At 69.0% G+C, this 114567-nt stretch carries 106 protein-coding genes, 1 tRNA gene and 1 pseudogene (2 of these 108 only partly in view); 70 read left to right on the forward strand and 38 right to left on the reverse strand.

Going from position 1 to position 114567, the window contains the following annotated elements; all coding sequences use genetic code 11:
• The 39 genes and pseudogenes from ACZ53K_RS12925 to ACZ53K_RS13115 form a co-directional block, all read left to right on the forward strand.
• Positions 1–1061 carry the 3' portion of a dihydrolipoamide acetyltransferase family protein gene (locus ACZ53K_RS12925; protein ID WP_468834764.1) on the forward strand. The gene continues 514 nt to the left of window position 1, outside the view, so only the last 1061 of its 1575 coding nucleotides appear in the window; the start codon falls outside the window, past its left edge; it ends in the stop codon at positions 1059–1061.
• A gap of 255 nt (positions 1062–1316) precedes the next feature.
• Positions 1317–2321, forward strand: coding sequence for an NTP transferase domain-containing protein (locus ACZ53K_RS12930; protein ID WP_468835245.1), 1005 nt, complete (start codon positions 1317–1319; stop codon positions 2319–2321).
• Positions 2318–4519 (forward strand): molybdopterin molybdotransferase MoeA, encoded by a 2202-nt coding sequence (locus tag ACZ53K_RS12935; RefSeq protein ID WP_468834768.1) that lies wholly within the window; start codon positions 2318–2320, stop codon positions 4517–4519. The genes ACZ53K_RS12930 and ACZ53K_RS12935 overlap by 4 nt, the downstream gene beginning before the upstream one ends.
• Positions 4516–5661 (forward strand): potassium channel family protein, encoded by a 1146-nt coding sequence (locus tag ACZ53K_RS12940; RefSeq protein ID WP_468834771.1) that lies wholly within the window; start codon positions 4516–4518, stop codon positions 5659–5661. The genes ACZ53K_RS12935 and ACZ53K_RS12940 overlap by 4 nt, the downstream gene beginning before the upstream one ends.
• 169 nt (positions 5662–5830) lie before the next feature.
• Positions 5831–6217: pseudogene (locus ACZ53K_RS12945) on the forward strand (alcohol dehydrogenase catalytic domain-containing protein); the annotation flags it as partial.
• 96 nt (positions 6218–6313) lie between these two features.
• Entirely contained in the window at positions 6314–8065 is a 1752-nt protein-coding gene (locus tag ACZ53K_RS12950; protein ID WP_468834774.1) for a recombinase family protein, read from the forward strand.
• Between the two features lie 457 nt (positions 8066–8522).
• Positions 8523–8807 (forward strand): hypothetical protein, encoded by a 285-nt coding sequence (locus ACZ53K_RS12955; RefSeq protein ID WP_468834777.1) that lies wholly within the window; start codon positions 8523–8525, stop codon positions 8805–8807.
• Between the two features lie 577 nt (positions 8808–9384).
• Positions 9385–9457 (forward strand) — tRNA-Leu (locus ACZ53K_RS12960).
• Between the two features lie 261 nt (positions 9458–9718).
• A complete protein-coding gene (locus ACZ53K_RS12965) occupies positions 9719–9874 on the forward strand; it encodes an HNH endonuclease (RefSeq protein ID WP_468835247.1) in 156 nt (51 codons plus the stop codon).
• A gap of 295 nt (positions 9875–10169) precedes the next feature.
• Complete coding sequence (locus ACZ53K_RS12970; RefSeq protein ID WP_468834778.1) at positions 10170–10514, forward strand: phage terminase small subunit P27 family; 345 nt, start codon at positions 10170–10172, stop codon at positions 10512–10514.
• Between the two features lie 41 nt (positions 10515–10555).
• The gene (locus ACZ53K_RS12975; protein WP_468834781.1) at positions 10556–12109 is read left to right on the forward strand and encodes a terminase large subunit domain-containing protein; all 1554 of its coding nucleotides are present in this window, start codon (positions 10556–10558) and stop codon (positions 12107–12109) included.
• A 70-nt stretch (positions 12110–12179) separates the two neighbouring features.
• Positions 12180–13538 (forward strand): phage portal protein, encoded by a 1359-nt coding sequence (locus tag ACZ53K_RS12980; RefSeq protein WP_468834783.1) that lies wholly within the window; start codon positions 12180–12182, stop codon positions 13536–13538.
• A complete protein-coding gene (locus tag ACZ53K_RS12985) occupies positions 13501–14136 on the forward strand; it encodes an HK97 family phage prohead protease (RefSeq protein WP_468834786.1) in 636 nt (211 codons plus the stop codon). The genes ACZ53K_RS12980 and ACZ53K_RS12985 overlap by 38 nt, the downstream gene beginning before the upstream one ends.
• The gene (locus ACZ53K_RS12990) at positions 14117–15295 is read left to right on the forward strand and encodes a phage major capsid protein (protein WP_468834789.1); all 1179 of its coding nucleotides are present in this window, start codon (positions 14117–14119) and stop codon (positions 15293–15295) included. Before ACZ53K_RS12985 ends, ACZ53K_RS12990 begins: the two co-directional genes overlap by 20 nt.
• Before the next feature lie 63 nt (positions 15296–15358).
• Positions 15359–15724, forward strand: a complete 366-nt coding sequence (locus ACZ53K_RS12995) for a head-tail connector protein (RefSeq protein WP_468834791.1) — start codon at positions 15359–15361, stop codon at positions 15722–15724.
• Positions 15725–15733: 9 nt separating this feature from the next.
• Entirely contained in the window at positions 15734–16165 is a 432-nt protein-coding gene (locus tag ACZ53K_RS13000) for a hypothetical protein (RefSeq protein ID WP_468834793.1), read from the forward strand.
• A gap of 9 nt (positions 16166–16174) precedes the next feature.
• The gene (locus ACZ53K_RS13005) at positions 16175–17176 is read left to right on the forward strand and encodes a phage tail tube protein (RefSeq protein ID WP_468834796.1); all 1002 of its coding nucleotides are present in this window, start codon (positions 16175–16177) and stop codon (positions 17174–17176) included.
• An 11-nt stretch (positions 17177–17187) separates the two neighbouring features.
• The gene (locus tag ACZ53K_RS13010) at positions 17188–17616 is read left to right on the forward strand and encodes an HK97-gp10 family putative phage morphogenesis protein (RefSeq protein WP_468834799.1); all 429 of its coding nucleotides are present in this window, start codon (positions 17188–17190) and stop codon (positions 17614–17616) included.
• Positions 17617–17618: 2 nt separating this feature from the next.
• Entirely contained in the window at positions 17619–17900 is a 282-nt protein-coding gene (locus ACZ53K_RS13015; protein ID WP_468834802.1) for a hypothetical protein, read from the forward strand.
• A gap of 276 nt (positions 17901–18176) precedes the next feature.
• Positions 18177–20582 carry a phage tail tape measure protein gene (locus tag ACZ53K_RS13020; protein ID WP_468834804.1) on the forward strand — a complete coding sequence of 802 codons (2406 nt, stop codon included), beginning with the start codon at positions 18177–18179 and terminating at the stop codon, positions 20580–20582.
• A 50-nt stretch (positions 20583–20632) separates the two neighbouring features.
• A complete protein-coding gene (locus ACZ53K_RS13025; protein WP_468834807.1) occupies positions 20633–21436 on the forward strand; it encodes a phage tail family protein in 804 nt (267 codons plus the stop codon).
• Positions 21415–22509 (forward strand): hypothetical protein, encoded by a 1095-nt coding sequence (locus ACZ53K_RS13030; protein ID WP_468834810.1) that lies wholly within the window; start codon positions 21415–21417, stop codon positions 22507–22509. The genes ACZ53K_RS13025 and ACZ53K_RS13030 overlap by 22 nt, the downstream gene beginning before the upstream one ends.
• Entirely contained in the window at positions 22493–23296 is an 804-nt protein-coding gene (locus tag ACZ53K_RS13035) for a hypothetical protein (protein ID WP_468834812.1), read from the forward strand. The genes ACZ53K_RS13030 and ACZ53K_RS13035 overlap by 17 nt, the downstream gene beginning before the upstream one ends.
• A gap of 9 nt (positions 23297–23305) precedes the next feature.
• Positions 23306–23551, forward strand: coding sequence for a hypothetical protein (locus ACZ53K_RS13040; RefSeq protein WP_468834814.1), 246 nt, complete (start codon positions 23306–23308; stop codon positions 23549–23551).
• A 74-nt stretch (positions 23552–23625) separates the two neighbouring features.
• Entirely contained in the window at positions 23626–25392 is a 1767-nt protein-coding gene (locus ACZ53K_RS13045; protein WP_468834816.1) for a hypothetical protein, read from the forward strand.
• An 80-nt stretch (positions 25393–25472) separates the two neighbouring features.
• A complete protein-coding gene (locus ACZ53K_RS13050) occupies positions 25473–26393 on the forward strand; it encodes a peptidoglycan-binding protein (protein WP_468834819.1) in 921 nt (306 codons plus the stop codon).
• A gap of 104 nt (positions 26394–26497) precedes the next feature.
• The gene (locus ACZ53K_RS13055) at positions 26498–26692 is read left to right on the forward strand and encodes a hypothetical protein (RefSeq protein WP_468834822.1); all 195 of its coding nucleotides are present in this window, start codon (positions 26498–26500) and stop codon (positions 26690–26692) included.
• 63 nt (positions 26693–26755) lie between these two features.
• Entirely contained in the window at positions 26756–27319 is a 564-nt protein-coding gene (locus ACZ53K_RS13060) for a nucleoside/nucleotide kinase family protein (RefSeq protein WP_468834824.1), read from the forward strand.
• Positions 27320–27493: 174 nt separating this feature from the next.
• Positions 27494–29407, forward strand: a complete 1914-nt coding sequence (locus tag ACZ53K_RS13065; RefSeq protein ID WP_468834827.1) for a hypothetical protein — start codon at positions 27494–27496, stop codon at positions 29405–29407.
• 609 nt (positions 29408–30016) lie between these two features.
• Positions 30017–30856, forward strand: coding sequence for a hypothetical protein (locus ACZ53K_RS13070; protein WP_468834830.1), 840 nt, complete (start codon positions 30017–30019; stop codon positions 30854–30856).
• Positions 30857–30993: 137 nt separating this feature from the next.
• Complete coding sequence (locus tag ACZ53K_RS13075) at positions 30994–31710, forward strand: recombination directionality factor (protein WP_468834832.1); 717 nt, start codon at positions 30994–30996, stop codon at positions 31708–31710.
• Between the two features lie 5 nt (positions 31711–31715).
• The gene (locus ACZ53K_RS13080; RefSeq protein WP_468834835.1) at positions 31716–31892 is read left to right on the forward strand and encodes a hypothetical protein; all 177 of its coding nucleotides are present in this window, start codon (positions 31716–31718) and stop codon (positions 31890–31892) included.
• Positions 31885–32163, forward strand: a complete 279-nt coding sequence (locus ACZ53K_RS13085; RefSeq protein ID WP_468834837.1) for a hypothetical protein — start codon at positions 31885–31887, stop codon at positions 32161–32163. The genes ACZ53K_RS13080 and ACZ53K_RS13085 overlap by 8 nt, the downstream gene beginning before the upstream one ends.
• A 426-nt stretch (positions 32164–32589) precedes the next feature.
• Entirely contained in the window at positions 32590–33024 is a 435-nt protein-coding gene (locus tag ACZ53K_RS13090; RefSeq protein ID WP_468834840.1) for a hypothetical protein, read from the forward strand.
• A gap of 137 nt (positions 33025–33161) precedes the next feature.
• On the forward strand, positions 33162–35597 hold the full coding sequence (locus ACZ53K_RS13095) for a phage/plasmid primase, P4 family (protein WP_468834842.1): 2436 nt from the start codon (positions 33162–33164) through the stop codon (positions 35595–35597).
• A gap of 68 nt (positions 35598–35665) precedes the next feature.
• Complete coding sequence (locus tag ACZ53K_RS13100; RefSeq protein WP_468834844.1) at positions 35666–37522, forward strand: DNA polymerase; 1857 nt, start codon at positions 35666–35668, stop codon at positions 37520–37522.
• A 397-nt stretch (positions 37523–37919) separates the two neighbouring features.
• Positions 37920–38732 (forward strand): RNA polymerase sigma factor, encoded by an 813-nt coding sequence (locus tag ACZ53K_RS13105; protein WP_468834846.1) that lies wholly within the window; start codon positions 37920–37922, stop codon positions 38730–38732.
• Positions 38733–38762: 30 nt separating this feature from the next.
• Entirely contained in the window at positions 38763–39005 is a 243-nt protein-coding gene (locus ACZ53K_RS13110; RefSeq protein ID WP_468834848.1) for a hypothetical protein, read from the forward strand.
• Positions 39006–39443: 438 nt separating this feature from the next.
• The gene (locus tag ACZ53K_RS13115) at positions 39444–39668 is read left to right on the forward strand and encodes a hypothetical protein (protein WP_468834850.1); all 225 of its coding nucleotides are present in this window, start codon (positions 39444–39446) and stop codon (positions 39666–39668) included.
• Between the two features lie 467 nt (positions 39669–40135).
• Here ACZ53K_RS13115 and ACZ53K_RS13120 read toward each other — a convergent pair whose 3' ends face one another.
• Complete coding sequence (locus ACZ53K_RS13120) at positions 40136–40336, reverse strand: DUF397 domain-containing protein (protein ID WP_468834853.1); 201 nt, start codon at positions 40334–40336, stop codon at positions 40136–40138.
• Positions 40333–41169 (reverse strand): helix-turn-helix domain-containing protein, encoded by an 837-nt coding sequence (locus ACZ53K_RS13125; protein ID WP_468835250.1) that lies wholly within the window; start codon positions 41167–41169, stop codon positions 40333–40335. The genes ACZ53K_RS13120 and ACZ53K_RS13125 overlap by 4 nt, the downstream gene beginning before the upstream one ends.
• A 450-nt stretch (positions 41170–41619) precedes the next feature.
• Between ACZ53K_RS13125 and ACZ53K_RS13130 the strand changes: the two genes are divergently transcribed.
• The 4 genes from ACZ53K_RS13130 (at position 41620) to ACZ53K_RS13145 (ending at position 46598) form a co-directional block, all read left to right on the forward strand.
• On the forward strand, positions 41620–42024 hold the full coding sequence (locus tag ACZ53K_RS13130; protein WP_468834855.1) for a hypothetical protein: 405 nt from the start codon (positions 41620–41622) through the stop codon (positions 42022–42024).
• A 1824-nt stretch (positions 42025–43848) separates the two neighbouring features.
• Positions 43849–44862, forward strand: coding sequence for an NAD(P)H-quinone oxidoreductase (locus tag ACZ53K_RS13135; RefSeq protein ID WP_468834857.1), 1014 nt, complete (start codon positions 43849–43851; stop codon positions 44860–44862).
• A gap of 444 nt (positions 44863–45306) precedes the next feature.
• Complete coding sequence (locus ACZ53K_RS13140) at positions 45307–45924, forward strand: hypothetical protein (RefSeq protein WP_468834860.1); 618 nt, start codon at positions 45307–45309, stop codon at positions 45922–45924.
• A gap of 104 nt (positions 45925–46028) precedes the next feature.
• Positions 46029–46598, forward strand: coding sequence for a bacterial proteasome activator family protein (locus tag ACZ53K_RS13145; protein WP_468834862.1), 570 nt, complete (start codon positions 46029–46031; stop codon positions 46596–46598).
• Between the two features lie 171 nt (positions 46599–46769).
• Here the strand turns inward: ACZ53K_RS13145 and ACZ53K_RS13150 are convergent, their stop codons facing one another.
• Positions 46770–48500: a Stk1 family PASTA domain-containing Ser/Thr kinase gene (locus ACZ53K_RS13150; RefSeq protein ID WP_468834865.1), complete on the reverse strand. Its 1731-nt coding sequence runs from the start codon at positions 48498–48500 to the stop codon at positions 46770–46772.
• A gap of 491 nt (positions 48501–48991) precedes the next feature.
• Between ACZ53K_RS13150 and ACZ53K_RS13155 the strand changes: the two genes are divergently transcribed.
• The gene (locus ACZ53K_RS13155) at positions 48992–50647 is read left to right on the forward strand and encodes a protein kinase domain-containing protein (protein ID WP_468834867.1); all 1656 of its coding nucleotides are present in this window, start codon (positions 48992–48994) and stop codon (positions 50645–50647) included.
• A gap of 144 nt (positions 50648–50791) precedes the next feature.
• On the opposite strand, the gene ACZ53K_RS13160 is transcribed toward ACZ53K_RS13155, so the two are convergent.
• The 3 genes from ACZ53K_RS13160 to ACZ53K_RS13170 all read right to left on the reverse strand — a co-directional run bounded on the left by ACZ53K_RS13160 (position 50792) and on the right by ACZ53K_RS13170 (position 53213).
• Complete coding sequence (locus tag ACZ53K_RS13160; protein ID WP_468834869.1) at positions 50792–51832, reverse strand: phosphotransferase; 1041 nt, start codon at positions 51830–51832, stop codon at positions 50792–50794.
• A gap of 23 nt (positions 51833–51855) precedes the next feature.
• Positions 51856–52272 carry a pyridoxamine 5'-phosphate oxidase family protein gene (locus ACZ53K_RS13165; RefSeq protein WP_468834871.1) on the reverse strand — a complete coding sequence of 139 codons (417 nt, stop codon included), beginning with the start codon at positions 52270–52272 and terminating at the stop codon, positions 51856–51858.
• A 281-nt stretch (positions 52273–52553) separates the two neighbouring features.
• Positions 52554–53213 carry a response regulator gene (locus ACZ53K_RS13170; protein ID WP_468834874.1) on the reverse strand — a complete coding sequence of 220 codons (660 nt, stop codon included), beginning with the start codon at positions 53211–53213 and terminating at the stop codon, positions 52554–52556.
• Positions 53214–53564: 351 nt separating this feature from the next.
• Here ACZ53K_RS13170 and pdhA point away from each other — a divergent pair, with 351 nt between their 5' ends.
• Genes pdhA through ACZ53K_RS13185 form a run of 3 tightly spaced genes read left to right on the forward strand, consistent with a single transcriptional unit; the run spans position 53565 to position 57217 of the window.
• The gene (pdhA, locus tag ACZ53K_RS13175) at positions 53565–54755 is read left to right on the forward strand and encodes a pyruvate dehydrogenase (acetyl-transferring) E1 component subunit alpha (protein WP_468834876.1); all 1191 of its coding nucleotides are present in this window, start codon (positions 53565–53567) and stop codon (positions 54753–54755) included.
• A 2-nt stretch (positions 54756–54757) separates the two neighbouring features.
• Entirely contained in the window at positions 54758–55741 is a 984-nt protein-coding gene (locus ACZ53K_RS13180; protein WP_468834879.1) for an alpha-ketoacid dehydrogenase subunit beta, read from the forward strand.
• A gap of 21 nt (positions 55742–55762) precedes the next feature.
• Positions 55763–57217 carry a dihydrolipoamide acetyltransferase family protein gene (locus tag ACZ53K_RS13185; protein WP_468834882.1) on the forward strand — a complete coding sequence of 485 codons (1455 nt, stop codon included), beginning with the start codon at positions 55763–55765 and terminating at the stop codon, positions 57215–57217.
• A 107-nt stretch (positions 57218–57324) separates the two neighbouring features.
• Here the strand turns inward: ACZ53K_RS13185 and ACZ53K_RS13190 are convergent, their stop codons facing one another.
• Together ACZ53K_RS13190 and ACZ53K_RS13195 are read right to left on the reverse strand one after the other, a co-directional pair.
• Positions 57325–57501, reverse strand: a complete 177-nt coding sequence (locus tag ACZ53K_RS13190; RefSeq protein ID WP_468834885.1) for a hypothetical protein — start codon at positions 57499–57501, stop codon at positions 57325–57327.
• A 186-nt stretch (positions 57502–57687) separates the two neighbouring features.
• Positions 57688–58122, reverse strand: a complete 435-nt coding sequence (locus tag ACZ53K_RS13195) for a GNAT family N-acetyltransferase (protein WP_468834888.1) — start codon at positions 58120–58122, stop codon at positions 57688–57690.
• On the opposite strand from ACZ53K_RS13195, the gene ACZ53K_RS13200 reads away from it, so the two are divergent.
• Positions 58103–58948, forward strand: a complete 846-nt coding sequence (locus tag ACZ53K_RS13200; protein WP_468834889.1) for a GNAT family N-acetyltransferase — start codon at positions 58103–58105, stop codon at positions 58946–58948. The genes ACZ53K_RS13195 and ACZ53K_RS13200 overlap by 20 nt on opposite strands.
• Here the strand turns inward: ACZ53K_RS13200 and ACZ53K_RS13205 are convergent.
• Entirely contained in the window at positions 58911–59363 is a 453-nt protein-coding gene (locus ACZ53K_RS13205; RefSeq protein WP_468834892.1) for an ATP-binding protein, read from the reverse strand. The two genes, ACZ53K_RS13200 and ACZ53K_RS13205, sit on opposite strands and share 38 nt — an antisense overlap.
• A gap of 162 nt (positions 59364–59525) precedes the next feature.
• On the opposite strand from ACZ53K_RS13205, the gene ACZ53K_RS13210 reads away from it, so the two are divergent.
• Entirely contained in the window at positions 59526–60401 is an 876-nt protein-coding gene (locus ACZ53K_RS13210; RefSeq protein WP_468834894.1) for a helix-turn-helix domain-containing protein, read from the forward strand.
• Between the two features lie 5 nt (positions 60402–60406).
• Positions 60407–60619 (forward strand): DUF397 domain-containing protein, encoded by a 213-nt coding sequence (locus ACZ53K_RS13215; protein ID WP_468834897.1) that lies wholly within the window; start codon positions 60407–60409, stop codon positions 60617–60619.
• On the opposite strand, the gene ACZ53K_RS13220 is transcribed toward ACZ53K_RS13215, so the two are convergent.
• From ACZ53K_RS13220 to ACZ53K_RS13230, 3 genes are all read right to left on the reverse strand, one after another.
• On the reverse strand, positions 60609–60785 hold the full coding sequence (locus ACZ53K_RS13220) for a hypothetical protein (RefSeq protein ID WP_468834900.1): 177 nt from the start codon (positions 60783–60785) through the stop codon (positions 60609–60611). The genes ACZ53K_RS13215 and ACZ53K_RS13220 overlap by 11 nt on opposite strands.
• A 6-nt stretch (positions 60786–60791) precedes the next feature.
• Positions 60792–61169, reverse strand: a complete 378-nt coding sequence (locus ACZ53K_RS13225) for a hypothetical protein (protein ID WP_468834902.1) — start codon at positions 61167–61169, stop codon at positions 60792–60794.
• A gap of 167 nt (positions 61170–61336) precedes the next feature.
• Entirely contained in the window at positions 61337–62248 is a 912-nt protein-coding gene (locus ACZ53K_RS13230; RefSeq protein WP_468834905.1) for a LysR family transcriptional regulator, read from the reverse strand.
• Positions 62249–62391: 143 nt separating this feature from the next.
• Between ACZ53K_RS13230 and ACZ53K_RS13235 the strand changes: the two genes are divergently transcribed.
• Entirely contained in the window at positions 62392–63447 is a 1056-nt protein-coding gene (locus ACZ53K_RS13235) for a YncE family protein (protein ID WP_468834908.1), read from the forward strand.
• A gap of 42 nt (positions 63448–63489) precedes the next feature.
• On the opposite strand, the gene ACZ53K_RS13240 is transcribed toward ACZ53K_RS13235, so the two are convergent.
• Positions 63490–63735: a hypothetical protein gene (locus tag ACZ53K_RS13240; RefSeq protein ID WP_468834910.1), complete on the reverse strand. Its 246-nt coding sequence runs from the start codon at positions 63733–63735 to the stop codon at positions 63490–63492.
• Entirely contained in the window at positions 63728–63976 is a 249-nt protein-coding gene (locus tag ACZ53K_RS13245; protein ID WP_468834913.1) for a hypothetical protein, read from the reverse strand. The genes ACZ53K_RS13240 and ACZ53K_RS13245 overlap by 8 nt, the downstream gene beginning before the upstream one ends.
• Positions 63977–64269: 293 nt before the next feature.
• Here ACZ53K_RS13245 and ACZ53K_RS13250 point away from each other — a divergent pair, with 293 nt between their 5' ends.
• A complete protein-coding gene (locus ACZ53K_RS13250) occupies positions 64270–64566 on the forward strand; it encodes a hypothetical protein (protein WP_468834915.1) in 297 nt (98 codons plus the stop codon).
• 215 nt (positions 64567–64781) lie between these two features.
• Positions 64782–65771 (forward strand): helix-turn-helix transcriptional regulator, encoded by a 990-nt coding sequence (locus ACZ53K_RS13255; protein ID WP_468834918.1) that lies wholly within the window; start codon positions 64782–64784, stop codon positions 65769–65771.
• Here ACZ53K_RS13255 and ACZ53K_RS13260 read toward each other — a convergent pair.
• Positions 65768–66511, reverse strand: coding sequence for a TetR/AcrR family transcriptional regulator (locus tag ACZ53K_RS13260; protein WP_468834921.1), 744 nt, complete (start codon positions 66509–66511; stop codon positions 65768–65770). The genes ACZ53K_RS13255 and ACZ53K_RS13260 overlap by 4 nt on opposite strands.
• A gap of 167 nt (positions 66512–66678) precedes the next feature.
• Between ACZ53K_RS13260 and ACZ53K_RS13265 the strand changes: the two genes are divergently transcribed.
• Positions 66679–67677 (forward strand): NAD-dependent epimerase/dehydratase family protein, encoded by a 999-nt coding sequence (locus tag ACZ53K_RS13265; RefSeq protein WP_468834923.1) that lies wholly within the window; start codon positions 66679–66681, stop codon positions 67675–67677.
• Between the two features lie 59 nt (positions 67678–67736).
• Here ACZ53K_RS13265 and ACZ53K_RS13270 read toward each other — a convergent pair whose 3' ends face one another.
• Complete coding sequence (locus ACZ53K_RS13270; protein ID WP_468834925.1) at positions 67737–69299, reverse strand: MFS transporter; 1563 nt, start codon at positions 69297–69299, stop codon at positions 67737–67739.
• Complete coding sequence (locus tag ACZ53K_RS13275; RefSeq protein ID WP_468834926.1) at positions 69296–69907, reverse strand: TetR/AcrR family transcriptional regulator; 612 nt, start codon at positions 69905–69907, stop codon at positions 69296–69298. The genes ACZ53K_RS13270 and ACZ53K_RS13275 overlap by 4 nt, the downstream gene beginning before the upstream one ends.
• A gap of 334 nt (positions 69908–70241) precedes the next feature.
• Between ACZ53K_RS13275 and ACZ53K_RS13280 the strand changes: the two genes are divergently transcribed.
• From ACZ53K_RS13280 to ACZ53K_RS13295, 4 genes are all read left to right on the forward strand, one after another.
• On the forward strand, positions 70242–71672 hold the full coding sequence (locus ACZ53K_RS13280; RefSeq protein WP_468834928.1) for a UDP-glucose dehydrogenase family protein: 1431 nt from the start codon (positions 70242–70244) through the stop codon (positions 71670–71672).
• A gap of 90 nt (positions 71673–71762) precedes the next feature.
• Positions 71763–73454, forward strand: a complete 1692-nt coding sequence (locus ACZ53K_RS13285; RefSeq protein ID WP_468834931.1) for an MFS transporter — start codon at positions 71763–71765, stop codon at positions 73452–73454.
• Between the two features lie 97 nt (positions 73455–73551).
• A complete protein-coding gene (locus ACZ53K_RS13290; protein ID WP_468834933.1) occupies positions 73552–74265 on the forward strand; it encodes a GntR family transcriptional regulator in 714 nt (237 codons plus the stop codon).
• Positions 74262–75584 carry an MFS transporter gene (locus ACZ53K_RS13295; protein ID WP_468834935.1) on the forward strand — a complete coding sequence of 441 codons (1323 nt, stop codon included), beginning with the start codon at positions 74262–74264 and terminating at the stop codon, positions 75582–75584. Before ACZ53K_RS13290 ends, ACZ53K_RS13295 begins: the two co-directional genes overlap by 4 nt.
• Positions 75585–75629: 45 nt before the next feature.
• Here the strand turns inward: ACZ53K_RS13295 and ACZ53K_RS13300 are convergent, their stop codons facing one another.
• A complete protein-coding gene (locus ACZ53K_RS13300) occupies positions 75630–76454 on the reverse strand; it encodes a maleylpyruvate isomerase family mycothiol-dependent enzyme (RefSeq protein ID WP_468834938.1) in 825 nt (274 codons plus the stop codon).
• A gap of 144 nt (positions 76455–76598) precedes the next feature.
• On the opposite strand from ACZ53K_RS13300, the gene ACZ53K_RS13305 reads away from it, so the two are divergent.
• On the forward strand, positions 76599–77387 hold the full coding sequence (locus tag ACZ53K_RS13305) for a carbon-nitrogen family hydrolase (RefSeq protein WP_468834940.1): 789 nt from the start codon (positions 76599–76601) through the stop codon (positions 77385–77387).
• Between the two features lie 22 nt (positions 77388–77409).
• On the opposite strand, the gene ACZ53K_RS13310 is transcribed toward ACZ53K_RS13305, so the two are convergent.
• Complete coding sequence (locus ACZ53K_RS13310) at positions 77410–77904, reverse strand: LURP-one-related/scramblase family protein (protein WP_468834943.1); 495 nt, start codon at positions 77902–77904, stop codon at positions 77410–77412.
• Between the two features lie 150 nt (positions 77905–78054).
• On the opposite strand from ACZ53K_RS13310, the gene ACZ53K_RS13315 reads away from it, so the two are divergent.
• On the forward strand, positions 78055–78243 hold the full coding sequence (locus ACZ53K_RS13315) for a hypothetical protein (RefSeq protein WP_468834945.1): 189 nt from the start codon (positions 78055–78057) through the stop codon (positions 78241–78243).
• Between the two features lie 101 nt (positions 78244–78344).
• A complete protein-coding gene (locus ACZ53K_RS13320) occupies positions 78345–80192 on the forward strand; it encodes an NHL domain-containing thioredoxin family protein (protein ID WP_468834948.1) in 1848 nt (615 codons plus the stop codon).
• A 60-nt stretch (positions 80193–80252) separates the two neighbouring features.
• Here the strand turns inward: ACZ53K_RS13320 and ACZ53K_RS13325 are convergent, their stop codons facing one another.
• Entirely contained in the window at positions 80253–80915 is a 663-nt protein-coding gene (locus tag ACZ53K_RS13325; RefSeq protein ID WP_468834951.1) for a DUF4232 domain-containing protein, read from the reverse strand.
• 390 nt (positions 80916–81305) lie between these two features.
• Here ACZ53K_RS13325 and ACZ53K_RS13330 point away from each other — a divergent pair, with 390 nt between their 5' ends.
• From ACZ53K_RS13330 to tgmC, 3 genes are all read left to right on the forward strand, one after another.
• The gene (locus ACZ53K_RS13330) at positions 81306–82508 is read left to right on the forward strand and encodes a helix-turn-helix domain-containing protein (protein ID WP_468835253.1); all 1203 of its coding nucleotides are present in this window, start codon (positions 81306–81308) and stop codon (positions 82506–82508) included.
• A 206-nt stretch (positions 82509–82714) separates the two neighbouring features.
• The gene (locus ACZ53K_RS13335; protein ID WP_468834953.1) at positions 82715–83464 is read left to right on the forward strand and encodes an MvdC/MvdD family ATP grasp protein; all 750 of its coding nucleotides are present in this window, start codon (positions 82715–82717) and stop codon (positions 83462–83464) included.
• On the forward strand, positions 83457–84581 hold the full coding sequence (tgmC, locus tag ACZ53K_RS13340; RefSeq protein WP_468834955.1) for an ATP-grasp peptide maturase system methyltransferase: 1125 nt from the start codon (positions 83457–83459) through the stop codon (positions 84579–84581). Before ACZ53K_RS13335 ends, tgmC begins: the two co-directional genes overlap by 8 nt.
• Before the next feature lie 71 nt (positions 84582–84652).
• Here tgmC and ACZ53K_RS13345 read toward each other — a convergent pair whose 3' ends face one another.
• From ACZ53K_RS13345 to ACZ53K_RS13380, 8 genes are all read right to left on the reverse strand, one after another.
• Entirely contained in the window at positions 84653–85420 is a 768-nt protein-coding gene (locus ACZ53K_RS13345) for a class I SAM-dependent methyltransferase (protein ID WP_468834958.1), read from the reverse strand.
• Positions 85421–85498: 78 nt separating this feature from the next.
• On the reverse strand, positions 85499–85729 hold the full coding sequence (locus ACZ53K_RS13350) for a DUF6458 family protein (RefSeq protein ID WP_030021168.1): 231 nt from the start codon (positions 85727–85729) through the stop codon (positions 85499–85501).
• Positions 85730–85837: 108 nt separating this feature from the next.
• A complete protein-coding gene (locus tag ACZ53K_RS13355) occupies positions 85838–86557 on the reverse strand; it encodes a DUF4232 domain-containing protein (RefSeq protein WP_468834962.1) in 720 nt (239 codons plus the stop codon).
• A gap of 114 nt (positions 86558–86671) precedes the next feature.
• Entirely contained in the window at positions 86672–87613 is a 942-nt protein-coding gene (locus ACZ53K_RS13360; protein ID WP_468834965.1) for a hypothetical protein, read from the reverse strand.
• Between the two features lie 130 nt (positions 87614–87743).
• A complete protein-coding gene (locus ACZ53K_RS13365) occupies positions 87744–89732 on the reverse strand; it encodes an AfsR/SARP family transcriptional regulator (protein ID WP_468834968.1) in 1989 nt (662 codons plus the stop codon).
• Between the two features lies 1 nt (position 89733).
• The gene (locus tag ACZ53K_RS13370; RefSeq protein ID WP_468834971.1) at positions 89734–91029 is read right to left on the reverse strand and encodes a M18 family aminopeptidase; all 1296 of its coding nucleotides are present in this window, start codon (positions 91027–91029) and stop codon (positions 89734–89736) included.
• A gap of 363 nt (positions 91030–91392) precedes the next feature.
• The gene (locus ACZ53K_RS13375; RefSeq protein WP_468834974.1) at positions 91393–93219 is read right to left on the reverse strand and encodes an acyl-CoA dehydrogenase; all 1827 of its coding nucleotides are present in this window, start codon (positions 93217–93219) and stop codon (positions 91393–91395) included.
• Positions 93220–93457: 238 nt separating this feature from the next.
• Positions 93458–93895, reverse strand: coding sequence for a hypothetical protein (locus ACZ53K_RS13380; protein WP_468834977.1), 438 nt, complete (start codon positions 93893–93895; stop codon positions 93458–93460).
• A gap of 88 nt (positions 93896–93983) precedes the next feature.
• Here ACZ53K_RS13380 and ACZ53K_RS13385 point away from each other — a divergent pair, with 88 nt between their 5' ends.
• Positions 93984–94454 (forward strand): SseB family protein, encoded by a 471-nt coding sequence (locus ACZ53K_RS13385; RefSeq protein ID WP_003980379.1) that lies wholly within the window; start codon positions 93984–93986, stop codon positions 94452–94454.
• A 75-nt stretch (positions 94455–94529) separates the two neighbouring features.
• On the opposite strand, the gene ACZ53K_RS13390 is transcribed toward ACZ53K_RS13385, so the two are convergent.
• A complete protein-coding gene (locus tag ACZ53K_RS13390) occupies positions 94530–95288 on the reverse strand; it encodes a hypothetical protein (protein ID WP_468834979.1) in 759 nt (252 codons plus the stop codon).
• 192 nt (positions 95289–95480) lie between these two features.
• On the opposite strand from ACZ53K_RS13390, the gene ACZ53K_RS13395 reads away from it, so the two are divergent.
• Both ACZ53K_RS13395 and ACZ53K_RS13400 read left to right on the forward strand, forming a co-directional pair.
• On the forward strand, positions 95481–96437 hold the full coding sequence (locus tag ACZ53K_RS13395; protein ID WP_468834982.1) for a pirin family protein: 957 nt from the start codon (positions 95481–95483) through the stop codon (positions 96435–96437).
• 138 nt (positions 96438–96575) lie between these two features.
• Entirely contained in the window at positions 96576–97712 is a 1137-nt protein-coding gene (locus ACZ53K_RS13400; protein WP_468834985.1) for an AI-2E family transporter, read from the forward strand.
• Here ACZ53K_RS13400 and ACZ53K_RS13405 read toward each other — a convergent pair.
• Positions 97625–99853: an ATP-binding SpoIIE family protein phosphatase gene (locus ACZ53K_RS13405; RefSeq protein WP_468834988.1), complete on the reverse strand. Its 2229-nt coding sequence runs from the start codon at positions 99851–99853 to the stop codon at positions 97625–97627. The two genes, ACZ53K_RS13400 and ACZ53K_RS13405, sit on opposite strands and share 88 nt — an antisense overlap.
• A 169-nt stretch (positions 99854–100022) precedes the next feature.
• Between ACZ53K_RS13405 and aspS the strand changes: the two genes are divergently transcribed.
• From aspS to ACZ53K_RS13420, 3 genes are all read left to right on the forward strand, one after another.
• Positions 100023–101786, forward strand: coding sequence for an aspartate--tRNA ligase (aspS, locus tag ACZ53K_RS13410; protein WP_468834991.1), 1764 nt, complete (start codon positions 100023–100025; stop codon positions 101784–101786).
• A gap of 152 nt (positions 101787–101938) precedes the next feature.
• A complete protein-coding gene (locus ACZ53K_RS13415) occupies positions 101939–102526 on the forward strand; it encodes a Uma2 family endonuclease (protein WP_468835256.1) in 588 nt (195 codons plus the stop codon).
• A gap of 26 nt (positions 102527–102552) precedes the next feature.
• Positions 102553–103107, forward strand: coding sequence for a Uma2 family endonuclease (locus ACZ53K_RS13420; RefSeq protein ID WP_468834994.1), 555 nt, complete (start codon positions 102553–102555; stop codon positions 103105–103107).
• 74 nt (positions 103108–103181) lie between these two features.
• Here ACZ53K_RS13420 and metG read toward each other — a convergent pair whose 3' ends face one another.
• From metG to ACZ53K_RS13460, 8 genes are all read right to left on the reverse strand, one after another.
• Complete coding sequence (metG, locus tag ACZ53K_RS13425) at positions 103182–104891, reverse strand: methionine--tRNA ligase (RefSeq protein ID WP_468834997.1); 1710 nt, start codon at positions 104889–104891, stop codon at positions 103182–103184.
• Positions 104892–105048: 157 nt separating this feature from the next.
• The gene (locus ACZ53K_RS13430; RefSeq protein WP_468835000.1) at positions 105049–105825 is read right to left on the reverse strand and encodes a class I SAM-dependent methyltransferase; all 777 of its coding nucleotides are present in this window, start codon (positions 105823–105825) and stop codon (positions 105049–105051) included.
• A gap of 106 nt (positions 105826–105931) precedes the next feature.
• A complete protein-coding gene (locus tag ACZ53K_RS13435; protein ID WP_468835259.1) occupies positions 105932–107077 on the reverse strand; it encodes an RNA polymerase sigma factor in 1146 nt (381 codons plus the stop codon).
• A 20-nt stretch (positions 107078–107097) separates the two neighbouring features.
• Positions 107098–107505: a YciI family protein gene (locus ACZ53K_RS13440; protein WP_468835003.1), complete on the reverse strand. Its 408-nt coding sequence runs from the start codon at positions 107503–107505 to the stop codon at positions 107098–107100.
• 130 nt (positions 107506–107635) lie between these two features.
• A complete protein-coding gene (locus ACZ53K_RS13445) occupies positions 107636–109225 on the reverse strand; it encodes an MFS transporter (RefSeq protein WP_468835005.1) in 1590 nt (529 codons plus the stop codon).
• A gap of 107 nt (positions 109226–109332) precedes the next feature.
• Positions 109333–109749, reverse strand: coding sequence for a hypothetical protein (locus ACZ53K_RS13450; RefSeq protein WP_468835008.1), 417 nt, complete (start codon positions 109747–109749; stop codon positions 109333–109335).
• A 12-nt stretch (positions 109750–109761) separates the two neighbouring features.
• Positions 109762–114561 (reverse strand): putative T7SS-secreted protein, encoded by a 4800-nt coding sequence (locus ACZ53K_RS13455; protein ID WP_468835010.1) that lies wholly within the window; start codon positions 114559–114561, stop codon positions 109762–109764.
• Positions 114561–114567 carry the final stretch of a hypothetical protein gene (locus ACZ53K_RS13460; RefSeq protein ID WP_468835012.1) on the reverse strand. Its footprint extends 608 nt past the window's final position, so 7 of the gene's 615 nt are visible here — the last part of the coding sequence; its start codon lies beyond the right edge, outside the window; its stop codon occupies positions 114561–114563. The genes ACZ53K_RS13455 and ACZ53K_RS13460 overlap by 1 nt, the downstream gene beginning before the upstream one ends.

Here is a 114567-nt window from a genome sequence, read left to right on the forward strand (position 1 = left end):
ATGCCGCTTCGGGACGAGGTGAGGATGCGCGGCGGGGTGGTGTGACGGCGGGAGCGCGGCGGGGTGATGTGCCGGGTGGGCCGGTGCCGGTCATCTCGCCGCTGGTCCGGCGGCTGGCCCGGGAGCACGGTCTGGACCTGCGGGAGATACGGGGTTCGGGCCCGGAGGGACTGATCCTCCGTACGGATGTCGAGCGGGCGGTGCTCGCGCGAAGTGCGGTGGGGGTGGGCGCCGGGGCTCGCGTGGGGGCCGGTGCTCGGGACGTGTCCGGGGCTGGGGACGTGGTGGGAGATGCGGGCGGCGCGGGTGCGGGCATGGGTGCGGCGGCCGAGGCCGGGGCCGGGGGCGAGGGGTTCGCGGGGCTTTCCCGGGAGGCCGAGCGCATACCACTGCGGGGGATGCGGGGGGCCGCGGCGGAGAAGTTCCGGCGCAGCCGCCAGGAGATTCCCGACGCGACGTGCTGGGTGGATGCCGACGCCACGGGACTGCTCGCCGCGCGGCGCGAGATGAACGCGGCCGGTGGCGACAAGATCTCGCTGCTCGCCCTGCTGGCCCGGATCTGTACGGCCGCGCTCGCGCGGTATCCGCAGCTCAACGCCACCGTCGACCTGGAGGCCAACGAGATCGTACGGCTGCCCGCCGTCCACCTGGGCTTCGCGGCGCAGACCGATCGCGGGCTGGTGGTACCGGTCGTACGGGACGCGCACCGCCGTACGGCGGAGGGACTGTCCGCCGAGCTGGCGCGGCTGACCGAGGCGGCCCGGACCGGCGCGCTCGGCCTCGCCGAGCTGACCCATGGGACGTTCACGCTCAACAATTACGGCGTCTTCGGGGTCGACGGTTCCACGCCGATCATCAACCACCCCGAGGCGGCGATGCTGGGCGTGGGCCGAATAACGGCGAAGCCGTGGGTGCACGAGGGGGAGTTGGCCGTACGCCAGGTCGTGCAGCTGTCGCTCACCTTCGACCACCGGGTGTGCGACGGGGGGACCGCCGGAGGGTTCCTGCGGTTCGTCGCGGACTGTGTGGAGCGGCCGGCGGTGTTGTTGCGCACGTTGTGAGTGGGCCCGCGCGGTGATCGGGACGGCCCCGGCGATACTCGAAGGGTGACCGACCACCAGACCGCTCACGACCGGGACCCGTGTGACGCCGCCGGGCGCGACGCCGGCAGGTATGACGCTGCCTGGTACGACGTTGCCGGGCAGGGGTCCGGCGGGCATGCCGCCGCCGGGTACGACGCTGCCGTGCCGGTTGTGGGTGCTGCCGCGACGGACGATGCTGCCGCTGCGCCGGCCGCGGGTCCCGCCGTGCGAGGTGTGGCTGCCGCCGTGCGGGACGCGGTCGTCGTCCCGGCTGCTCCCGCCGTCCCCGCCGGGCTCGGTGACCCGGCTGCGTACGACGTCATCGTGCCTGCCGGGGGCGCTGCCCGGCGGCTCGGCGGGGCGGACAAGCCTGCGTTGTCCGTGGGGGGCCGTGCGCTGCTGGACCGGGTGCTCGACGCCTGCCCGGACGCGGCCACCGCTGTCGTCGTCGGCCCGCGCAGGCCCACCGCGCGTCCGGTCGTGCACGCCCGGGAAGATCCGCCAGGCGGCGGGCCGCTCGCCGCGCTGGACGCTGGACTGCGGCACACCACCGCTGCGGTCGTGCTCGTGCTCTCCGCCGACCTGCCGTTCCTGACCGGCACGACCGTACGGGCCCTGCGCGCGGCGGTTGCGGAGGCCGGGGCCGACGGTGCGGTGCTGAGCGACGCGGAGGGGCGGGACCAGCCGCTGGTCGCCGCTTACCGGGCGGAGCCGCTGCGCCGCGCGCTGGACGGCGTACGGGCGGAACGCGGGACGCTCGCCGGGCTGCCGTTGCGCGCACTGCTGGGGCGTTTGTCCCTGCGCCGGGTGCCCGATCCGACGGACACGGCCTCCTTCGACTGCGACACCTGGGAGGACATCGAAGCGGCACGCGCCCGCATCAGGGAGCATGGAACCGTGTTGGACGAATGGATCACCGCAGCCAAGGCCGAACTGGGCATCGACCTCGATGTCGACACGGCGGCACTTCTCGACCTCGCGCGCGACGCGGCGCACGGTGTGGCCCGGCCGGCGGCGCCGCTGACGACGTTCCTGGTCGGTTACGCCGCCGCCCAGCAGGGCCGGGAAGTTTCGGCACTGACGGAGAAGATGGCCGCGCTGGCCAACCGCTGGGCCGCCGAATCCGCCGAATCCGCCGGGGGCGCTGAGTCCGCCGGGACCGCCGAATCCGCCGGGAACGCCGACGCCACGCCGGACAGCGCGCCCCAGGCCAAGCCGGAAGCGAAGCCGGCGGAATGACGGACGGGGAGTTCGACGACGCGCTGGCGCTGGCCAACGGCGGTGCCGTCGAGATGCCGGGCCGGTACGACGACGGTCGGGGCGAGCCGCGCCGGTACGACGACGGTCGGCCTGAGCGGGGCCGGTACGACGACGGCCACAGTGAGCCGGGCCGGTACGACGACGGCCGCTCGCCGTACCGCGGTGACGGCCGTACGCCGATGTCCGGAGGTGCCCCCGCGCCCGCCTCCGCCGGTGCCCCCGCGCCCACGGGCGACCGTTACGCGCCGGTTTTCGACGACGGTTACGCGTGGATCTTCGAGGACCGGGAGCCGACCCGGGAGACCGACCGGGGCCGGAAGGCGCCGACGGCCGGTACGGGTCTGGACGACGACACGCGCCGGGGCCCCTACACACCGTGGGAGGCCGCCCCGGCTCCGGGAGGGCATGAGCCGCCGCACGCCCCCGGTGGCACGGCCGATCCCCCGCCCGCGCCCCGGACCCCTCCCCGGAGACAGCACACCTCACCCGCCCCGACCACCTCACCCGCACAGGCCACCCCGGCCACCCCGGCCGCCGACACCCGCACCCCCGACACCGGCGCCCCCAACCACCCCAGCCCCCCTAACCACCCCAACACCCCCAACCACCCCGGCCCCCGCACCCGCCACGACCACCCCGCGCCGACCCCTTGGCGTACGGCCCGCAGGATCGCCGCCCGCGCCCCCTCCGGTCCGCTGCCCCCGGTCGGCTGCCCGCTCGGCAGCGCGGCGCTCGGCCGTACGCTCGCCGGGCCGCTGGCCGCGCTCACCGACCTGCCGTCCTTCGACACGTCCGCGATGGACGGCTGGGCGGTCGCCGGGCCCGGCCCCTGGCACCTCGCCGCCCGTAGCCGTCCGGACGAGCGCGAGCACGGCATCCTGGCCGGTCACGAGCCGTCCGAAGCCGTCGCCGACGGGGACGCGGTGCCGATCGCCACGGGCGCGCGCATCCCGCCCGGCGCGACGGCCGTCCTGCGCAGCGAACACGGTGAGGTGCGCGAACGGTCCGACGGTTGCGCGCAGCTGTACGCGCCCGCGCCCGTACCGCCCGGTCAGGACATCCGGCCACGCGGCCAGGAGTGCCGCCGGGGCGATCAACTCCTGCCCGCCGGCGCCCTGGTGACCCCCGCCGTGCTGGGCCTGGCCGCCGCAGCGGGGTACGACGCGCTGACCGCGTACGCCCGGCCACGCGTCGACATCCTGGTGCTGGGCGACGAGTTGCTGCACTCCGGGCTGCCCGCCGAGGGACGGATCCGGGACGCGCTCGGCCCGATGATCGCCCCCTGGCTTCGCGCGCTGGGTGCGGACGTCGGGCCGCCCCGCCATCTCGGGGACGACGCCGAGGTGTTGTACGACGCGCTGGCGTACTCGGACGCCGATCTGGTGATCACCACCGGGGGTACGGCGTCCGGGCCCGTCGACCATGTGCATCCCACGCTGCGCAGGCTGGGGGCGGAGGTGCTGGTGGACGGCGTGGCGGTACGTCCCGGACACCCCATGCTCCTCGCCCGCCTCCCGCACCTCACACCCCCGAACGCCGAGCGCCCCTCGGATGCCCCGCACGCCCAAGGCCACGCCCAGGACCACGCCCAGGACCACGCCGAGGACCACGCCCAGGACCGCGCCCAGGCCCGCGATCAGCCCCGCTCCGATGCCCGCGCCCGCCTGCTCGTCGGGCTGCCCGGCAACCCGCTGGCCGCCGTGTCGGGCCTGCTCACCCTGGCGGAACCGGCACTGCGTACGCTCGCCGCCCGCCGCCGGCTCCCCTCCTACCGGGCGCCGCTGACCGCCGCCGTGCCCGGCCATCCGCACGACACACGGCTGGTCCCGGTCGCCTTCCGGGACGGCGCGGCCGACGAGGTGGACGGCGACGGCGGCGCGGTCGTACCGCTGCACTTCAGCGGGCCCGCCATGCTGCGCGGCATCGCGGCGGCCGACGCGATGGCCGTCGTGCCGCCCGGTGGCGCGCCACGCGGTGCCGAGGTCGAACTCCTCGACCTGCCCTGGACGGCCGACGGAACGGCGGACGCGGTGACGGGATGGACGCCGGATGCCCCCGGCGCCTCCGATGCCCCCGCTTCCGGCCCGGCCCCTCCCGGCCCCACCCCACCCGATCCCACTCCACTCGGCCCCACCCCACCCGGCCCCACCGGCCCGACCGGCGGAGGCGCCGCGTGAAGCTCCCCACCCACGACGCCGCGGCCCGTGCGGTCCCCGAGGACTCCAGCCACCGCATCGTGCTGCCCCGCCGCACCCCATTGGCGCCGCTGCGCCAGGTCGCGCGCCGGCTCCTGATGGCCCTGCTCGTGCTCGTCGCGACGGTGGCCATTGTCTGGATCGACCGCGACGAGTACCACGACAACGCCAACGGCTCCGTCGACTTCCTCGACTGCGTCTACTACGCCACCGTCACACTCTCCACCACGGGTTACGGCGACATCGTCCCGTACGGAGACGGCGCGCGGCTGCTGAACATCCTGCTCATCACACCCCTCCGGGTCCTCTTCCTGATCATCCTGGTCGGCACCACGCTCGAAGTCCTCACCGAGCGCACCCGCGAGCAGTGGCAACTGAACCGCTGGAGAAACGCCTTGCGCGACCACACCGTCATCGTCGGTTTCGGCACCAAGGGCCGGTCCGCGGCCCAGACCCTGCGCGCGACGGGCCTGACCCGCGACCGCATCGTCATCGTCGACCCGAGCCCCAAGGTCATCGACTCGGCGGTGGCCGAGGGCTTCGCGGGCGTGGTCGGCGACGCGACCCGCAGCGACGTCCTCGTACGCGCCGAGATCCAGCGGGCCCGCCAAGTCGTCATCGCCACCCAGCGGGACGACACGGCCGTCCTCGTCTCGCTCACCGCACGTCAGCTCAACAAGAAGGCCAACATCGTCGCGGCCGTACGGGAGGAGGAGAACGCGCCGCTGCTCCGCCAGTCCGGCGCCGACATGGTCATCACCTCGGCCAGCGCCGCCGGCCGCCTGCTGGGCCTGTCCGTGCACAGCCCCAGTGCCGGTACGGTCCTGGAGGACCTGATCCAGCAGGGCAGCGGGCTGGACCTGATCGAGCGTCCGGTGGTGAAGGCCGAGGTCGGCAAGTCGGTACGGGAGACCGACGACCTGATCGTCTCCGTACTGCGCGGACACCGGCTGCTCGGGTACGACGATCCGGCGGCCAGCCCGTTGCAGGCCGCCGACCGGGTGATCACCATCGTCCGGGCCGCGAACCCGGAACAGCCGGACGGCCCGACCAAACCCGGCGTGAAGCCGATGCTCCCGGGGGCGGGGGTGTCCCCGATGGCGCCCGTACGCCGCGACGACTAGGAGCGCGCCCAGCGGCCCGGCCACCCGCGGATAGCCATCCGGCCGCCGCGGACAGCCACCCGCAGTCCGCGGACGGTCGCCCACGGTCAGCCGCAGTGGCCAGGCGATTCCTCCCGTGGCCCCGGCCGCCTCCCGACGCCGTCCCGGGCGGCGGAGTAGCCTCGCGGCCATGCGTGCGATCACCATTCCCGAACCCGGCGGTCCCGACGCCCTCGTATGGGCCGAGGTGCCCGACCCGCAGCCGTCCGAGGGGGAGGTCCTGGTCGAGGTGGCGGCCACGGCCGTCAACCGCGCCGACCTCCTCCAGCGCCAGGGCTTCTACGACCCGCCGCCCGGCGCGCCCCCGTACCCCGGCCTGGAGTGCGCCGGCCGCGTCAAGGCCCTCGGCCCGGGGGTCAGCGGCTGGTCGGTCGGCGACGAGGTGTGCGCGCTGCTGGCGGGCGGCGGGTACGCGGAGCAGGTCGTCGTCCCGGCGGGCCAGCTGATGCCCGTACCGAAGGGCCTCGACCCGGCCGCCGCCGCGGCGCTGCCCGAGGTGACGGCCACCGTTTGGTCCAAGGAACTTGTGAGGACTCCCCCAGGGGGAGTCACCGGCTCCGCGTAGGCAACCGATGCGCTCCCCCTCCTGCAATCAGGAATGGGAGAGCGCCACATGTCACCAACGACACTCAACAGGCACGTATCAAGCGAAGCGGCCGACGACCGACCCCGCGCGGTTCTGTACGCGCGTCAGAGCAAGCTCAACGAAGACGGCAGCGACGCAAGCCCCCTCATGCAGTGGGAGGCAGGGGAAGCGCTCTGCGCCGCCCGTGGCTATCGCGTCGTAAAGCGGTTCCGCGATGTGGGCAAGTCTGGTTGGGACCCCAGCGTTCAGCGCGGGGGCTTTGACGAAATGATGCAGTGGGTACGTGATGGCAAGTGCGATGTAGTGGTGATCTTCACCCTGTCTCGCCTTACCCGAATGGGTGCTCAGGAAGCCTTCGCCATTGAGAAGGTAATGAGGGACAACGGTGTGTCCCTGGTAAGTGTTCGGGAACCGTACCTTGACACTAGCGACCCGATCGGCGCGGGAATCTTCGCCATCATTGCCGGACTCGCAAAACAAGAGTCTGACACGAAATCGGCGTTCGTCGTCAACACCAAAGAGCTGGCCCGAAAGGCCGGTGGGCACGTTTCTGGTAACGCGCCATGGTGGGGCGAGAACGTGAAGAAGATCGGCGAGAACGGCGTCAAGTACGTTGTCATCCGCCCCACTGCCGAGGGCTGTAAGGCAGTGCTTCGTATGAAGGTAATGGCAGAAAAGGAGGGGCTGACGCCCGGCAACATTGCTGAGAAGCTGACAGCCGATCCGGAGTACCGGCCCCCAGGGTGGCGAACCGAACAGGGAAAGGCACGAGTGGCGGCACGCCGCAAGCGCGGGAACTACAAACAACATGCTGAACCGCGATGGACTCCCGCAGCCGTTCTGCGAACCCTTCGTGACCCGCGCATTGCTGGCATGGCCGCCAATCGGATTTCCTCGGAGAGGTGGGAAATCCGGCGGGACGATAACGGCGATCCGATGCACGTACATGAGCCGATCATGACCCCCGCAGAGTGGTACGTCTTGCAGAAGGCCATTTCGACTGAAGGCAAGATGCGGCGCCCGTACCACGGCGGAACCTACCTCCTGACTGGCTGGCCCATCATGTTCTCGTACAGCGGCGCCACCATGAGCACGACCGTGTCTAACGGCATTCCGCGCTACCGCTGCAACCGGTCGAACGATGCAGCAAGGGCCATGGGCGTAAAACGCGTCACCATCCGGGTAGACGACACCGACGCGTACGTTGCTGAACGAGTGTGGGCGCGTCTACTCAACATAGACCCAGCCAGCGAAGACGACATGACACTTATGACCGCTGTTGCTGAACGCTTCGCGCGGCAACAGGACACGGCAGGGGTCGCGCTGGAGTGCAACGAACTTGAGGCACAGATCAAGCACACGGAACAGAGCCTTACTGAGATCTACGCTGACAAAAAGGCGGGACTCTACAAGGGGGCCGTGGGCAAGGCGGCGTTCACAGAAGCTGTCCAGTCGATGCAGCGGACGGAGAGCAGTTGCCGAAGTCGTCTCAAGGAACTTCGCACACAGCAAGTTGCCGCTATCAAGGTGCCTTTGGACGAGTGGCAGAAGACGCCTGGCGACGATCCCATTGGTGAAGGCTCGCTCTGGGCCCAATGGGGCATGATCAAGCGCCGAGAGTTCCTGAGCTTCTTCATTGACCATGTGGAGGTGGGGCCGTCCACGACTGGTAAGAGCAAGGACGTTGGAGAGCGCATCACAATCCATTGGGCACATCCCGAGCCTGAAGAGGACGAAGAGCAGGACAGCGAGGCGATGCCGGAGTTTGTCGGCGCGTAACATCGGGCGCCCCGGCGTGCGGGTAACACGCCGGGGCTCCCACAGTGTCCCAGACGGCCGCTGAGAGCCCCGTGAGCGCCTGAGACAGCCCCAGTGAGGCAACGACCTTGCTGGGGCTTCTTCATGCCCGCAGACGGCTAGGCTCCGGGCATGGCAGATGGGACACCGCTGGGGCAGTGCTGGGGGTGCGGGCGCCAAGTGGCAGGGTGCCCAAGCTGTATCAACAAGCTGTGGGTAGACCCAGAGACGAACTTGCCGCCAGACGTGGGACCGGACGTGCAGCACGCCGCCGCCACACCCAAGGCAGTACGCCGGGCAGTGCAACGGGTGCTGTGTGACGACTGTGTACGCAAGATCAACAGTCGTGGTGGGACGCGTGGGGGCAAGCTGACGACCGCCGAAGAACTGCACCGGTTGCACATTTCGGCTGATTGAACCGCGAGAAAGCGATAACAGCATGAGCGATTACGGGCAACTCGACAGCGCGGCACTTGACCGACACGTAACCGGGAACTGGGGAGAAGACAGCGTTCCTGACGACATGATCCGCACAAGCGAGATCAACGGCCCCATGACGCGCGAACGCGGACGGATCACCGGGCTGTTCTGCCCCGACGCCGAGTGCGGCCGGTTCGTAGCGGTGGATCAAGAGAGCGTGATCAAGGACCACACGGACATGCAGCGTGGAACGGAGTGCCCGGCTTCCGGTATGGAGGTGCTGGACGACGAGCGGACCGACTGATACCTCAGACGGCCGTCTGAGCGCCTGAGACGGCATCGGCGGGCAATGACCTTGCCGGGTCCGTCGTCGGCCCGCAGGCAGCCACACAGAGCCCCAGCAGAGGAGCGGCACTGCTGGGGCTTTTCGTTGAACCTGCACTTGACAGGTACATGTTTACTCAGTGTCCGGCTGGCTACAGCGGGTAGCGACTGTGTCGGCACAGCGTGAGAGGTGATGACGGTATGACGGTTAAACACCCTCCCTTGAATTCCAATAAGAAACCTACAAGGAAAACAAGGAGGGCCGTCCGTCCGTCATTCCGTCATCCGGTCCCCGCCTGCCGACCGGTCAGCCGGGAAACCGGTGCACTCTAGGAAACCCTTGCGCTCTAGTAATGGTAGAGAGCGGGGGATACCGCGCACCCTTCCAACAGGCACGGCGGACAGAGTGCCCGCGCTCTCGACCTCTTGGGGCTCCTCGTGATCCCTGGGCGTGGTGGGTAGCTCTCACGTAATCGCCCGAAGTGGCGCATGGTGTAACAGCAGCACAGGGCCCTACCGGCCCGTGACCCGGTGCAATTCCGGGACGCCACAAGCTAGCTCACCTAGTCCAACGGTAGAGACACACGGCTTAGGCCCGTGGTGATCCCGGTTCGAATCCGGGGGTGAGTACACAGAGCACTACCTCACATGAGGTAGTGGGGCGTTCAGGGGTAGGGGGTCTCCCCGAAAGGGGGGGCCATGCGTACCCGGTGCCTTGACTGCCGAGACTGGGCTACCCACAAGGGGCGCTGCCTGTCGCACCACAAGGCATACGAAGCGGGGCGGTCGTACCAGTCCCACCGTAAGCGACGTGAGGCGATAGCCCGTGGGCATAACGCGGCAGCGCTGCTGCGCAAGGCCGTGCGCAAGGCCATGGCTGGGACGTGCGCCATGTGCGGCGTGACCTACCTGCCGAGTCAGGTAGACATCGACCACGTCAAGCCGCTGGCTCTCGGCGGTGAGGACGTGGCGAGCAACGTTCAGGTGCTGTGCAAGCGTTGCCACGCAGCGAAGACGGCAATGGACTTCGGCAAGCGCCCGTTCTGACCCACGGGAGGGGCGGAGCGGTCCGGAAGTTCAGCCGGATGGCCCGCTGGCGATCCCGGCCCAAGCTCGAAACACGCGCGCTAGGTGTGACGCCGTTTTTGGGCCCCCGGCCCGTGCGGCTACTGGGCAAGCCCGTGTTCGGACCCGCGAGAAAGGCACCCGCTAAGGGGTCGATAAGGCTCCGGAAGGTGGTGTCAACGTGTCCCGAAGCAAGGGCCCCGACGTGCGTAACGGGCACGCCAACGGAGCCGCTGAGCCTGCCGCCCCTGTCGTGTACGAGGGTCGGGCCCCGCGTGTGCCCGCTGGCCTCAAGCGCGTCGGCCGCGAAGTGTGGCGCAACGTCTGGACGGCAGGCAACGGCGCCTACTCGCCGGACACCGACCGGAACGTCATCTTGCGGTACTGCGAACTCCATGACCGGCGCGCCGAACTACTGGCAGCCGTGTCCAACGATGGACTCATGACCGTGGGTTCTACCGGTCAACCCGCCGTGCATCCGGCCATGCGCTATGTCGAGTCCACCGAGAAGGAGCTACGCGCCATCGAAACCGTCATTGGCTTCACGCCGGAAGCGCGTATGAGGCTGGGGATCGTGGCTGCTGAGGCGCGCCGCGTGGCCGCTGGGCCGGAGGACTTCTAGACCACCGACTCACGTGAGTCGGTGTCCATAGGGAGGGGGGCGTGACCGACATTGATTCTGTCATCGCTCGCCACATACCCGCCGACGCGCCGTTCCCCAGTGAGGGGTACCGGGTCGCGAACTGGATTGAGGCGTTCTGTTTCCTCACGGGCTCGTTCGCGGGTCAGCCGTTCCGGCTCTTGCCATGGCAGCGTGACCTACTCGTTGACGCCTACCGCCTTGAGCGGGACGCGTTCGGCCGGTGGCGCCGCAAGCACCGCATGGCCGTTGTGTGCATCGCACGCAAGAACGGCAAGAGCACGCTTGCCGCCGCCATCATGCTGTACCACTTGATTGCCGACCGGGCGGACGCTCAGCGACAGGTGATCGCTGCCGCCAATGACCGCAACCAGGCACGCATGGTGTTCGACGCCGCCAAGCAGATGGTGAACGCTTCGCCGAAGCTGTCCGCCGTCTGCGACGTACAGCGCGACATCATCCGGTACAAGGACAACACGTATCGCGTGGTGTCGGCGGACGCCGGGCGGCAACAGGGGCTAAACCCTGCCGCCGTGTCGCTGGATGAGTACGCGTTCAGCAAGTCGGCGGACCTGTTCGACGCGCTGACGCTGGGCAGTGCGGCCCGCAATCAGCCCATGACGTGGGTGGTTTCGACGGCCGGGCCGGACCCGGACGGGCCCTTTGCCAAGCTGTGTGAGCAAGGGGAGCGGGTCAACTCCGGTGAGGCGACGGACCCGACGCTGTTCTATCGGTCGTGGGGGCCGCGTATCGGGGAACAGGTTGACCACCTTGACCCGGCCGTGTGGAAGGCGTGTAACCCCTCGTTCGAGATTCTGAACGAGGAGGATTTCCGCGCTGCCGCTCAGCGGAGCACGGAAGCTAGCTTCCGCATCTACCGTCTGTCTCAGTTCGTCCGTGGCGCCTCTACGTGGCTGCCTCATGGCCTGTGGGACTCCCTTGCGGTAGACGACACCCTCAAGCCCGGTGACGCCGTTGTGTGCGGCTTTGATGGCTCGTGGAAGGGTGACAGTACGGCGCTCGTTGCCTGCCGCGTGTCGGACCTTCGTGTGTTCGTGCTGGGGCACTGGGAGGCACCGCCGGAGGATGCGCATTGGCGCGTCCCTATGGCTGACGTGCGGGACGCTTTGCGCTCTGCGCTGGAGACGTACAGCGTGCGGAACTTGGTCGCCGATCCGTACCGGTGGGAAGAGACGCTAGACAACCTTGAGGCGGACGGGTGGCCGGTGGAGGCGTTCCCGACCAACTCACTCAAGCGCATGGTCCCGGCGACTCAGATCGTCTACGACGCGTGCCGGGACGGGCGCTTGTCGCACGACGGGAACCCGGCCCTTGCCCGGCACATCGGCAATGCGGTGCTGCGGGAGGACAAGCACGGGGCGCGCGTGACCAAGGAACACGCGTCATCGCGCCGGAAGATCGACCTTGCCGTTGCCATGATCCTCGCGGTGCACGGGGCGGTGATGTGGCGCGAGGAGAATCCGGGCTTGATCGATGCCCCGATCCTCGCGACGTGGGAGCAAGACGGCCAGGTTTTCACCTTCGGCGGTAGCGCCGAGTTCTTTGACGATCTATAGCACTGGCTCAACAGGCCACCGACTCACGTGAGTCGGTGGCCTGGATTGCGAGTCACGAGGGGTGGCTCGCATGGGCTTTTGGCGTGCGCTCTTCCGGGGCCCGTCTCGGGAAGTTGAGAAGCGGGCTCAGTGGGACTCGGCGACGGACCTTTTCCCGCTGCCCGGCGTGGTGTCGGCGGCTGGTACGAAGGTAAACGCGAACAGTGCCATGACGGTCTCTGCCGTCTTCGCGTGCGTGCGCCTGCTGAGCGAGACGATTTGCACGCTGCCGGTGGCGACCTATTCGCGGCGCGGGGGTGTCCGCAAGGGGGTCAAGTCGCCGACGTGGCTTGACTATCCGAACGCCGAACCCGGTGGTCTGGGCCGTATCGACTTGCTGTCTCAGGTGGTGCTGTCCCTGCTACTGGACGGCAATGCCTACCTGGCCGTTGTGTGGGACGGCCCGCACATCGTGGGGCTTGAGGTTCTGGACCCGAACCGCATCGACACGCATACGGTCGTGGTGGACGGCAAGCGCCGCAAGTGCTTCTACGTGGCCGACTACGACGACGACGGCAACGAAGTCGCGTTGGGCTGGTACACGACCCGCGAGATTCTGCATATCCCCGGCATGATGCTGCCGGGCGAGTTCACCGGGGTGTCGCCGATCGCGTTTGCGCGGGAGTCCATTGGGCTCGCCATGGCGGCGCAGACGTACGGCGCTAAGTTCTTCGCCAACGGCGCCATGCCGGGTGCGCTCATTGAGGTGCCGGGTGCGATGTCCGAAGAGGGGCTAGCCCGTGCGCGTGAGGCGTGGCGGCTGGCCAACTCCGGTGCGGAGAACGCGCATAGGGTCGCCCTGCTGACCGAAGGTGCGAAGTTCTCCAAGGTGGCGCTGTCGCCGGATGAAGCGCAGTTTCTCCAGACCCGACAGTTTCAGGTCCCGGAGATTGCGCGCATCTTCGGCGTACCGCCCCACCTCATCGCCGACGCGACCAACTCGACTTCTTGGGGCTCCGGGCTCGCTGAGCAGAATCAGGCGTTCGCAATGTTCTCGCTGCGTCCGTGGCTGGAGCGGATCGAAGCGGGCTTTACCCGGCTGCTGTTCGCCGAGACGGCTAACCGTCAGCTCTTCGTCAAGTTCTCGCTTGACGGCATTCAGCGCGGGGCACCGAGCGAGCGCATGAACATGTACTCCATCGGTCTTCAGCAAGGCATCTACAGCATTGACGAAGTGCGCGCGTGGGAAGACCTGGAGCCCCTGCCGGACGGCATGGGAGAGGCGCACCGCGTACCCCTGAACCTCTCGGACGTGAGCGCCGAGAAGGAGCCGGAAGAGCCTGCCGCTATCGAGCCCCCGCCCGCAGATGAACCCCCGGACGACGGGGACGACGAAGAGGGGGACAAGCCCGATGACGACGGAGACACGGAGCCTGAGCCGACCGGCTGAGTTCCGCGCCGAGGGAGACGCGGTAGTTGCGCGCGGGTACGCGTACCGCTTCAACGAGCTGAGCCACGACCTAGGCGGATTCCGGGAACGGATCATGCCCGGCGCCGGAGCTGACGCGCTCCGGGGCAATGACGTGCTGGCGACGTTCAACCACGACATGAACCAGGTTCTAGGTCGCGCGTCGGCTGGCACGCTCCGTACGGGCGAGGACGGCGAAGGCGGCTGGTACGAGATCGACCTGCCGAACACTACGACCGGCCGTGACCTTGCCGAACTTCTCAAGCGTGGTGACGTGCGCGGAAGTTCGTTCACGTTCAGCGTGAACGACGGGGGGCAGCGCGTACACGACGAACTAGACGAAGAGACCGGCCTGCCCATTCGGGAGATCACCAGCATGAACGTGGTGGAACTGGGCCCGGTCCTCAATCCTGCGTACCCGACCACGGACGCGGGGCTCATGCGCTCCATAGCGCGAACGCTCGGCCTTGCCGACGACACCACCGACTCACGTGAGTCGGTGCCATTCCATCCGGCGCGTGATCTGGTCCGCGCACTGCTACACAAGGGGGAGTCCAGCAATGGACGCACAGACTCTTAGCGCGAACTTTGAGGCGCGCGAGAAGGCTCACGGCGAACTCCGGGCGCTGACCGAAGAGTTCGCGGGCAAGGAGATGGACGCCGACGCACGCGGCAAGGAAGCCAAGCTACTTGACGCGATTGCCGACTATGACGGCCGCGTGAAGCGAGGTGTGGAGGCCATCAAGGCAAGCGAGTCCGTGAGCGCGCTCATGGCCGGACTCGCGGGCACCGGCAGCAAGCGCGAAACTCAGGACAAGCTGACTGAGGCGGCAACTCAGCTCCGCTCGCTGGGGCTTCACCAGTCGCTCACCTTCGCGCCGGAGAAGCGTGCAGTTGTTGACACCAAGTCCGGCCGCGACGTTATCCCGCGAACCCTGTTCGGTCAGCTTCTCGCTGAGGCCGTGGAGCGCTCCACCGTGATGCGTAACGGCGCGTCGATCCTCACCACGTCCGGCGGCGAGTCCATTGACTTCACTGTTGTGACCGGTCGCGCGTCGGCTGGCATCGTGGCGGAGAACGCGAACATTCCTGAGTCCACCCCGAACACGGTTCAGCGCTCGGTCGGCGCGTACAAGTACGCCTACGCGTCGGTTGTCAGCACAGAGTTCGTGCAGGATCAGGCGCTAGACCTGGTGGGCTTCCTGGTGGGCGACGCCGGTCCGGCGCTGGGGCACGGCATGGGTGAGCACTTCCTCACCGGCACGGGCATCGATCAGCCGAAGGGCATTCTTAACGCCGCTCCGGCTGCCGCTTCCACCTGGGCGTCTGGGGCTAAGGACACGGCCGTTTCCGACGCACTCATTGATCTCTTCTATGAGCTTCCTTCGTCTTACCGGGCCAACGCCGTCTACGTCGTGTCGGACAGGACCGCCGCGCTCATGCGCAAGCTGAAGGATTCCAACGGTCAGTACCTGTGGCAGAGCGCGCTAACGGCTGGCGCTCCGGACACCTTCAACGGCAAGGCGGTCGCTACCGATGTCTCAGTGCCGGATAGCAAGGTTCTGTTCGGTGACCTGAGCAAGTACCGGGTCCGGCTGGCCGGACCGCTCCGGGTTGAGCGTTCGGTAGATGCGCGGTTCACCACTGACCAGATTGTGTACCGCTTCATTCAGCGCGCTGACGGCCTTCTTGTGGATGAGCGTTCGGCGAAGGTGCTGACGGTCACGCCGAAGGCATAACGGCCAGCACGGAAAGGGCAGTGAGTCACGTGACTCACTGCCCTCTTGCGGGGGAGGGGGAGCGTGTCTTACGCGACTGTCGAAGACGTGCGCGGACTGGACGGCATGGAAGATGTCTCGCTCTTCCCGAACGAGACCATCACCGACGCAATTGCCTACGCAGTAGAGACGGTTGAGAACTACTGCGGCCGCAAGTGGCAGGGGACGGACGCGCCGCCGGAGACGATCCGTTGGTGTGTGCGCACGCTGGCTCGCCAGTACTGCCTAGACCTTGTGTCGCGCGTGCCGGACCGGGCGCTACAGCTTCAATCCGAATTCGGCTCCATTCAGCTTGCGCAAGCGGGCGGGACATGGCGGCCAACCAGCCTGCCGGAAGTCAACGCCCAACTGAACCGGTACCGCGTGCGGCTGCCGTTCATCTTCATTTAGGGGGCAGCCGTGGCGCTGGTGTTTGAAGCGAAGGTTGCCCTGTTCGAAGCGCTCAAGAGGGCCGCTCCGCCGCATGTGCAATGCACGTTCGCTGAGACAGGGAAGAGCGACCGGCGACAGCAAGTGTGGCTGGGCGCCACCGGCGACGAAGAGCTGTCCGCGTCGGCCATGCGGCAGGGGCCGCGCAAGCCCACGGCCGTCACAAGCTACGTGGACGTTCACGGGCTGGTCATCACGCCGGGCGACCCGATAGGCGCTGAGCGGGCCGTGTACGCCCTCCGTGACGCCATTGCGGACGCCTGCCGCTCCGTCGCTCCGGCCAGCGTGCCGGGGCTCCTTGACGTACGGCCGGAGTCCTCAGAGACGGAGACGGCCGAATCGACCGATGGCGCGTACGCCGCGCTCACTGTCCGCGTGAGGATTCGCGGACGGATCACTTAGGGGGAACGCATGGCGCTAGACGCTGCCATTGGCATTGGCAAGGAGACGGCCTACGGCGCCGCAGCAACGACCTTGCTGGGCTACGAGGGCAAGTCGGATTCCTGGAAGACGACGAGGGAGTTTATCGAGTCCGTCGGCTTCCGGGCGGGGATGCAGACGGCTCGGGCCGACCGCCGCAACGTGATCAACATGGGCGGCGAAGGCGAACTAGAAGTTGACGTTCTCGACGCTGGCGCCGCCGCTCTCTGGTCGGCGTGCTTCGACACGTACGACGGCGGAACTCCCAGCACCAGCAACGGGCTTACCACCCACGTGTTTGAGAGTGGGGCGGACAGCTCCGCCCCCTCGTTCACGGCGCAGATGATCCGGCCGACCACGGACGGCAAGGCGATTGCCTACCGGCACGTGGGATGCATGGTCACTGAGTGGGAGATGACCGCCGAGGTTGAGAACGCGGTCACAGTCACGGCCACGTTCGATTTCCAGGATGTGAGCCATTCGGCCAAGCCCGCTGACGCGCTGCCCATTGCGTACCCCAAAGAGGCGTACGTCTATGACTGGACGCGTACGGCTATCTCTCTGACCATCGACGGCAAGCCGGTCACGGTGGACGCGAACAAGTTGGAGCTAACCGCAGACCGGGGCATGAAGGTTGACCGCCGCTTCCTGCGCGGCAATGCCCTCAAGGCTCAGCCCGTGCGCTCCGCCATGCCGACGTACGAGGGGACGCTAGAAGGCGAGTTCACCAGTGACGCACTCAAGCTGTATGAGGCGTTCATTGCGGGCAAGGTGGCGTCTCTCGTCATCGACTTCGCGGGCATCCTGCCGGGCGCGTCCATGCGTATCGAGTGCCCGGCCATCCAGTTCACCGGGGACAGCCCGGAAGCGTCCGTTGACGACGTGACGGCTTCCGAGCTTCCGTTCCGCGTGCTGGACCCCGGTGACGGACGGGCGGCCATGCGGCTGATCTACACAGAGCCCACGCCGGGCTTCGTCCCGCCTAAGCCGTAACGGGGGCGGGTGTGGCCGGTTCGCGGTTCTCGGTTCAGGTCGAAGGGCTGAACCAGCTAAAGAAAACCCTTCGTCAGCTCAAGGACAAAGACCTTTCCAAGGCTGTCCGCGAGGTGAACAAGCAGGCGGCGGAACTGGTCAAGCCGGAAGCTGCGCGCGGCGTGCCGCAGCATACGCGTACGCCGAAGGACCGCAAGAACTACCGGCCTGGCAAACTCGCCAAGTCGGTAAAGGTCGTGGCGTCGGCCAACTCCGCAAGCATCAAAGCGGGCACCGCTGCCCGCACTCCCTACGCGGGTGCGATCCACTTCGGGTATCCGAAGCGGCATATCCGCCCCAATCGATTCCTGTACCAGGCCATGGCGCGCAATAGCGGCCGGGTCTCCGAGACGTACGAGCGTGAAATCTCCGCCGTCATCCGAGCCAAATTGGAGAGCTGATTATGGGCGCCAAGAAGAACACCGACTCTCACGACCTGGGCGACGTGCTGTCGCTGGATCTCGACAGCCTGACCATTGATGAGATCGACCTCATTGAAGAGATCGTTGACGGCCCTCTCGACATGCTCGCCAAGCCTGGCGCTCGAAAGGGTCCGATGATCCGGGCTATGGCCGTGGTCATCAAGCGCCGGGACGACCCGGCCTTTACCGCTGAGGACGCGGGCCGTCTGAAGATTGAGTTCAAGCAGAAGGCGACGGCGGGCCCTACCGCGCTCAGCGAGTAATCATCTGCGCGCGACTGGTCGGCCATTTCCGGGGCCTTACGTGGTCGGACGTGCGCGCTCTCTCGCTGAGGGATTTCAACACGCTGGCCGACCAGATGGCAGCTGATATCGAGGCGCAGAAGAAGGCGGAGCGCCGCCTATCGCGCGGGGGTTCAGGGGGGTCGGCGCCGGGGGAGCGCCGTACGCCCGTCATGACGTAATTCTCACTCTGCGTATATCAAACCCCCAGCCGGCATGGCCCGCGGGATATACGCAGAGTCACATTCGGGGGGTTCCATGGCACGGCCCATCACTATCACTCTGCTCGGTGACCTGGACGACCTGAGCCGTTCCCTTTCTCAGGGAACGCAGGAAGTCACGAATTTCGCGCACCGTGTAGAGGGGGCAATGCAGGGGGCTTCCGAGGAAGCCGGGCGTATGGGAGACGAGATTGCCCATAGCGCGGATGAGGCGGGCGAAGGGCTTAAGGGCATTGCCAAGAAGATTGGCGTTGCTGCTCTTGCTGTCGGTGCCGCTGTAGGTGCTGCGCTGGGCGCCGGTATCAAGGAAGCCATGGACCGTGAGAAGTCCAATGACCTTCTCGCGGCTCAGGTGGGCGCCACGCCGTCTCAGGCGAAGACGCTGGGACAGGCGGCCGGAAAGATTTTCTCTTCCGGGCTGGGCGAGTCCATGGAGGAAGTCAACGAGGGGCTGAAGTCCCTTTGGCAACAGGGGCTCATCCCGGCCGGTTCGACGGCTGACGAGATATCCAAGATCGGGTCCAAGCTCATGGACGTGGCCCAGATCATGGGTGAGGACCTGGGCCCGACCGCGAATGCCGCCGGTCAGATGGTCAAAAACGGGCTCGTCAAGAACTACAGCGAAGCCATGGATCTCCTCGTTCGCGGTACTCAGGTGGGTGTCAACAAGTCCGAAGATTTCTTGGACACGATGAATGAGTACAGCACCCAATTCCGCAAGATCGGAATGGACGGGCCGACGGCTATTGGCCTGATGAATCAGGCGCTCAAGGCGGGTGCGCGCGATGCCGACGTTGCCGCAGACGCGGTGAAGGAATTCACGCTCCAGTCTCTAGACCTGACGAAGAGTGGTGATGCGTACAAGGCTCTGGGGCTGAATGGCGAGGCCATGGTGAAGGCTCTCGCCGGGGGCGGGCCGAAGGCCGCTGCGGCGACAGAGAAGATCTTCACCGCAATGCACAAAATCAAAGATCCGGTGAAGCTCAACACCATCGCACTGGGCCTGTTCGGTACGAAGGCTGAGGACCTGGGTGGGGCCTTGAACGCCATGGACCCGAAGACGGCTGCCGCCTCTCTCGGCTCCTTTGCAGGCGCCGCACAGAAGGCGGGGGACACCCTTCACGACAACGCCTCTACGCGGCTCACAGCCTTTTGGCGAACCCTTCAGACCGGCGCGGTAGACGTGATCGGCGGCAAGGTGCTGCCACGCCTGGAGGCGCTGGCAACGAGGTTCGCGCCCATCGGGAGCGCCGCCAAGACCGTGTTCGTAGACACGGTGGTTCCGGCCGTCCGGAACTTCGCATCCGCCGTTGGGTCAGCCTTTCAGTTTGTCGGCGAGCACAAGGGAGTATTCCTGGCCATCGCGTCCGTGGTCACGGTCGTACTCTTGCCCGCCTTGATTCAGTGGGGTGTCCAGTCCGCTGTGTCCGGCGCCCGCGCCGTTGCGGCGTGGGTTACGTCTGCGGCATCGTCCACGGGCTCAGCGGCAACGCAGGTGGCCGCATCGTGGGCCGTCGTCGGCGGGTGGCTCAAGGCGGGCGGCCAGGCGGTCATCTCCGGTGCCGTCATCGCGGGCCAGTGGATAGCCGGAGCGGCATCCGCCGTGGTCAACGGCGCGATCATGGTTGGTCAGTGGGTTCTCATGGGGGCTCAGTCCATGATTCAGGCGGCCCGCATGGCTGCCGCGTGGCTGATCGCCATGGGGCCGATACCGCTGATCATCGCGGCCATTGTCGGGCTCGCGGTGCTGATCTGGACCAAATGGGACACCATCAAGCAATGGACGGCTGAGGCTTTTCAATGGGTGTGGGACAAGATCTCCGGTGTCTTTGAGTGGATCAAAAACCTGTTCCTCAATTTCACCGGGCCGGGACTCTTGATCAAGCATTGGGACACCATCAAGCAGAAGACGGCTGAGGCATTCACGTGGGTCAAAGACAAGGCGCGCGAAGGTCTCGATGCGGTGGTCGGGTTCTTCCGGAATCTGCCGGGCGAGATCATGGGGTTCGTCGGCCGGATCGGAGGGGCGGCCCGCGATATCGGCGCAACCCTCATCAGCAAACTCGGTGAGGGCCTGTCCCGGCTCTCCTCATTCGGTCAGGACATCGGGCGCGCCGTGGCGCGCGGCATCAAATCGGCAATCAACTCCTTGATCGACCTTCTCAACTGGGCGATTCCGGACAGGATCGGCATTGGCCCGATCGGGGTTGATCTGCCCGCCAATCCGATTCCCAAGATTCGAGCCATGGGTGGCCCGGCGTCCGGCCTTACTCGGGTCGGCGAGCGCGGGCCGGAGTGGGTGAACCTGCCGAACGGGTCGCACGTGGTGCCGAACCATGCCGCTCCGGCAAGCGGGGGAGTCACGGTCAACGTGACCAGCGCTGCCGATCCGTTCGCCATCGGGCGCGAGGTTGCTTGGGCTCTTCGGGTGGCGTCCCGATAGGGACCACCGACTCACGTGAGTCGGTGGTCCGAACTCAACAGGGGGCAATTATGGCGGAGTTGGATGACTGGACGTGTGAGTACAACGGACTCTTGATCGGGGCTCCGGGCTCCGCCGTCTCCCTCGTTTCGGTAGACGGCCTACTGTCGCTACCCGACGTGCGGTCGGCGGACCTCACCCTTGTTCAGCGTCATGGGCTCTACCCCGGGGATGACTACATGGGTGGCCGTGCTGTGACGCTGACGCTGGAGGTCTACGGGAGGACGCGGGAAGAGTTCACGACGGCCCTGAACGGCGTGTACGCGGCCTTCGGGGTGACCGACAAGGGAAAGCCCCTACGGTTCCGGTTCCCGGGCGTAGCGGGCGACAGGACGGCCTTCGTCAACTGTCGTCCCCGAAAGCGTACGGCGCCTCTCGACCTCAACTTCGCCTACCGGGTGTGCACGGTCGTGGTGGAGCTGTTCGCCACCGACCCCCACCTGTACGGGGATGCGCTGGAGACTAAGCCGCTATCCAGCCCATGGGAGGGCACGGAACCTCGACTGTGGTTCAAGCAAGTCGGTTCGGTGCCCGCGCTGCCGGTAATTAAGCTGACTGGCGCCAAGGATTGCGTCCTTCGCGATGAGGTGACCGGGCGCTACTTCGGCATGGCTGGGCTCGGTGGAGACCTGACTATCGACGCGGAGCGGCGGACGCTGACGGCGGCGCCGGGTGGGCCGAACCTTAACGACAAGATCACAGCCGGTTCCACGTGGCCCGAATTCGCATTCGGAGACCACCGGCTGACGCTGACCAGCGCGGCAATCGACAAGCCGACTACAGCCACGATCACATGGCGGAACAGGTGGGCTTAGTGGCCAACGCTCAGTACACCGTCGTTCAGACGGACATGAAGACCGGCAACGTCGTAACCACGCTGCCGGTGACCGGTATTCAGTTCACGCATACGCTGAACGCCGCTGGGGCCGCCACGATCGGTATGCCGCTGTTTGCGCCGGAGGCGGACCCCGAATCGCTCGTGCCCGGTATCAGCGGTCTCGCGATCCTGCGGGACGAGGAGCCGGTGTGGGCGGGAATCCTGTGGGCTCTCGCTGCCGACATCGCCGCAGGAACCCTGTCGCTGAGCGCATCGGGCTTTCACTCCCACTATCAGGGGCGGCATTTCGTCAAGGGCTGGACAGTGAGGAGCGCGGAACAGTCCGAGATCATCAAGGCATGGTTCGCCTACTGCAACAGCGCAAACGGCATCGGCACGGATGTGAGCCTCATCAAGCCGACCGGCCACAAGCGAACGGCCGTGTGGACCCGATACGAACTCAAGAACGTCGCCGAAGCGATAGACGAGTTGGCTGACAATATCGGCGGGTTCAACTTTCGGTACGTGCCGTACTGGGTGGACAAAGGCAAGCGGCTGGGGCACCGCTTCGTCATGACCAGCCGAGCCGGGGTCGCGGCCACCCACACGCTGACGCACCGCGTGGACTGCAACGTCACAGGCGTGAGCTACGACAGTACGGCGCTCTGCACGACTGCCTACGCGACCGGCGCAGACAAGGGCAACGGGGAAAAGCTTGTCGGCATTTTCGAGAACCCGTCGTTGGCCGCGCGGATGCCGGAACGGGTGCGCGTCGGCTCGTACACGGACGTGAAGGAAACCCTTACGCTCCGGGACAAGTCACGAGCCATCATCAACGCCGGGGCCGTGCCGGTAGCCATTCCGGAACTGACCCTGTACCCGGGCCAGTTCGGGCCGCTCGATTTCGTGCCGGGCGACGTGACCGCCATCGACGTGGACGCCGGGTACATCGCTCTCTATGACGAATTCGTGGTGACCGAATGCGCCACCACGGTGGACACGACCGGCGGTGAAAGCATCAAACTCGCCCTTGCCAGCAAGGAGTTGTGGTCAAATGCCAACCCAAGCTAACGCCGTTCCGCCGTCCCTCGTAAACGAAATGGCGGAACTCAAACGCCGCATGTCGGCGATTGAGAACGCTCCGACGCCGGTCAACAAGTTCGACCGGTACCCGGCTGTCGAATGGGCGGCTCAGGACCGGGCGATACTCACTGACAATCCGTGGTCGTCAGTGAGTATCGCGAATGTTACAGGTCTTTCGTTCGATCGCGTTGAATGCAGTTTCATCGTGGACAGGATGATTGCCGGTAAGCGGCTGGCGGAGATCCGTCTAGCGGCCTTCCGGCACACCGGAAATGCCGTACGGGAGATCGTGAGCGCGTCGGGTACTACCGCCTTCAACGGCAAGTACGGCACAAGAGGGGTCATCGTGGCCCGCTGGATTCACGGTATCCCTTTCGGCTGGGACTACGCGGACGACACTACCGTCTACACCATCGAACTACAGCACCGGTATCGGAAAGGGCCGGAGTCCATCAAGGGGCAATCCGTGTTCGCCATTGCCGCCCCCGAAGGCACCTCAAATGATGGCGTCCTCTCCTGGGGCTACCAGAAGGATGACGACGGCAAATGGTGGTGGGTTCCCACCTACAAGGAGAAGACCGCATGGGGGCCGAACTTCGTCACGGTGCCCAATCCCGACAGCGGTAACTACGCCATTTCCCCGATGCACTATTGCGTAGGACTGCCTCAGAGTCGCATTCCGGAAGCCTCGGTAAACGCCTGGATGTGGGGCCGTGGGACAGGGATTGAGCTGGTCCGTGGCCCGGACCTCAGTGAACCGTACATAGACATCTAAGGGGGCGCAGTGGTGGATCTGACCCGCCTGTATGCGGCGGCGGAAGTCGCCGTGCCCATACTCGTCTTCCTGGCGGTCACACTACGAAGGCTCCGCACCGGCATGGAAGCGTCCTGGAAAGAGGAAGCGGAAGCCTACCGCAGCAAGGTCGAACGACAGTCGGAGGAACTAGCCGCACTCCACGCGGAGGTGCGCGCTCTCAGGCGCGAGAATGCCGCGCTGCAAGTCCAAATAGCGGAGCTGCTGAGCCGGTAATCTCCGCCCTTGTTCACCTGCCAGACCACCGACTCACGTGAGTCGGTGGCCTATTTCATGCCTAGGGGGTTCGGGTGGCAGCACTACCCGCCAACATTCCTACCGTCACCGTGCACGGCACCTACATGGGGCCGGACGGTCATCCGCTCGCCGGAACCGTTACTTTCTCCGCTCCGAGTCTGTTGACCTTTCCGGACGCCGACCTGTTCGTTGCCGGGCCTGTGGTCGCCATGCTGGACGAGAACGGGCACTTTCAGGTCCGCCTACCGGCCACCGACGCACCGAACATGCAGCCGGACGGCTGGTCCTATGTCGTCAAAGAGAACCTTTCTGGAGTCATCGGGGGGCGCACGTTCAGTGTGCTGCTGCCAAAGGCGACGCCAGACGTTGACCTTGCCGACGTGGCGCCCGCCGATCCGACTACGCCCAACTATGTGCCGGTGGCCGGGTCGCAGATCTTCACCGGTTCGCTAGCGCCCACGTCCGAACTGGGGCGTGACGGTGACTACTTCACGCAGTACGAGACTCGGACACTCCTTGGCGTCACGTCCACCACGGTCACGATGTGGACGCGGGTGGGCGGCAAGTGGGCTCAGCTCGGCGACGGCATTAGGGGTGCCGCATGGTACGTGGACGTGACCACCCCGCCCACCGGCGGCGGCAAGCCCGGAGACATGTACCTGAGAGCGCACACGGGTGATGTGTGGCAGTGCGGTCCGTCCGGCTGGGGGAGTCCGGTGGCCAACCTCACCGGCCCCAAGGGAGAGACCGGCGCGACTGGTGAGACCGGCGCCACCGGCCTACAGGGTCCGAAGGGCGCGGACAGTACCGTTCCCGGACCGACCGGCCCGCAAGGTGAGACCGGCCCCGCCGGACCGACCGGCCCACAAGGGCCGAAGGGCGACAAGGGCGACCCCGGCAACGGCAGCCTGAACAGTGTCAATGGAGACTTTGGGCCCGATGTCGTGCTGAGCGCCGCCAACGTGGGGGCAATCCCGGTGACTGACAAGGGCGTTGCGGGCGGAGTCGCCACGCTGGACATGGCCGGACTCGTACCGGCGTCGCAGCTCTCCATTCCGTCCGGAGTGGTCACGAGCGTCAACGACAAGCCAGGTCCGTCCGTGAGCCTGACGGCTGCCGACGTGTCTGCACTGCCCACGTCGGCGCGGGGCACAGTCAACGGCGTTGCGGCGCTGGACGGCTCCGGCATGGTGCCCAAGTCGCAGCTACCAGCCATGGGGGGCGGGTCGCGCAATACGTGGACCCCTCAGAGCCTGGGCTTTCAGGCATGGAGCACTGATCCCGCCGCGCTGATCGGCTATCACGCATCCGTAACGAAGTACCTCAAGCCCGAGCGGCTGTACTTTGACGGCTTTCTCATCACTGAGCCCACCGATGTCAATGCCGTGGTCATGCTTGCGCGCGGCTACGGCGGTGTTCCCGGCGTTCGGGTGTCGGTCGGCGTCTACAACGAGGGCGGCAAGCTGGTTGCGGCGTCCGGGTCGGTGAACCCCCCGGGGGCCGGGCAGATACCCGGAAGCCCGCCGCAGATGAAAAGCAACCATTTCGGTGCGGTTCCGGTGAAGCTCAATTCCACCGTCACGCTACAGCCGGGCCGGTACTGGGGCGCGTGGGTGATGACCGCAGGGGGAACGGCGGATTTCGCCTACGCCCATATCGCCAACGACGGCTGGGCCATGGCCAATTTCTACCTTGGCAAGCCGTTCGCTAGAGCCTGGTACACCGACTCTCAGGCTTCTTTGCCGAACACGGCCGATCAAGGCGCGGCGACGTCCCTCATTGACCATGACGTTCCAGTCATGGCGCTCGCCGTCGTCTGAGCACCGACTCACGTGAGTCGGTGCTCAGTGCCCCGTCCGGAGATTCCGGGCGGGGCTCTCTCGTGAACAGGAGCACATCAATGGCGCGATTCAATGGCGCTTCATGGCGTCCGATTCCCTGCAACTACACCAGCGGCGGACAGGAATCCGTTCACGGCGTGGTGATCCACATCATGGATGGCAGCCTCTCCGGCACCGATAGTTGGTTCAGGAATGCGAAGGCTCAGGCATCCAGTCACTTCGGCACCGGCCGCGACGGCACGCTGTACCAGTGGGTTGACACCAGTAACCGGGCGTGGGCTCAGGCGGGCGGCAACCGGACGTGGCTGTCTGTCGAGAACGAGGGAAGGGGCGGGGACGCGCTGACCGATGCTCAGATCAGCCGGTGCGCTGAGGTGCTGGCGTGGGCTCACAAGACGTACGGGGTGCCTCTCCAGCTCACTACCAGCACCACGGGCCGGGGGCTGGGCTACCACGGCATGGGAGGTAGCGCGTGGGGCGGCCACACGTCGTGCCCGGGTAGTCGTGTCGTGGCGCAGCTTCCGGAGATCCTGCGACGGGCGAAGGCTATCGTGGGGGGCGGCAGTTCGGGCGGGGGCGCGTCGGGAGCCGTCTACACCGTGCGGGCCGGGGAGACGCTTTCCAGCATCGGAACCAAGCTGGGCGTGGCGTGGAAGACGCTGGCCAGCCTCAACGGCATCTCGGCGCCGTACACCATTTTCCCGGGCCAGAAGCTCAAGACCGGCGAGCCGACGTACGCGCCGTTCCCCGGTGCCGACTGGTTCAAGCGAAACCCCACCAGCCCACTGGTGACGGCCATGGGCAAGCGCCTTGTGGCTGAGGGCTGCTCGGCCTACACGTCCGGTCCGGGCCCTCAGTGGACGGACGCTGACCGCAACAGCTTCCGGAAGTGGCAGCGCAAGCTCGGCGACGCTGCGCAGTACTGCGACGGCTGGCCGGGCCCCCGGCAGTGGGACGCCCTCAAGGTCCCCACGCCGTAACTCTCTGTTGATCCCGCGGCGCCCGGCATGTCCGATTTAACCCTCGGAGTCCGGTGCTTGCAGCTGCTCAATTCTTCACAGTACGTAACCAAGGAGAGGTAAGAATGACCTTCATCAAGGAGCACGCCACCCGCATCTACGCCGTAGCTGTCGCCGTTCTGGCGCTCGTTGCGCACTATGTTCCGTCGCTGCCGTCCGCGCTCATCCTGGGCGTCGCTGCGGCTGTCCTCGGTACCGGTGAGGCCGTACAGCGCGTAGAGAACGGCAAGACCGTCACGGCCCTACAGAACCGCCTGTAAGGAGCCGGGAAACCCTTGCGCTCCCGGAGGTAGGGACAGCCCCTACCTCCGGGAGGTACCCGCATGGGACATCCGCATATCGCGCTCATTGGCCGTGCCCGCTCCGGCAAGGACACCATTGCCGCCCGGCTGGTCAAGGCACACGCCTACACGCGCGTTGCCTTCGCCGACCCGCTCAAAGACATGTGCCTGAGCATTGACCCCATCGTTGCCTACGAACCGTCCGGCTACGGCCCCCTGCCGACCCGGCTGAGCGCCGTGGTGCAGCGCTACGGCTGGGAGCGCGCAAAGGACGCGTTCCCCGAAGTCCGGCGCACCCTCCAGCGCACAGGGCAGGCAGTACGCGACGGAGACGCCGGGCACTGGCTCAGTCTCGCTCTGGACAAGGTGGCCGTGGCCGACACGTGGCGCCTGCCCGTGGTCATCACCGATTGCCGATACCCGAACGAAGCGGAAGCGCTCAAAGCGCGCGGGTTCCGGCTGGCCAGAGTGCTGCGGCCCGACGCTGGCGAAGCGGTACCGGCACACGAGAGCGAGACTGCACTAGACGGCTATCCGGCCGACGTGACCATTGCCAACGTGGGCACGCTCGGCGAACTCAACTGCCTTGCTGACGCGCTGGCCTGACGTGGTGTCACTCGAATTTTTGAGCCCCCTATCTGCAACTGTGCAGGTAGGGGGCTTTTGTGCGTCCGGACCACCGACTCACGTGAGTCGGTGCCTTGCGCACACGCGCGCGCGTGTGCCATTGTTTGTTCCGCAAGGCCCCGCAGGAAGCGGAGCCAAGGGGAGGGGCAGGCAGTGAGCGGCTACACCGTCAAGTACAACCGGACCACGAACCACATCGACGGTGTATGTGTCCGCACGGATGGCGGCGGAGAAGAGCGTGGCGGCGTGGTTGGCTACTACGCGCAGAACGCCTGTGGCTCCATCACGCGGTACCGGCTCGCCGACGGCGCTTCGTTCGACTCCCTCACGGACGCGCTTGCTGCCGCTCGCATAGCCGGGGGCCGGAAGCTCTGCCGCACCTGCGAGAAGGCGGCGGAAGCCCAGATTGCCGCCGAGGCGCAGGTTGCGCAGGAAGAAGCCGAAGAGATGGAAGCGGGCACCGTTGCGGCGCCTGGGCGGACCAGTGAGAAGGAAGAAGGCACGGACATGGCCGAAAGCAAGACCGACGGTGTGCCGCTCAAGCTCAAGGACGTGCGGGGGGATATTCGTGTCGGCAGCGTCACGGGCAGTGGCGGGACCATACACGCCATCAAGGGAATGGGCGAAGACGGCCGGAACGTGGCCTACTGCCCGATGCGATCCAAAAACCCTCTTCGCTCCTGGGGCCCTGCAATCGAGCAGAACGGCGAGCTTGATCTGTGCGCCAAGTGCTCAAAGCTCGTGCCTATCGGCGCCGTGACCATCACTGAGGAAGAAGTAGAGATTCCTGGTCTCGGGCGTACGGCTACGCACTCCGTCTACACCCCCGTTGAAGACGACGAACCGGATGCTTCCGATGCGTCGGCTGTGCGTCGGCTCGCTGAGTCTGCGCAACTCGTTCCCAGCAACACCACCACCGAAGAGAAGGCAGAGAAGCCCATGGCAGCCCCGGCGAAGAAGGCGACCGCGAAGAAGACCGCCGCGAAGAAGACGGCCAGCAGTGACGGTCCGAAGGTGATGACGGAAGACGAGCAGAAGGCGGCTGCCGACGAAATCCGCGCTGACATCGAACGCCTTTCGTCCCTCTTGGCTGAGGGCAAGGACGACGCCGTCAAGGAACTCGCGGACGAGATCAAGGACAAGACCTTGGCCATTACGGGCTCCGGTGCGGCGGCCCTCAAGGCCACCCTTCGCGCTGAGGGGGGAAAGGTCCTCAAGGACGCTCAGGAGGCCAGGAAGAAGGCAGCCAAGAAGCCCAGCAAGGAAGTTGAGATCAAGGGGACTCAGGACTTCATGAAGGCTGAGGGCGTGCCTGATCGCATCAACGCGGCTGCCGAAAAGGTCAAGGAAGTTGCCGCCCAGAAGTTCGCCCGTGGCAAGGAGGTGGCGGAAGCCATCTTCGATATCCGCACGCACATCCTTGACAAAGACGACGACCCCGACCTGACCGCCCGCAGCGATCAGGCCAAGAAGGCGGCCTCCAAGGTTTACGACACGGTGCTTGCCGGTCTGCCGGAAGAGGGTACGGACGAAACGGCCGACATCGTCCGTGAGGCAATCGGGGACATCAAGAAGGATGTTCGCAACGCCATGACTGACGTGGTGGTCAGCTACGTTCGGGCACTCGATCAAGACACCCCCGAAACCCTTCAGGAGCGCAAGCGCTTCGCCAAGGCGCTTGAGGCGCACCCGGACCTCAAGCCGTCCGCAGCAATCTTCAAGCACTACGAGGACGCAGGCAAGGCTCTGCCGACTCAGACCCGCGCCGAAATCGCTAAGGCCAACCGCGAGAAGAAGGCACTTGAGCGCAAGAAGGTTGAAGATGCGGTCAAGGCTGGCGAACTCTCCGAGGAAGAGGCGGCCGAAGCGCTGAGCGAGGAGGGCGAGGAGAAGACCCCGAAGGAACTCCGCGCCGCGTACATCAAGCGCGTGACCAACTCTTGGAAGAAGCAGATCAAGGCGATCAAGGCCATTGAGGACGCCGAAGAGCAGGAAGAGGCATTGGATGAATTGACGGGCCTTATCTCGGATCTGCGTAAGGTGCTCAAGGCGGAGACCAAGAGCTGACGCCGACCGGCGTCACTGGGAAGCCCCCGACTCTCGCAAGAGGGGCCGGGGGTTTTCCGTTCGGACCACCGACTCACGTGAGTCGGTGCCTGAGAGGGGGGACATGGAAGAGCGTGCACGCAACGCCATTCCCGAGGGAATCGACTCGGACGAGTGGCGAAGGTGGCTCAGTGAGCCGTGTATGACGTGCAGTGCGGCACGTCATGCCAATGTGGCTAAGGGGCTACCGCTCCGCAAGGAGTTGCCGCCCGTTCGTTGGCGAGTGAGTACGGAAGTGGTGCGGCGAACCCTCTTCGGACTCAAGGTCGTGCCGGTGCCTGGACGTAAGCGAGAGATCTTCTCGTGTGACCAGCACCTGCCATTCTCGCTGGGTTACCCGACTTCGCGCGGACGGACGGCGAGAGTGAACCAATTGCGCAGCAGGGACGGCAAGCCCTTTGAGCACCCCAGCCCCTGAGTGCCCGCCTAAGCGCCTACTAGCCCCGTCTGACCCCTGTGGTCCGGCGGGGCTCTCTCATGCCCGCAGACGGCCGTACAGAGCCTCACAGGGGCAGGGAAACCGTTGCGCTCCCCCCTAGGTGACAACCCACCTAGACGAAGGGGGTACGCGTGGGACGCGTACGCACCATCCAGCGCGGCGGCAGCCGCTTCTACATCCACCCGGACCGGCCGGAGATCAAGGCGCCCGGCGTTACCTCCATCATCGGCATGGGCCCGAAACCCTTCCTGCCGTTCTGGTACGCCCGCATGACGGCCGAACTCGCCGTTGACTCCCTGCCGTTCGTGGCACAGATGGCGGAGCGGGACCGACAGGGGGCGGTCGATTACCTCAAGGGCGCCGCCCGCCGGTACACAAAGATCCGAGCCGACGTGGGCTCGGACGCGCACGATCTGTTCGAGCGCATGATCCGGGGTGAGCACGTCGGCGCTGTCCACCCCGACCTAGAGCCGTACCGCAGGCACTTCGCTGACTTCCTGGCAGCCGTGAACCCGGAGCTTGTCCGGGCGGAAGATGTGGCGTGGTCGGACGAGTACGAGTACGCCGGATCGTTTGACGCCGTACTGCGCGTGTGGCTGGACGAAGACGGCAAGCCGACCCCGGACCGGTCCGGCGCGCCGCATCTCCTCATCGCCGACTGGAAGACATCAAAAGCCACCTATCCGGATGTGGCTCTACAGATGAGCGCCTACGCCAACGCAGACCGAATCATCTCGCCGGACGGTACGAGCGAGCCCATGCCTGATTTCGACGGCGCGGCGGTGCTGCACATCACCCCTGATCAGTGGGCTTTCAAGCCCGTCGATATCAGCGCATACGTTTTCTCGTTCTTCCTTGCGCTCCGGCGCACTTTCACATGGGACCGCGAGACCTCCAAGACGGTCATTGGCCGCGCCATCGCGAAGAGCGCCACAGAGCTGGAGACCGGCACTCAGCGCCGCGCCAAGTAGCGGGAAACCCTCCCGCTCTAGGCCATTCAGAAGGGGCGGGCCGGAGACGGAAGGCAGTGAGTCACGTGACTCGCTGTCCGTTGACCCCTCCCGCTCGCCCCTCTCCAATACCCTCTACTTTCAGGAGAGTTGCGCGTATGGCGCTGCTGACCATCTTTGACACCGACCCCAACGCGAAGCCGAAGCCGAAGGCGACGTTCGCCGACGACACCGTTGGCCGTTTCCACTCCGGTTGCCAGAAGGACGGCCAGCCCGAAGCGCTGTCGGAGTGGCGCATCTCCACGGGTGACCCGGTGGTTGCGAAGGCGGTTGCCGAACTGTTCGGCGGCACGCCGATTGAGAACGATGAGAGCCCGTCGGAGAACTTCATTGACGTGTTCACTGACCGGGCTTCCGTGCCGGTCGTGCTGGACGGTCCGGAGTCCATCTACGCGGACATGAAGCTCTGGAACCGCAACAAGCTGGTTCACCACTGCGATGGCTCCGTGTTCCTGTCGCCGGATGAGCGCAAGGGCAAGCCGTGCAACTGCCCGGAGCTATTCGCGGAGCGCAAGGCGGCGGCGCGGGACTTCATGGGCCCGTCTCCGTCCATCACGGTCACGTTCCGGCTGGCCGACGACCCGGAGCTTGGGCGGTTCAAGTTCCAGACTTCCAGTTGGGTCATGGCGAGCGTGCTGCATGAGTACGAAAACGCCCTTTCCGCCATCGGCGGCCCGGCGCTCGCCAACTTGGCCCTAGAGCTTGTTGAGTTCACCATCAAGAAGGGCGCCAACAAGGGGCTGAACGTCTCCTACTACAAGCCCGTTGTGAAGGTGCTCAAGGCGTACAGCGACGCCATCGCGGATGAGCGGTAAGGCCCGTGGCAAAGCGCGATCAGAGCGCGCCGTACGACTGGGTGCAGGCACTCAAGGAAGCGGCCGACGACACCGTTGCGGCGCCCCTTTGGGAGTTCCCGCCGGAGGCGCGCAAGGCAGTCATTCACGAGAGACGGCGCCGTTTCGGCGTCGATGATGACGAGGGGTACGAGGTTGTCTAAGAGAGGCGTGGTCACCGACTACGCGGGGGAAGAGCTGTACCCCGGTGACCTGATCAACTACGCGGCCCGGCAGGGAAATCGGGTGCGCGTGTCCGACGCCATCGTGCAGAAGGTCACGGCCGTACTTGAGGGCGGCAGGCTCCGGCCCATGCTCAAGGTGCAGCCGACCGGCACAGAGAGCGGGTTCACCAAGCGCCGCACCATGCGCGCCGAGTGGATCAGCGCAGAACACGCGCGGCTGATCATGGCCGACGCAGCCAACTGCGACTAGCAAGACCAACAGGGCCGGACAGATCCAACACGGACTGTCCGGCCCTTTTGCGTACCGAAAAGGGGAGGCATGGAAAGACGAGTGACAGCCGAACGAGCCCCCGCACTCGGGGACTTGAGGCAGGCAGGGGAGCGGGACACGGTTTGGCTTGAGCCGGGCGTGTGGAACCGGCACGACTGGGGCCGGTACGCATCTGTGATCGCTGACGTGGTGGTGCGCGGGGCTGACGTGAGGTGGTCGCGGTGATGCCAAGCGAGCCGTTCGCGGTCGCGCTGGTGTGCTCGGTGATGGGCTCCGCGCTGGGGGCCGTCGTCTTGCTCCTGGTGCTCGTTGTGTGGTGGTGCCGACGTGGCTAACCCCAATAAAGCCAAAGGCACTCAGTGGGAGTCGGACGTACGCGACTACCTCAACAGGGAGTTGGGACAGGTGGACGAGTACGGCAAGCTACTCGACCCGTTCGACGCGCTCAACGTCCGGCGCCCAGCGCAAGAGGGGGCGGCCGACGTAGGCGACGTGCACGCGGTCCCGTTCGTGCTGGAGTGCAAGAACGTCAAGCGGGCCAGCGTGCCAACGTACCTGCGGCAAGCGGAGGTTGAGGCGCGTCACGCGGGGTTCCCGTACGGCGTTGCCGTAGTCAAGGTGCCACGGGCCAACGTCCGGCGCGGGCGGGTGCATTTCAGCGTCCGTACGTGGACGCGGGTGCGTCTTGCGCTGGGCGTGCCGACGCGAGTGTTTGCGGAACGGTACGGGTTCACGGCCTCACTTCGGGGGCTGAACACCGGCCGCTGGTACGTGAGCACCGACCTTGAGGGGTTCCGGCTGCTGCTGGCCGACGTGCGCGCCCGTCGTCACACACAGTGAATTCCGCGGCCATGCCGGCATGGGGTACCAGGGGTGAAAACGGACATCTAGACCCCCGCGGTTTCTACGCTCCGTAACGGTCGCGGGTGGGGGAAACCCTTGCGCTCCCCGGGTGTGCGACAAGAGGGAGCGCACACATGCAGTTCATTGACGTACTCGCCCGGTTCGCAGACGTGACCGAAGAAGCCGACGGGGGATACCTGGCAGCGTGCCCGGCACACGCGGACTCTCGTCCGTCTCTGCGCGTCTGGCGCGGAGACGACAACAAGGTTCGGCTCACGTGCCGGGCAGGCTGCCCGACTGAGGCCGTGGTCCAGGCGGCGGGGCTCACCTGGGCGGACCTGTTCAACTCCACCGGCCCCGGCGCCACTGTGCCGCGTGAACGCCCGGCGCCGGTAGGAGCTGGGCCGACTGCCGCACTCGCGCGCTACGTTGACGAGACGGCGGCACGGCTCTTCGACTACGAGCGCCTGCACGCGAGTACAGCACGGACGTACCTCTCGGACCGCTTCGGTCTGGACGAAGACGGCGCGGCTGATCTCCGGATCGGCGTGGACGGCGGGGACTACCCGACAGAAGAGTTCCCGTACCGCTCACGGGCGTTCACGCGCTTTCCCCGCGTGACTGTCCCTCTGCTGGGGTTCGACGGCACCCCCCGGGGCTTGCAAGGCCGGGACCTCACCGGCCAGTGCCCGGGACGGTGGGTCTCGCTGCGCAACCCAGAAGGGCAGCGATGGGCCCCGTACGGTGTTCTGAGGGGGCAGGGGGGCTACGGGGTCACCATCGTGTCTGAGGGGCCCGGAGACGGCCTCACAGCCGTTGCCGTGGGCTATGACGCTGTAGTCATCCGGGGGGCGTCCCTTGCCAGTAGCCCGGATCTGCTGGCCGAACTCGCGGCGGGGGTCAAGGGCACTCAGGTGATCGCCGCTGGTGACAACGACCCGGCGGGACAGCGCTTCAACCGTGCGCTTGCCGAAGGGCTCGCCCCGTTCGGTATCGAGGTGTACGCGCTGCCCATCCCCAATGCCGGGGATGACCTCACGGACTGGCGCGGGCGCGACCCGGGCGGGTTCCCCTTTGCGCTGCACCACGCCATCAAGTCGGCGCGGCCGGTGGCCAGTTCGGAAGAGGCTGAAGCGGACGCTGTGTCGGCGGAGCTGACCAACCGGACCGGCTCCGGCGTGGTCACCCGCGACGAAGGCAGCGAAGCGGCCCGCATCCTGGCCGGGTTCATCAACCGCTACGGCGAGTCAGACGCCATGAATGCCCATGCCCTCGTCGCGTGGACGGACGGCAGCATTCGCTACGCCCCCGGGCTGGGCTACTACGTGTGGACCGGCCAGATATGGGAGCGGTCCGAGGTGCGCGTACGGCAGGAGATCCACCGTATGGGCGCCGCCCTGGTGCTCGCCGGGGAGACGCAGAAGGCGCGGGGGTACACGATGACCACGCGCATTGACGCGCTGATGACGGAGCTTCGCAGCGTGCCGACTGTGCACGTGGATGCGGCGGAGTTCGACAACCGGCCGCACTTGCTGAGCTTCAAGAACGGGACCGTGGACCTTCGGTACGGGAAGCTGCGGCCTCACGACAAGCGGGACATGATCACGTATCGGCTGGACGTGAACTACAACCCCCGTGCCGAGTGCGCCCGTTGGACACAGTTCCTTTCGGAGATATTCCCTCACGACCCGGAGTTGCCCGCGTACTTCCAGCGCCTCATTGGCTACGGCATCACCGGCAGCAATGCCGAACAGTGCTTTTGTGTGCTGCACGGCAAGGGGGCCAACGGCAAGTCCGTGGCGACAGACACCCTCACAGCCGTCTTCCGGCCCATCACACGCACCACGCCGTTTGCCACATTCGAAGAGAAGCCGTCCGGCGGAATCCCCAACGACCTTGCAGCGCTGAGGGGTTCGCGTCTGGTCATGGCGTCCGAAGGCGAGTCCGGCAAGCCCATGTCTGAGGGCGTGCTCAAGCGCGTCACGGGCAAGGACGAAGTGGCCGCAAGGTTTTTGAGGCAGGAGTTTTTCACCTTCAAGCCCACGTTTCTCCTGCTGCTGGCGACCAATCACAAGCCGAGGTTCCGTGGCCAGGATGAGGGGCTTTGGCGCCGCGTGAAGATGATCCCGTTCCGGCGCTGGTTCGCCCCTCACGAGCGGGATTACGGGCTGGACAACAAGCTCATGCAGGAAGCCGAAGGCATCGTGGCATGGGCCGTACGGGGGGCTGTCGAGTGGTACCGCGACGGGCTCAAGGACCCGGCATCCATTGTTGCGGCGAGCAAGGACTACCGGGCCACGTCCGATGCGCTGGCCGGGTTCTTCCCCGGCGTTCTTGAGGCGTGCGACGACTCCCAGGAGATGCACGGGACCGACGCGTTCAACGCGTATCTGGACTGGTGCGAGGCGGAAAACCTGCCGCTCAAGGAGCGATGGACCCGACGCGCCTTCTATGACGCGATGGAAGAGCGCGGAGTGACGCGCAGAAAGACCATGAAGGGTATTGCCCTTGTCGGCGTGCGTGAGCCTGTAGCCGGACAGGGTGGCGCGCCGGACATCTTCGCCAAGTAACCGCAACCAAACACCAGTTGACCCCACTGCGTCACGTGATGCAGTGGGGTCACTTCATGGGGGCACTCATGCTTACCTATCGACACCCGGTTGCCGGTGAAACGGTGCGTGTGCACGTCCCGGCAACCCCCGAAGAGCTAGACGCATTCCTTGGCTGGGCATGGCAGGCGAACGAACGGGGCCCGATCGCGCTGGACACGGAGACCAGCGGCCTTGACGTGTTCAGTGACCGATACCGCCTGCGGACTGTCCAGTTCGGCGACGCGCACGACGCGTGGGTTATCCACTGGGAGCGCGGCGGCCACTTCCGGCGTGCCGCCCTTGAGGCGCTGACGAAAGCGCGTCGGTTCCAGATCCACAACGCCCCTTTCGATTGGCTGGTCTTGGACCGGCACGCGGGCGTACTGCTGGAAGATCTTGCGCCCCGCACGCGGGACACCCGAGTCATGGCGGCGCTCATTGACCCCCGTCAACCGCAAGAGGGCGGCATAGGCACGGGCCTAAAGCCCTTGTCTGCGTACTACGTGGACCGGTCGGCCCCCGACACCCAAGGGGACCTGACGGCCGTTTTCCGTGAACTGGGGCTCACGAAGGCGAACGGGTTCGCGCGAATCCCGCTAGACCACCCCGTGTACAACCTCTATGCCGGTCTGGACGTGATCCTCTTGGCCCGGCTGGCACCCTACCTATCGGCGGAGCTTGCGCGGCTGGGCGTGCGGGAACGGCTTGTTGAGTACGAGCACCAGGTAGCCCGGATCTGCGCCCACATGCAGCGCCGGGGGCTCCTGCTGGATGAGGTGTACACGCGCGGACTGCATTCGGTGCTCGGCGACGAAGCGGAAGCGTACGCGGAGATAGCCGAGCGGTACGGCGTCGATTCCGTCAACTCCACACGCCAGATTGCCGACGCGCTGACCGGCATGGGGGAGCGGCTGACGGAGCAAACGGCCAGCGGCGCCATCAAGGTGGACAAAGCCGTCTTGCTCGCGCTCGCCGACATGGATCTGTCGTGGAAGCGACTGGGCACCCGCACACCCAACCCGCTTGCGGAAGCGGTACTCCGCAGCAAGCGCGCGGGCAAGTGGCGCACCACGTACGCCCAGACGTTCCTACAGGAAGCCGACGCGTCCGGCCGTGTGCACCCGGGCATCAACTCTCTGGCTGCCCGCACGGGCCGTATGGGCGTCACTCGCCCGGCACTTCAGACACTGCCGTCGTCAGATCAGATGATCCGGCGCTGTCTGCTCGCCGACGAAGGCCACGTCATGGTCAGCACGGATTTTCAGGCCGTGGAAATGCGGGTGCTTGCAGCGCTGGCCGACGTGCGCCGGATGCGGGAAGGGTTCCAGTCCGGCGGCGCCGAGTTCGACATTCACATGTACACGGCCCGGCTCATCAAGGGAGAGGAGGCAACCGACAAGGACCGGAAGCTGTTCAAGGGAGCGGGTTTCGGCAAGGTCTACGGCGGGGGAGTCGCCACGCTGGCCCGGCAGACCGGTGCCACTGAGGATGAGATCCGGCGGGCCGTCAATGCCTACGATGCCGCATTCCCGGAGATCCGCCGTGCGTCGGCCCGCTGGCAGCGTGAGGCACGAGCTACCGGCATGGTCACTGTGTCAGCCACCGGCAGGCGGATGCCGCTGGATCGGGATCGTACGTACGCGGTCGTGAACTACCAATGCCAGTCAGCGGCGCGGGACTTGCTTGGCCAAGCCCTGATTAACGCCGAGGCGGCGGGGCTCCTTGACGCGATGCGTCTGCCGATCCATGACGAAATTCTCGCGTCGGTCCCTGCCGCAGAAGCGGCCGACTATGCGCGGGAGTTCGAGCGCGCCATGACGTTCGACCTGTACGGCGTGCCCATCGTCAGCAAAGCCGACATCGGCGGCCGGTCGTGGGGGGCGCTGTACGGGGCGGACTACTAGGCACCGACTCACGTGAGTCGGTGGCCCGTCACCTGCCCGTTACCTTCCTACGCCTTGCGGAGTAGAGGGAAGGGAGGTGGCTAACCCTCGCGGATGATGGCCGGTTGCGGCTCCGCACCACTCCACAACCATCCCAAAAGACAAGCGGTCAAGGCTCGTGTCAAGCACGCCATGACTGTCCGTTTTGCTGCCTAACTTCGTCGTCAACGCCACGACGAAGGCAATGCGCAAGCCCCGTCCGAAGCGTCCCGGACGGGGCTTTGCCATGCCCCTGCATGTCCTGACGCACGGCCCCACTTCGGGCCCATCGGTTTTGCGCGCGCTCTGCCCCCGTCCGGGGAAACCCTTGCGCTCCCCAGCGGAGTGCAACGACCCCGGACCACGCGGAGCACTCCCAATGATCGACCTTTCCGAAGCTCAGATTGCCGCTGCCCAGAACCATGACCTTGAGGCCGTAACGGCAGTCGTGAGCGCCACGGAAGAACGCGTCAAGCAACTTGCGTGGCGCTACGCCACCGGGTCCGGACGCACGGACCAAGATCTTGCCGAAGACCTCGCCCAGACCGGCCGGATAGCCGTCTGGGAGTGCCTGGCCCGGTTCAAGGGGGCGACGGTGGCGGAGTTCTTCACCTTTGTTGACCGCACCCTCAAGGGAGTCATGAGCGACACACGCAAGGAGCAGACCCGGCAAGGCGTTTCCCGCGCCGTAGCAGCGGACTTCGAGCGCGCGTTGTCACTGGCGGACGGCGACCCGTATGAAGCCGAATACCTGGCCACCACCAAGGAAGCCATGGGGGATCGGCGCATGAGTGAGGAAATGGCCTACGCCGCTCGCCTGAGCTACCAGGGATCGGAGTACCTTGACGCGCCGATCAAGGGAAGCGACAGCAGCAACCCCGGCGAGTACATGACCCTGGCTGACACGCTGGCCGAACAGGTCGGCGTTCCGGACGACTTGCTTGAGCCGTCCGACTTCGCGCGGGCGCGCAGCAAGCAGACCACCGAGAAGGTTCACGACACGCTCACCCGCATGGGTGACCAGCAGCGCACCGTACTTATGGCGCTCACCGGAATATCGCCGGTCGGCTACTACGGCACCGAATACGACGATGACCTGTCCGCCGACTACGGGATACCGCGCCACCGGATCAAGGTGATTCGCAGCAAGGGCAAGACCCGGTTCGCCGAACTCTGGGCAACCGCCGCATAGCACCGACCGCCCATCATCAGGAGCAGAAGAATGCTGAACGTAAGCCGAGAGACGAAGGCCACCCTTTCCGCGAAGAACGGCGGGCGAGTGCTCGCATGGCACAACGACAAGGAGCGCGGAATGCTGAGCATTGCGGTGCCGGGGGACCGGGCCAAGCTGACCCCGGCAGAAGCGCGCAACCTGGCGACATGGCTTATCGATGCCGCTTACGCCCTAGAGAAGCCCGACGGTTCGCCGCTCCGCACGGCGATGCGCCCGCCCTCACGCTGGTAGTACTTCCCAACGGGCACCGCCCGCCTTTTGGATGAGCCCTCGCCATTTCCGGCGGGGGCTTTTCTCTTTGGGGATTTACGTGCTTACCGCAACTAATAAGGCAGATCGGCATATACCCGGACGCCGACGCATGATCATGCGGAAAGGTTGTACGAAAGGGCGAGTGATGTACAACCAGTCAAAATCAATTCCGTTTCGGCCACTGTGTGTAGCAGGATGGATTCCCTGTTTTAGTACGAACAGGCGTTCGACGTTCTACATGGTGAGGGTATGGCTACACAGAGTGCGGGGATTGTGCGGGTGACTGTTTGGGTGCCTGAGCTGGGGGATAACCGGCTCGACTGGCAGCCATGCGCCACCCTGCCATCGCCGCTGGGGGAGGAACGCATCACAGGGTGTGACGACATTGGGGCCATCTTGAGAGCACAAGGCCCCTTGGTGGCCCGACTGCTGCGGCCGGGGCGGCACGACGGTTTCCGGCTCCTGGTCAGAACGCTGGCGCGCGCCGAGCTGGTCGGCGGAGCCGAGTGGTACATGAGCCCGGAGACCGGGGCGTATCTCCGATGCCCGGGAACCGACTGGTCCGCGTGCGACTACGGCCAGCACGACCACCACCTAGGAGACGGGCCGACCCTCGGCAACGTCGTCACGCTGGCTGCGTAACGGCCGCTCAGCACAGCCACGCAAGGGGGACGCATGACCAATCACCAAACCGCCCGCAAAGGCGCTTCCATGGCGCTCTGCGGCCTTCTCCTGGCGCTCGCCCTGGTCGGCCCCGTCGGGCAGGCTCAGGCAGTCACAGGCGCCAGTACAGCCCCACCTGCGTGCCATGTGTCCGACGGGTCGGCACCGGCCACTGAGGGGGCACGTACGGCCGGTGCCGGTGACCGACTGTCCGATCGGCTCGGAGCCCAGGTCCGAGCCCTCATGCCGGACCTGTTCGAACTGGCGGAACGTCTACCAGCGTGGATGCGCCCATGATCACGGTGCGTGAAGCCGCGGCGCCCGTGATGTCCGTTTCGCGCCTATGGTCCCATGCCGGCTCGGGGTCGGAAATCTACGCAGCGTAACGAAAGGCCCCGCCGCTCCGTGAGGGAGTGGCGGGGCCGTGCGGCCGGTCGGCGGAGGTGTCAGACAGTCGCCTGCCGGGCGAACTCGACCAACCCGGCGAAGGCGGCGGGGGACAGAGACAGGTGCGGGCCGTTCGGGTCCTTGCTGTCACGGACGGGAACCACGGCCTGGGCGGCGGCGAGGTTCGTGGCGACCTCCACGCACTGGCCGCCGTTACCGCTGTACGAAGACTTGAACCAACGGGGGTATTCGGTGGTCACTGGAAACCCTTTCGAAGCTCTTCAATCATGGCCACGGACGCCGCTTGGGAGAGCGCTTCGGCCTGAAGCTGATGGTATGCCTTCAGTATGAGCGTGACAGCCGCGTTGTCCCGCTCCAAGTGCCCCCGCTGCGTTGACTCTGCGTACGACATGACTGAGCGGTCCGCCATGGTCAACACAGTTACAGGGAGGCTGAACGGCCTTCGGGCGCCCATGGTGAAGGGGGCAACTTGGAACACTGTGTTCGGCATCTCCGCGAACTTCAGCAGGCGATCTAACTGGTCCTGCATGACCGCTGGGTCACCCATCGGCCGCCGAACACAGCTTTCGTCAAGGACGGCATGAATCACAGGTGATGGGGTGCGGGTTACGGCTTCCTGCCTACGGGACACCAGCGCTACCCGTTCTCGGGCTTGATCGGGCGTGATCGACTCCCGCCGGACCGCATCGGCCTCTAGCGTCGCAGCGTACTCCGACGTTTGAAGCAATCCCGGAATGACGCCGACCTCGTACAGGCGGACCTCAACTGCCCGTCCCTCATGGGTGACGTACTCCGTGAACCCCTCCAACAGGCTGCCCCGTGCTAGCTCTCGGCTCTCGCGCTCGAACGTGGCCATGGTGCCGACGAGGCCAAGCGCCCTGTCTGCACTACGCGCGAACGGGATAGTTGGAGGTTTGCGACCAGTTTCGACCGACGAAATGTGCACGCTTGAGTACTCCATGTGCGCGCCTAGCTCCTCCTGCGTCCAACCGCGCGCCTCACGCAACCTGCGTAGTCGTGCTCCGAAGGCGGCTTGAGGGCTGTGGTCGGGCGTCAACTCTTTCCGGTTCAGGGCCAGTCACCGACCTTTCATGCCAATCCGAAAAGTTGAATGGGTGCTGACTCTAGGCCCATCCTGGCCCCTCCGGTAGTGACTCGACCACGGAGAGGAGTGATCTTGTCCAAGGACCACCACCCCGTGCCCAACGCGGACGCTGCTCCTCGGGTGTTCCCCGCCTGCCGTGTATGCCGTGCGGCCGGAAGGATTCGGATCATGGCCCAACGTGACGGCCGCGCGCTCGCCGTGGCCGATGCGAACCGGATCATTCGCGACCACCCGCACCGGAGCGACACGTGACCTGGCGGCCGGAGCTGCCGGAGCTGGACGGCGTCCTAGTCCGGCCGTACATCCGCGCTGCCGAACGCCCGAAGACGCTGGAAGACGCCTACCGGCTCACGGTGCCTGTCGAGGGACTGGCCGGTATGCGCGTCTACCGACGCGCCCCCAGGAACGGTGACCACAGTGACCAAACCCAACCCCACCCCCACCCCCAGCCGGGACAACCTCTCCCGACTCATGCGCTCGCGCGGACGTTCCGGCGTACTGCGGATGCGCACCAGTGGCGGCAGTGACGCCGCCCTCAACCTCCCCCGGACCGAAGGCAAGCCCATGACGACCCCCGCCCCCGTGCCCACGCGCAACGAGATCCAAATCACCGGCATCCGGAAACACGTCGCCGAATGCGTCACCGAGATCGACGGTGAGCCGTGCGGTGGCCGCTCGAATGTCTGGGACACCGGGGCGCCTTTGGACGTGTGGATTCGCGCCCACGCGGACGAATACGGCCACAAGAAGTATGTGAAGCGCACGGAAGAGCCGATCAACGTCTTCACCCGGCCCGCCAAGCAGGCTGGGGGGGCCGGGTGAGCGACAAGGCGCGCGCTGTCGTCGGAGCGGCCGTAGTGACGCTGGGAATTTTCCTGACCGCAATGGGGGTCGTGGCGGTCGCTCTGTCCGTCTACTACTACCCCCTGTAGGCCCCCGTCCCCTGCCTCAAGGGTCCATGTCTCCCCCGAGCATGGCGGCAGGGGGCGGGCTCCAGTCCCCTCTTGTGGCCCACCGAAACGGCGGACCTACTCCGCAAGCGGGCGGGGGCGCTGGTGCTGGGACGGGAACTCACACCAGCGCCCCCACCTCTCAAACGCCCGTCCGGTCGCTCTCACTGTTGACAGACGGCCAGCGGCCGGACGGGTCCTCAACCGAATGGATTCCACCCGACTCCCCAACACCCAGCCGAGCGCGGGTGCATCCTCATCCCATGGGACGGATTGGCCAATGCCGGAAGTGCAGCAGCAATGCGGAGAGTGCGAGGGGAAGGGGTACAAACTCGTTGAACGTGCCCACAACATGCAAGACAGTGAGGGTCAGCCGGAGTACGAGGAACAGCAGTGCGGCACATGTAACGGAACAGGGTGGATCAGTGGCGGCACCCGATGAATGATCACGTTTGCCCCGGTCCGCATCTTCTGTGCAAGGGGTGCAGCGGCGCCAAGTACACGCCCAAGCCAACACTGTACGTGTCGGGCAGTGGAGAAGTCGGAGAGATGTACGCGCCCCACGGGTGCCAGCCATGCCAAGGGCGCGGCTTCTTCTGCCAGAGTGACCCCCCTTGTCAAGGTGAGCACCACGCGGAGACGCCGTTCCGGCGCCCGGATGAACTACCCCCCGTGTAGATCAATGACCGGCCCCGTCCGCGCACTAGTCCCCCTGGTGCCGGGCGGGTCGCAGCATGTCTGAGAGGAGCGCAGACGATGGCAGAAACACTGACACCGCAGCATGAGCGCACCCCCATCGATCCGGTGATGGGGCCCCAATGTCCCGCCTGCGGGAGCGACAACACAGCTATCGTGGCCGACAGCAGCACAGGTGGGCTGACCAAGCTGCGGTGCTACACCTGCGGTACCGACTCCGACGCCTGATCAACGGTGGTGATGGCAATGGCAGTAGAAGGCTTGTGCGGATGCGGACAGAACATCCGTCCTCGCGGTGAAAACGGGGAACGTCTGCCGTTGTGCTCTCCCTGCGAGTTCAGGAACGCCTGTGTCTGCGAAAAGCGCGTCCGCGACCGTGACGCAGACGGCAGGCTGTTGCCACTGTGCTCCGTCTGCCAGGCCAGACACGACATGCTGGAAGCACAGAGTGCTATGGAGACGGAAGAAGCCGTAGAGCGGGACAAGCCGTGCGTACGCTGCAAGGGGTACGGCTTTGTGGTCACCAAGAAACCGCTCAACGTTGGGGGTGGGTACATGCAGAGTTCTGGCCCATGCCTGCGGTGCGAGGGAAGCAAGATCGAGCCGACAGACAAGCCTCTTACGTTGGATGACATAGCGGTACCCGTGGTTGACACGTAAACGCTCCGCAATCGGCCCCGCCCGCGCACTAGTCCCCCTGGTGCCGGACGGGGCCTTTCGCTGTCCGGATGCGTTGTCAGTGGTCATCCGTAGCGTTGTGACCATGAACGCAACGGAAAACGAAGTTCGGGCGCTGTGTCACACGACGGCCACCGAGGTACGAAATCTGATCATGGGAGTTGCGTGGCGAGCGGCAGACAGGGGAGCCGACGAAGACGACGTTGCCGCATGGCGGGCCCGTGGGCTGGCCTTATTGGATCAATGGCCGGACAGTCGGCGGCAGGCAGCGGAGCACCTTGTGGCCGGTCGTAGGCGGTTCCTGGGGAAGTAGCGTGAAGCCATGAAGGCAATCACGATCACCGAACCGGGCGGGCCGGAAGTCCTCAAATGGACCAACGTTCCTGACCCCACACCGGCGCCCGGCGAAATCCTTATCGACGTGACGGCGACGGCCGTGAACCGTGCTGATCTTCTCCAGCGGCAGGGGCACTACGACCCACCCCCAGGAGCGAGCCCGTACCCCGGTCTGGAGTGCTCCGGCCACGTGGTGGAGCTGGGGGAGGGAGTACGGGGCTGGGAAGTCGGCCAGCCAGTGTGCGCACTCCTGTCAGGCGGCGGCTACGCCGAGAAGGTGACGGCCCCGGCCGGGCAGGTGCTACCAGTGCCGAAGGGGGTCTCTGTGGCCGACGCTGCCGCCCTCCCAGAAGCAACGGCAACCGTCTGGTCTAACATCTTCATGGGTGGGGGTACCGCCACAAGCTCCAACGTCTTCATGATCGCCCACCTGCGCCCCGGCGAGACGCTGCTGGTGCACGGCGGCTCCAGCGGCATCGGCACGATGGCGATCCAGCTGGCCAAGGCCGTCGGCGCCCGGGTCGCGGTCACCGCGGGCGGCGCCGACAAGCTGGCCCGCTGCGCCGAACTGGGCGCCGACATCCTCATCAACTACCGGGACCAGGACTTCGTCGAGGAGGTGCGCAAGGCCACCGACGGCAAGGGCGCGGACGTCATCCTGGACATCATGGGCGCCAAGTACCTCGACCCGAACGTCAAGGCGCTGGCCACCAACGGGCGGCTCGCCATCATCGGCCTCCAGGGCGGCGCGAAGGGCGAGTTGAACCTCGGCGCGCTGCTCACCAAGCGCGGCGCCGTCACCGCCACCTCGCTGCGCGGCCGCCCGCTGGCCGAGAAGGCGGCGATCGTCGCGGCGGTACGGGAACACGTCTGGCCGCTGATCGAGAACGGCCGGGTCCGGCCGATCGTGGACCGTACGCTGCCGATCACGGAGGCCGCCGAGGCGCACCGGGTCGTGGACGCGAGCGGCCATGTGGGCAAGGTCGTCCTGACGGTCTGAACCGGGCGGCCGTCCGTAAGGCGCGACGCGGTGGTGCCCCCGCCAGGCATCACCGCGTCACCCCCGCCCCCGCGTAGCCCCTGCCGCCTCCTCCACCACCCCCTGACCACACGCCCGAGATGCCGCTGCTAACCCTCCGTGCAACGCTGAGGAGATCAGGCGACGACTCCGCAGGCCCGGGAGGTCATGGGCGTGACTTCGGAACGCGTGACCCCGGAACCGGAGGCCGCCATGTCGGGGGAGCGCCGGCGTCGTCCGCGTCGCTTCCGCCGGTTCCGCCTCCGGCCCGGGCTCCTGCTCGCGGGCGCAGTGCTCTTTCCCCTCGTGACAGCGTCAGCAGCCACGGCAGTGACTACGGCGGCAACCCCGGCAGTATCCAAGGCAGCAACCCCGGCAGCAGCCAGAGCCGCGAAAGCCGGAAGCCCCGACACCGGCCCCGCCCCCGTGCCGGGCCCGGGCGCGAACCCGAACGCCCCGGCCTCCACCCGCACCCCCACACCCGGCCACACCCGCAACGACCCCCAAGCCCCCGCCGACCACGACCCCCTGGCCGCCCAATCCCCCCGCCCCAACCCCCTCATCCCCCTCCTCCCCGCCCCCCTCGGTCCCCTGCTCGGTTCCGACCCGGATTCCGTCCGCCCCGCCCACCCGTCGGAACCGCACCCCTCGGTACCGGACGCCCCGTCGCCCGGCGCGGGTGCCCCGGACGGTCACGCCTCCCGCTCCCCGTCCCCCACAGCCGACTCCGTACGCCCTGGGCCGGCCTCTCCCGCCCCCTCGGCCTCCCGCCGGGGTGATCTGGCCGGGCGCCTTGCCCACCGCCCCTACGTGCCGCTGCCGCCCCTCCAGGCCCCCGCCCCGTCGGCGTCCGCCGCCCGGTCGCACGGCCCCTCCCGCTACGCGCCCGGTGCGGTGCCCGGCGCCGCCTCCGCCGTGTCGCCGGCCCCGTACGCCGACGCCGACCCGGGCAGCGGCGTCCACCGGGTCCTCCCGCTGGGCGCGGGCATGGCCCTGACCGGCCTCGGACTCGCCTTCATCGCCCTGCGTCTGAGGCGGTCGTGAGCGGAGTCCCGACCTCACCCCAAAGCTCGTCCGCATCCGGAGGTTGGATCACCTTTCTCCCAGGGCACAACCGTTCCTAGTCAGCTGTACGAGAGAATGGCGGCATGGATATGCCGATGAACGAACGGTCGCAGGAGAGCCCGCACGTCCTGGTTGTCGGCCCGGACGGAATGGCTCTCGGCAGTGCCGGCTCCGGTGGCGGGGACGGCGACGACGAGTCCCGCGAGGTTCCCGTGACGGACATGGTCGAACAGCCCGCGAAGGTCATGCGCATCGGCAGCATGATCAAGCAGCTTCTCGAAGAGGTGAAGGCGGCTCCGCTGGACGAGGCGAGCCGGGTGCGCCTCAAGGAGATCCACTCCAGCTCGGTCAAGGAGCTGGAGGACGGCCTGGCGCCCGAGCTGGTCGAGGAGCTGGAGCGGCTGTCGCTGCCGTTCACCGACGACTCGGTGCCCACGGACGCGGAACTGCGGATCGCGCAGGCCCAGTTGGTCGGCTGGCTGGAAGGGCTGTTCCACGGCATTCAGACCGCGCTGTTCGCCCAGCAGATGGCGGCCCGCGCGCAGTTGGAGCAGATGCGCCGCGCGCTGCCGCCCGGTGCGGTGTCGGCCGAGGACCTCGAACAGTCGCAGCCCGGCCAGGGCGGCGGCGCCCGCTCCGGCCCGTACCTCTGACCCGCGAAGCGCCCCGGAACTCCCAGAAACCCCAGAACCCCAGCAGCCAAAGGAAGAGGGCCCGCCGCGCACCCCGCGCGCCGGGCCCCTCCTATATCGTCCGAACTACACCCGGGCCCTAGGAATTACGCAATTACGCCCAATCCTACGAACCGCACCCAGCACCCAGTCCTAAGAACTACGCCCCGTCGACACGGTCAGGTGAATCTTCTCGCTGCCCTTCGGGTCCCACAGGGAGATCGGCGACTGGCTGACGACGGTGTTCTTGCCGTAGATGGAGCTGTTGCGCTCGGAGATCTCGTACGACCAGCCGGCCGCGTCCATGCACTGCTTCACCGAGTCCAGGTTCTTGCCGTAGAAGGACGGCAGGAAGATCTTGCCCTTCTGGGCGTAGCTCTTGGCCGGGTCGGTGCAGCGGGTGGTGGCGATGGTGGCGGTGCGGTCCTCGCCCTTGACCGAGGGGGTCGGTGACGGCGAGTAGGTGTACGGGCCGGAGCGGCGCGTGTGGGTGTTGTCGCTGCCGCCGCTCAGGCCGATGCCGATGGCGATCGCGGTGACCACGACCACGCCGACGATGACGGAGATGACGACCACCGGGGTGTTGCCGCGGCCGCCGGAGCGGTTGCCGCCGGGGCCCGGGCCGACGGGCGCGGGCGTGGGTGCGGGGGTGGGCGGGCCCGCGTACGGCGGCGGGGTCTGGAAGCTGTTGTTGTACGGGGCCGGGGCCGGGCCCTGGTTCGGGATCGGCGACGGCGGCTGGTAGGCGTTGACCGGCGGCGGTGTGGCCGGCGCCGTGGGCCCGAAGCCCGGGCCGCCGGTCGCCGCCGGGCCGGGGCCCATCTGCGGCCCGGCCTGGGGCGCGTGCTGCGTCGGCTGGTACGGCGTCTGGACGTTCGGCGGTGCCGGGGTATGCGGTCCCGCGGTGTTCGCGGACGCGGCCGGGAAGACCGCGGAGGACACCGAGGAGCCGCTGGTGCGGGCGCGCGGGCCCTCGCTGATGATCAGCGGGGTGGCGCCGGACTGGCCCGATCCGGCGACGCGCAGGCACTCGTCCCGCATCGCCTCTGCGGTCGGGAACCGCTCGTTGGGGTTCTTCTTCAGCGCGCGGGCGACCAGCGCGTCCACGGCGGGCGGCAGCGACCGGTTGATGCCGGAGGGGACCGGCGGCTCCTCCTGGACGTGCGCGTACGCGATGGCCAGCGGCGAGTCCGCGTCGAAGGGCAGCTGTCCGGTCAGCAGCTCGAAGAGCATGATGCCGACGGAGTACAGGTCGGAGCGGGCGTCCACGCCGCGGCCCAGCGCCTGCTCGGGGGAGAGGTACTGCGGGGTGCCGACGACCATGCCGGTCTGCGTCATGGAGGTGACGCCGGACTGCATGGCGCGGGCGATGCCGAAGTCCATGACCTTGACGACGCCGCGCTTGTTCAGCATGACGTTGCCGGGCTTGATGTCCCGGTGGACCAGGCCCATCTCGTGGCTGACCTCCAGGGCGGCCAGCACATCGGCAGTGATCTTCAGCGCTTTCTCGGTGGGCATCGCGCCGTGCCGGGCGATGTCGCCGTCCAGGTCCGAGCGGAGCGGCTGGCCCGCCACGTACTCCATGACGATGTACGGCACCATGCCGCCGTCCAGCTCGTCCTCGCCGGAGTCGAACACCGAGACGATGTTCGTGTGCGTGAGTTTGGCCACGGACTGGGCCTCGCGCCGGAAGCGTTCGCGGAACGCCTGCTCGCGGCCCAGCTCGGTGTGCAGCGTCTTGATCGCGACCTCGCGGTCCAGGACGCTGTCGTACGCGAGGTGCACGGAGGCCATGCCGCCGGCGCCCAGAAGATCACGAAGCTGGTAGCGTCCACCGCCGACCGAACGGCCCTCGTACCGGTCCTGAGCGCCGTCCTGGCTCATGGTTCCGCTTCCCCCTTGGCGCGCTGTTCCTGCGCACGTGTTGCGGCGCGCCGCGCCTCGTGGCTGTTGCCGGGCCCGTCCGTGCAACGACGTGCGACGTGTTGACGTGCACAGACGTTACTCAACGGGGTGGGCCCGCGGCACCTGTGGCACGTCGTGGGCCGCGCTTCCCGCCGGTGCGGACGTGCCGAGATCAGTATCGGTTGTGCCGAGATCCCACCGAATCCCAGCCCAGTGTGCCCCAGGGCCCGGACACGTCAAGCCGTGTGCCCGTTCCGTGACCAGATGCGCAAGATCCCATTACGGTCCCGGACCGTCGGGGCCGCCGATCGGTGCGCGATCATCCCGGCCGGGCTTGCGACAATGGGGCCGTGGAAGGTGTGATGACCGGTCCATCACGGGACCGGCGTGTGCCGCGGAGCCTGTAGCGTGCTCTAGCGAAGACCGAGACCTTACCGCTGTGATGCGGATCGATACGACGGCGAGGACCGATGGCACCGACGCAGAGCCCCCAGGGCCCGTCCGATCCTGATGCCACCGGCTCCAACTCTCCTGATGCAAATCTTTCCGATGCGCCGGAGATGTGGGGCAATGGCGGTTTGGTGGGCGACGGACGCTACCGGCTCACGCACCGGCTCGGCCGTGGCGGCATGGCGGAGGTGTTCGCCGCCGAGGACGTGCGCCTCGGCCGCACCGTCGCCGTCAAACTGCTGCGCGCCGACCTCGCGGAGGACCCGGTCTCCAAGGCCCGCTTCACCCGTGAGGCGCAGTCCGTCGCGGGGCTGAACCACCACGCGGTGGTCGCGGTGTACGACTCCGGCGAGGACTACGTCGGCGGCAGCACCGTGCCGTACATCGTCATGGAGCTGGTCGAGGGCCGCACCATCCGCGACCTGCTGCTGAACGCGGACGCCCCGCCGCCGGACCAGGCGCTGATCATCGTTTCCGGGGTGCTGGAGGCGCTGGCCTACAGCCACCAGCACGGCATCGTGCACCGTGACATCAAGCCCGCGAACGTGATCATCACGCATGGCGGCGCGGTCAAGGTGATGGACTTCGGCATCGCCCGCGCGCTGCACGGCGCGCAGTCCACGATGACGCAGACCGGCATGGTCATGGGCACGCCCCAGTACCTGTCGCCCGAGCAGGCCCTCGGCAAGACCGTGGACACCCGCTCCGACCTGTACGCGACCGGCTGTCTGCTCTACGAACTGCTGGCACTGCGCCCTCCGTTCACCGGCGAGACCCCGCTGTCGGTCGTCTACCAGCATGTCCAGGACATGCCGGTGCCGCCCTCCGAGGTCGCCGGTGCGGTGCCCCCGGAGCTGGACGGCCTGGTGATGCGCTCGCTGGCCAAGGACCCGGACGACCGCTTCCAGACCGCGGAGGAGATGCGCGGGCTGGTCCAGTACGCCCTGCAGATGCTGCACGAGCAGGGCAGCCACACCGGTACGTGGAACACCGGGCCGGTCGCCGTGCACGAGGGCGGTCACACCCCGGCCATGGGCTCGTCCGCCGCCACCACCGCCCTGCCGCACCCGGACCAGGGGCAGACCACGGCGCAGCCGATCCTGCCCCCCGGTATGCGGGACGGCGACGGCAGCTACGACGGCGGGCACCGGCCCGCCAAGGGCGGCCGCGGCAAGATCTGGCTGATCGCGGCGCTCGCGGTGATCGCCATCGCGGTCGGTGTGGCCATCGCGCTGCAGAACGCGGGCGGCGGCACCAAGAAGGACCCGGCGCCGACCAAGAGCCCGTCGGCCTCCCAGAGCTCCGAGGACCAGACCACCGACGAGCCGTCCGACGAGCCGTCCGACACGTACACGAAGCCCGGCAGCACGGGGGGCAACTCGAACACGTACAGCCCGCCGAGGACGCGTCACCCGAGCACGCCGCGCACCTCCGAGCCGCCCTCCACGCCGCCGCCGTCCAGCAAGCCCCCGACGACGCCGCCGACCTCAAAGCCGTCCAACGGCGGTACGAACAGCGGCAACACGAGCAGCGGTGCCAATGGCGGCAACGGCGGCGACACCACCGGCAACACGAACACCGGGACCAGCGCGGGCAGCGGCAACACGAACACCGGGACGAGCTCGGGCGCCAGCCAGGGCAGCAGCGGCGTGATCGGCAACGCGGACGGCAACTGACCGCCGCGTCGTACGACGACAACCTCGCCGTACGACGACAACCGCACCGCACTGACCAACGCATCGCACCGCACCTCGCCTGAACACAGCGGGCGGCCGGACCACCGGCCGCCCGCTGTGCCGTTCCCGCGGCCATCGCGGCCTTCACTCCGTGAAAGCCGCCCGCACCGCCGCGTACTCCCGCGTCCACCACACCGCCAGCGCCGCGGCCGCCGGGAACTGCGGGTCGGCCCGCCGGTCGCCGAGCCGGTAGCGCCAGTCGAGCATCCAGAAGTCGTTCAGGCGCTCCCACCACACCCGGTGCACTCCGGCGGCCAGTTCCGCCGGGCCGGCGCCCGAGGCGTCGCGGTAGGCGCCCGCGTAGGCCCGTACCTTCGGCAGGTCGAGGGTGCCCGCGGGTTGTACGAAGAAGATGGCGGCGGCCCGTACGGCCTCTTCCGCGCGGGGCTGCACGCCCAGCCGGTCCCAGTCGACGATGGCGGCCGGTTCGGCGCCCTGGTACAGCAGGTTGAGCGGGTGGAAGTCGCCGTGCACCCAGCCCGCGGCCGGTACCTGTGCCGCCTCCGGCCGCCGGTGGGCCTCCCGTTCGAGCAGGGTGCGGCGCTCCAGCAGCCGGTGGACGGCCAGTTCGTCGAAGCTGCTGCGCGGCCGGGACCGGCGGGCGAGCGCGAGCAGTTCGTCGATCATCTCGAAGGTCCGGGCGGGGTCGGCGCCCGTGTGCTCGTACGGGGCGCGGGGCCCGGCCGCGTCGCGCGTTATGACCTGCTCCAGCGCGGTGTGCACCTGCCCCAGCAGGGCGCCCAGGCGGCGGGACTGGAGGCGGGTGAGGGCGGCGCCGTCGCGGTGGCGGCCCTCGACCCACGGGTGCAGCGCGTAGCAGCGGCCGCCGAGGACGGTGACGGTGCGGCCGTCCGCGTCGGCGAGCGGCGGGGCGACCGGCAGGCCGAGCGCGCCCAGGCGGCGCGTGGCGCGGTGCTGGCGGGCGATGGCGGCCTGGTCGCCGTCGAGGTGGTGTTTGAGGAAGTAGCGGCCGTGGGTGGTGGTGAGGCGGTAGCCGCGGTTGAGCAGCCCCTCGGCGACCGGCTCGCACGTCAACGGCTCCCCGGCGCCATAACGGCGCAGCAGGGAGCCGAGGGTGTGTCCGTCGGGCGTGGTCACCGTCCGGACATCGGATGAGCGCAGCACGCGCCAGATGTTAGATCACTGCGTCACGCTGAGTGGGCGTAACGGAACAGAGGGACATCACAGAGGTAGTGGACCTTGACAAACTCCGGTTCTATGCGGAGGAAAACCGGGTCGAAGGGCTCCCCGTCGGCCAGCCGCGGGGTGGGGCCGAACAGTTCGTACTCGGCCGCGGTGGGGGCGATGGCGCGGGCGGTGCCGGTGAACTGGACGGACCAGGTGTCGTTGGCACCGGAGTTGACGTTGTCCGCCTCGTAGGCGACGACGTTGCCGTCCAGGGCGCGGTGGTAACCGTGGCCGCGATGCAGCCGCAGCAGGAGCCCGCCGTCGGTCACGACATGCCGCGTGACGGCGGTGAAGGGAAGCGCCCGCTGGCTGGCCGACACCCGTCCGTATGGGACACGGTTCAGCAGCTCGATGGCGTGGAGGTCGTCGGTGGGCATGGATACACCCTGCCGTGCCGGTGGGTACGAAAGTAGGGGCACCCGCCCTGGGGAAAACGGGACGTTGGTCCTGAATCGTACGAGGATTCTCCGCTTCAGGGGCGTTTCAGGAGGTCAGGGGCGTTCTTGGGCGCCGATTGCCGACGGGAAATCAATCTCTGGCGGCGTCTCGTCCAGCATATTCATTCAAGACTTTTACCCAAGATTTTCACCCCGGCCGCCTGGGGCACCCGGGCGGCCTCAGTCGGCCGGAGTCCCCGCCCCCGCGCCCACTCTCCGCCCTACTGCCGCTCCGCCTTCATCCGCGCCACATAAGCCGCCGCCTGCGACCGGCGCTCCATGCCCAGTTTCGAGAGCAGGCTGGAGACATAATTCTTGATCGTCTTCTCGGCGAGGTGCAGCCGCTCGCCGATCACCCGGTTGGTCAGCCCCTCGCCGATCAGGTCGAGGATCTTGCGCTCCTGGTCGGTCAGGTTGGCCAGCCGGTTGTCGCCGCGCGGGTTGTTGCCGTCCCGCAGCCGTTCCAGTACGCGAGCGGTGGCCACCGGGTCCAGCAGCGACTTGCCGGCCGCCACGTCCCGTACGGCGGTCAGCAGCTCGTTGCCCCGGATGGCCTTGAGGACATACCCGGACGCGCCCGCCATGATCGCGTCGAAGAGCGCTTCGTCGTCCGCGAAAGATGTGAGCATCAGGCATTTGATGGACTCGTCCTGGGAACGAATCTCCCGGCAGACCTCCACCCCGCTGCCGTCCGGCAGCCGGACGTCCAGCACGGCCACGTCCGGACGCGTCGCAGGGATCCTGACCAGGGCATCTGCGGCGGTGCCGGCCTCGCCGACCACCTCGATGTCCGCCTCCACCGAGAGCATCTCGTGGACGCCGCGCCGCACGACCTCGTGGTCGTCGAGCAGGAATACCGTGATTTTTCCTTCTTCGCGCACCCGATCAGTCTCACACACCAACTCTTCCCGTGCTCCAGGTCACCGATATAACGTGCCGTTGTCCCGGCGGACTGCAACGCTGTGAACAGGGGATTGCCGACTGGTCGGCGACATGCTCGGAAATCCAAGGAAAATACTTGGAACCCCAAGCAAAGTCGCAGGTCAGGGCCCCTTTCGCCTAGGCTCCGGAAGTAGGGCACAACGCCCCTTCCGGCAGGCCGTGGCCGGGGCACCTTGTTCCACCCGGGCCGCGCCGTGCCGCACACACCCCGTGCGCCGTATCGGATACCGGGTGAGCCGCAATACGGCCACCGGCGGACCCCGGGGGCCGGACAGACGGAGGAGCAGCACGTGACCGTGGAGAGCACTGCCGCGCGGAAGACCACCCGCGGTGGCGGCAAGCGCACCACCGCAAAAAAGGCGTCACCCGCCAAGGCGAAGGCGGCCGCCCCGGCCCCGGCCGAGGAGGAGCAGGATCAGCTCGTACAGCTGCTGACTCCTGAAGGCAAGCGCGTCGAACACCCCGAGTACGCGATCGACCTCTCGGACGAGGAACTGCGCGGGCTGTACCGGGACATGGTCCTCACGCGGCGTTTTGACGCCGAGGCGACCACCCTGCAGCGCCAGGGCGAGCTGGGCCTGTGGGCCTCGCTGCTGGGCCAGGAGGCCGCCCAGATCGGCTCCGGGCGCGCGCTGCGCGACGATGACTACGTCTTCCCGACCTACCGGGAGCACGGGGTCGCCTGGTGCCGGGGTGTCGACCCGACGAACCTGCTGGGCATGTTCCGCGGCGTGAACAACGGCGGCTGGGACCCCAACAGCAACAACTTCCACCTGTACACGATCGTCATCGGCTCGCAGACGCTGCACGCGACGGGCTACGCGATGGGTGTGCAGAAGGACGGCGCCGACTCGGCGGTCATCGCTTACTTCGGTGACGGCGCCTCCAGCCAGGGCGACGTGGCCGAGTCGTTCACCTTCTCCGCGGTCTACAACGCCCCCGTGGTGTTCTTCTGCCAGAACAACCAGTGGGCGATCTCCGAGCCGACCGAGAAGCAGACCCGCGTCCCGCTCTACCAGCGCGCCCGCGGCTACGGCTTCCCCGGCGTGCGGGTCGACGGCAACGACGTGCTGGCCTGCCTGGCCGTGACCAAGGCGGCCCTGGAGCGGGCCCGCGCCGGCGAGGGCCCGACCCTGGTCGAGGCGTTCACGTACCGGATGGGTGCCCACACCACCTCCGACGACCCGACGCGCTACCGCGCGGACGAGGAGCGCGAGGCGTGGGAGGCCAAGGACCCGATCCTGCGGCTGCGCACCTACCTGGAGAACGAGGGCATCGCCGACCAGGCGTACCTGGACTCCGTCGAGGAGGAGAACGAGGCGCTGGGCAAGCGGGTGCGCGAGGTGGTGCGCGCGATGCCGGACCCCGACATGATGGCGATCTTCGAGAACGTCTACGCCGACGGGCACGCCCTCGTCGACGAGGAGCGCGCGCAGTTCGCCGCGTACCAGGCGTCGTTCATGGACGCGGAGGAGAACTGAGCATGACCGTCTTCGAGAAGATCACGCTGTCCAAGGCGATCAACGAGTCGCTGCGCGTCTCCATGGAGGCCGACCCCAAGGTCCTGGTCATGGGCGAGGACGTCGGCAAGCTCGGCGGCGTCTTCCGTGTCACCGACGGCCTGCAGAAGGACTTCGGCGAGGACCGGGTGATCGACACCCCGCTCGCCGAGTCCGGCATCGTCGGCACCGCCATCGGCATGGCGCTGCGCGGTTACCGGCCCGTCGTGGAGATCCAGTTCGACGGTTTCGTCTTCCCCGCGTACGACCAGATCGTCACCCAGCTCGCCAAGATGCACGCCCGTGCGCTGGGCAAGGTCAAGGTGCCGGTCGTCATCCGCATCCCGTACGGCGGCGGCATCGGCGCGGTGGAGCACCACTCCGAGTCCCCGGAGGCGCTGTTCGCGCACGTCGCGGGCCTGAAGTGCGTGTCCCCCTCGAACGCCTCGGACGCGTACTGGATGATGCGCCAGGCCATCGAGAGCGACGACCCGGTCATCTACTTCGAGCCCAAGCGCCGCTACCACGACAAGGGCCGCCTGGACACCGAGGCGATCCCCGACCCGCTGCACAAGGCGCGGGTGGCGCAGCCCGGTACGGACGTGACGCTGGCCGCGTACGGCCCGTCGGTCAAGGTCTGTCTGGACGCCGCCAAGGTCGCCGCCGAGGAGGGCAAGTCGGTCGAGGTCCTGGACCTGCGCACCATCTCGCCGATGGACTTCGACGCGATCCAGGCCTCGGTCGAGAAGACCCGGCGGCTGGTCGTCGTCCACGAGGCACCGGTCTTCCTCGGTTCGGGCTCGGAGATCGCGGCCCGCATCACGGAGCGGTGCTTCTATCACTTGGAGGCACCGGTGCTGCGGGTGGGCGGTTTTCACGCGCCGTACCCGCCGTCCAGGCTGGAGGACGAATACCTGCCGGGACTCGACCGGGTGCTCGACGCGGTCGACCGCGCGCTGGCGTACTGAAGGGCTTGAGGAGTAGTGACCATGACTGCAACCGAGCAGCGCTTCCGCGAGTTCAAGATGCCCGACGTGGGCGAGGGACTCACCGAGGCCGAAATCCTCAAGTGGTACGTGAAGCCGGGTGACACCGTCACCGACGGGCAGGTCATCTGCGAGGTGGAGACCGCCAAGGCCGCCGTGGAGCTGCCCTGCCCGTTCGAGGGCGTGGTGCACGCGGTGCACTTCGAGGAGGGCGTCACCGTCGACGTGGGCACCTCGATCATCGCGGTGGACACCGACCCCGGCGCCGGCCCGGCCGAGGCCCCGGCCGCCGCTGCCGAGCCCGCGCCGGCCGCCGACGAGGAGGACGCCGAGCCGCAGGGCCGGCAGGCCGTCCTCGTCGGCTACGGCGCGGCGCCGTCGTCCACCAAGCGGCGGGCGCGCAAGCCGCAGCCGGGCGTACCGGCGCAGGAGCCGTCCGTCGCGGCGGTCCAGGCGGAACTGAACGGCCACGCCGCGGCTCCGGCCGCTCCGGCTCCGGCCGCCCCGGCTCCCTCCGCCCCGGCCGCCGTCCCCGCGGCCGGGCGGCCGCTGGCCAAGCCGCCCGTCCGCAAGCTGGCCAAGGACCTCGGCATCGACCTGGCCACGGTCACCCCGACCGGCCCGGACGGCGTGATCACCCGCGAGGACGTGCACGCCGCCGCGGCGCCCGCGCCCGCCACCGAGGCCCCGGCCACGGCCGCGCAGCCGGACACCACCGGTGCCACCGTGCCCTCCTCGGGTTCCGAGGCGGTCCGCGCCCGCGAGACCCGTATCCCGATCAAGGGCGTACGCAAGGCCACCGCGCAGGCGATGGTCAGCAGCGCCTTCACCGCGCCGCACGTCACGGAGTTCGTCACCGTCGACGTGACCCGCACGATGAAGCTCGTCCAGGAGCTGAAGCAGGACCCCGACATGGCAGGCCTGCGCGTCAACCCGCTCCTGCTCGTCGCCAGGGCGCTGCTGGTCGCCATCAAGCGCAACCCCGAGATCAGCGCGGCCTGGGACGAGGAGAACCAGGAGATCGTCCGCAAGCACTACGTGAACCTGGGCATCGCGGCGGCCACCCCCCGCGGCCTGATCGTCCCGAACATCAAGGACGCGGACGCCAAGACCCTGCCGCAGCTGGCCGCCGCGCTGGGTGAGCTGGTCGCCACGGCCCGTGAGGGCAAGACGGCCCCCGGCGACATGGCGGGCGGCACGGTCACCATCACCAACGTGGGCGTCTTCGGCGTCGACACCGGCACCCCGATCCTCAACCCCGGGGAGCCGGCGATCCTCGCCTTCGGCGCGGTCAAGCTCCAGCCCTGGGTCCACAAGGGCAAGGTCAAGCCCCGCCAGGTCACCACGCTGGCGCTGTCCTTCGACCACCGTCTGGTCGACGGCGAGCTGGGCTCCAAGGTCCTCGCGGACATCGCGGCGATCCTGGAGCAGCCCAAGCGGCTGATCACCTGGGCCTGACGGGCTCAGGGCCCCGCACCACATGAGGGCGGGCCCGGAGGCAACCGAAACGGTTCGCCTCCGGGCCCGCCCTGTGACGTTCTGCCCTGCTGCTCAGCCTGCTCTGCTCAGCCCCGGATGATCTCGACGGCGCGGCTGAGGTGCCCCACGGGCCCGTCCGTCGCCGAGTGGTCGGCCTGCGCCGCGCCCTTCGTCAGCGCGATACCGCCCCACAGCGCGGCCACGAGCAGCGCGACCATGACGGTGGTCCGAGCACGTCGGCCGGCGTTCGTCCTGGACTGCATGGTGGTCTCCCCTTGCGTACGGTTCGGGGCCTGGCTGCCTGCCCCTCCCTTCCATTACGTCACGGGAAAACCCTGATTTCGTACGCGCCAGGTACAGACTCACGTCAGCCTTAAGTCGGACACGGATCAAGCCGCGGCTACATCCTTCGGCAGATCGCGGACCCGCCGACAGGGCCGTGGCGGGCCTCAGGCGCCGAGGGCGGGGAGCGTCCAGGCGGAGTCATGGCGGGTGAAACCTATGTGCGGGTAGTGATCGACCGCGCCCGGCGCCGAGAGCAGGATCAGCTTGGCGCGCGGGGCCGCTTCCCGGGTGACGCGGACGAGCTCGCGTCCGACCCCCTTCCCCTGGAACTCCGCGTCGACAGCCAGATCACTGAGGTACGTGGCGTAGGCACCGTCGGTGATCGAACGGGCGATGCCGATGAGGCGGCCGTTATCGGTGCGAGCGGTGACGACAACTTGCCCACACTTCCACATAAGGGTGCAACTCCTCAGTTGCTTCTTCGGGTTGAGCCATGAGATACGCGACGGCCCATGATGATCCACGCCGTGGTCGCAAATAAAGTTGCCCCGGCCGGCCCCGTTGCCTACCGTCGGCCGGATGAGCAGCGCGACGATCATCCGGCCCTACCGTCCGGCGGACGAGCCCGCCGTCATGGACCTGTGGTCCCGCGCCGTACGCCGGGCCCACCCGTTCATCGAGGGCGAGGGTACGGGCGAACGCGCCCGCCAACTCCGCGAGGTCTACCTGGTCCAGGCGGAGAACTGGGTCGCCGAGAACACACAGGACGGCACGGTCACCGGCCTCCTCGGCCTGCTCGGTTCCGAGATCGGCGGCCTCTTCGTGGCCCCCGAGGCGCAGGGCCGGGGCATCGGCGCCCGACTCCTCGAACACGCCGCGTCCCGCCACGGCGCCCTCACCCTCGAAGCCTTCGAACGCAACGAGTCGGCCCGCGCGTTCTACGCCCACCTCGGCTTCACGGAACGCGCCCGCCGCGTCGACGAGGCGACGGGCGAAACCCTGATCGCCCTCGACCGCCCGGCGCCCCTGCGCTCCGTGGGCTGGCTGCACGTACGGGACGGCCGCCTGCTCAGTGTCCGTACGCGCGGCAATGACACGTTCTACCTGCCCGGCGGCAAGTACGAACCGGGGGAGACCGCACCCGAGGCCCTCTCCCGCGAACTCGCCGAAGAACTGGGCCTGACGGTCCGGGCGGACGACCTGCGCGAGGCCTTCGTCATCCACGCCACCGCCCACGGCGTGAACGCCGGACGCCCCCTCCACATGACCTGCTTCACCGGCGGCCCGCAGGACATCGCCCCGGCGCCCGGCCGCGAGATCGCCGAGTACGCCTGGTTCGGCCCCCACGAGTCCCGCGAACGCTGCGCCCCCGCGCACATGCGGGTGGTCAACCGCCTGATCGCCCAGGGACGCATGGCCGCGTAGCGGCGCGGTCCCGGAGCTCCATCTCCGCCCACACCGTCTTGCCGACCGTACGGGGCTCGGTCCCCCACCGGTCGGCGAGGCCGCCCACGAGCACGAGCCCGTGCCCCGACGTGGAGTACACGCCGCGCCTCTCGCGCGGTGCGCGCTCGCCCCTCGGATCGCTCACCTCGACCCGCAGCAGCGCCTCGCTCATCACCAGCCGCACCCGGAACAACCGTCCCCGCAGCGACCCGTGCAGCAGCGCATTGGTGGCCAACTCCGAAACGATCAGCGCCGCGTCCCCGGCGGCTTCCACCTGCCCCCACTCCGCCACCAGCCGCGCAGCCCGACGGCGAGCGAGGGAGACGCTGCGGGCGGTGGGGGTGTAGTCGAGGTTGTCCTCGTGGATGAGGTGGGGGAGTTGGGGAACGGGCATGGCTGATCGCCTCCGTCGGAGTGCCAACTGCGCGCTACGACAACGCGCTTGATGAGCGACTGTAGGGGCACTCCGGCCCTAGGACTCACATCCCCGGGAATATATTCCCCGTGTGGGTGAAGGTCATCGACGGGAACGTTCGGCGCACGCCAGACTGACCCGGTGAACCGTTCAGAGCAGGGAAACCGGGTCTCGACCGTGCTGGGGCGGCGTCTCGGCGGGCAGCTTCTGCTGCTCCGTGACGGGGCGGGCAAGACACAACAAGAGGCTGCCCAGGTCCTCAGCGCGACAGCGACGAAGGTCGTCAAGATGGAGCGCGGCTGGGTACCGATCAGAGAGCCGGACATTCGCGCCCTGTGCACGTTCTACGGGCAGGACGACCCCAGGGCGGTGGAGGCGCTGCTGAGCCTGGCGCGACTGGATCGGGAGCGGCGAAAGGCGAAGGGGTGGTGGAACGAGTACCCGGCTCTGCGGGACATGGTGGAGTGTGTGGCGCTGGAAGACGTCGCCAGTAGCGTGCGCACTTGGCAGCAGGCCGTTGTGCCGGGCATTCTGCAGACGGCCGACTACGCGCGGGCCGTTGCAATGGGAAATGGGACGTGGGAGGACCCTGCTGAGGTAGAGCCGTTCGTCGAGTCACGAATGGCACGCCAGCGCCGACTCGTCGGCGAGACGCCGTTGCAGCTGCGGGCCGTGATCCATGAAAGCGCCCTGCGACAACTTGTCGGTGACCGGGCAGTGATGCGGGCTCAGCTCGGTCACTTGCTGGAGCAGTCGGAGCGGCCGAACATCAGGCTCCAGGTATTGCCTAGCTCGGTCGGTGCCCACCCAGGCATGAACTGTTCTTTCTCGATCGTCTCGTTCGATGGCCCGGGCGCTGTGGACGTGGTGCACATGGATACGAGCTCGGCTAATGTCTGGCTGGAGAGTGAGTTCGATGCCATGCACCACCGGGTCGTCTTCGATCGCATCACACGCCTTGGCCTCGCACAGCACAACTCAGCGGCGTTGATCGCCGGTATCCGCAAGGAGATGTAGCTTCCGTGCCCGGTTTCACCTTCATAAAGTCCAGCTACAGCGGTGGCAACCCAGGTCAGGACTGTATCGAGGTGGCGACCAACGTGCCCACCGTCGTCGCCGTCCGCGACTCCAAGGACCCGTCGGGGCGGACCCTGCTGTTCGGCGAACGCGAATGGCTCGCCTTCCGTTCCGCCGTGATCGACGGGCAGATACCCGCGGCCCCACTCACCGCGTAACCCCCTCCTTCCCGCCCCGCAGGGTCGCCGCTGCCGCGCCGGTCGGGACCAGGATCAGGACGACGGCCATGAAGACCTGGCCGTGCATGCCGAGGACGAAGACGGTCCGGTCGGCGAACTCCGGGTCGTACGTGGCGGTGCCGGGGAACAGGAGGGCGCTGATCATGCTGAGTCACGGCGTGGCCAGGACTGCGGCGGCGCACAGCAGCCGGCCGCGTGCGTTCCGGTCCCGCCGCCACAGGGCGAGGGTCAGCCCGATTTCGGCTGGATCTTCGCCAGCCCGATCACCCCGACGAACCGGCAGCCGGACTCGGCGCGCCACCAGGCTGGGCAGCGTTTCGAACAGATCCTGCTGGACCTGACGGTCGAGCTGTGGGAGACGCGGCCGTTCCCGGTGCCCGATCCGGCCGGCCTGCCCGCGTCCCTGCGCGAGCAGTTGACCGCGTACTCCGCCGGCATCGACGGGCGCCTGCCACCCGAGGCCGCGCACGTCTTCCTGACCAGCTGGACCAGGCTGTACGGCCTGCTGTGCATGGAAGTCCTGCACCAAATGGACTTCGCTACTCCGACATGGAGCCCGTCTTCGAGGAGTGCTTGCGCGACTTGGCGGGCGTCCTCGGCCTGTAGGAATCGTGTAGGAATCCTGTAGGGATCGCCTGTGTGGTCGCGGCCGTAACGTCCGATCAAGCTCGGCCGGGACCGCTCGGCAGGGCGGCCTCAGGCCCCGCCACCCCCCGACCCACCCCGCCCCCGCACCACCGCGGCGACATGCTCGCGGAACCACCGGTGGCCCGGGTCCGCCGAGTTGCGGGGGTGCCAGGCCATGCCGAAGTCGATGGGGGGCAGGCCGAGGGGGATGGGGAAGGTGCGCAGGCCGAGGGCGGTGATGGGGCCGGGGAGCCAGTCGGCGAGGGTGAGGGCGACGAGGTCGGTGTCGCGGGCGAGGATCATCGCGCTGGTGTAGCTCGGGACGACGACCGCGATCCGGCGTTGCAGACCGCGTTCCGCGAGGGCGCTGTCGATGGGACCGAGACGTTTGCCCTGCCGGGAGATGCCGATGTGGCCGGCCGCGGCGAAGCGGCGGGCGTCGATCCGTCCGCCGAAGAGCGGGTGACCGCTGCGGGCGACGCCCGCCACCGTCATCCGGGTCAGCGGCTGGGTGCGGATCTCCGGGTCGAGGGGCCCCAGTACGCCCAGTTCCACGTCCACCGAACCCTGCCGCAACGCCGGTCCGCCCTCCACCGCCTCCGGCACGAAGACCACGTCCACGTGCGGGGCTTCCTTGTGGATGCGCTCCGTCAAGGTCCCGGCCAGTCCTGACAGGAGCAGGTCGGTGGCCTGCACGGTGAAGGTGCGCCGGAGGTGGACGGCGTCGAATCCGGCTCCGGGCCGCAGGACGTTGTCGCAGCCGCGCAGCAACTCCGCCACCTCGTCGCGGAGTTCCGTGGCGCGCGGGGTCGGGACCATGCCCTGGCCCGCACGGACCAGCAGTGGATCGCCGACCGCGCGGCGTATCCGGGCGAGGTTACGGCTGACCGCGGCGGGCGACGTACCGAGCTGTTCGGCGGCGCGGGTCACGCTGTTCTCCTGGAGGAGCGCGTCCAGGACGCGTAGCAAGTTGAGATCCAATGAGGCTCCTGAACTGGGCTTTTGCGTTTGCGGCAAGTATGGGGTGCCGATCCTTGCATTGCTCGCCCGCACGCCGTGAGCCGAGAGTGGAGAAGTCCGCGCATCCGCGTGACACCCCATCCACACCACTCAAGGAGTCCGCCATGCCGCAGTCCCCGCGCATCGGCCGGGACGGCGACGTCCTGGCCGTCGTCAGTCAGACCGGTCCGTCGGTCGCGTTCTTCGACGCCGCCTCCGACCGGCACGTCGGTACGGTGGACGTGCCGGCCCAGCCGCACGAGCTGTGCTACGACCCGACGCAGCGCTTGCTGTGGTGCACCAGCACGTACCACTCGGGCTACTACCACGCGAACAGCGGCCGGAGCACCGAACTGACCGTCATCGACCCCGGCACGCGGCGCGTCGTCGAGGTCGTCGACCTCGCCCCGGAACACGGGCCGCACGGACTGGCGCTCGACACCGCGCGCCACCGCCTGTACGTCAGCGTGGAGGGCTCGGCGGACCGGCCCGGCGGCGTCGTGGTGATCGACACCGGGACCCGCCGGCCGGTGGGCCGGATCGACACGGACGCCCCCGGACCGCACTGGTTCGCCATCGACCCGGCGGGCACGACGGGTTACGCCACCAACAAGGAGGCGCCGTTCGTGTCGGTCGTGGACCTCGAACGGGGCACCCTCACGGCGAAGGTCGAGGTGCCGGGCAGCGAGGGGCTCGCCGTCTCCGCCGACGGCACGCGGGTCTTCGTCGCCGCTCCCTACGCCGGTTCCGTGCTCGCCGGTTCCGGGGACCATCCGGACGCCGGCATCCAGGTCATCGACGCCCGGACGGCGTCCGTCGTCGGCACCCTGCCCACGGAACACGTCGTCGTACCCGTACACCTGACATCGGGGGGTCAGCTGCTCGTGGGCGAACTGCGGATGGCAGCCGACCGGGAACCCCAGCTCGGAGGGCACGCGCCGGGGCGCCTCACGGGGTTCTCCGCCGGTACCGGCGAGTGCCTGGGCGGGATCGAGGTGGGGCACGCCCCGCTGACCATCACCTCGTCACCGGACGGCCGCCTCGCGTACGTGGCCTGCATCGCGTCGTCCACCGTCGAGGTGGTCGACCTGGAGACATGGCAGGTGGTCACCCGGCTGGACATCGCCAAGCGCGGCGAGGCGGGCGCCCACGGGCTGGCGTACGTCCCACGGGCGGCTTGAGCGCACTCCGGACCGCGAACAGCTCCTAGTAGGGCGCCAGGGTCACCTGGAGAATGTAGACGCACTGGTGTCGCGGAACGACCTGGTGGACGAACATGCGCCGGAGATCACCTCTTCGCTGGTCTTCGGGGAGACGGCCCGGTAGAGCGAGCCGTCGAGGTATTGGGCGGCAGCCGCCCGCACCAGTTCGTCTGCTGTCTCCTCGACCCTCGCGATGAACGCCAGGTCGTCGAGGCTGCCGATCACGTGGTCTGCGGTGGGGCCGTACTCCCAGCGCCACTCAGCCACCGGTCACCGCGCGGCGTGCCTTGTTGTAGACATCTCGGACCTCGTCCATGGCGGCTCGCCACTTCGGATCGTCACGGTCGAGGGTGTGAACGAGGTGCTGTGCGGCTTCCATGCGCTGATCAAGGTCGCGTCGCCGCTTCACCTCGATGACTGTCGCCCACTTGAGCTGGAAGCCCTTGATGGGCTCGAACGAGCCCGTCTCCGTGGCCCGGGTGAACTGCACATCGCGGTCGGCCAGCATTTCCGGTACCCGCGCGGGAGCGACCCGGGCGAGGGCGGCACGCAGGCTGGGGAAGGCCAGGCCCCCGGGCGGGGTACCAGTTCCTCGGGCGGTTCTTCGGGTTGGGCGCTCATGACGCTGCCCTGTCCTTCGTACCAGGTCGGCCGGGGTGACTGCCGTGCCCTTGCATCCTAGGGCGGCAGGTGGGGTGCCCGCCGCTGAAGCGGGCTGACGGGGCTCGTGTTCGACGGGCATGGCGCTCGCGATCCCGGGCAGGCGGCCCCGGCACGAATCAGCGCCGAAAGGAACGTGGGATGCGGAGCAAGTGGGTTCAGCGGGTGGCCGTGGCCGCGAGTGGGGTGTTCGTGGCGGGGGTGGTGCCTTTGGTGACGGCGGGGCCGGCGCAGGCGTGGTCGTGGGACTGCCAGCAGTACCTGCGGCACAAGGGCTACAGCGTGCCGGTCGGTGGTGAGACCGCCAAGGCGTGTTCGATCGCGGAGGACGGTGAGGGGTCCGCGTACTCGCTCGACATCTGCCGCCAGCGGCTTGAGGCGCTGCACGTCAAGGACAAGTACGTGAAGCCGGCTTGCAAGAAGGGCGCTGCCCGGTAGCGGCCTTTGCGGCTTTCGCGCTGCGGAGCGCGATGGCCGAGGCCGCCGCGACCGTAGGGCCAGGTGCCGTCGAAGGTCTCGGCGCCGGGGATCATCGCGTGTGTCTCCGTATCCGTATCCGTGTACGTGCCCGAGTCCGGTGGGGTGCGGGCGCACGGAACGTATGCGGGGTCCACTGACAACCTGTGTCAGTGGATGGCGGCACACTTGCGGTCATGCGCGCGAGCCGACTGCTGTCCGCCCTTCTGCTGCTCCAGGCGCGTGGCCGCCTGACGGCGCGCCAACTCGCCGACGCCTTGGGCGTGTCCGTCCGTACGGTGTACCGGTACATGGAGTCGCTCAGTGCCGCGGGCGTGCCGCTGTACGCGGAGCCGGGCCACGACGGCGGCTACCGTCTCGTCGACGGCTATCGCACCCGGCTGACCGGCCTGACCGGCGAGGAAGCGGAGGCCCTGTTCCTGTCCGGCCTGCCGGGGCCGGCAGCTGAGCTGGGACTGGGCGGCGTCCTGGCGAGCCTGGAGCTGAAGCCGGCCGCCGCGTTGCCCGACGAACTGCGCGAACGGGCCGCCCGGCTCACGCAGCGCTTCCACCTGGACACGTCCCTCTGGTACGACGCCCCGGATCCCGTACCGCACCTCACCCCGCTCGTGCGCGCCGTATGGGACCAGCACCGGGTCTGTGTGCGCTACCGGCGGTGGGCGGAGCCGCGGGAGGTGGACCGGGATCTGGAGCCGTACGGTGTGGTCCTCAAGGCGGGCCGGTGGTATCTGGTCGCGGGCGGTGAGCGGGGCGTGCGCACGTACCGGGTGTCCGAAGTCCTGCGCGTGGCGGTACTGGAGGAGCGGTTCGAGCGGCCGGAGGGTTTCGATCTCGCCGCGCACTGGACGGCCTCGCTGGCCGCCTTCGACGACCGCCGGTACGAGAGCGAGGCCGTACTCCTCGTATCACCGCGCCTGCTGACGCGGCTGCCGCAGCTCCTGGAACCGGCCGTGGCCCGCGCCGCTCTGGCGAGCGCCCGGCCTCCGGAGGCCGACGGCCGGGTCCGCGTGGTGATACCGGTCGAGTCCACCGAGCACACCGCGGGCATGCTGCTCCGCCTCGGCGCCGAGGCGGAGGTCCTCTCGCCCCCGGACCTGCGCGCCGCGATCGCCGGTACGGTCGCCACGTGGGCCAGGGTGTACGGCGTGCCGGAAGTGCACAACTAGCGTGCGGCCGGGCCTCCGAGCCCCACCGCGTCGGCCAGGGCGCCGATTTCGAGGTTGATGAGGGTGGCGGGGTCGTGGCCCATGTTGTTGTACATACCCTGGACTTCGAGGCTGACGATGCCGTGGGTACGCGTCCAGGCGAGGACGGTGGCGGCGAGCGTGGGGACCGGGTCGGCGACGGGGGTGAACGTGGCGACCCAGGCGGCGACCTCGGGGGAGTCCGCGACCCAGGCGCGCACCTCGTCGTACAGCGGTTCGGCGGCCGGCCACGGCTTGCCCTCCGCCAGTACGGCCAGGAACGGGCCGAGCGCCTTGCGGGCGCTCTCCGCGGTGTGGGCGGGAGCCTCGTACGCGGCGGCGGGCGTGCCCGCGAGGAGCAGATAGCGGTGGGGCTGGGCGAGGGCCCAGTCGCGGAACGCGTGGGCGAGGGCCAGCAGCCGGTCGCGGGGTGAGGCGTCGGCGGCCCGGTGCGCCGCGGTGCGGGTGGCCTCGGCGACGTCCTCGTACCCGTCGCTGATGAGCGCGGTGAGCAGGTCGTCGCGGTTGCGGAAGTACTTGTAGAGGGCGGGGCCCGACATGCCGAGGGTCTTGGCGATCGCGTTGATGCTCAGCGCCTCGATGCCGCCGGCCTCGATCTGCGCCAGCGCGGCCTGCTTGATCTCCTGCTGGAGCTGGGCCCGGTAGCGCTGGCGCGGGGTCTGGGGGGAGGTGGGGGACGCGGAGGACGCTGTTGGCGGCATGGGGGCGGCTCCTGGGTGAGGCTGCGCGGAGTGGTGGACGGCGGTGCTTTCTCAAGGAGCAGGGTATCGGCTGTAGATTTGGTTAGAGAGTATAGCTATAGTGAGGTGCGCTAGCGAAGCTGGGCTGTCGCGGTCCAGGGTTCAAGGTCCGAGGTCAGGGGTTTCTCATGTCCGACACATCCGCAGCCACGTCATCCGCTCCGCTGCACGTCGTCCTCGGCACCGGCCCGGCCGGCACCACGCTCGCCGAGGAACTGCTGCGCCAGGGCTTCCGCGTACGGACCGTCGACCGCACGGGCCGGGGCAGGCTGCCCGGCGCGGAGGCCGTCGCCGCCGACCTCGGGTCGCCGGCCGCCGCGCGGGAGGCGGTGGCCGGAGCCGAGGTGGTCTACCACTGCGTCAACGTGGCCTACGAGCTTCAGGTGGAGGTGATGCCCGCCCTCCAGAAGGTGATCGTCGACGCGGTGGCGGCGGCGGGCGCCCGGCTGGTGGTGATGGACACCCTGTACCCGTACGGCCCGTCCGGCGGCGAGCCGCTGACCGAGAACAGCCCGTGGCGGGCCACCTCCCGCAAGGGACGGATGCGGGCGCAGCTGGACGAGGCGTACCTGACGGCCCACGAGGCGGGCCGGCTGCCGGTCGTCCTGGCCCGCGCCGCCGACTTCTACGGCCCGCGCGTCCTCAACTCGACGCTGGGCGCGGCGGTCTTCCCGGCGGCCCTGACCGGCGGCACGGCCCTGGCCCTCGGCAGCCTGGACCTCCCGCACAGCTTCACGTACATCGGGGACGTCGCCCGCGGCCTGGCCCGGCTCGGCCAGGAGCCGGACGCGTACGGGCGGGCCTGGCACCTGCCGACGGCCCCGGCCCCCACCGTGCGCGAGGCGCTGGAACTCATCCGGGAACGCACCGGGATCGCGTTCGAGACGGAGCTGCTGGCGGAGCCGCGTCCCTGGGGGCCGTTCGACGACGCCTTCATGGCGGAGTACGCCGAGCTGTTCTACCAGCACACCGAAGCGCAGACGATGGTCTCGGACGCGTTCGAGCAGCGCTTCGGCATGGCGCCGATGCCGCTGCGGGACGGGATCGGCGCGACCGTCGACTGGTACTGGGCGTGGCTGGCGGAGCGAAGTGCCGAGCGGAGCGCGGCGGCGGGGGGTACGGACTGACGGTGGGCCATGCCGGCCGGATCATCGGCCCGGGCCACCGGCCGGACGGTGCCGGCCCGTCAGGGCCCCGGCTGCCCGGCCGGTGCGGGGGCAGGCGCCGGGCCCACCGCCTCCGGGGGTCCCGACCCCGGGCCCGCCACCGTGGCCGCCCCGGTACGCCCCGGCAGCCGCAGGGCCAGGAGTACGCCGACGGCCGCCACCCCCGCGAGGACCGTCAGCGTCGGACCCATGGCGGAGACGAAGGCATGACCGTCCCCGTACGGCCCGGTCCCGTACTGCCCGCCCCCGGTGAACACCGTCATCAGCATGGTTGCCGCGGCCACGCCCAGCGTCGGCCCGATGTTCATCGCCGTCTGCTGGAGGCCGCCGGCCACCCCGGCGGTGTGCGCGGGCGCCTGGCGTACGACGGCGGTCGTCGCGGTGACCATCACCGTGCCGAACCCGGCGCCCAGCAGGAGGAAGCAGCTGCCGATGGCCACCGTGCCCGACGTCTGGCCGAGCCGGGACATCAGGAACACGCCGCAGACGATCAGGGCCGTCCCGTACAGCGTCGTACGGCGGGTGCCCAGCCGCCGCAGCAGTACGGCCGCGACCGGCGCGCCCAGCACCATCATCACGGCCAGCGGCAGCGTCTCCAGGCCGCTGCGGAACGGGTCGAGCGCGAGCACGTCCTGGAGGTAGTACGTGCAGAGGAACAGGGCGCCGAACATGGCCGCCGACGCGGTGACCAGGATGCCGAGGGCCGGGGCGACGCCCGGGGCGCGGAGTACGTCTGACGGGATCAGCGGGGCGGCGGTGCGCCGCTCGTGGCGGACGAAGGCCGTACCGGCCAGGACGGCGGCGGCGAGTCCGAGTGCGGTGACGGGCGTCCAGCCGGACTCGGGCAGCCCGACGAGGGTGTGCACCAGGCCGCTCAGGGCCACGGCGAGCAGGCAGGCACCGGGCAGATCCAGCCGTACGGGCGCGGAGAGGGGCCGGGCAGACTGGCGGCAGTCCGATGGTTCCCGGCCAGACGGCCCCCGGCCGGACGGCCCCCGGGCCTCATCGCGCTCGGGCCGCGGCGCGGGTATCCGTACGGCGAGGGCCAAGGCGCACGCGGCCAGCGCGGGGCCGACGTTGAGGAAGAAGACCGCCCGCCAGCCCAGGTGCGCGGCGAGCGCCCCGCCGAGGACCGGTCCGGCCGCGGCCGCGAGCCCGATGGCGCTCGTACGTATCGCGAGGGGTGCGCCGAGCCGGTCGGGTGGATAGACCGCGCGCAGCATCCCCAGCGTGGCCGGTTGCAGCAGCGCGCCGAACACCCCCTGGGCGACGCGCAGTCCGATGATCCAGCCGATGCCGGTGGCCAGCCCGATGCCCGCCGAGGTGACGGCGAAGCCGAGTACTCCGGTGGCGAAGATCTTCCGGTGGCCGTAGTGGTCGCCGAGCCGGCCCGCGAAGACGAGCAGTCCGGCCACGGCGATCAGATAGCCGGTGCTCGCCCACTGGACCTGCACGAACGTGGCGCCCAGGTCCCGCTGGAGGGTGGGCTGCGCAACGGTCAGGACGGTGCCGTCCAGGGCGACGATCACGGCTCCGGTGATGCTGCTGACGAGCGTGAGGTGCCGGAGGCGGTCTGGGGTCACCGGGGTGCCGGGCCGAGGTGCGCGTCGAGGGCGGCGCGCAGCAGCGGTTCCACGTCGTCGGAGCCCGTCGCGAGCTGGAGGCTGCCCCAGCCCCACAGTTGGGCGATGCCGTGCAGGTTCGCCCACAGGGCGCCCGCGACGACCGCGGGGTCGGCCGCTGGGCGGGGCTCTGCCTGGTCGATCAGGCCGACGAGCGTGCGGAACAGCGGCAGGCTGGTGTCCCGCAGGCCGAGCTGCCCGCTTTCCAGCAGGTCGTGACGGAACATCAGCCCGTACATGCCGGGGTGTGTCCGGGCGAAGCCGAGGTAGGCCCGGGCGAGGGTGTGCAGCAGGGCGCGCGGCTCCATCCGACTGCCGGCCGTCTCCGCTTCGAGGTGCTCCGCCAGCTCGCCGAACCCCTGCCGCGCGATGGCGGACAGCAGGGAGAGGTGGGTGGGGAAGTAGCGGCGCGGGGCTCCGTGCGAGACGCCGGCGCGGCGGGCGATCTCCCGCAGGGTCAGCGCCTGCACCCCTTCGGCCGCGACCAGTTCGGCCCCGGCGGCCACCAGGCGGGCCCGGAGTCCGCCGTCTTCCTGCTCCGGCCCGGTGTGCTCGCTCGACTTGTGCATAGACAGTGTCTACCACTGTCGAGTAGACACTGTCTACTGTATGCGAGGAGGGGCTGCGGCCTTGTGGTGCTGCGGCATTGCGGAATTCCGGCATCCCGGCATACATGGCGATGGCACCGAGTCCGCCATGCCCGTACGGCGACGGGGACTCCACGGCAGCTACCGGCGGCAAACACAGGCGAGTACAGCCCTCCCCGCTACGGGAGGCGGGCTCCGGCTGCGCCTTTCCGTCACGCCCCGCACACTGGCAACAATTGCCTCGTTGCGCGGCACGTTCCCGTGGTTCTCGCGGCGGAGCGAATCAAATCAGCAGGACCGAAGGGGCTGATTTGTGATGCGAGTAGCGGTCATAGGACAGGGATATGTGGGCTTGACCGGAGCGGTCGCCCTCACCCACCAAGGTCATCACGTCACCGGCGTCGAACAGGACCCGGACCGGCTGCGCGTCCTGGACGCGGGCCGGGCCCCGGTCTTCGAGCCGGGGCTGCCGGAGCAGCTGGCGGCCGCGCAGGCCACCGGGCGGCTGCTTTTCTCCGGCTCCGTCACCGAAACCCACCGGCGGTCACCGTTCGACATCGTGCTCGTGACCGTCGGCACGCCGCCCGCGTCCGACGGGTCCGCCGATCTGACGCAGGTCACGTCCGTACTCGACGAGGTGCTGCAACTGCTGCCCGCGCCCTGCGTGGTGCTGAAGTCCACCGTGCCGCCCGGTACGAGCGCCATGCTCGCCGAGACGTACCCCGGAATGCGGGAACGCTTCGCGTACAACCCGGAGTTCCTCAACCAGGGCAGTGCGCTGGAGGACTGGGCCGTGCCCGCCCGGATCGTGGCCGGCACCTGGGGCGAGGACGGTCTGCGGGCGCTGCGCGAGCTGTACGAGGGGATCGCCGCGCCGTGGGTCGAGACCACGCCCTCCGGCGCGGAGATGATCAAGTACGCGAGCAACGCCTTCCTCGCCACGAAGATCAGTTTCGCGAACGAGGTGGCGGGCATGTGCCGCGGCCCGGACATCGACATCGACCATGTGATGCAGGGCGTCGGCTTCGACCCCCGGATCGGCCACGCCTTCCTCCAGCCCGGTCTCGGGTACGGCGACTCCTGTCTGCCCAAGGACACCAACGCGCTGGCGCACTGGGCGAGTACCGCGGGCCTGGCGACCCCGCTGCTGCGCGCCACCATCGCCGTCAACGACGCCCAGTTCGGGCTGGCCGTCCAGATGCTGCACACCGAACTCGACGACGGGCCGGCCGACGGTCTGGCGGACGCGGAGATCGCCGTGCTCGGCGTACGGTACGAGCCCTGGAGCGACGACCTGCGGGCCGCGCCCAGCCGGACGGTGGTCCCGGCGCTGCTCGGCCAGGGCGCGCGGGTGCGGGTGTGGGACCCGGGTACCGACACCGACACCATCGCCGGTCTGTTCCCCGGCGCCCGCCCGGCGGCCGGGCTGGCGGAGGCCGTGGAGGGCGCCCACGCCGTCGTGGTGCTGACCGAGTGGCCGCAGGCGATCGAGGCGGACTGGCAGGCCCTGGCCACGCTGCTGTACGAGCCCCGGCTGGTCATCGACGGGAAGAACTGCCTGAGCCCCGAGCAGATGGCGGGTCTGCCCGTCCGCTACCGCAGTGTCGGCACCCGGCTGCCCGCCTCGGCGGTGGCCGGCGGCAGGGCCGGTCCGGCAGTCGGTGCCCGTGACGACGCGGAGCCGGGGCCGGGAGCCGCCGTCCGCAGCCGTCCTCCGGAGCCGCCGCCCCCTCTCCCAGACCGGTGAAATTCGGGATGTAAGGGGCCAGGCGGGACCGTCGCGGGTACGGACACTGAGACACAGCGGTCGGCGCCCACGGCGAGGAGAGCGTTTCCGGTGAATCAGCCACCCACGCTGGACGAACCGCCTCCGGACGGGCCGCCCCCGGGCCAAGCACCCCCGGAGGCGGCCGGTCCGGAACCGTCGGCGTGGGCCCCGATGCGCCGCCGGATGTTCCGGGCCCTGTGGATCGCCCAGCTCGCGGCCAACATGGGCACCTGGATGCAGACCGTCGGCGCCCAGTGGCTGATGGGCGACCTCGGCGGCGGACCGCTGGAGGTCGCGCTCGTCCAGACGGCCACCACCCTGCCGGTCTTCGCGCTGGTGGTGCCCGCCGGAGCGCTCGGCGACATCCTCGACCAGCGGCGGCTGCTCCTCGGCGGGCAGCTGCTGATGTTCATCGGAGCGGCCGGCCTGTCCGCCGTCACCGCCGCCGACCAGGCGACCCCGGCCTCGCTGCTCTGGCTCACCGCCCTGATGGGCGTGGGCGAGGCCTTCTGCATCTCCTCCTTCCAGTCCATTCAGCCCGAACTGGTCAGCAAGGACGAGATCCCCCAGGCGGCCCTCCTCAACAGCGCCAACGGCAACGTCGCACGGGCCGCCGGCCCGGCCCTCGGCGGCCTGCTCATCTCCGCCGCGGGCCCGGCCGCCACCTTCGGGATCAACGCCCTGTCCTTCCTGGGCGTCATGGTCGTCCTGTACGCCTGGCGGCGGCCCGCCACCCACCGGCCGCTGGGCTCGGAGCACGTACGCGGCGCGATCCGCGCGGGCGCCCGGTACGTACGCAGGGCGCCGGAGTTCGGTGCCGTACTCGGCCGCTCCGGGCTGTTCATGCTCTTCGCCGGCGGGCTGTGGGCGCTGCTCCCGGCCATCGCCCGCGGCCCGCTGGGCATGAGCGCCGGGGGCTACGGGCTGCTGCTGGGCTGCGTCGGGGTGGGCGCGGTGGGCGGCGCGCTGGCGCTGCCCGCGGTGCGGCCCCGTACGACGACGAACGGCCTGGTCACCGTCTCGATGATCCTGTACGCGGCCACCATGGCCGTGATCGGACTGGTGGCGTCCGCGCTCGTCGCCGCGGTCGCGCTGATCATCTCGGGCCTGGCCTGGGTGGCGGTGCTGTCCACCCTCTCCGCCTCCGCGCAGATTCTGCTGCCCGTCTGGGCCCGCACCCGTGCGCTCGCGTACTACCAGCTGGTCTTCATGGGCGGCCAGGCGGTGGGCGGGGTGGGCTGGGGCCTGGTGGCCGACTGGTTCGGCGTACAGAGCGCGTTCGTGATCGCGGGCATCGGGCTGGCGCTGACGACGGTCGTGGGCATGCGGACGATGCCGATGCCCGGGGGCCACATCGACATGGAACACGTCCAGCACTGGCCCGAGCCGGAGAGCATGGAGACACCGGGCCGGAACATCGGGCCCGTCCTGGTCATCGTGGAGTGGCGGGTGGACCGGCCCGACGCGGAGGCGTTCATCCGGGCCATGCGGCCGGTGGGCCAGGCCCGGCGGCGGACGGGCGCCACCATGTGGGGCCTGTACGAGGACATGGAGGATCCGACGCTGTTCCTGGAGACGTTCACCGTCGTCTCCGAGCGGGAGCACCTGCGCCAGCACCTGGAGCGCGGGACCAAGGAGGACCAGGAACTGGAGATGCGGGCCCGCGGCCTCACGTGCCCCGGCAGCGCTCCCCGGGTACGCCACCTGATCTGGGCGTACGCCTTGGACCGCAACGAGGAACTGTCGGCACACCAGCACTGAGCGGTTCGCCGGGCGCGGCCTCCCCGGACCCGTGACCACCGTCCGCATCCTGGACCACCCCCACCCCACGCATACGTGTTGTATCTATGCTGTGCGCATGTCCTCAGCCGCCGCTCCGGTCACCTCCACCCCGGACCCCGCCACCCGCACCGCCGCCCCCTCCTCCACCCCGGCCAAAGCCCCGCCCGCCGCCGAGCGCGTCTACGCGTACGTCAAGCAGGCCGTACTGGAGCGGCACTACGAGGGCGGCATGCTGCTCACCGAGGGGGAGCTGGCCGAGGCCGTCGGCGTATCGCGTACGCCCGTACGGGAAGCCCTGCTGCGCCTTGAGGTCGAGGGGCTGCTGAAGCTGTACCCGAAGAAGGGCGCCATGGTCCTGCCGGTCTCCGCGCAGGAGATCGCGGACGTGGTGGAGACCCGGCTGCTGGTCGAGGAGCACGCCGCGCGCAAGGCCGTGCCGGCCTCCCCCACGCTCATCGCCGAGCTGGAGAACCAGCTCGCGAAGATGGTGGAACTGGCCGCCACCGGCGACCTGGCCGCCGTCTCCGTCGCCGACCGCTGCTTCCACGCCGCGATCGTGCGCAGCGCCGGCAACCAGATCCTGGACCGGCTGTACGAGCAGCTGCGGGACCGCCAGCTGCGGATGGGCGTCGCCGTGATGCACGCCGACCCGGACCGGATCGCCAAGAACATCGCGGAGCACGGCGAGATCCTCCAGGCGCTGCGCGCCGGGGACGCGGCGGCGGCCGTGGACGCCGTGCACCGGCACGTCAGCTGGGTGCGGAACCTGGCACAGGGAGACGTCCGATGAGCGGCGGCACCACCGCGGGCCGTGGCACCCTGCTGCCCGGAGACCCGCCCGGCGGCCGCAGAGCCATGGCGGTCTGGGGCATCGGCGTCGCCGTCTACTTCGTGGCGATCACCTACCGGACGAGCCTCGGCGTGGCCGGACTGGACGCGGCGGAACGTTTCCACATCAACGCGTCCGCACTCTCCACCTTCTCCATCCTCCAGCTGCTCGTCTACGCGGGCATGCAGATACCCGTCGGCCTGATGGTCGACCGGCTCGGCACCAAGAAGGTGCTGATCCTGGGCGTCGTGCTGTACACCGTCGGCCAGTTCGGGTTCGCGCTGTCGCAGTCGTACGCCATGGCGCTGGGCTCCCGGGCGCTGCTCGGCTGCGGTGACGCGCTGACGTTCATCAGCGTGCTGCGGCTCGGCGCGCGCTGGTTCCCGGCCCGCCGGGGCCCGCTGATAGCCCAGATCGCCGCCCTCATCGGCATGGCCGGCAACCTCGTCTCGACCCTGGTCCTGTCCCGCTTCCTGCACACCTTCGGCTGGACACCGACCTTCGCGGCCAGCGCGGCCGGCGGCTTCGTCGTCCTCGCCCTGGTGCTGGCCTTCCTCAAGGACCACCCCGAGGGCTTCGCACCGGCCCCGGCGCCCGCCACCCACACCGGCGGCGCGTACGTCCGCCGCCAGATAGCCGACGCCTGGCGCGAGCCGGGCACCCGGCTGGGCATGTGGGTGCACTTCACCACCCAGTTCCCGGCGATGGTCTTCCTGCTGCTGTGGGGCCTGCCGTTCCTCGTCGAGGCGCAGGGGCTGACGCGCGGTGCGGCGGGCGAACTGCTCACCCTCGTCGTGCTGTCCAACATGGTCGTCGGCCTGGTCTACGGGCAGGTCATCGCCCGCCACCACAGCGCCCGTACGCCGCTGGCGCTCGGCACGGTGGCCGCCACCGCGCTGCTGTGGGCGGCCACCCTGGCCTGGCCCGCCGACCACGCGCCCGGATGGCTGCTGATCGTCCTGTGCACGGTGCTCGGCGCCTGCGGCCCCGCCTCGATGATCGGCTTCGACTTCGCCCGCCCGGCCAACCCGCCGGAGCGCCAGGGCACTGCCTCCGGCATCGTCAACATGGGCGGCTTCACCGCGTCGATGACGACACTGCTGGCGATCGGCGTCCTGCTGGACGCCACCGGCGACAACTACCGGATCGCGTTCGTCTCCGTCTTCGTCCTGGAGGCGCTGGGCGTCGCGCAGATCCTGCGGCTGCGCGGCCAGGCGCACCGGCGGGAGCGGGAGCGGCTGGTGACCAGCCGGGTGGAGGCGGTGCACGTACCGGCGTGAGGGGCCGGGCGGGGACGGGTCCCGGCGGCCGTGCGGCGAACGCCTCTACGGCGTGATCGCGAAGTGCGCCAGCACCGCGTCCGCCAGCGGCCGGTCGCCGTCGATCCTCACCTGTCCGGCGACGGCGGCGGGCCGCACCCGCCCACAGGCCAGCCGGAAGAACGTCTCCCAGTCCATCGAGAGCGTCACCGCCGGGCCGAGCGAAACGCTCTCGTCGATCGTGCCGTTGCCCTGCGCGTCCACCCGGACCGTCCGCATGAACTCCAGCGCGCCGCTCACATCGAGGACCACGGCCGAACCGGCGGGCGCGCCCGCGTCCTTGGCGACCACCTTCGGCAGCGCGAGCAGCAGCAGGTCACGGGTGAGCTGCGCGCCGGGGGAGTCGAGGTTGCCGGGCACGTTCAGTACGTGGCGCAGGTCCTGCTCATGAACCCACACGTCGAACGCCCGCTGCCGCAGGGCGTACGCGAGCGAACGCTCCTCGCCGAGCGGGGTACGCAGCACCGTCTCGGGGTCGCGGGTCTCGTTGCGCAGCGACCGCGCCCGGCGGATGACCATGTACTCCAGCTCGGCGGTCATCTCCGGGCCGGTGTGATGCCGCCGGACGTCCACCTGCAGCTCCATCCGGCGGGCGAATTCCGTGCGTACGTGGTAGAGGTCGCGCGGCAGGGAGTGGATGGGCCGGGGGTCGCCGAGCATCTCGCTCTCCAGGCCGATGATGTGCGAGACGATGTCGCGCACGGACCACCCCGGGAGGCCCGTCGCCCTGTTCCACTCCCCTTCGACGAGTGGCTTGACCAGCTCGGATATCGCTTCGATGGAGTGCGTCCAGGCGTCGATGGAGGACTGCAGGCTGGGATGGACGGTCACGGGACCCCTCGGACGGTTCGTACGCGGGCTGCTGTCTGTGCAGTTAAGTTACGCTGCGCACGGGCACCCGGGCAGCGCTTTCGGGTGACCATCGTAGGTCGATTTTTGACGGCGGACCGGTTCGAATGCTTAGGCGGTGGTACTGTGCGCGCTTCACTGATCCAGATGCACGTGGACCCGGCGGAACCGGTCAATTCACGCCATGAACGGGCCGGTTCACTGATCCGCGAGCGCGCGACCAGCGATCTCGTCGTCCTCCCCGAGCTGTGGCCGGTCGGCGCCTTCGCGTTCGAGACCTTCGCCGACCAGGCGGAACCCTTCGAAGGCCCCACCTACCAGGCGATGTCACAGGCAGCCCGCGACACCGGCGTCTGGCTGCACGCGGGCTCCTTCGTCGAGCGGGCCCCCGACGGCACCCTCTACAACACCTCCCTGGTCTTTTCCCCCGACGGGCAGCTCGCCGCCTCGTACCGCAAGATCCACCGCTTCGGCTTCGACAAGGGCGAGGCCGTCCTGATGGGCGCCGGCGACACACCCGTCACCGTGGCGCTGCCCGACACCACCCTGGGCCTCGCCACCTGCTACGACCTGCGCTTCCCCGAACTCTTCCGGCAGTTGGTCGACGCGGGTGCCCAGACCCTGGTCATCCCCGCCGGCTGGCCCGCCCGCCGCCGCGCGCACTGGTCCCTGCTGGCCCGCGCCCGCGCGGTCGAGAACCAGAGCTACGTACTGGCCTGCGGCACCGCGGGCACCAACGGCGGCGTCGAGCAGGCGGGCCACAGCGTCGTCGTCGACCCGTGGGGCGAGGTCCTCGCGGAGGCCGGGCCGTACGAGGAAGTCCTGACCGTGGAGCTGGATCCGGCCAAGGTGAGCAAGACCCGCGCGGACTTCCCGGCCCTGCGCGACCGCGTACTGGGCCTGCCCACCCCGTAACCGCGGCAGCCCCCCTTCTCCCTCACCCCTCCCCCCTCTCCCGCTCCGCGAGCCGGATCACGCACACCGCGACCGCGATGAGCAGCGAGGGATCGGCGTCCTCCCGCACGACCTGCACCGCGTACGTGTCCCGCACGGACAGCCACCGGCGCGAAATGTCCGCCAGCAGTTCGCCGTCGTACTCGACGGCGAACTCGCGGTCCAGGATCTTGCCGCTGACGTCCAGCTCGGTGCCGTCCACCAGCTCCACCCGGTAATGGTTGCGCAGCAGCGACAGCCGCTTGCGCCGGATGGTGGCCAGCGGCCGGTCGTCCCGCTCGATGGTCATGGTGTCGCGCAGGGCGAGCCACTTCTTGCGGATGGTCACCAGCACTCGCCGCTCGGGGTCCTTCAGCTCGAAGGTCTCCCGCAGCCGCAGGGCCTTCCCGTCGACGAGATAGGCATGCCGCCCGTGCTCGTCGTCGATCCAGTAATCGTCACCGATGCCGAAGATCCGGTCGTGCACGAGAAACCTCATACCGCCCATGTTCCCGGCCGCCCCGCCCCCACGCGCCCGTAAGCCCCGGGACACGCCGCCGCCGGCCGCCGCCCGCGCACCCAGGTGACCTTGCCCGCCCCCGCGCGGGTCCTTCACCCCCAGGGGCCACGGCACGCGGACCATGACCCCATGGCAGACGCGGCGACAACACGGCGGTTCACCCCGCAGCCGGGCTGCACCCGGTGCACCCACCTGAACACAGCACGCCGCCACGCGGCAGCCGCCCGCGACCACAGCGCGGAGACGGATGCCCGGGTCCTGATCAGACACCACATGAGGGTCGAACACGGGATGGTGCTGGAGGCGGGGTGGACGTGAGGCGGTACCTTGCTCCGGGACCCGACCCGGGCCCACCCGGGAGGTCACCCGTGTCGCACTCCCGTGACCATGTGTTCATGCCCAAGTGGCACCCTTGAACCATGAACGACGCCGCCCCCGCCTCGAACACCCCGCGCCGCGCCCGTGTCCGCGCCCCCGAACTGATCGGCAAGGGCGGCTGGCTGAACACCGGCGGTAAGGAGTACACCCTTACCGACCTGCGAGGGCGCATCGTCATCCTCGACTTCTGGACCTTCTGCTGCGTGAACTGCCTGCACGTCCTCGACGAGCTGCGGGAGCTGGAGGAGCGGCACCGGGACACCGTGGTGATCATCGGGGTCCACTCGCCGAAGTTCGTGCACGAGGCCGAGCACCAGGCCGTCGTCGACGCGGTCGAACGGTACGAGGTCGAGCACCCGGTCCTGGACGACCCGGAGCTCGCCACCTGGAAGCAGTACGCGGTACGCGCCTGGCCGACGCTCGTCGTCATCGACCCCGAGGGGTACGTCGTCGCCCAGCACGCCGGCGAGGGGCACGCGCACGCCATCGAGACGCTGGTGGCGGAGCTGGAGGCCGAGCACGAGGCGAAGGGCACGCTGCGGCGCGGTGACGGCCCGTACGTGCCGCCGGAGCCGGTCGCCACCGGCCTGCGCTTCCCCGGCAAGGCGCTGCGCCTGCCCGGCGGCACCTTCCTGGTCTCCGACACCACCCGGCACCAGCTCGTGGAGCTGGCCGCGGACGGCGAGACCGTACTGCGCCGGATCGGCAGCGGCGAGCGCGGCCTCGGCCCGGACTCCTTCAGCGAGCCGCAGGGCCTGGCGCTGCTCCCGGACGGCAAGGTCGCCGTCGCCGACACCGTCAACCACGCCATCCGCACGTTCGACCCGGAGACCGGCGAGATCACGACCGCGGCCGGCACCGGCAAGCAGTGGTGGCAGGGCTCCGCGACCTCCGGCCCCGCCCTCGGCGTGGACCTGTCCTCACCGTGGGACGTGGCCTGGTGGCAGGACCGGCTGTGGATCGCGATGGCGGGCGTACACCAGCTGTGGACGTACGACCCGGCCACGGGGACCGTCGAGGCGGTCGCCGGCACGACGAACGAGGGCCTGGTGGACGGCCCGGCCGCCGAAGCGTGGTTCGCGCAGCCGTCCGGGCTGGCGGCGGGCGGCGACCGGCTGTGGGTCGCCGACTCCGAGACCAGCGCGGTCCGCTGGCTGGACACCGACCTGACCGTGCACACGGCGGTCGGCACCGGCCTCTTCGACTTCGGCCACCGCGACGGCGACGCGGCCCAGGCCCTGCTCCAGCACCCGCTGGGCGTCACCGCGCTGCCCGACGGCTCGGTGGCCGTCTCCGACACGTACAACCACGCGCTGCGCCGCTACGACCCGGCGACCGGCCAGGTCACCACGCTCGCCACCGACCTGCGCGAGCCCTCGGACGCGGTACTGGTGGGCGGCGAGGGCTCCGGCGACCCGGACATCGTCGTGGTCGAGTCGGCACGGCACCGGCTGACCCGGCTGCGGCTGCCCGAGGAGGCCGTACGGGTCGAATCGGTAGCCCACCGCACCCAGCGCGCGGCAACCGAGGTAGGCCCCGGCAAGCTCCGCCTCGACGTCATCTTCCAGGCCCCGGCGGGCCAGAAGCTCGACCTTCGCTACGGGCCCTCCACCCGCCTGCTCGTCAGCTCGACCCCACCCGAACTGCTGGCCTCCGGCGACGGCGCCGACACCGACCTCAGCCGCGACCTGCTCCTCGCGGACGGCGTGACCGAGGGCGTGCTGCACGTCTCCGCGATGGCGGCGTCCTGCGACGACGACCCGGCGATCGAATACCCCGCCTGCCATGTGCACCAGCAGGACTGGGGCGTCCCGGTCCGGGTCGTCGAGGGCGGCACGGACCGGCTGGCGCTGGTGCTGGCGGGGATGGACGAGGCGAACGCGGAGTGACGCGGAGCGGTCCGGGTCACCGGCCCGGACCGCTAACCCTTACCCCTTACCCCTTACCCCCTACCCCTTCGGCTTCGTGAAGCTCTCCGCCCGGTTCAGCGTGCTCTGCCAGTACGTGACCTGAGAGGCACCGACCGCCACCGGCGCAGTCGGGAAGGCAACACGCTGCGGCGGCCCCTTCGGGGCGCCGTTCAGATCACTGCCGCTGAACTCGATCGTCGCGTACGTCTTCTTGCCACTGCCCTTCTGGGCGGCGGTGCCGGTCGGAATACTCGCCCAGACCGCCTCCTTGGGCCGGACGGTCTCCACATCCCCGCCCATGGTGTTGCTGCCCTTGAGCAGCGGCAACGGGTCCTTGGCACCGCCGAAGCGGATCAGCGGGTGGTTGTAGACCAGGCAGGAGCGGGAGCTGCTGGTATTCACGGCCTTGATCACGACATGGTCGTTCGGCGTATGCGAATACACCTCGAAGCGGAACATGCCGGGTCCGCACGCCCGAGCGCCGCGCGAACCGGCCGCCGCACCCGCGCCTGCCGCCGCGCCACCACCAATGATCTTTTTCTTCTTGCTCTTCGACGAGGACTTCGCGGACTTCGACGACGACTTCTTCGAGTCCTTCTTGCTCTTCGAATTCCCGGAACAACCGGTCAGAGCAAGCGCCCCGGCCATCGTGACGGCCAGCGCCGCGTACGCGGCGGAGCGGCGGGTGCGGCGTGCGGTCATGGGGTCCCCCAGTGATGTCACTGCGATCAGTGGTGCGGATTCGGCGGTGCGTGCGTCGGTGTCATGGCAACGACACCATAGCGAGTGGTGCGCGGGACGCCAGCGCCGTCCGGGAACGCTCCGCCGTGAGTGACCGGCATTGTCGCTTTTCTTCTTATTAAAGGTCGGTGCGTGAAGGGAGGGTCGATCGCATTGATCATGTAGGTGGGAATTTCGGTTTGCGGTGGTGCAATTCCACAGGTTTTGCCTGCACAACGGGAATGCTCTTTGCCGGAGTCGATCCGAGGGCGGTCGAGGGCTACGGATGTGTTGTTCACCCTTGGCGTGTCAGTGCCGGGACCTACCATCGAAGTACAGCCGCCGAGCCTGATCGAACCCACCGAGGTGATCGTGAGCAACTGGGCCGAACTGACGAACGGAAAACGGATCAAGCGCCTGCGGGGCTCCGACCTGACGCAGCAAGGGCTCGCCGAGGCTGCGGACGTATCGCTCGCCCTGGTGCAGAAAGCCGAGCAAAACCGCGGCGAGTTGTCCGTCGGTTCGCTGCTCAAAATCGCTCACGCGCTGAACGCCGACGTATCCGTGATCTTGGGTCAGCAGGAACCGCGGCGGGGCGCGAGCCGGGACACCAGGGCCGCTCTCCGCAGGCTGTCCGACGCGGTGCACGACAGTGCTCTCGGGGATTGGGACGGTATCGGGGAGCCGAGCACGCTCGGCGATCTGTCGATCGCCCGGGACCGGGTGGGTGTCGCGTACTGGCGCGGCGATTACGGCGAATTGAGTATGCTCATCGCTAAGGTGTTGCTCGAAGGGAGTGTCCGGTACGGGCAGGCGACAGGGCATGAGCGCGAACGGCTGGGGTCGGTCCTCGCCAACACCTACCAGTACGCGTCTTCGGCCGCGATTCTGCTCGGCCAGCGCGATCTCGCCCTGAGCGCCCTCACCTCCGCGCGTCGCCTGGCCGAGGATTCCGGCGATGTTCTCTTGGCCGCGCTCCTGGAATCGACGCTGTCCTGGATCCACTTGCGCAGCGCGAAGGTTTCCCGGGCGGTCGCCGTCGCTGAGCGGGCCGCTCTGCGAATTGAGCCCTCGTTCAGCAAGGCTGCCGGCCCGCAACTCCTCGCGTACGGACGCCTGATGATCTCCGCGGCGGTGGCCGCCTCGCGCAGGGGAGACCCCGTGTCGGCGGATGACTACCTGTCGCAGGCGCATGCGGCAGCGGCGAGGCTTGGTCGTGATGTGACGTCGTACGGCACACATTTCGGTCCTACCGCAGCGAACACCGAAGCGGTGGGGATCGCCGTGGCGCTCGGGAATCACGGAAAGGCACTCAAGCTCGCTTCCCGCACAGAACTGCCGCCCTCCATGCCCAAATTCGCGCGCAACCGCTACAAGCTCGATGTCGCCCTCGCCCACTGTGGGGCCGGCCTCCATGACCAGGCAGGCAACACATTGATCGAGGTGGGGCTCGATGCTCCGGAGTGGGTCAAGCACCAGGCGTTGCCCGGCGTCATCGGAAAACGCCTGGCGAAGGTGTCGACGGCGCGCGTCCGGAGGATCGGCGAGGTGATCGGCGTGCCCTTGATCGCGTAAGTCGCACGGAGCGTACGAGTCCCGGTCGGCGACCAAGCCCGGCCCTACGCCTCATCCCTTCGCGATGAGCGATCGAACGGTTCGACCCGGGCAGCGACTTTCCGGTTTCCGTGGTGCTCGCCGCCCGTATCGGGGCAAGGGGTGCCAGCCGGGAAGGATGGGGCGGGCGCCTGACAGCCGGGGAGCGGACGGCTGGCCTGGGCGCCGTGCGTGCCCTGTACCACCGCAGACCGAGCCCCTACCCGACCGGCAGCCCAGATCAGGCGGCCCGGTTCGCCGCGCAGGAGAATCGTCGTGGCTTGGGTGGCGTATTGGGGGCGCTGCCGGGATGCCTGTACCTGAGTCACCCGCAAGCCATTGCCCGGGCCGAGTACAAGCCCGCGCAGTTGGCTGTCGCGATCCTCGTAGGGCTCGTGGTGCCGGCCACTCTCATCACAAATGACCCGAGAGAGGCCGCGCAATTCTGCTCCGAAGGTCCGACGATTTACAAGCCGTTGCACGCGGGTGCATATGAGGCCGATGGTGAGCCCGCCGGGATTTGGGCCGCCCCGGTCGGCGCAAAGGAGATCGACGGAGCCGTAAGCCACAGCGCGCACCTGTTCCAGGCGCAGGTCCCTCAAGAAGCGGACGTTCGGGTGGTCGTTGTCGGCGAGCAGGTGTTCTGCGCACGGATCACCGCGCCACCCGGGGTCGTGGACTGGAGAGCCGAGTATCGGAGCCTCACCTATGAGCCGGTGGCCTGTCCGGAGGAGACAGGTGGGGCGTTGGTGCGGTTCCTCGCCGCTTTCGGGCTGAACTTCGGGGCGTTCGACTTCGCCGTGCCCCCGGACGGCACCTGGTGGTTCCTGGAGTGCAATCCCAACGGTCAATGGGCGTGGCTCGAAAGCGCGGCCGGGCTGCCGATCACCAGCGCCATCGCAGACCTGTTGGAGAACGGAGCGAGCCCCCATGCCTGACCCTCTGAACGCGGAACACCTGCGCGCCGACCTGGCGCGGCGCCTGTGCAAGTCCGGTGTCCTGCGCAGCCCCGAATGGGAAGCGGCCGTCATGGCGGTGCCTCGCGAGGCGTTTCTTTCGCGGGGCTGGTTCGAGTATGAGGAGGGGGGCTGGTATCGGCCTGATGGTGTGGGGTCGCCGGGAGGGCTTGCCCGTGTATACGAGGACGACACCCTGGTGACCCAGGTCGCCGGGGGCGTTTTCCCCGATCAGGTCGAGGGGCGCATCGCCGCGGCCCCGTCGTCGTCATCCACCCTGCCGAGTCTGGTTGTGCGGATGCTCGAAGACCTGCGGGCGACCGAGAGGACGCGCGTCCTGGAAGTCGGTACGGGAACGGGTTACTCGACAGCGCTGCTCTGCCATGCCGTCGGCGAGGACAACGTGACCACGGTCGAGGTCGACGCCGAGGTGTCCGCCCGTGCCGGAATGGCCCTTGCGGGCGCCGGCCACTGGCCTGCCCGTGTGGTCGGTGACGGGCTCGCGGGCCACCAGGCGGGCAGCCCGTACGACCGAGTGATCGCTACGTGCGGCGTGCACACCGTACCGGCCGACTGGCTCGCTCAGACCCGGGCCGGTGGTGAGGTCCTGGTCACGGTCGGTGGGTGGATGCACGCGTCCGAACTGGTACGGCTCACGGTCTCCGACGACGGTACGGCCGGCGGCCCCGTCCTCGGTGGTCAGGTCTCGTTCATGCTGGCCCGCCCGCACCTGCCGCCCCCGATGGGGCTCCTGCCGGACCTCGGTGAGGGGGACACGGCGCCCGCCGAACTGGGTGCGGATGCGCTCGATGACTGGACGGCCCGGTTCGTCGCTCAGTTCGCCGCACCGCGTGCCCAGCGGCTCACGCTGGAGCGGGATGGCCGGACGGAACATGTCGTGATCGATGTGGGTGCTGAGGCGTGGGCGGTTGTCTTCCACGACGGCGCACGGTGGATGGTGCGGCAGGGTGGGCCAGCGCGCCTGTGGGACGACATCACGGAGCGCGTGACGCGGTGGCAGGCGTACGGACGCCCGTCGGCCGAGTGCATGCGGCTGTATGTCGGGCCTGAGGGGCAGCGTCTCACCTGGGGGCGGTGACTGGAGGCGACGGGGCGGCGCTCGGGTGGGCGGGCAGCCCTGTCGTGCCGAGGTCGGCCGCCGATGACTTGCTACGCGCCACCCGCCAGCCGGTAAACCGACACATGAGACCTCGACTCGGCTGTGAACTCCCCGCCCTCCCAGTCCGCATGCCGCGACTCCAGCTCGAAGCCGGCCAGCTGGGCCATGAGGTCCGGTTCGGCGGGCCAGATGTAGCGGTGTGGGCTGCGGTCCAGGCGGGCATGGCCGGATGTGTCGTAGTGGAAGTGGTGCGAGATGAGGTGCTGGTTGAGGGGGTCGTAGGTGTCCAGGCCGATGTAGCCGGGCTCGGTCGTCCAGACCACGGCTTGCTGGCCGGGTGGGAGCTGCCGCAGCTCCGGTACCACCAGTTCGATGACGAAGCGGCCGCCCGGCGTGAGGTGGCGGGCGGCGTTGCGGAAGCAGGTGACCTGTTCGGCTTGGGTGAGCAGGTTGGAGATGGTGTTGAAGACGAGGTAGACGAGGCGGAAGGAGCCGGGGGCGGAGCCGGAGTCGGGATCGGGGGCGGAGGCGGTCGCCATGTCGCCGACGATGACCGGGATGGTTTCTTCGTCCGCCTTCGTGCGGAGTTGGGCGATCATCGGCTGGGACAGTTCGACGCCGGTGACCGGTACGCCGTGCCGTGCCAGCGGGACCGCGATGCGGCCGGTGCCGATGGCAAATTCCAGGGCCCGGCCGCCGTCCGCGAGTTCCGCTAGGCGGTGCACGGCGGGCTCCACCACGTCCGCTGCGAACATGCCGGTGCCGGGCGTGTCGTATCGCTGGGCGGTGTCCTCGCCCCACATCTCGTCCTGTCGCATGGCGTACACGATCCTCGCAACGGCCCTCGGAGTCGAAGGGGTGTGTGGCGCCTGCGGGGTGGGAGAGGGGGGAGTCGGTCAGTCCTCGTAGTGCATGCGGTGGGTTTCTTCGACCACCGGGGCCGCAGGGCTCGGCGGCTGCATGCGGCGGCGCTTGAAGATGCTGACGTATGCCGCGATGCCGATGATGCCGACCGCCATCAGGATCAGGCCGACGAGGTGGAGATTGACTCCGGCCATCTGCCAGTCCACCGCGAAGGTCAGGATGCCGCCCAGCGCGAGCAGACCGATGCACCATCCGATGCCCATGGTTGTGCCTCCGTACGCAATTGGATGTTCCGGGCCGGTCGTCGCCCGGGTACCCGGGGCCGGAGGTGCCAATCGCGGGAGAGCACCGGTGGGTTGTTACGGGGGGTGTTACGGGCGGACTGCCTGGTTCACGTCGTATTGCCAGTAAGTGACCTGTGTCCGGGCGTCCACGCGGATGCCGCCGGGCAGCCGTACGTGTGCTCCGGAGCCGGGTATGCCGTGGCCGTGGTGGTCGGTGAAGCCGACGGTCAGGGTGCTCACCTCCCGGCCGGGGGGACGGGAGGAATCGGAGGAGGCGGAGCCTGCCGAGGACGGGGTCAGGGAGGCGTAGGCGGTGCCGCCCGGTGCGAGGGTGAGCGGTCCCCGGGGTGCGGACTTGCCGTGCGGGGCCGCGGTGGGCGTCGCGCCGCCGCCCCGCAGATGCGGGAAGCCGTACAGGTCGCAGGCGGCGTTGGTGGTGTTGGTGACCTGGAGGAGCAGGCGGCCGGGCGGCTGGGGGAGCGGCTTGGCCGCGATCACCACCTTCGAGGGGTCGCAGGCCGGGTGGCTGCCGCTGCTGGCCGTCCGGTCGGTACGCGAACCGCTCGGCATCCCGGGGCCCAGCGGCTCGTCCGCGCCGCCGGAGTCCTTGCCGAAGGGGTGGAACGGTTTGGCGTCGCTGGTCTTCAGCGCCTCCTGCCCGCCGCAGGCGGTGAGCAGGCCCAGCGCGGCCACTGCCGTGAGCCCGGCGGCAGCGGTGCGCAGCATACGGGTACGGGCACGCCCGCCGTCGGCACGGCGGCGGGCGCGGTGGGCGGTGGCGGCCTCCGTAACGGTGTGGCGCGGCATGGGGTCTCCCGGGGTCGCTGCGTTTACTGCATGGTGTGGTGCCACCCTGACGTGCTCCCCTGCCGCCTGGCTAACGCTTCCCTAACGGAACCGGTGCAGTGTCGCCAAGAGCACTCAGCACGGGCCGCCGGAGACGGTGCGCAGCGCGCCGCCGGCGTTCTCGTCGTCGGTGCCGAGCACGCCGTGGCGGGAGTGCGGCAGGCACGCCAGAGCTTCGATCTTGTGGCCGGCGTAGCGGCTCAGGGGCTCCGGCGCCTTCCGTACGGACAGCCGTACCGCGCCCTTGCGGTCGACGCTCACCGTACCCGCGTCGTAGAGGGCGGAGGCGAAGGGGCCGTCATTGCCGGTGTCCGAGGCCGAGGAGACCGTGAGCGCGCCGGACGCGGAGATCTTCAGGTCGCTGATGTGCCGTACGTGCTCGGCGGGGTACGGCGCGCGGAACGTCGCCGTGACCGGGGCGGAGAAGGTGTGGCGGGCGAGGTCCAGCCGGGCGGCGCGCAGGGTGCCGGGGCGGCTGTCCTGGCCGCGGTCGGCCCAGACGGCGACGAGCCGGTGTGCCTGGACGGAGAGCGCGAAGCCCTCGTAATTGTCGTCCTTCGAGGCGCCGGGGACGGTGAAGGTGCCGAGGGTGCGCGCGGCCGTCGCGTCCGCGTTCAGGCGCAGGTGGTGGCCCGTGCCGTCGCTGGACAGGGCGACGTACTCACCGGGCCGGCCGGGGACCGCGTCGAGCGCCTCCAGGTCGGTGGGTATCTCGCTGCCCTTCCAGGTCAGCGGGCGGACCTGGGGGCGGTCGCCGGCGCGCAGGCGTATGGCGGCCAGCCGGTTCTCGCCGGGCTTCTTGTTGTCGCGGGCGACGAGCAGATCGGTGCGGCCCGCCCGGGAGCCCGGTACGGCGGCGATGCCGCTGACCCCCGATGTGATGCCGTCGCCCACCTGCTGCCAGGCGGGGGCGGCGGTCCGCGCGGTGGCGGTGTGGGCGGCGACGAGGGACGCCGTACAGGCGAGGGCGGCGGCCGCGGCCGTGTACCGGCTCCGGCGGCTTGTGATCATGCGCATCCGCAGACGGTAGGGGGTACCGGCCGGGAAGGGAACACTTCGCGGGCAGGGGTGGGGACGGATGAGGAACGGGGGCTTCCGGAAGGACCGGGTTCGTCAAATCATGTCCGGTTTGGCCCCCGCCTGCCCCTCAACCCCCGTTCCGACTCCCGCCGTTCCCCCCGCCCGGCCCCTCGTCGCGCGCGAACAGCTGGGTCAGGGTGCTGATCGTGTAGACGTCGGTGGCCTCCTCGTCGACCAGGTGCATCTCGGTGAGCCGGTCCAGGCCGTCCTGGATGTCCTCCGGGTCGGAGCCGGCCAGGGCCGCCGCGACGGACGCGTTCAGATGTCCGTCGGCGTTCGCGGCGAGTGCTCTGAGCAGGCGTGCGTCGTCCGCCGAGAGGCGGGCCACGGACATCCGCAGGGCCGCCGCCACGCCGGTGTCCTCGGCGGACAGCAGCGCCAGGCGCCGCCGTTCGTCGCGCAGGGCGGCGGCCAGGCGGGCCAGCCGCCAGCGCGGGCGGGCCGTCAGCTGGGCGGCGGCCGCGCGCAGGGCCAGGGGCAGCCCGTCGCACAGTGCGACCAGTTCCTGTGCGGCGTCCGGGTCGTCGGCGACCCGTTCTGCGCCGAGCATCGCCCCGAGCAGCGCGCAGCCCTCGGCCGCGCCGAGCGCCTGGACGGGCACCGGCCGGGCGACGTCGGTGGCGACCAGGCCGTCCAGGCGGCTGCGGCTGGTCACGACCGTCGCGCAGTGCGCGCCGCCGGGCAGCAGCGGGCGTACCTGTGCGGAGCTCTGCGCGTTGTCCAGGACGACCAGCAGCCGGCGTTCGGCCACCAGCGACCTGAAGAGCGCGGAGGCCGACTGCGCGGACGTCGGTACGCGCTCCGGGGGCGTACCGAGCGCGAGCAGGAAGTCCCGCAGGATCTCGACCGGTTCGGCCGCCGCGCGCTCGTTGAAGCCGCGCAGGTCCGCGAAGAGCTGGCCGTCGGGGAAGGCCCCGGCGTACGTGTGGGACCACTGCACCGCGCAGGCGGTCTTGCCGACACCGGCCGGTCCGGTGACGACGGCGAGCGGACTCTCGCCGGGTACGGCGGACTGCACCACGTTGGTCAGGGCGGCGAGTTGCTGCTCGCGGCCCAGGAAGCGGGCGGGCGGCCGGGGCAGCAGGCGGGGTACGGCGGGCGGGCCGGTGGTCCGGCCGGTCGAGCCGCCCGCGGGGCCGCGGCCGCCCTGGGCGGGTACGCGAGGGTCGGCGGCGGGCGTGCGCGGATCCCTGGCGGGTTCGCTGCCCGCCGGGGCCGCGCCGCCCGACACCTGTCCCGCGGTATCCGCCGGTCCGGACGTGCCGCCCCGGCCGGCGCCGGACGCCGCGTCCCGGGCGGAACCGCGGCTCCCCGCTTCCTCCGCGCGCAGGATCTCCTCGTACGCGCCCTTCAGCCGCGCCCCCGGGCCGACGCCCAGTTCCTCGTCGAGCAGCCGCCGGGTCCGGTGGAACCACTCCATCGCGTCCGACTGCCGCCCGGTACGGAACAGCGCGCGCATCAGCTGGGCGACCATCCCCTCCCGCAGCGGATTGTTGACCGCGGCCGTGTAGAGGATCGCCGCGGCCTGTTCGTGCTCGCCGAGCGCGCCGTGCGCCCGCGCCAGCGCCTCGGTCGCCGTCAGCCGCTGCTCCTCCAGGGCGTGCGCGGCGGCGGCGAACGGCGGGCTGGTGACGGTGCCGGTGAGCGCCGGGCCGCGCCACAGCCCGAGGGCCTCGCGCAGCAGCGGCACCGCGTCGCGGGGCGCCGCCTCGGGGCGGGCCAGCGTGACCAGTTCGGCGAACCGGTGGGCGTCGATCAGTTCCTCGGGCAGGCGCAGCAGGTACGCCGATCCGTGGGTGGCCAGCTCGATGCCGTACGCCTCGGCACCGCCCCCGGCCAGCGTCGCGCGCAGCCGCGAGACGTGGCCCTGGACGACCGTACGGGCGTGTTCGGGTGGCTCCTCCTCCCAGAGCGAGTCGATCAACTGCTCCAGCGGAACGGTGGTGTTGGGCTGCAGCAGCAGCAACGCCAGCACGCTGCGCCGCTTGGCGGGCCCGAGCGCCAGCTCACCGGAACCGGTGGCGACGGATATCGGGCCCAGCAGGGAGAAGTCCAACTCAGCCCTCCAGGAAGGCCGTCAGGGCGCTCGCCAGCAGGTGCGGGTCCTCGCTGCCGCACAGCTCGCGCGCCGAATGCATCGACAGGATGGCAACACCGATGTCGACCGTGGCGATTCCGTGCCGGGCGGCCGTGATGGGCCCGATGGTGGTGCCACAGGGCATCGCGTTGTTCGAGACGAAGGACTGCCACGGCACGCCGGCCCGCTCGCAGGCGTCCGCGAAGACCGCGCGGCCGCTGCCGTCGGTGGCGTAGCGCTGATTGACGTTGACCTTCAGGATCGGGCCGCCGTTGGGCATCGGGTGGTGGCCGGGGTCGTGCCGCTCGGTGTAGTTGGGATGCAGGGCGTGGCCGGTGTCGGAGGACAGGCAGACCGTGCCGGCGAAGGCGCGGGCGCGGTCCTCGTACGAGCCGCCGCGGGCGAAGACCGAACGTTCCAGCACCGTACCGAGCAGCGGGCCGTCGGCGCCGGTGTCGGACTGGCTGCCGTTCTCCTCGTGGTCGAAGGCGGCGAGCACCGGGATGTACGGCGGCTCCTCGTCGGCGGTGGCGACCGCCGCCAGCGCGGCCGTACCGGCGTGCACGGACAGCAGGTTGTCCATCCGCGGCCCGGCCACCAGCTCGCGGTCGCGGCCGAGGTAGGCGGGCGGCTCGATGCTGTGGAGCATCAGGTCCCAGCCGCGTATGTCACCGGCGGGCACCCCGATCTCCTCCTCCACGAAGGCCACCAGGTCGCCCTCGCGCACCTCGCCCAGGCCCCAGATCGGGGTCATGTGACGCTGTTTGTCCAGCTTGAGGCCGTCGGCGTTGACCGAGCGGTCCAGGTGGACGGCGAGCTGCGGCACCCGCATCAGCGCGCGGTCGACGTTGACCAGCCGGCTGCTGCCGTCGCGCAGCGTGACCCGGCCGCTCAGGCCCAGGTCGCGGTCGAGCCAGGTGTTGAGCAGGGTGCCGCCGTACACCTCGACGGCGACCTGCCGCCAGCCGCGGTTGCCGGTGTCCGGAATCGGTTTGACGCGCAGATTGGGCGAGTCGGTGTGTGCGCCGACAATTCGGTACGGAGTGGCTGCCGTGGCGCCCTCCGGGACGAACCAGGCGATGATCGCCCCGCCGCGCAGGACGTACTTGCCGCCGCTCTCCCCGTCCCAGGCGTCGGTCTCGGCCACCTGCCTGAAGCCCGCTTTCTCCAGCCGCTCGGCCGCGTTGGCCACCGCGTGGTACGGCGAGGGGGCTGCGGCGAGGAAGGACATCAGGTCGTCGGTGTGGCCGCGGTCGAAGCGGGCGGAATGGCTCATGGTTTCAGCATAAGGAGTAGCGGGAGCCCTTCCCTGGTATGCGAATCCCCATGCATCACGGTATGGGAACCTCGGTGCCCTTTCGGGCAGCCCGGCGGCCGGCCGGGGGCGGCCTCGCGCACGGCCCGGGCGGCGCCACGTACAGCCCCGCGCACGGTTCCGCTTACGGTGCTCGCCGCGCCGCCGGTTCACCGCGTACGGGACGACGATGCCCGCCTCCCCGGGGGATGGGAGGCGGGCAACGCCAGTCTGGCGCGCTTGTCTGAGAAGGCGGTGAGAGCGTTCCGGAGGCCGTACTTTTCCGGACGGGCTTTACGCCGCCCTTAGAACGCCCTCAGTGCGCGCCCCGCCCCTCGGGTCACCTCAGAACGCGGCCTCGTCCAGCTCCATCAGCGACTGGTCGACGGTCTCGGCCAGGCCACGCTGCACGGACACGCCCGGCAGCACGTTGTGGGCGAAGAACTTCGCCGCCGCGATCTTGCCCTCGTAGAACGGCTTGTCCTTGTTGGAGGCGCCCGCCAGCTTCTCGCTCGCGACCGCGGCGCCCTTCAGGAGCAGGTAGCCGATGACGACGTCGCCGGAGGCCATCAGCAGGCGGGTGGTGTTCAGGCCCACCTTGTAGATGGACTTCACGTCCTTCTCGGTCGCCGCGAGGTCGGTCAGCATCGCGCCGACGATCGCCTCCAGGTCGGCGGCGGCCTTGGCCAGCTCGCCGCGGGCCGCCTCCAGCGCCTCGCCGCCGACGGCCTCCGCGAGGAACTTCTTGATCTCCTCGGAGAGCGCGGTCATCGCCTGGCCCTGGTCCCGGACGATCTTCCGGAAGAAGTAGTCCTGGCCCTGGATGGCGGTGGTGCCCTCGTAGAGGGTGTCGATCTTGGCGTCGCGGATGTACTGCTCGATCGGGTACTCCTGGAGGTACCCGGAGCCGCCGAAGGTCTGCAGCGACTGGGCCAGCTGCTCGTAGGACTTCTCCGAGCCGTAGCCCTTGACGATCGGCAGCAGCAGGTCGTTCAGGCGGGTCGCGGCGGAGGCGTCCTCGCCGGCGGCCTCCTTGGCGATGATCTCGTCCTGGACGGTCGCGGTGTAGAGCACCAGGGCGCGCATGCCCTCGGCGTACGCCTTCTGCGTCATCAGCGAGCGGCGCACGTCGGGGTGGTGGGTGATGGTGACGCGCGGCGCGGTCTTGTCCGTGAAGGCGGCCAGGTCCGGGCCCTGCACGCGCTCCTTGGCGTACTCCAGGGCGTTGAGGTAGCCGGTGGAGAGGGTGGCGATGGCCTTCGTGCCGACCATCATCCGCGCGAACTCGATGATCTTGAACATCTGGCGGATGCCGTCGTGCTTCTCGCCCAGCAGCCAGCCCTTGGCCGGGTGGTTGGCGCCGAAGGTCATCTCGCAGGTGTTGGAGGCCTTCAGTCCCATCTTGTGCTCGACGTTGGTGGCGTAGGCGCCGTTGCGCTCGCCCAGCTCGCCGGTCTCCCAGTCGAAGTCGTACTTCGGCACGATGAACAGCGACAGGCCCTTGGTGCCCGGACCGGCACCCTCGGGACGGGCCAGCACGAAGTGCACGATGTTCTCGGACATGTCGTGCTCACCGGAGGTGATGAAGCGCTTCACGCCCTCGATGTGCCAGGAGCCGTCCGCCTGCTGTGTGGCCTTGGTACGGCCGGCGCCGACGTCCGAACCCGCGTCGGGCTCGGTCAGCACCATGGTGGAGCCCCACTGCTTGTCCACCATCAGCTGGGCGATCTTGTGCTGCTCCTCGGTGCCCTCCTCGTGGAGCACGCCCGCGAAGGCCGGGCCGGAGGCGTACATCCAGATCGCCGGGTTGGCGCCCAGGATGGTCTCGGCGAAGGCCCACAGCAGGGAGCGCGGCGCGGTGGTGCCGCCGATCTCCTCCGGGATGCCCAGGCGCCACCACTCGGCGTCCATGTACGCCTGGTAGCTCTTCTTGAAGGTGTCGGGAACCGGCGCGGTGTTGGTGTCCGGGTCGAAGACCGGCGGGTTGCGGTCGGTGTCGGCGAAGGAGTCCGCCAGCTCGTTCTCGGAGAGCCGGGCGATCTCGCTCAGCACGCTCTTGGCGGTGTCGACGTCCATCTCCGCGAACGGTCCGGTGCCGTACACGGCGTCGCGGCCGAGCACCTCGAAGAGGTTGAACTCGATGTCGCGGAGATTCGACTTGTAGTGGCCCATGGGTACGGCTCCGTAAGGTTCGGGAGGAGACCCACCGCTTGGAAGCGAGGGACCTCAAAACGCAATACCAGCAAGTAGCTACGATGATGCTACCCGTCGGTAATAAGAAGCAACCCCTGACCGCCCATCTGTGACGAGCGTCCCTGGGCGGCGCCAGGGCCCCTGCGGTACGCCTCCGGGGCCGCGGGACCCTTTCCGTGCGCCACGGGAGGGGCCGGGCAGCCCGGCCGGACGCCCCTCACCGCCACTGCTGCGACGAGTCGCTGGTGGTCACCTGGCACACGGCGGGCTTGCCCGGCCCCGGAGACTTCCCCGAGGCCACCTGGCGCTGGCCGTCGAGCAGGATCCGGCAGGAGGCCGTGCCGTCCCCGGCCGGGCGTACCTCCAGCCACGCCTCCTCGCCGCCGTCCACGACCACCGTCTCGCGCCAGGGCAGCCGCTTCCCGCCGGCCGTCTCCTCGCGCTGGTCGCCGTCGCCCGAGTGCCGGTAGCGCACCTCGGTGGCGCGCGGCGGCCCTCCCGTGGAGCTCGCCTCGTACGTCAGGGACCAGGCGGCGTGCGCGTCCCTGAGCTGAATGGCGCCGAAGAGCATCAGGCCGCAGGCGCTCACGGCGGTGACGGTGAGCAGCACGCCACCGCGGGTGATGCGCGGCTTCGGTCGGTCGCGGTCGGTCATCGGTGTGTGGCCTCGATCGGTCGGACGGGCTCAGGGCTCTTCAAACGTAGCGGCGTATGTGCCGCGCCGACTCAGTACGCTGTGCCGCATGTACGGCTACGACCAGAACGCGGGCGCCGGGCAGCAGCAGTACGGTGCGCCCCCGCCGCAGCACCCGGCCCCCGGCGGCTACGGCGAGCAGCCCCTCTACCCCGAGCCGTCCCCGCCCTCCCTCGCTGACGCGGTGCGGGCCTTCACCACCGGCTCGATGTCGGCGGAGGACTTCCAGGGCATCTTCTCCACCTCCAAGGTCTACTGCCCACGCGGCGACAACCCCGGGTTCCTGGCGCTGCACAACACCCAGCAGCCGGTCATCCCGATGTTCACCTCGCTCAAGGAACTGCGCCGGTACGCGGGCAAGGAGTCCAAGTACTTCGTGATCACCGGCGCCGAGGTCCTGGACCTGCTTCCCACCGGCTACGGCTTCGTCCTGGACATGGAGGGCGACCACCGCATGGTCTTCGACGCCAAGTCGGTGGAGCAGATGGTCGACTTCGCGATGCGCCGGATGTACGGCTGACGCACGCCGGGCGGCGGCTCCGTACGGTGCCGCCGCGCTCGTCCCGCTCCGCTGCCGCTGCCGCTGCCGCGCCCGTCAGTCCAGTCCGGCCTGTGCCTTCGCCACCAGCTTTCCGTCGGAGAAGGTGAGCGAGGCGCTGCCCAGCCCGTCGGCGGCCGTGCAGGTGTAGCCGGTCGCCGAGCTGCCCGCGATGTCGGTGTCGGAGTTCTTCTCGCACCTCCCCGCGACGGCCAGCGCTTCCTTCTCGGTCATCCCGGTCCGCAGCCGGTCGTACTTCTCCTTCGTCATCGACCCCTTCGCGGCCTCGTCGCCGCCGAGCCCCACCTGGCCCTTGGCGGCCAGCCGCCCGTCGCTGAAGGTGAACGTCGCCGCGCTGAACAGCCCGGTGCCCTGGCACGTCAGCACCTTGCCCCGGACGCCCGCCACCTCGTCCTCCGCCGAGGACTCGCAGGGGCCGGTGATCGCGGTGACCTGCTGTTCGGTCATGCCGGTACGGACCCGGTCGTACATCTCCTTGGTGATCTTGCCCTGCCCGGCGGAGGCGGAGGCGGACGGCGAACCGGAAGAGCCGGAGCCGCTCTCGTCCTTGCCGCCGCCGGAACCGCCGACCGAGACGGCCACCACGATGATCACGATCACCACCGCGACGGCCGCGGCGATGCCGCAGGTCATACAGCCCTTGCGGCGCTTGCGTCCAGGTGGCGGCGGCGGTGGTGACGCGTACGGCGAGCCGGGCGGTGCCGGCTGTCCCTGGTCCGAGGCTGCCGGGGGACCCTGGCCCGGCTGCCTCCACCCTTCTCCACGGCCCGTCGGGTCCGGGGCGGATGCACCCATGCGTCCAGAGTGCTCGCCTCTCGCGCCCGGCGCGAGAGGCGAGCGTGTGCCGGAAGTGGTGCGCTGCGTACCGCTTCCGTGCGCCGCTGTGACCTGCGCTTTTCCCGCTGCGAGCCGGTGGGGAATGAGCGACGCCTTGCAGGTTGTTCAGAGTTCAACTAAGTTGAATGTCGAACGACCGAGGAGGCCGTCATGCCCGCAGTGACCGTAGAGAACCCGCTGACCCTGCCGCGCGTGGCGGCGCCCGCCGGCGCCCGGCCGCGGGCGGTGCTCGCGGTGTCCACCGCGCCCGGCGGCTTCGAGGGGGAGGGCTTTCCGGTACGCCGTGCCTTCGCCGGCATCGACTACACGTACCTGGATCCGTTCATCATGATGGATCAGATGGGCGAGGTGGAGTACGCGCCGGGCGAGCCCAAGGGCACCCCCTGGCACCCGCACCGCGGCTTCGAGACCGTCACGTACCTGATCGACGGCAGCTTCATCCACCGCGACTCGCACGGCGGCGGTGGCGTGATCAACGACGGCGACACCCAGTGGATGACGGCGGGCTCCGGTCTGCTGCACATCGAGGCGCCGCCGGAGGACCTGGTCATGACGGGCGGGCTCTTCCACGGCCTCCAGCTGTGGGTGAACCTGCCCAAGAAGGACAAGATGATGGCGCCGCGCTACCAGGACATCGGCGGCGGCCAGGTCAAGCTGCTGACCTCGGCGGACGGCGGCGCGCTGCTGCGGCTGATCGCGGGCGACATCGACGGTCACGAGGGCCCGGGCATCACCCACACCCCGATCACGATGATGCACGTCTCGGTCAATCCCGGTGCCGAGGTGACCATCCCCTGGCGTTCGGACTTCAACGCGCTGGCGTACGGGCTGGCCGGACGTGGCGCCGCGGGCCCGCTCGGGCGGCCGTTCCGTACCGGACAGGCCGTCGTGTTCGGCCCCGGCGGCGACTCGCTCACCATCCGGGCGGACGCCACGCAGGAGTCCCGCAGCCCCAACCTGGAGGTCGTGCTGCTCGGCGGGCAGCCGATCCGCGAGCCGATGATGCACTACGGCCCGTTCGTCATGAACAGCCACGCCGAGCTGGCCCAGGCCTTCGAGGACTTCCAGGCCGGACGGCTGGGGACGGTGCCGGCCGACGCTCACTGAGCACGGCCGATGGCCACTGGGCCGGGCGGGTACGGGGGCCGCCGTCGGCCCCCGTACCCGCCCTCGCCCGTATCAGGGCCGCATCCGCTCGCGGCGGAATGCCGCCGCACACCGGCGGCCCCGTGATCCACTGGCAGGGTGCGAAACGATCTGAGATCCCCGGACCGTCAGCCACTGCTCCCGGCCGCCGCCCGCCGCGCCGCGGCCTGGTGCGGCGTGGGCCTGCTCGTGGCCGCCGTGGCGGCCGTCGGCGTCTGGCTGTGTGTGACCCTGAGCGCCGCCGTCACCCCCGTCCTGCTGGCGCTGCTCGGCAGCGCGCTGCTGGGGCCGGTCTACCGGCGGCTGGTGGCGATGAAACTCAACCGTTCACTGGCCGCCGGGCTGACCTGCGCGCTGCTGATCGTGGTGGTCGGCGGCGCCGGGTACATCGTCGTCAGCGCGCTGATCGACACCGGTGACCAGATCATCGCCTCGCTCAAGGACGCCGCCAAGGAGGTGTCCCGGCACTTCGGCGCCGCGGGCACCTCACTGGACGACATCGTCTCCAACGCCAAACCCCTGATAGGAAAGTTCGGCGGCACCGCGGCCACCGGCGTCCTGGAGGGTGTCGGCGTCGTCGCGGCCTCCCTCGCCGCCTCCGTACTGGCCCTGTTCCTGACGTTCTTCTTCCTGCGCGACTCCGACAAGGCCGTCCGCGCCCTGCACGACTGGGCGCCCGGCGACTCCGGTCCCGGCCTGGAGCAGATGGCCCGCCGCGGCTTCCAGGCCATCGAGGGCTTCATGCGCGGTACGACGCTGATCGCGCTGATCGACGCCATCGGCATCACCGTCGGCCTGCTGATCCTCCAGGTGCCCGGCGCGTTCGGGCTGGGTGCGCTGGTCTTCGTCGGCGCCTACATCCCGTACCTGGGCTCGTTCCTGTCCGGCTCGGTGGCCGTGCTGGTCGCGTTCGCCGACGACCGCGGCCCGGCCATCGCGATCTGGACGCTGGGCATCGTCCTGGTGGTGTTCTTCCTGGAGGGCCACATCCTCCAGCCGATCGTGCAGAGCCGTACGGTCCAGATGCACCCGGCGATCGTGATGCTGGCGATCACCGCGGGTGCCAGCGTCGCCGGGGTCATGGGGATGCTGCTGTCCGTGCCGCTGACCGCGGCGGCGTTCGGCGTGCTCTCGGAGCTGCGCCGGCACTACGCCGCGGGCTCGGGCAGCGAGTCGTCGGAGAAGGCGTCCAGGTCCGGCAGCGACGGCTCCGTACCGTCCACCGCGTCCTCGTAGAGCTCGAACCACGTCGACTTGCCGTCGCCGCGCGGGTCCACGCCCCACGCCCCCGCCAGCAGCTCCATCAGAACCAGGCCGCGCCCCGAGGACGCCAGCTCGCCCGGGGTGCGGCGATGCGGCAGCTCGTCGCTGCTGTCGGCGACGTCGACCCGGATGCGGCGGCGGCCGTGCTCGCCGGTGATCTCCGCGACCAGCAGCGCGTCGCCGTCCGTGTGCATCAGCACGTTGGTGACCATCTCGGAGACCATCAGGACGGCCGAGTCGACCTGGTCCTCGTCGGTCCAGTCGTGCAGCACGTCCCGCACCTGGTTGCGGGCCTCCGCTATCCGCTCGGGCTCGGCCTGCTTGACGGTCAGCACCGTACGGCGGACGGGCCGGTGCGCGTCCGTGCCGCCCGTACCGACCCCGCAGCTGCCGCCCGCGCGGCACAGCAGCAGCATGGCTATGTCGTCCTCGCGGCGGTCCATGAACGGGCCGGTGGTGTGGTACGACGGCGGGCCGTGCACGGCCTGGACGAGGGCGTCGGCGAGCTTCTCCAGGCCCGCCGCGTCCTCCAGCGTCGGCGCGACCACGTCCGTGGCGTTCCCGGCCGGGTCCTCGGCCCCGTACGTCTCGATGACGTCGCGCAGCCGCGCCCAGCCCGACTCCAGGTCGTGCCCGCCGGTCTCGATCAGCCCGTCCGTACAGACCAGCATCGTCTCGCCGGGCTCCAGGACGAGCCGGGTGGTCGGATAGTCGGTGTCCGGGACGATGCCCAGCGGCAGGCCGCCCGCGGTGGGCCGGACCAGTACGGTCCCGTCGGCCATCCGGATGGTCGGGTCGGGGTGCCCGGCCCGCGCGATGTCCAGCAGGCCGGTCGCCGGGTCCACCTCGATGTAGAGGCAGGTGGCGAAGCGCGGGTCCTCGCCGCCGAACTCGGTGTCGTTGATGCCGGACAGGAAGCGGGAGGCGCGGGAGAGCACCGCGTCGGGGTGGTGGCCCTCCGAGGCGTAGGCGCGCAGGGCGATCCGCAGCTGTCCCATCAGGCCCGCGGCCCGTACGTCGTGGCCCTGTACGTCGCCGATGACCAGCGCGATCCGGCCGGACGGCAGTGTGATCATGTCGTACCAGTCGCCGCCGACCTCCAGGCCGCCACCGGTCGGCACGTACCTGGCCGCCACCGTCATGCCGGGGATGTCCGGCTGCACGGTCGGCATCATGCTGCGCTGCAGGCCGTCGGTCAGCTCGCGCCGCGACTCCTGGTCACCGGCCCGGGCCAGCGCCTGGGCGAGCATCCGGGCGACGGTGGTGAGCACCGAGCGCTCGTCGGGGGTGAAGGAGACGGGGGTGCCGAAGCCGGCCATCCAGGCGCCGATCGTGCGGCCCGCGCTCACCAGCGGCAGGAAGGCCCAGGACGTGCGGTTGAAGGGCTCGGCCAGCGGCCAGGTGGCGGGGTAGCGGCGGCGGTAGTCCTCGGGGGTGGGCAGGTAGACGGCGCGGCCGGTCCGTACCACCTCGGCGGCCGGGTACTCGGTGTCCAGCGGCATGTCGACGAAGGGCGCGATGTCGCCCTGCTTGTGCCCGTGGTGGCCGATGACGGAGATCCGGTCGGCCTCGATGCCGAAGACCGCCAGGCCGTCCGGGCTGAAGCCGGGCATCGACAGGCCGGCGGCGACGCGCAGCACCTCGGCGGTGGAGTGCGCCTCGGCGAGCGCGCGGCCGGCGTCCAGCAGGAACGCCTCGCGGGAGCGGCGCCAGTCGCCGGAGGGCGGGGCGTGCGGGGAGGCGGTGCCGGGCTGGTCTTCGGGGATCTCCTGGAGGGTGCCGACCAGCTCGAAGTCGGTGTGGTCGGTCTCGCTGCGCAGGAAGGCCCGGGAGCGGCTGCGTACGGTGCGCAGCACCCGGCCCTCGTGGTCCATCACGCGCAGCCGGACCTCGGCGATGGTGCTTTCGGTGACGGCGAGGTTCACGATGCCGGTGATCTCGGCGAAGTCGGCCGGGTGGAGGCGGGAGCGCACCGCGGCCTCGGACAGCTCGGCGGGCTCCGCGGGCAGCCCGAGCAGCCGGGCGGTCTCGGCGTCGAGGGTCACCTGGTCCGAGACGTTGTCCCAGCGCCACAGGCCGGTCGCGGTGGCGGCCAGGAGGTCCTTGGTGCGCATTGCATCACTTTATGTGGGTTTGAGGGGACCCGACCAGCGCGGCGGGCACGAGGCACGCCCATCATCCCATGCCGATTCTGACGCGTATATGACAACGAAGGGCGATGGGGTGACCGGTAACCTGGAGCGGAAACTGTCACATCTCAACTTGCGACGACTTGGATGAGCGATGCATCGGTACCGGTCCCATAACTGTGGCGAGCTCCGAGCCGCGGACGTCGACACCGACGTCCGCCTCAGCGGCTGGCTGCACAACCGACGTGACCTGGGCGGCATCCTCTTCATCGATCTGCGCGACCACTACGGTCTGGTCCAGCTCGTCGCCCGCCCCGGCACCCCCGCCAACGAGGCGCTCGGCTCGCTGACCAAGGAGTCCGTCGTCCGTATCGACGGCAAGGTCAGCGCGCGCGGCGCGGACAACGTCAACCCCGACCTGCCCACCGGCGAGATCGAGGTCGAGGTCACGGCCGTCGAGGTGCTGGGCGCCGCCGAGCAGATCCCCTTCACGATCAACGCCGAGGACGGCGTCAACGAGGAGAAGCGCCTCGAATACCGCTTCCTCGACCTCCGCCGCGAGCGGATGCACCGCAACCTGATGCTGCGCACCGCCGTCATCTCCGCCATCCGGCACAAGATGACCGCGCTCGGCTTCAACGAGATGGCGACGCCGATCCTGTCCGCGACCTCCCCCGAGGGCGCCCGCGACTTCCTCGTCCCGTCCCGCCTGCACGCCGGCAAGTTCTACGCGCTGCCGCAGGCCCCGCAGCAGTTCAAGCAGCTGCTGATGATCGCGGGCTTCGACCGCTACTTCCAGATCGCCCCCTGCTTCCGCGACGAGGACGCCCGCGCCGACCGCTCGCCGGGCGAGTTCTACCAGCTCGACGTCGAGATGAGCTTCGTCGAGCAGGAGGACGTCTTCGGCCCGATCGAGCAGCTGATGACCGAGCTGTTCACCGAGTTCGGCGGCGGCCGCACGGTCACCTCGCCGTTCCCGCGCATCCCCTTCCGCGAGGCGATGCTCAAGTACGGCTCCGACAAGCCGGACCTCCGCGCCGAGCTGGAGCTCGTCGACGTCTCCTCGGTCTTCGCCGGCTCCGGCTTCAAGGCCTTCGCCGACAAGCACGTCCGCGCCCTGGCCGTGCCGGACACCGCCGACCAGCCGCGGAAGTTCTTCGACCAGATGGGTGACTTCGCCGTCCAGCAGGGCGCGAAGGGCCTGGCGTGGGTCCGCGTCGGCGAAGAGGACACCCTCACCGGCCCGATCGCCAAGTTCCTCACCGAGGACGACGTGAAGGCCCTGGTCGAGGCCCTGGACCTGAAGCCCGGCTCCGCCGTCTTCTTCGGCGCCGGCGAGTTCGACGAGGTCTCCAAGATCATGGGCGCGGTCCGCGTCGAGGCGGCCAAGCGCACCGGCCACTTCGTCGACGGCGAGTTCCGCTTCTGCTGGATCGTCGACTTCCCGATGTTCGAGAAGGACGAGGACACCGGCAAGATCGAGTTCTCCCACAACCCGTTCTCCATGCCCCAGGGCGGCCTGGAGGCACTGGAGACCAAGGACCCGCTGGACATCCTCGCCTGGCAGTACGACATCGTCTGCAATGGCGTCGAGCTGTCCTCCGGCGCCATCCGCAACCACGAGCCGGACGTCATGTACAAGGCGTTCGCCATCGCCGGTTACGACAAGGACACCGTCGAGGCCGAGTTCGGCGGCATGCTCCGCGCCTTCAAGTTCGGCGCCCCGCCGCACGGCGGCATCGCCCCCGGCGTCGACCGCATCGTCATGCTCCTCGCCGACGAGCCCAACATCCGCGAGACCATCGCCTTCCCGCTCAACGGCAACGCCCAGGACCTGCTCATGGGCGCGCCGAGCGAGGTCGAGGAGTCGCGGCTGAAGGAACTGCACCTGTCGATCCGGAAGCCGCAGGTCAAGTAGTTCGTTCGTACGTGCGAAGGGCCCGCGATCAGATGATCGCGGGCCCTTTCGCGTGCCACGCTGCGGGCATGACGCAGCTCGCGGAGAATCCGGTCGTGGTGTACAGGGAAGACGTACGGTGGAAGGCACCACCGACCCCGGAGGAGACCGACGTGGGCGTCGTCGAAGAGCACGCGAGTGTCCTGAGCCAGGAGCAGTTCGAGGAGCTGGCTCGCCTCGCTGTGCGTGTGGAAGAGGCGCTGCGTCTGGAATTCATCAACGGGAAGATCGGGGAAAAGGCGTTGCCGGACGGCGATCACGGGCGGATCATCCAGTGGCTGACACGCTTGTGTATTCAGGCCAACGCCGATTGGTGGTTGCATGGGGACCAGGGCCTGCGAGTTGAGACGTACCGTAACGGCAATGCCCGCCCCGACGTCTGCCTCGCGCCGAGCGACAACTTCGTCGGCCAGGGCGAGTGGGCGGATGCCGACGGAGTGCTCATGGCCGTCGAGGTCACGTCCCGCGACCACGACACCAATCGCCGGGACCGCGTGGAGAAGCCGAAGGCATACGCCGAGACCGGCATCCCGGTGTACCTGCTGATCGACCGGGACACCTGCGAGGTCAAGGTGCACTCGCAGCCCGATGGCGGCCGCTACGAGATGCTCTTGACGGTGCCGTTCGGGAAGACGGTCACCCTGCCGGACCCGGTGGGCATCGACCTGGACACCGAGCCGCTGAAGGACTGGGTGCGCTGAGGCGGCGTATCGGCGAGGGGCCCGTAGTGGACACCAACGCACTCAGCAAGATGTGGCAGGAACTGGACGTGCCTGATGGCCTGCACGTCGAGCTGCTCGACGGTGAACTGGTCGTGCAAGCCAACCCGGGTCACTTCCATGACCTCCCCGGACGTACCTTCGTGCGCCACACTCCGGAGCCGTTCGAAGCGTGGAGCGAGCGCGGCGTACTGGTGGCCGACGATTACCGACCCCGTGCAGACACCGTCATCATCCGCTCTGGGGACCGGCCGGCTCCCGACTCCGCAGAGGCGGACTGGCCGCCGCAAATCGTTCTCGCCGTCGTAGAGACGGTCTCCACGACCCGTACGGCCATCAAGCGCGACTGGGAGGACAAGCGCGAGCGCTACGCCGAGGCCGGCATTCCCGTCTACCTGATCGTGGACCCCAACGACGCCACCTGGCACCTGCTCCAGCTCGACGGCCGTCACTACGTCGAGACCGCCAAGGGCATCTTCGGCCAGGACATCCCCATGCCGGAACCCATGGGGTTCACGGTGCGGACGGCGGGCTGGCATCCGTACGGCGGTAAGCCCGCCTAGGGCGGTCGTACGACGGCCGAGGGGCTCGGAACCGTTCGCCGGTTCCGGGCCCCTCTCCGTGCGTCGTCGCGTGCCTACTCCGCCGCCCCGAACCGCTCCCGGTACGCCGCCAGGTCATCCTCCGTGATCTTCGCGAAGAGCACCGGCGGCACGGTGAACGCCGTACCCGCCGGGACCGAGGCCAGCGCGCGGGCCTCCTCCGCCGTCACCCAGGCCGCCGTGTCGTCGTCCAGCGCGAACGCGCCGCGCATCGCCTTCGCCGCCGCCGGGATGAAGGGCTCCGAGACGATCGCGTACAGGTGGATCAGGTTCATCGCCGTACGCAGCGTCAGCGCCGCCGCTTCCTGGTCGGTCTTGATCTCCAGCCAGGGGGCCTTCTCCTCCAGGTAGGAGTTGCCCGCGCTCCACAGGGCCCGCAGGGACGCCGCCGCCTTGCGGAACTGGAGGGCCTCCATGTGGCCCTCGTACTCCGCCAGCAGTTCGGCGATCTGCTCGCCCAGCTTCGCCTCGGCCTCACCGGCCGCCGCGCCCGCCGGCACGTCGTCGCCGAAGCGCTTGCGGGAGAAGGACAGCACCCGGTTGACGAAGTTGCCCAGCGTGTCCGCCAGGTCCTTGTTGACCGAGGAGGAGAACAGCTCCCAGGTGAAGGACGTGTCGTCGGACTCCGGCGCATTGGCGATCAGGAAGTAGCGCCAGTAGTCCGCGGGCAGCAGCTCCAGCGCCGCGTCGGTGAAGATGCCGCGCTTCTGCGAGGTGGAGAACTTGCCGCCGTAGTACGTCAGCCAGTTGAACGCCTTGAGGAAGTCGACCTTCTTCCACGGCTCGCGGGTGCCCAGCTCGGTGGCCGGGAACATCACCGAGTGGAACGGGACGTTGTCCTTGGCCATGAACTCCGTGTAGCGCACGTCGTCGGCCTCGTACCACCACGACTTCCAGTCGCGGTTCGCCGGGTCGGCGTCCGCCCACTCCTTCGTCGAGGCGATGTACTCGATCGGCGCGTCGAACCAGACGTAGAAGACCTTGCCCTCGGCGGCCAGCTCCGGCCACACGTCGGCCGGCACCGGCACGCCCCAGTCCAGGTCACGCGTGATCGCCCGGTCGTGCAGGCCCTCGGTCAGCCATTTGCGGGCGATGGACGACGCCAGCGTCGGCCACTCCTCGCTGCTGTCGTCGATCCACTGCTCGACCTCTCCCTGGAGCTTGGACTGGAGCAGGAAGAGGTGCTTGGTCTCGCGCACCTCCAGGTCACTGCTGCCGCTGATCGCCGAGCGCGCGTCGATCAGGTCGGTCGGGTCCAGGACGCGGGTGCAGTTCTCGCACTGGTCGCCGCGGGCCTTGTCGTAACCGCAGTGCGGGCACGTACCGACGATGTAGCGGTCCGGCAGGAAGCGCTCGTCGGCGATCGAGTAGACCTGCCGGATGGCGCGCTCCTCGATGAAGCCGTTCTCGTGCAGCTTGCGCGCGAAGTGCTGGGTCAGCTCCACGTTCTGCTGCGAGGAGCTGCGCCCGAAGTGGTCGAACCGCAGGTGGAAGCCGTCGTAGATCGCCTTCTGCGCGTCGTGCTGCTCGGCGCAGTACGCGGCGACGGACTGCCCGGCGGCCTTGGCCGCCAGCTCGGCGGGCGTGCCGTGCTCGTCCGTCGCACAGATGTAGAGCACCTCGTGACCGCGCTGGCGCATATACCGCCCGTACACGTCGGCCGGGAGCATGGACCCCACCATGTTGCCCAGGTGCTTGATCCCGTTGATGTACGGAAGGGCGCTGGTGATGAGGTGTCGAGCCATTGCCGGCTGCTCCCAAGTCGCTACGGTGAGTGAGGTTTTGTTCTACGGAACGTCAATATCGTACTGGACGGGTACGGGGCGGCCGCGCCCGGTTTTCCGCGTACCGTACGGCCCTTGATCGTCTGTGGAGCGTCACCTGATCGCCTCTTGTACGCGATCAGGGCCGCCGGGCCACCACGAGCCCCCAGCCTGGGCTGCCGTCGGCGCGACGGGCGGCCCCGCGTACCGGTACGAGCTCCACGGTGAACCCGGCCGCGCGCAGATCGGCCCGTATGTCGCGCAGCGCGCAGGTCCGGTAATACATGACGAATGGCGGACGCCACAGCGCATTCCGTACGCGCATCACCGCGTCGAAACCGAGCAGCGTCCAGTACAGCGCGGAGCGGGGATGCGGGGGCGCGGCGATCGGGAAGGCGAAGATGCCGCCCGGCCGCAGCGCCCGGTGCACCCCGGCGAAGACGGCCGCGCGCTCGGCGGGCAGGAAGTGGCCGAGGGCACCGAAGGTGACGGCGAGGTCGAAGGCGGCGGTGAAGGGGAGGGCGCGGGCGTCGGCGCGTACGTACTGGGCGGCGGGACCGGCGGGCGGATTTTTTGTGCCCCGCGCCGCCGCGAGCATCCCCGTACTGAAGTCGGCCCCCACGATCTGCTCCCGGCACAGGGACCGCAGCACCCCCATGCCCGCCCCCGTGCCACAGCAGACGTCGAGCCCGGCCTCGAAGGGGGCGGTGGCCGGTGCACCGGCCAGGCCACCGGCCGGTCCGGCCGCTCCCCGGCCGAAGCCCCGCAACGCCTCAGCCGTCGCGTCGAGAATCCGGTCCGGCGTACGGAACGGCGTGTGATCGAACTTCGGGGCCAGCAGGTCGTAGCCGCGCTCCACGGAGGAGAGCGCCTGCACGGTCAGCTCGCGGAGCGTGGGTCCCTCGGGGGTGAACACGGGGCCAGCGTACTGAGGCCTGCTCTCCGGCACGGGCTGTTCCACGTGCGGCCTGTCAGCCATCCCTGCGGTCCACGTGTGGCCTGTCAGCCAAGCCTCCGGCCTGTCAGCCACCCCTGCGGGCGTTGAGCCGGGCGGCCTGGCGCGTCAGGTGATCACGCTCCGCGAGGTTGGACGCCTTCCGGGCGGCCTCCGCGTACAGCCGCGCCGCCGTCGTCGGGTCACCGTCCCGCTCGTGGAGGTACGCCGCCACCGCGGTATGCCGCGGCAGCGACTCGTCCAGCGCCGCGAGCGCCTTCAGCCCGGCCCGCGGACCGTCGGCCTCCCCGACCGCCACCGCGCGGTTGAGCCGTACTACCGGGCTGTCGGTCAGGCGCGCCAGCTCGTCGTACCACTCGACGATCTGCACCCAGTCGGTCTCCTCGGCGGTCCGCGCGTCCGCGTGCAGCGCCGCGACGGCGGCCTGCGCCTGGAACTCGCCCAGCCGGTCGCGGGCGAGCGCCGCCTGCAGAATCTCGACGCCCTCCGCGATCGCCCCGGTGTCCCACCGGCCCCGGTCCTGCTCGGCCAGCGGCACCAGGCCACCGTCGGGCGCGGTACGGGCGGCACGCCGGGCATGGTGGAGCAGCATCAGCGCGAGCAGCCCCGCCACCTCCGGATGGTCGATCACGGCCGCGAGCTGCCGGGTGAGCCGGATGGCCTCGGCGGCGAGGTCGACGTCGCCGGAGTACCCCTCGTTGAACACCAGATACAGGACGCGCAGCACGGTGGCGACGTCGCCGGGCTGATCGAGACGTACGCCGGACACGGCCCGCTTCGCCCGGCTGATCCGCTGCGCCATCGTCGCCTCGGGCACCAGGTACGCGCGGGCGATCTGGCGGGTGGTGAGCCCGCCGACGGCCCGCAGCGTGAGCGCGACCGCGGACGAGGGTGTCAGCGACGGGTGGGCGCACAGGAAGTAGAGCCGCAGCGTGTCGTCCACCGAAGGCACGGGCCCGGGCACCGGCTCGTCGTCCACGAGGTCCTCGCGCCGACGCCGGGCGGCGTCCGCCCGGGTCGCGTCGAGGAACCGGCGCCAGGCCACGGTGATCAGCCACCCCTTGGGATCACGTGGCCGGTCGGCCGGCCAGGCGCGGACCGCCTCCACCAGCGCGTCCTGTACGGCGTCCTCGGCCGCCGCGAAGTCGGCTCCGCGGCGGACGAGGACGCTGAGCACGCCCGGCACCAGTTCCCGGACCAGCCGCTCGTTCATCTCCTCGGGCACGTCCGAGGTCACTCCGTGACGGTGGGCGGCGCGGCCAGGAACGGGCGCACCTCCAGCCACTCGTGAATCGGCTTCCCGCCCGCCCCGGGAGCGGCCGACAGCTCCCCTGCCAGCTCGACGGCGCGCTCGTAACGGTCGACGTCGATGATCATCCAGCCGGCGATCAGATCCTTGGTCTCGGCGAACGGCCCGTCCGTGACCGGCGGACGCCCCTCCCCGTCATACCGGACCCACGCCCCCTCGGCCGCCAGCGCCTGACCGTCCACGAACTCGCCGGTCTTCTCCAGCCGGTCCGCGAAGTCCTGCATGTACTGCATGTGGGCGGAGATCTCCTCCGGCTTCCACTGGTCCATGGGCACGTTGTTCACCGGGGCCGGCGCGCCGCGGTAGTGCTTCAGCAGCAGATACTTGGCCATCGTGGGTCTCCTCCGTACTGGTGCGGCCCATTGTGGTCGCGTTCACTACGGGGACGGAGCCGGTCACCGATTCTCGACACCAACAACCAAGATTCTTTCCCCCACTTCGCAGCAAGCCCGGAAAACCCCCTCACCCAACGCCAGAACCGGAACCTCCGGCCCCACTCCCGGCCCCGGGCCCATCACCGGAACCGGCAGCCCCACTCCCCCCATCCCCATGCTTGGGCGCCCTCCCATTGACCATCACACCCGCGACCACCCCCGCCAGCAGCATGATCCCCGCACCCCATCCGATGGCCACCGTGAAGCCGTGCACCACGCCGTCCTTCACGACCCCGTCCCGTACCGCGGGGGCGAGGTGCCCACCCGCCTCCTTCGCCGCCGTGGCCAGGTGACTCCCGATGTACGTCGCACTCGCCGACGTGGCGATCGTGTTCAGCAGCGCCGTACCGATCGAACCGCCCACCTGCTGCGCCGTATTGACGGTCGCGGACGTCACCCCGGACTCGTGCGGCGCGACACCCGCCGTGGCCGTGGACATCACCGGCATGAAGATCAGGCCCATCCCGAGCCCGACCAGCAGCTCGGACGGCAGGACATGCGACACGTACGCGGGCTCGGCGGTCAACGTCGTCAGCCAGAACAGCCCCGCCGCCGCGAACAACGCGCCCGGCACCATCAGCACCCGCGGCGGCAGATGGTGCAGCAACCGCGCCGATATCTGCGTCGACCCCACAATGATCGCCGCCGTCACCGGCAGGAAAGCCATGCCCGTCTTGACCGGCGAATACCCCAGAACCACCTGCAAGTAGTACGTCATGAACAAGAACATCCCGAACATGGCGATGACCGCCAGCCCCATGGTCAGAAACGCGCCCGCACGATTCCGGTCCCGCACGATGTGCAACGGCAGCAACGGATTCCGTGCCCGGCTCTGCCACCACGCGAAACCCACCAGCAACGCCAGCCCACCCGCCAACAGCCCGAGAACCAGCCCATCGTTCCACCCCCGCGGCTGCGCCTCACTGCACCCGTACACAATGGCAACCAGCCCGCCACACCCGAGAACCACACCGGGCACATCCAGCCGGGCCGTGCCTCCATGCTCCCGCCGGTCATGCAGAAACACCCAGGCCCCGCCGATCGCCACCACCGCGATCGGCACATTCACATACAAACACCACCGCCAGTCCAAATACTCGGTCAGCAGCCCACCAGCAATCAGCCCAATAGCGGACCCGCCACCCGCAATGGCGCCATAAATCCCGAACGCCTTCCCCCGCTCCTTCCCGTCCGTGAACGTCGTCGTCAACAACGACAACGCGGACGGCGCCAGCAACGCCGCGAACACCCCCTGCAACGCCCGCGCCCCGAACAACAACCCCTGCCCGGTAGCCGCCCCACCCAACGCCGAAGCAATCGCGAACCCCACCAGCCCCGTAATGAACGCCCGCTTCCGCCCCACCAGGTCAGATATCCGACCACCCAACAGCAACAACCCACCGAACGCCAACGTGTACGCGGTAATCACCCACTGCCGGTTGGCATCCGACATATGCAGCTCCCGCTGCGCAGACGGCAACGCAATATTCACAATGGTCGCATCCAGCACCACCATGAGCTGCGCGAGCGCGATGACGACGAGGCCCCACCATCGCCGGGGATCGGGCTCCCCGGCCGCCTCGGTCCGCCCCTGCATCCGACTCTGGCTCTGGCTCATGAGGATTCGCCTCCGCCGCTGCACGGTCGGTAGCTACCCGGCGCGCGAGTAGTACCATCACCGACCCAGCTTAGGTGGTTGGTGGTGTCCCCCGCCTGTCGGCGGCCTCACTCGCGAAACGGTTCCTTCGCTGTCCCCCAGTGGAAAGAATACTTAGTAGTTGCCGGGTCGTAATTTGCTCCAATGCCGATATCTGGGAAAGAGAAGTGCTGCCGAAGCCAGCCATCCATGGCCAGCGCGGCGACTTCGGGTCGATAGTCACTCAGGGGGAAGTTGAGCGAGGTGACCTTGATGGTAATTCCGGACTCGTATAGTGAGGCGATATTCTTGGCGTGCAGCGACAAGCCGAAGGCCATCCAGGAGACATCCAGCCAGTAGGAGACGTTTGGTGCTGTCGATAGAAATACCTTGCGGTAGACGCGAATGCCGGGATTTGATTCTCCTGGCGTTTCTAGGTGGGCCGAGATGTCGGCGGCGAGCCCACCCGCCCGTGTTCTTTGTCGGTATTTGAAAGTTTCGATCATGCTGGCCTCTGCTTAATTGATGAAATCTAGTAGGTGGAAAATGGATTTGTTGAAATAGTGCTCGTGTCCCATGCCGGTGCGTCCGCGAATATAGTCGTAGTTATGCGGTTCGCCATCTCCATATAGGCGACTGTGGCGATCCATAAAGGCTTCGGCCTCCGCTTCGCTCATCTTTACCATATCCGCTTTCCGGAAGGAGTTGAAATCCGTTTCTGCGACGCGGAATGTGAGAATTTCTACGTCATGGCCGCGTCCGCGAAGTCGTTCTGCATAGCGTTCCGCTTCTGATTTGGAGCCCCAGGAGTACACGCCCTCTCCGTACTGCCCCCTTGTCTCTTCTGTCGGCCAGGGGGTTCCATCTCCCCGAAGGCGTTGAGCGTTTGCTTCATCTTGTACGGTGTGAAATTCGCGATGGCACGGGGAGAGTCCGAAAGGGTCTGTCTGGCTGTGAGGGTTGCGTGTATAGGTGGCAGGGTTGGGGCTCGGGGAGAGGCCGAGGGGGTCGGTCGACAGGTACCGTGCTGTTTCAGGGTCGTAAAATCGAAAATAATTGTAGTGGAGTCGACTTTCCCGATCGAAATATTGTCCGAGGAGCCGAAGTGGCGTGTACGCCGTGGCGTCTGTGTTCCACGTCGTGGTGCCCCAGAGAGTGGGCCGTGACTGCCACGCGACCTCGCCCGTCTCGGAGACCAGCTCTGTCGGTGTGCCTACCAGGTCCGTAACGATGTTGAAGAAGCGCTCGTCGATGACCTGCTGTGGCGCGGAGGACAGCCCGGACGTAGAAAGCTTGCGTTCGGTTTGGGTGAGTGGGGTCAGGCCCTCGTGGTCCCAGGTGAGGGTTAGGGACTGGGGGGAGCCCGGGGTGGTGGTGGATTGTTCGGTGAGGGTGGGGCCGTCCCAGGTGAAGTGGGTGGATTCGAGGACGGTGGTGCCGTCTGGGGTCAGGCGGTGTTTGGCGGTGCGGCGGCCCAGGGGGTCGTAGGTGTAGTGCCAGGGGGTGCCGTCAGGGGTGATGACAGCGGTGAGGCGGTCTTCCGCGTTCCAGGTGTAGTGCCAGGTGTCCGGCTTGCGGGAGAGGCGGGTTTTCTGGCGGAGGGTTACGCGGCCGAGGGCGTCGTGTTCGTAGCGGATCGAGCCGGCTCGGTTGATGCGGGTGCCGGTGTAGGTGCGGGGGCCTTGGGCGGACGCGCCGGCGTGTTCGGTGGGCCAGGTGGCGTGGGTCTGGTTGCCGGATTCGTCGTAGGCGTAGGTCTCCGACCAGCCGGCGGCGTTGACGGCCGTGACGCGGCCCGCGCGGTCGAGGTCGAAGGTGCGGTGGCCTCGGGCGGAGTCGTCGATTCCGGTGAGGTTGCCGTCCGGGCGGTAGGTGTAGGTGCGGGAGAGGAGAGGGGGGAGGGGAGCTTGGGGTGAGGCGGGTGAGGGGGAAGAAGGGTGGGAAGAGGTGAGGGACTGGGATGCCAGGCGACCCGTGGGGTCCCAGGACTGGGTGAGGGTGAGGGCGTCGGTGAGGTGGCGGGTGGTTTCGCGGCCGGCGGCGTCGTGGTCGAAGGCGAGCGGGTGGCCGGAGGCCGACATGTGGGTGCGGTTGCTGGCGGCGTCGTACGTGTAGGTGGTGGTGGCGCCGGTGGGCGTCGTACGGGAGGTGCGGCGGCCGAGGGCGTCGTAGGTGAGGGAGAGGGTGCGCCCGTTGACGGTTTCGGTGAGGACGCGGCCGAGGGCGTCGCGGGTGTAGGTGATGGTCGCGTCAGGGTTGGTGGTGCGGGAGAGGCGGCCGGCGGTGTCGTAGGTGTAGCTGGTGAGGAGACCGGCGGCGTTCTTTTCGGCGAGGTGGCCGAGGGGGGTGTGGGTGTAGGTGGTGGTCTGGCCGAGTGCGTCGGTGCGGGTCGTCAGTTGGCCGGACGTGTCGTGGGTGTAGGCGAGGACGCGGTCGTCGAAGTCGGTCTCGGAGACCAGGCGGCCGACTGCGTCGTAGGCGTAGTTCCAGGTCAGGCCTTGGGGGTTGGTGACCTGGGTGAGGCGCAGTTCGGTGTCGTGGGTGAAGGTGTGGCGGGTGCCGTCCGGGTCGGTGCGGGCGGCGAGCAGGTCGAAGTGGGTGTATTCGAAGCGGGTGACCTGGCCGACGGCGTCGGTGTGGGTGGTGCGGTTGCCTTCGCCGTCGTACGTCCAGTGTTCGGCGGCGCCGGTGGGGTCGATGCGGGTGGCGAGTTGGCCTTCGACGGTCCAGATGAGGTGGGTGGTCTCGCCGAGGGGGTCCGTGACGGAGGTGGTGCGGCCGAAGGCGTCCCGGCGGTAGTGGGTGCGGGCGCCGAGCGGGTCGGTGGTGGCGAGGGGCAGACCTGCTTCGTTGCAGTAGAGGCGGGTGGTGTTGCCGAGGGCGTCGGTGACGGAGGAGAGATGGCCCCGGGTGTCGTACGCGTAGTGCGTGGTCGCGCCTGTGGGGTCCGTGGAGGAGGTGCGGTTGCCGCCGAGGTCGTAGGTGTGGGACCAGGTGGTGCCGTCCGGTCCGGTGGTGGTCAGCGGCAGGCCGCGGTCGTTGTAGGTGGAGGTGGTACGGCTGCCGTCGGGGAGGGTGATCTCCGTGGGGCGGCCTTCGTCGTCGTACGAGAAGCGGGTCGTGCGGCCGAGCGGGTCGGTCACGGACAGCACGCGGTGTTTCGCGTCGCGGACCGTGCGGGTGGTGGCACCCGTGGGGTCGGTGGTGGCGACGATCTGGTGGCGGTCGTTGACCAGGTGGCGGGTCACCTGGTCGTGGGAGTTGTGGTGGAGGTTGGTGCGCAGGCCGGTCTCGGGGTCGGGGTCGCCCCAGGTGAAGTGGGCGCGCAGGTGGCCTTCGGTGCCGCTCTGCCAGATGCAGCGGTGCCGGTCGTCGTAGGCGTAGCTGTACGAGCTGTTGTTGGTGTCCGTCCACGACGTGATGCGGTCGGCGGTGTCGTAGGTGAAGCGCAGGGGCCGGCCGGAGGAGTTGGTGACGGTGGTGAGGTTGCCGGATTCGTCGTAGCCGTAACGCCGGATGAGCTGGTCGCCTCCGCCGGGGGCCGCTCCGGCCAGGTAGAGGGCGGTGATGCGGCCGGCCTCGGTGGTGAGCAGCAGGCGGTAGCCGGCGCTGTGGGTGATGGCGGTCGGAGTGCCGGACTCGTCGTAGTCGAAGGTGTGGCGGTTGCCGCGGCGGTCGGATATCTCGTCGAGGACGGCGGTGTCGTCGGTGTACGTGGTGAAGTACCAGCGGGTGCCGCCGACCGGGTCGGCGAGGAAGTAATCGCCGTCCGGCGTGCGTTCGAGTGGGTGGCCCTCACCTTCTACGGGCAGCGTGGGGACGCCGACGGCCGGGTGGGGGTAGGCGAGGAGGTTGCCTTCCTCGCCGACGAGGATGACGCCCTCGGCGTCGATCTCCAGGCGCTGGTCGACGGTGCTCATCCAGGTGGGGCCGAACCAGCGGCCCGTCCGGTAGGACGATTCGAAGGTGCGGCTGAAGGTGAGCGGCAAGCTGCCGGGCAGGGTGATGTCGGTCTGCGGCAGGATCATCCGGCCGGTGGCCATGTCGATCGGGTCGCTGCCGAAGGTCTTGCACCAGGCACGGCGGGCGCGGTCGCGCAGGGTGGTCTTGCCGGCGTCCTTGACCGCGGAGCGCGCGGTGTCCTTGGCGAGACCCTTCGCGCCGGCCTTGGCGGCTCCCTTGGCCAGGCCGCCCGCCCCCTTGCCGCCGACGAGGTTGGCGATCAAGGACCCTGTCGCGTCCGCCGGGTCGCTGCCCCAGCCCGTACCCAGCAGGGCCTTGGGCAGCCGCTCGGGGTGGGCCACCGTGGTGGTGAGGCCCATGAGCGTGGTGGAGACGTTGGACATGTACTGGAAGGGGTGGGTGACGTTGTAGATGTCCAGCGGGTTGACCGTACGGACCAGTTTCACCGTTTCGGACGCGGTCCTGAGCGCACCCCCTGCCAGGTGCATGAGCTGGATGCCGCCGGACACCACCCCGTCCGACACGTCGGCGACCATCTGCTCGGTGAACTTGGGCTCCCGTGGCGCATGGGCCAGCGCCTGGCTGATGGCGTGCTGGGCGCGTTCCGCGGCCTCATCGCGCTGGTGCCGGGCGTTCTTGAGCAGTTCCTGGGCGGCCTTGCGCCCTTCCGCACCGGGGTCGGTGAAGGCACCCGGCTTCTGTGGCTTCTGCCCCGGGTCGGCGTTCTTCTCCAGGGCGGCGTTGTACGCGTCCGCCTTGGCGTTGTACGAGTCGACCTGCGCCTGGTAGCTGTCCACGGCCTTCTTGGTCGCGTCCTGGGCGGCCTTGTACTTGTCGATCGCCGTCCGGGCCTTGCCCTGGGCCCAGGTGACCGTCTCTCCGTACGCGTGCAGTGCCTTGCCCGCAGCTTCGCAGGCGTCCGCCGCCTGCATCCACGCCTTCGGGTGGGCGTCGAACTCCTCGTGGAAGCTGTCCGCCGCCTTGCCTTCCCAGCCGCCCGAGTCCAGCTTCCGCAGGCCTTGCCCGACCCGCTCGAAGGCGGCGAAGAAGTCCTTCAGGTGCGCGGCGGACTCGTTGATCGCGGAGGCGTCGCCGTGCACCAGGTCCTTGGGATCGTCGGACTCGCCCAGGTTCCGCTCGTCGACGTGGGCGCCGAGGTTGTCGGCAACGTCCTCGCCCGCGGAGCGGACCTTGTCGGCCACCCCTTCCGCGCCGACCGAGTCCAGGGCGTCGGCGGTCTTGTCGGTGACGAACTCGACCCCCTCGCCCAGCTTCTCCTTGGCCCCGTCGACGATGTCGCCGGCCTTGTCGGCCACCGAGTCGACGACGTTTCCCAGTCCGTCGAAAAGGCCCATCAGCCC

The sequence above is a fragment of the Streptomyces sp. NPDC033221 genome, assembly GCF_055577005.1.

Excerpts from the sequence above, each read along its gene's own strand:
- aspS (WP_468834991.1), top strand. The coding sequence starts at position 100,023 with ATGCATCGGTACCGGTCCCATAACTGTGGCGAGCTCCGAGCCGCGGAC.
- ACZ53K_RS13315 (WP_468834945.1), top strand. The coding sequence starts at position 78,055 with ATGGCAGACGCGGCGACAACACGGCGGTTCACCCCGCAGCCGGGCTGC.
- ACZ53K_RS13205 (WP_468834892.1), bottom strand. The coding sequence starts at position 59,363 with ATGCCCGTTCCCCAACTCCCCCACCTCATCCACGAGGACAACCTCGAC.
- ACZ53K_RS13020 (WP_468834804.1), top strand. The coding sequence starts at position 18,177 with ATGGCACGGCCCATCACTATCACTCTGCTCGGTGACCTGGACGACCTG.
- ACZ53K_RS12950 (WP_468834774.1), top strand. The coding sequence starts at position 6,314 with ATGTCACCAACGACACTCAACAGGCACGTATCAAGCGAAGCGGCCGAC.
- tgmC (WP_468834955.1), top strand. The coding sequence starts at position 83,457 with ATGCCTGACCCTCTGAACGCGGAACACCTGCGCGCCGACCTGGCGCGG.
- ACZ53K_RS13030 (WP_468834810.1), top strand. The coding sequence starts at position 21,415 with ATGGCGGAACAGGTGGGCTTAGTGGCCAACGCTCAGTACACCGTCGTT.
- ACZ53K_RS13455 (WP_468835010.1), bottom strand. The coding sequence starts at position 114,561 with ATGGGCCTTTTCGACGGACTGGGAAACGTCGTCGACTCGGTGGCCGAC.
- ACZ53K_RS13135 (WP_468834857.1), top strand. The coding sequence starts at position 43,849 with ATGAAGGCAATCACGATCACCGAACCGGGCGGGCCGGAAGTCCTCAAA.
- ACZ53K_RS13255 (WP_468834918.1), top strand. The coding sequence starts at position 64,782 with ATGCGCGCGAGCCGACTGCTGTCCGCCCTTCTGCTGCTCCAGGCGCGT.
- ACZ53K_RS13440 (WP_468835003.1), bottom strand. The coding sequence starts at position 107,505 with ATGGCCAAGTATCTGCTGCTGAAGCACTACCGCGGCGCGCCGGCCCCG.
- ACZ53K_RS13150 (WP_468834865.1), bottom strand. The coding sequence starts at position 48,500 with ATGAGCCAGGACGGCGCTCAGGACCGGTACGAGGGCCGTTCGGTCGGC.
- ACZ53K_RS13035 (WP_468834812.1), top strand. The coding sequence starts at position 22,493 with ATGCCAACCCAAGCTAACGCCGTTCCGCCGTCCCTCGTAAACGAAATG.
- ACZ53K_RS13435 (WP_468835259.1), bottom strand. The coding sequence starts at position 107,077 with ATGAACGAGCGGCTGGTCCGGGAACTGGTGCCGGGCGTGCTCAGCGTC.
- ACZ53K_RS12935 (WP_468834768.1), top strand. The coding sequence starts at position 2,318 with ATGACGGACGGGGAGTTCGACGACGCGCTGGCGCTGGCCAACGGCGGT.
- ACZ53K_RS13370 (WP_468834971.1), bottom strand. The coding sequence starts at position 91,029 with ATGAGCCATTCCGCCCGCTTCGACCGCGGCCACACCGACGACCTGATG.
- ACZ53K_RS13185 (WP_468834882.1), top strand. The coding sequence starts at position 55,763 with ATGACTGCAACCGAGCAGCGCTTCCGCGAGTTCAAGATGCCCGACGTG.
- ACZ53K_RS13405 (WP_468834988.1), bottom strand. The coding sequence starts at position 99,853 with ATGCGCACCAAGGACCTCCTGGCCGCCACCGCGACCGGCCTGTGGCGC.
- ACZ53K_RS13025 (WP_468834807.1), top strand. The coding sequence starts at position 20,633 with ATGGCGGAGTTGGATGACTGGACGTGTGAGTACAACGGACTCTTGATC.
- ACZ53K_RS13100 (WP_468834844.1), top strand. The coding sequence starts at position 35,666 with ATGCTTACCTATCGACACCCGGTTGCCGGTGAAACGGTGCGTGTGCAC.
- ACZ53K_RS13380 (WP_468834977.1), bottom strand. The coding sequence starts at position 93,895 with ATGACCGACCGCGACCGACCGAAGCCGCGCATCACCCGCGGTGGCGTG.
- ACZ53K_RS12965 (WP_468835247.1), top strand. The coding sequence starts at position 9,719 with ATGTGCGGCGTGACCTACCTGCCGAGTCAGGTAGACATCGACCACGTC.
- ACZ53K_RS13310 (WP_468834943.1), bottom strand. The coding sequence starts at position 77,904 with ATGAGGTTTCTCGTGCACGACCGGATCTTCGGCATCGGTGACGATTAC.
- ACZ53K_RS13445 (WP_468835005.1), bottom strand. The coding sequence starts at position 109,225 with ATGAGCCAGAGCCAGAGTCGGATGCAGGGGCGGACCGAGGCGGCCGGG.
- ACZ53K_RS13395 (WP_468834982.1), top strand. The coding sequence starts at position 95,481 with ATGCCCGCAGTGACCGTAGAGAACCCGCTGACCCTGCCGCGCGTGGCG.
- ACZ53K_RS13060 (WP_468834824.1), top strand. The coding sequence starts at position 26,756 with ATGGGACATCCGCATATCGCGCTCATTGGCCGTGCCCGCTCCGGCAAG.
- ACZ53K_RS13250 (WP_468834915.1), top strand. The coding sequence starts at position 64,270 with ATGCGGAGCAAGTGGGTTCAGCGGGTGGCCGTGGCCGCGAGTGGGGTG.
- ACZ53K_RS13320 (WP_468834948.1), top strand. The coding sequence starts at position 78,345 with ATGAACGACGCCGCCCCCGCCTCGAACACCCCGCGCCGCGCCCGTGTC.
- metG (WP_468834997.1), bottom strand. The coding sequence starts at position 104,891 with ATGGCTCGACACCTCATCACCAGCGCCCTTCCGTACATCAACGGGATC.
- ACZ53K_RS13260 (WP_468834921.1), bottom strand. The coding sequence starts at position 66,511 with ATGCCGCCAACAGCGTCCTCCGCGTCCCCCACCTCCCCCCAGACCCCG.
- ACZ53K_RS13235 (WP_468834908.1), top strand. The coding sequence starts at position 62,392 with ATGCCGCAGTCCCCGCGCATCGGCCGGGACGGCGACGTCCTGGCCGTC.
- ACZ53K_RS13350 (WP_030021168.1), bottom strand. The coding sequence starts at position 85,729 with ATGGGCATCGGATGGTGCATCGGTCTGCTCGCGCTGGGCGGCATCCTG.
- ACZ53K_RS13110 (WP_468834848.1), top strand. The coding sequence starts at position 38,763 with ATGCTGAACGTAAGCCGAGAGACGAAGGCCACCCTTTCCGCGAAGAAC.
- ACZ53K_RS13375 (WP_468834974.1), bottom strand. The coding sequence starts at position 93,219 with ATGGGCCACTACAAGTCGAATCTCCGCGACATCGAGTTCAACCTCTTC.
- ACZ53K_RS13245 (WP_468834913.1), bottom strand. The coding sequence starts at position 63,976 with ATGCTGGCCGACCGCGATGTGCAGTTCACCCGGGCCACGGAGACGGGC.
- ACZ53K_RS13190 (WP_468834885.1), bottom strand. The coding sequence starts at position 57,501 with ATGCAGTCCAGGACGAACGCCGGCCGACGTGCTCGGACCACCGTCATG.
- ACZ53K_RS13055 (WP_468834822.1), top strand. The coding sequence starts at position 26,498 with ATGACCTTCATCAAGGAGCACGCCACCCGCATCTACGCCGTAGCTGTC.
- ACZ53K_RS13450 (WP_468835008.1), bottom strand. The coding sequence starts at position 109,749 with ATGATCGAAACTTTCAAATACCGACAAAGAACACGGGCGGGTGGGCTC.
- ACZ53K_RS13295 (WP_468834935.1), top strand. The coding sequence starts at position 74,262 with ATGAGCGGCGGCACCACCGCGGGCCGTGGCACCCTGCTGCCCGGAGAC.
- ACZ53K_RS13325 (WP_468834951.1), bottom strand. The coding sequence starts at position 80,915 with ATGACCGCACGCCGCACCCGCCGCTCCGCCGCGTACGCGGCGCTGGCC.
- ACZ53K_RS13290 (WP_468834933.1), top strand. The coding sequence starts at position 73,552 with ATGTCCTCAGCCGCCGCTCCGGTCACCTCCACCCCGGACCCCGCCACC.
- ACZ53K_RS13220 (WP_468834900.1), bottom strand. The coding sequence starts at position 60,785 with ATGATCAGCGCCCTCCTGTTCCCCGGCACCGCCACGTACGACCCGGAG.
- ACZ53K_RS13280 (WP_468834928.1), top strand. The coding sequence starts at position 70,242 with ATGCGAGTAGCGGTCATAGGACAGGGATATGTGGGCTTGACCGGAGCG.
- ACZ53K_RS13345 (WP_468834958.1), bottom strand. The coding sequence starts at position 85,420 with ATGCGACAGGACGAGATGTGGGGCGAGGACACCGCCCAGCGATACGAC.
- ACZ53K_RS13075 (WP_468834832.1), top strand. The coding sequence starts at position 30,994 with ATGGCGCTGCTGACCATCTTTGACACCGACCCCAACGCGAAGCCGAAG.
- ACZ53K_RS12985 (WP_468834786.1), top strand. The coding sequence starts at position 13,501 with ATGACGACGGAGACACGGAGCCTGAGCCGACCGGCTGAGTTCCGCGCC.
- ACZ53K_RS13165 (WP_468834871.1), bottom strand. The coding sequence starts at position 52,272 with ATGCCCACCGACGACCTCCACGCCATCGAGCTGCTGAACCGTGTCCCA.
- ACZ53K_RS13355 (WP_468834962.1), bottom strand. The coding sequence starts at position 86,557 with ATGCCGCGCCACACCGTTACGGAGGCCGCCACCGCCCACCGCGCCCGC.
- ACZ53K_RS13050 (WP_468834819.1), top strand. The coding sequence starts at position 25,473 with ATGGCGCGATTCAATGGCGCTTCATGGCGTCCGATTCCCTGCAACTAC.
- ACZ53K_RS13095 (WP_468834842.1), top strand. The coding sequence starts at position 33,162 with ATGCAGTTCATTGACGTACTCGCCCGGTTCGCAGACGTGACCGAAGAA.
- ACZ53K_RS13385 (WP_003980379.1), top strand. The coding sequence starts at position 93,984 with ATGTACGGCTACGACCAGAACGCGGGCGCCGGGCAGCAGCAGTACGGT.
- ACZ53K_RS13015 (WP_468834802.1), top strand. The coding sequence starts at position 17,619 with ATGGGCGCCAAGAAGAACACCGACTCTCACGACCTGGGCGACGTGCTG.
- ACZ53K_RS12990 (WP_468834789.1), top strand. The coding sequence starts at position 14,117 with ATGGACGCACAGACTCTTAGCGCGAACTTTGAGGCGCGCGAGAAGGCT.
- ACZ53K_RS13105 (WP_468834846.1), top strand. The coding sequence starts at position 37,920 with ATGATCGACCTTTCCGAAGCTCAGATTGCCGCTGCCCAGAACCATGAC.
- ACZ53K_RS12955 (WP_468834777.1), top strand. The coding sequence starts at position 8,523 with ATGAGCGATTACGGGCAACTCGACAGCGCGGCACTTGACCGACACGTA.
- ACZ53K_RS13360 (WP_468834965.1), bottom strand. The coding sequence starts at position 87,613 with ATGCGCATGATCACAAGCCGCCGGAGCCGGTACACGGCCGCGGCCGCC.
- ACZ53K_RS13265 (WP_468834923.1), top strand. The coding sequence starts at position 66,679 with ATGTCCGACACATCCGCAGCCACGTCATCCGCTCCGCTGCACGTCGTC.
- ACZ53K_RS13390 (WP_468834979.1), bottom strand. The coding sequence starts at position 95,288 with ATGGGTGCATCCGCCCCGGACCCGACGGGCCGTGGAGAAGGGTGGAGG.
- ACZ53K_RS13180 (WP_468834879.1), top strand. The coding sequence starts at position 54,758 with ATGACCGTCTTCGAGAAGATCACGCTGTCCAAGGCGATCAACGAGTCG.
- ACZ53K_RS13195 (WP_468834888.1), bottom strand. The coding sequence starts at position 58,122 with ATGATCGTCGCGCTGCTCATCCGGCCGACGGTAGGCAACGGGGCCGGC.
- ACZ53K_RS12980 (WP_468834783.1), top strand. The coding sequence starts at position 12,180 with ATGGGCTTTTGGCGTGCGCTCTTCCGGGGCCCGTCTCGGGAAGTTGAG.
- ACZ53K_RS13005 (WP_468834796.1), top strand. The coding sequence starts at position 16,175 with ATGGCGCTAGACGCTGCCATTGGCATTGGCAAGGAGACGGCCTACGGC.
- ACZ53K_RS13145 (WP_468834862.1), top strand. The coding sequence starts at position 46,029 with ATGGATATGCCGATGAACGAACGGTCGCAGGAGAGCCCGCACGTCCTG.
- ACZ53K_RS13275 (WP_468834926.1), bottom strand. The coding sequence starts at position 69,907 with ATGCACAAGTCGAGCGAGCACACCGGGCCGGAGCAGGAAGACGGCGGA.
- ACZ53K_RS13200 (WP_468834889.1), top strand. The coding sequence starts at position 58,103 with ATGAGCAGCGCGACGATCATCCGGCCCTACCGTCCGGCGGACGAGCCC.
- ACZ53K_RS13155 (WP_468834867.1), top strand. The coding sequence starts at position 48,992 with ATGGCACCGACGCAGAGCCCCCAGGGCCCGTCCGATCCTGATGCCACC.